Origin of the sequence: Pontibacillus salipaludis (genome assembly GCF_014642405.1) — a bacterium.
Classification (GTDB): Bacteria; Bacillota; Bacilli; order Bacillales; family BH030062; genus Pontibacillus; species Pontibacillus salipaludis.
Map to the genome: position 1 here is coordinate 57,672 of NZ_BMIN01000006.1, position 115,343 is coordinate 173,014.

General features: G+C 41.3%; 101 protein-coding genes (2 of these 101 cut by a window edge). 70 read left to right on the forward strand and 31 right to left on the reverse strand.

Going from position 1 to position 115,343, the window contains the following annotated elements; all coding sequences use genetic code 11:
* The 3 genes from IEW76_RS08490 to IEW76_RS08500 form a co-directional block, all read right to left on the reverse strand.
* On the reverse strand, window positions 1–1,173 hold the 5' portion of the coding sequence (locus IEW76_RS08490; protein WP_188652814.1) for a hypothetical protein. The gene continues 33 nt to the left of window position 1, outside the view; the window shows 1,173 of its 1,206 coding nt (coding positions 1–1,173); it begins with the start codon at window positions 1,171–1,173; its stop codon lies beyond the left edge, outside the window.
* Window positions 1,161–2,282 carry a HesA/MoeB/ThiF family protein gene (locus tag IEW76_RS08495; protein ID WP_188652815.1) on the reverse strand — a complete coding sequence of 374 codons (1,122 nt, stop codon included), beginning with the start codon at window positions 2,280–2,282 and terminating at the stop codon, window positions 1,161–1,163. Before IEW76_RS08495 ends, IEW76_RS08490 begins: the two co-directional genes overlap by 13 nt.
* Window positions 2,283–2,799: 517 nt before the next feature.
* Window positions 2,800–4,497: an HD domain-containing phosphohydrolase gene (locus IEW76_RS08500; protein ID WP_188652817.1), complete on the reverse strand. Its 1,698-nt coding sequence runs from the start codon at window positions 4,495–4,497 to the stop codon at window positions 2,800–2,802.
* A 304-nt stretch (window positions 4,498–4,801) separates the two neighbouring features.
* On the opposite strand from IEW76_RS08500, the gene IEW76_RS08505 reads away from it, so the two are divergent.
* The 3 genes from IEW76_RS08505 to IEW76_RS08515 all read left to right on the forward strand — a co-directional run bounded on the left by IEW76_RS08505 (window position 4,802) and on the right by IEW76_RS08515 (window position 6,867).
* Window positions 4,802–5,233, forward strand: a complete 432-nt coding sequence (locus IEW76_RS08505; protein ID WP_188652819.1) for an HTH domain-containing protein — start codon at window positions 4,802–4,804, stop codon at window positions 5,231–5,233.
* Window positions 5,176–6,129, forward strand: a complete 954-nt coding sequence (locus IEW76_RS08510; RefSeq protein ID WP_188653029.1) for an IS3 family transposase — start codon at window positions 5,176–5,178, stop codon at window positions 6,127–6,129. Before IEW76_RS08505 ends, IEW76_RS08510 begins: the two co-directional genes overlap by 58 nt.
* A 402-nt stretch (window positions 6,130–6,531) precedes the next feature.
* Window positions 6,532–6,867: a hypothetical protein gene (locus tag IEW76_RS08515; RefSeq protein ID WP_188652821.1), complete on the forward strand. Its 336-nt coding sequence runs from the start codon at window positions 6,532–6,534 to the stop codon at window positions 6,865–6,867.
* A 154-nt stretch (window positions 6,868–7,021) separates the two neighbouring features.
* On the opposite strand, the gene IEW76_RS08520 is transcribed toward IEW76_RS08515, so the two are convergent.
* Window positions 7,022–7,216: an aspartyl-phosphate phosphatase Spo0E family protein gene (locus IEW76_RS08520; protein ID WP_229721172.1), complete on the reverse strand. Its 195-nt coding sequence runs from the start codon at window positions 7,214–7,216 to the stop codon at window positions 7,022–7,024.
* A gap of 247 nt (window positions 7,217–7,463) precedes the next feature.
* Here IEW76_RS08520 and IEW76_RS08525 point away from each other — a divergent pair, with 247 nt between their 5' ends.
* Together IEW76_RS08525 and IEW76_RS08530 are read left to right on the forward strand one after the other, a co-directional pair.
* Complete coding sequence (locus IEW76_RS08525; protein WP_188652823.1) at window positions 7,464–9,053, forward strand: ATP-binding protein; 1,590 nt, start codon at window positions 7,464–7,466, stop codon at window positions 9,051–9,053.
* 41 nt (window positions 9,054–9,094) lie between these two features.
* The gene (locus IEW76_RS08530) at window positions 9,095–10,303 is read left to right on the forward strand and encodes an alanyl-tRNA editing protein (RefSeq protein WP_188652825.1); all 1,209 of its coding nucleotides are present in this window, start codon (window positions 9,095–9,097) and stop codon (window positions 10,301–10,303) included.
* A 130-nt stretch (window positions 10,304–10,433) separates the two neighbouring features.
* Here the strand turns inward: IEW76_RS08530 and IEW76_RS08535 are convergent, their stop codons facing one another.
* Window positions 10,434–10,892, reverse strand: a complete 459-nt coding sequence (locus IEW76_RS08535; RefSeq protein ID WP_188652827.1) for a DinB family protein — start codon at window positions 10,890–10,892, stop codon at window positions 10,434–10,436.
* 319 nt (window positions 10,893–11,211) lie between these two features.
* On the opposite strand from IEW76_RS08535, the gene IEW76_RS08540 reads away from it, so the two are divergent.
* The 5 genes from IEW76_RS08540 to IEW76_RS08560 all read left to right on the forward strand — a co-directional run bounded on the left by IEW76_RS08540 (window position 11,212) and on the right by IEW76_RS08560 (window position 16,273).
* The gene (locus IEW76_RS08540; protein ID WP_188652829.1) at window positions 11,212–12,003 is read left to right on the forward strand and encodes an SDR family oxidoreductase; all 792 of its coding nucleotides are present in this window, start codon (window positions 11,212–11,214) and stop codon (window positions 12,001–12,003) included.
* A gap of 41 nt (window positions 12,004–12,044) precedes the next feature.
* Complete coding sequence (locus IEW76_RS08545; protein WP_229721173.1) at window positions 12,045–13,529, forward strand: FAD-binding oxidoreductase; 1,485 nt, start codon at window positions 12,045–12,047, stop codon at window positions 13,527–13,529.
* A 5-nt stretch (window positions 13,530–13,534) separates the two neighbouring features.
* A complete protein-coding gene (locus tag IEW76_RS08550; protein ID WP_188652830.1) occupies window positions 13,535–14,968 on the forward strand; it encodes an FGGY-family carbohydrate kinase in 1,434 nt (477 codons plus the stop codon).
* Window positions 14,969–15,116: 148 nt separating this feature from the next.
* Window positions 15,117–15,824 (forward strand): MurR/RpiR family transcriptional regulator, encoded by a 708-nt coding sequence (locus IEW76_RS08555; protein ID WP_188652832.1) that lies wholly within the window; start codon window positions 15,117–15,119, stop codon window positions 15,822–15,824.
* Window positions 15,825–15,943: 119 nt separating this feature from the next.
* The gene (locus IEW76_RS08560) at window positions 15,944–16,273 is read left to right on the forward strand and encodes a DUF2628 domain-containing protein (RefSeq protein ID WP_188652835.1); all 330 of its coding nucleotides are present in this window, start codon (window positions 15,944–15,946) and stop codon (window positions 16,271–16,273) included.
* 240 nt (window positions 16,274–16,513) lie between these two features.
* Here IEW76_RS08560 and IEW76_RS08565 read toward each other — a convergent pair whose 3' ends face one another.
* Together IEW76_RS08565 and IEW76_RS08570 are read right to left on the reverse strand one after the other, a co-directional pair.
* Window positions 16,514–16,942, reverse strand: a complete 429-nt coding sequence (locus IEW76_RS08565; RefSeq protein ID WP_188652837.1) for a hypothetical protein — start codon at window positions 16,940–16,942, stop codon at window positions 16,514–16,516.
* 346 nt (window positions 16,943–17,288) lie between these two features.
* Window positions 17,289–19,271, reverse strand: coding sequence for a S9 family peptidase (locus IEW76_RS08570; RefSeq protein WP_188652840.1), 1,983 nt, complete (start codon window positions 19,269–19,271; stop codon window positions 17,289–17,291).
* Between the two features lie 1,243 nt (window positions 19,272–20,514).
* On the opposite strand from IEW76_RS08570, the gene IEW76_RS08575 reads away from it, so the two are divergent.
* Complete coding sequence (locus IEW76_RS08575) at window positions 20,515–21,975, forward strand: ArnT family glycosyltransferase (protein ID WP_188652842.1); 1,461 nt, start codon at window positions 20,515–20,517, stop codon at window positions 21,973–21,975.
* A gap of 49 nt (window positions 21,976–22,024) precedes the next feature.
* Here the strand turns inward: IEW76_RS08575 and galU (IEW76_RS08580) are convergent, their stop codons facing one another.
* A complete protein-coding gene (galU, locus tag IEW76_RS08580) occupies window positions 22,025–22,927 on the reverse strand; it encodes a UTP--glucose-1-phosphate uridylyltransferase GalU (RefSeq protein WP_188652844.1) in 903 nt (300 codons plus the stop codon).
* 290 nt (window positions 22,928–23,217) lie between these two features.
* Between galU (IEW76_RS08580) and IEW76_RS08585 the strand changes: the two genes are divergently transcribed.
* Window positions 23,218–23,355 (forward strand): hypothetical protein, encoded by a 138-nt coding sequence (locus tag IEW76_RS08585; RefSeq protein WP_188652846.1) that lies wholly within the window; start codon window positions 23,218–23,220, stop codon window positions 23,353–23,355.
* Between the two features lie 74 nt (window positions 23,356–23,429).
* On the opposite strand, the gene IEW76_RS08590 is transcribed toward IEW76_RS08585, so the two are convergent.
* Both IEW76_RS08590 and IEW76_RS08595 read right to left on the reverse strand, forming a co-directional pair.
* Entirely contained in the window at window positions 23,430–24,254 is an 825-nt protein-coding gene (locus IEW76_RS08590; RefSeq protein WP_188652848.1) for an alpha/beta fold hydrolase, read from the reverse strand.
* Window positions 24,255–24,271: 17 nt separating this feature from the next.
* A complete protein-coding gene (locus tag IEW76_RS08595; RefSeq protein WP_188652850.1) occupies window positions 24,272–25,315 on the reverse strand; it encodes an SDR family oxidoreductase in 1,044 nt (347 codons plus the stop codon).
* Between the two features lie 306 nt (window positions 25,316–25,621).
* On the opposite strand from IEW76_RS08595, the gene IEW76_RS08600 reads away from it, so the two are divergent.
* From IEW76_RS08600 to IEW76_RS08625, 6 genes are all read left to right on the forward strand, one after another.
* Window positions 25,622–25,987 carry a hypothetical protein gene (locus IEW76_RS08600; RefSeq protein ID WP_188652852.1) on the forward strand — a complete coding sequence of 122 codons (366 nt, stop codon included), beginning with the start codon at window positions 25,622–25,624 and terminating at the stop codon, window positions 25,985–25,987.
* 286 nt (window positions 25,988–26,273) lie between these two features.
* Window positions 26,274–27,905 (forward strand): M4 family metallopeptidase, encoded by a 1,632-nt coding sequence (locus IEW76_RS08605; protein WP_188652854.1) that lies wholly within the window; start codon window positions 26,274–26,276, stop codon window positions 27,903–27,905.
* Window positions 27,906–28,238: 333 nt separating this feature from the next.
* Window positions 28,239–31,808: a DUF8508 domain-containing protein gene (locus IEW76_RS08610; RefSeq protein ID WP_188652856.1), complete on the forward strand. Its 3,570-nt coding sequence runs from the start codon at window positions 28,239–28,241 to the stop codon at window positions 31,806–31,808.
* 195 nt (window positions 31,809–32,003) lie between these two features.
* On the forward strand, window positions 32,004–32,936 hold the full coding sequence (locus tag IEW76_RS08615; RefSeq protein ID WP_188652858.1) for a VanW family protein: 933 nt from the start codon (window positions 32,004–32,006) through the stop codon (window positions 32,934–32,936).
* Between the two features lie 136 nt (window positions 32,937–33,072).
* The gene (locus IEW76_RS08620; RefSeq protein ID WP_188652860.1) at window positions 33,073–33,729 is read left to right on the forward strand and encodes a hypothetical protein; all 657 of its coding nucleotides are present in this window, start codon (window positions 33,073–33,075) and stop codon (window positions 33,727–33,729) included.
* 22 nt (window positions 33,730–33,751) lie between these two features.
* Window positions 33,752–35,104 (forward strand): efflux RND transporter periplasmic adaptor subunit, encoded by a 1,353-nt coding sequence (locus IEW76_RS08625; protein ID WP_188652862.1) that lies wholly within the window; start codon window positions 33,752–33,754, stop codon window positions 35,102–35,104.
* 111 nt (window positions 35,105–35,215) lie between these two features.
* Here the strand turns inward: IEW76_RS08625 and galU (IEW76_RS08630) are convergent, their stop codons facing one another.
* Window positions 35,216–36,097, reverse strand: coding sequence for a UTP--glucose-1-phosphate uridylyltransferase GalU (gene galU / locus IEW76_RS08630; protein ID WP_188652864.1), 882 nt, complete (start codon window positions 36,095–36,097; stop codon window positions 35,216–35,218).
* Between the two features lie 95 nt (window positions 36,098–36,192).
* Here galU (IEW76_RS08630) and IEW76_RS08635 point away from each other — a divergent pair, with 95 nt between their 5' ends.
* The 3 genes from IEW76_RS08635 to IEW76_RS08640 all read left to right on the forward strand — a co-directional run bounded on the left by IEW76_RS08635 (window position 36,193) and on the right by IEW76_RS08640 (window position 38,005).
* Entirely contained in the window at window positions 36,193–36,681 is a 489-nt protein-coding gene (locus tag IEW76_RS08635; protein ID WP_188652866.1) for a VanZ family protein, read from the forward strand.
* 70 nt (window positions 36,682–36,751) lie between these two features.
* A complete protein-coding gene (locus IEW76_RS20965) occupies window positions 36,752–36,883 on the forward strand; it encodes a hypothetical protein (RefSeq protein ID WP_268235057.1) in 132 nt (43 codons plus the stop codon).
* Between the two features lie 153 nt (window positions 36,884–37,036).
* Entirely contained in the window at window positions 37,037–38,005 is a 969-nt protein-coding gene (locus tag IEW76_RS08640; protein WP_229721174.1) for an LCP family glycopolymer transferase, read from the forward strand.
* A 201-nt stretch (window positions 38,006–38,206) separates the two neighbouring features.
* Here IEW76_RS08640 and IEW76_RS08645 read toward each other — a convergent pair whose 3' ends face one another.
* From IEW76_RS08645 to IEW76_RS08695, 11 genes are all read right to left on the reverse strand, one after another.
* Window positions 38,207–40,231, reverse strand: coding sequence for a methyl-accepting chemotaxis protein (locus IEW76_RS08645; RefSeq protein ID WP_188652868.1), 2,025 nt, complete (start codon window positions 40,229–40,231; stop codon window positions 38,207–38,209).
* 476 nt (window positions 40,232–40,707) lie between these two features.
* Entirely contained in the window at window positions 40,708–41,733 is a 1,026-nt protein-coding gene (locus IEW76_RS08650) for an ABC transporter ATP-binding protein (RefSeq protein ID WP_188652870.1), read from the reverse strand.
* Window positions 41,730–42,677 carry a C40 family peptidase gene (locus tag IEW76_RS08655; RefSeq protein WP_188652872.1) on the reverse strand — a complete coding sequence of 316 codons (948 nt, stop codon included), beginning with the start codon at window positions 42,675–42,677 and terminating at the stop codon, window positions 41,730–41,732. Before IEW76_RS08655 ends, IEW76_RS08650 begins: the two co-directional genes overlap by 4 nt.
* Window positions 42,678–42,698: 21 nt before the next feature.
* Complete coding sequence (locus IEW76_RS08660) at window positions 42,699–43,793, reverse strand: mandelate racemase/muconate lactonizing enzyme family protein (RefSeq protein WP_188652874.1); 1,095 nt, start codon at window positions 43,791–43,793, stop codon at window positions 42,699–42,701.
* Between the two features lie 21 nt (window positions 43,794–43,814).
* Window positions 43,815–44,732, reverse strand: coding sequence for a S66 peptidase family protein (locus IEW76_RS08665; protein WP_188652875.1), 918 nt, complete (start codon window positions 44,730–44,732; stop codon window positions 43,815–43,817).
* Window positions 44,733–44,822: 90 nt separating this feature from the next.
* Window positions 44,823–46,487: a peptide ABC transporter substrate-binding protein gene (locus tag IEW76_RS08670; protein WP_188652877.1), complete on the reverse strand. Its 1,665-nt coding sequence runs from the start codon at window positions 46,485–46,487 to the stop codon at window positions 44,823–44,825.
* A 21-nt stretch (window positions 46,488–46,508) separates the two neighbouring features.
* Window positions 46,509–47,501 (reverse strand): ABC transporter ATP-binding protein, encoded by a 993-nt coding sequence (locus IEW76_RS08675; protein WP_188652879.1) that lies wholly within the window; start codon window positions 47,499–47,501, stop codon window positions 46,509–46,511.
* Window positions 47,502–47,507: 6 nt separating this feature from the next.
* On the reverse strand, window positions 47,508–48,476 hold the full coding sequence (locus IEW76_RS08680) for an ABC transporter permease (RefSeq protein ID WP_188652882.1): 969 nt from the start codon (window positions 48,474–48,476) through the stop codon (window positions 47,508–47,510).
* A gap of 1 nt (window position 48,477) precedes the next feature.
* Window positions 48,478–49,410 carry an ABC transporter permease gene (locus IEW76_RS08685; protein ID WP_188652884.1) on the reverse strand — a complete coding sequence of 311 codons (933 nt, stop codon included), beginning with the start codon at window positions 49,408–49,410 and terminating at the stop codon, window positions 48,478–48,480.
* A gap of 13 nt (window positions 49,411–49,423) precedes the next feature.
* A complete protein-coding gene (gene dppA, locus IEW76_RS08690; RefSeq protein WP_188652886.1) occupies window positions 49,424–50,248 on the reverse strand; it encodes a D-aminopeptidase DppA in 825 nt (274 codons plus the stop codon).
* A 274-nt stretch (window positions 50,249–50,522) separates the two neighbouring features.
* Window positions 50,523–51,485 (reverse strand): bile acid:sodium symporter family protein, encoded by a 963-nt coding sequence (locus IEW76_RS08695; protein ID WP_188652888.1) that lies wholly within the window; start codon window positions 51,483–51,485, stop codon window positions 50,523–50,525.
* A 248-nt stretch (window positions 51,486–51,733) separates the two neighbouring features.
* Here IEW76_RS08695 and IEW76_RS08700 point away from each other — a divergent pair, with 248 nt between their 5' ends.
* Complete coding sequence (locus tag IEW76_RS08700) at window positions 51,734–52,582, forward strand: fumarylacetoacetate hydrolase family protein (protein ID WP_188653037.1); 849 nt, start codon at window positions 51,734–51,736, stop codon at window positions 52,580–52,582.
* 96 nt (window positions 52,583–52,678) lie between these two features.
* On the opposite strand, the gene IEW76_RS08705 is transcribed toward IEW76_RS08700, so the two are convergent.
* From IEW76_RS08705 to IEW76_RS08715, 3 genes are all read right to left on the reverse strand, one after another.
* Window positions 52,679–53,728: an SEC-C metal-binding domain-containing protein gene (locus tag IEW76_RS08705; protein WP_188652890.1), complete on the reverse strand. Its 1,050-nt coding sequence runs from the start codon at window positions 53,726–53,728 to the stop codon at window positions 52,679–52,681.
* Window positions 53,729–53,988: 260 nt separating this feature from the next.
* Entirely contained in the window at window positions 53,989–54,816 is an 828-nt protein-coding gene (locus IEW76_RS08710) for a FixH family protein (RefSeq protein ID WP_188652891.1), read from the reverse strand.
* Between the two features lie 36 nt (window positions 54,817–54,852).
* Entirely contained in the window at window positions 54,853–55,416 is a 564-nt protein-coding gene (locus tag IEW76_RS08715) for a DeoR family transcriptional regulator (protein ID WP_188652893.1), read from the reverse strand.
* A 378-nt stretch (window positions 55,417–55,794) separates the two neighbouring features.
* On the opposite strand from IEW76_RS08715, the gene IEW76_RS08720 reads away from it, so the two are divergent.
* Complete coding sequence (locus tag IEW76_RS08720) at window positions 55,795–56,340, forward strand: REP-associated tyrosine transposase (RefSeq protein WP_188652895.1); 546 nt, start codon at window positions 55,795–55,797, stop codon at window positions 56,338–56,340.
* A gap of 122 nt (window positions 56,341–56,462) precedes the next feature.
* Window positions 56,463–57,809 carry a DUF2252 domain-containing protein gene (locus tag IEW76_RS08725; RefSeq protein ID WP_188652897.1) on the forward strand — a complete coding sequence of 449 codons (1,347 nt, stop codon included), beginning with the start codon at window positions 56,463–56,465 and terminating at the stop codon, window positions 57,807–57,809.
* Between the two features lie 222 nt (window positions 57,810–58,031).
* On the opposite strand, the gene IEW76_RS08730 is transcribed toward IEW76_RS08725, so the two are convergent.
* The gene (locus IEW76_RS08730; RefSeq protein WP_188652899.1) at window positions 58,032–61,307 is read right to left on the reverse strand and encodes a DEAD/DEAH box helicase; all 3,276 of its coding nucleotides are present in this window, start codon (window positions 61,305–61,307) and stop codon (window positions 58,032–58,034) included.
* Window positions 61,308–61,676: 369 nt separating this feature from the next.
* Here IEW76_RS08730 and IEW76_RS08735 point away from each other — a divergent pair, with 369 nt between their 5' ends.
* From IEW76_RS08735 to IEW76_RS08775, 9 genes are all read left to right on the forward strand, one after another.
* Window positions 61,677–62,669 carry an ABC transporter ATP-binding protein gene (locus IEW76_RS08735; protein WP_188652902.1) on the forward strand — a complete coding sequence of 331 codons (993 nt, stop codon included), beginning with the start codon at window positions 61,677–61,679 and terminating at the stop codon, window positions 62,667–62,669.
* Window positions 62,666–63,655 carry an ABC transporter ATP-binding protein gene (locus IEW76_RS08740; protein ID WP_188652904.1) on the forward strand — a complete coding sequence of 330 codons (990 nt, stop codon included), beginning with the start codon at window positions 62,666–62,668 and terminating at the stop codon, window positions 63,653–63,655. Before IEW76_RS08735 ends, IEW76_RS08740 begins: the two co-directional genes overlap by 4 nt.
* 45 nt (window positions 63,656–63,700) lie before the next feature.
* The gene (locus IEW76_RS08745) at window positions 63,701–65,326 is read left to right on the forward strand and encodes an ABC transporter substrate-binding protein (protein WP_188652906.1); all 1,626 of its coding nucleotides are present in this window, start codon (window positions 63,701–63,703) and stop codon (window positions 65,324–65,326) included.
* A 75-nt stretch (window positions 65,327–65,401) separates the two neighbouring features.
* Window positions 65,402–66,406, forward strand: coding sequence for an ABC transporter permease (locus tag IEW76_RS08750; protein ID WP_188652908.1), 1,005 nt, complete (start codon window positions 65,402–65,404; stop codon window positions 66,404–66,406).
* A gap of 17 nt (window positions 66,407–66,423) precedes the next feature.
* Window positions 66,424–67,329, forward strand: a complete 906-nt coding sequence (locus tag IEW76_RS08755; RefSeq protein ID WP_188652910.1) for an ABC transporter permease — start codon at window positions 66,424–66,426, stop codon at window positions 67,327–67,329.
* Between the two features lie 116 nt (window positions 67,330–67,445).
* The gene (locus tag IEW76_RS08760; RefSeq protein WP_188652911.1) at window positions 67,446–68,036 is read left to right on the forward strand and encodes a DUF6305 family protein; all 591 of its coding nucleotides are present in this window, start codon (window positions 67,446–67,448) and stop codon (window positions 68,034–68,036) included.
* Window positions 68,037–68,112: 76 nt separating this feature from the next.
* Window positions 68,113–69,465, forward strand: a complete 1,353-nt coding sequence (locus IEW76_RS08765) for a sensor histidine kinase (RefSeq protein ID WP_188652913.1) — start codon at window positions 68,113–68,115, stop codon at window positions 69,463–69,465.
* Complete coding sequence (locus IEW76_RS08770) at window positions 69,449–70,051, forward strand: response regulator (RefSeq protein ID WP_188652915.1); 603 nt, start codon at window positions 69,449–69,451, stop codon at window positions 70,049–70,051. The genes IEW76_RS08765 and IEW76_RS08770 overlap by 17 nt, the downstream gene beginning before the upstream one ends.
* Window positions 70,052–70,297: 246 nt before the next feature.
* A complete protein-coding gene (locus IEW76_RS08775; protein ID WP_188652917.1) occupies window positions 70,298–71,047 on the forward strand; it encodes a hypothetical protein in 750 nt (249 codons plus the stop codon).
* A 118-nt stretch (window positions 71,048–71,165) separates the two neighbouring features.
* Here IEW76_RS08775 and IEW76_RS08780 read toward each other — a convergent pair whose 3' ends face one another.
* From IEW76_RS08780 to IEW76_RS08790, 3 genes are all read right to left on the reverse strand, one after another.
* A complete protein-coding gene (locus IEW76_RS08780; protein ID WP_188652920.1) occupies window positions 71,166–72,959 on the reverse strand; it encodes a glycoside hydrolase family 66 protein in 1,794 nt (597 codons plus the stop codon).
* 236 nt (window positions 72,960–73,195) lie between these two features.
* On the reverse strand, window positions 73,196–75,733 hold the full coding sequence (locus tag IEW76_RS08785) for a glycoside hydrolase family 31 protein (RefSeq protein WP_188652922.1): 2,538 nt from the start codon (window positions 75,731–75,733) through the stop codon (window positions 73,196–73,198).
* Between the two features lie 423 nt (window positions 75,734–76,156).
* Window positions 76,157–77,575 carry an APC family permease gene (locus tag IEW76_RS08790; RefSeq protein ID WP_188652924.1) on the reverse strand — a complete coding sequence of 473 codons (1,419 nt, stop codon included), beginning with the start codon at window positions 77,573–77,575 and terminating at the stop codon, window positions 76,157–76,159.
* A gap of 998 nt (window positions 77,576–78,573) precedes the next feature.
* Between IEW76_RS08790 and IEW76_RS08795 the strand changes: the two genes are divergently transcribed.
* The 3 genes from IEW76_RS08795 (at window position 78,574) to IEW76_RS08805 (ending at window position 80,498) form a co-directional block, all read left to right on the forward strand.
* Entirely contained in the window at window positions 78,574–79,623 is a 1,050-nt protein-coding gene (locus IEW76_RS08795; protein ID WP_188652926.1) for a glycosyltransferase family 4 protein, read from the forward strand.
* Between the two features lie 45 nt (window positions 79,624–79,668).
* Window positions 79,669–79,836 carry a hypothetical protein gene (locus tag IEW76_RS08800; RefSeq protein WP_188652928.1) on the forward strand — a complete coding sequence of 56 codons (168 nt, stop codon included), beginning with the start codon at window positions 79,669–79,671 and terminating at the stop codon, window positions 79,834–79,836.
* A gap of 482 nt (window positions 79,837–80,318) precedes the next feature.
* On the forward strand, window positions 80,319–80,498 hold the full coding sequence (locus tag IEW76_RS08805; protein WP_188652930.1) for a hypothetical protein: 180 nt from the start codon (window positions 80,319–80,321) through the stop codon (window positions 80,496–80,498).
* A 248-nt stretch (window positions 80,499–80,746) separates the two neighbouring features.
* Here IEW76_RS08805 and IEW76_RS08810 read toward each other — a convergent pair whose 3' ends face one another.
* Window positions 80,747–81,796, reverse strand: coding sequence for an LCP family glycopolymer transferase (locus IEW76_RS08810; protein ID WP_188652932.1), 1,050 nt, complete (start codon window positions 81,794–81,796; stop codon window positions 80,747–80,749).
* 4 nt (window positions 81,797–81,800) lie between these two features.
* On the reverse strand, window positions 81,801–82,451 hold the full coding sequence (locus tag IEW76_RS08815) for a YigZ family protein (RefSeq protein WP_188652934.1): 651 nt from the start codon (window positions 82,449–82,451) through the stop codon (window positions 81,801–81,803).
* Between the two features lie 172 nt (window positions 82,452–82,623).
* Here IEW76_RS08815 and IEW76_RS08820 point away from each other — a divergent pair, with 172 nt between their 5' ends.
* The 34 genes from IEW76_RS08820 to IEW76_RS08985 form a co-directional block, all read left to right on the forward strand.
* Window positions 82,624–83,760, forward strand: coding sequence for a sensor histidine kinase (locus tag IEW76_RS08820; protein ID WP_188652936.1), 1,137 nt, complete (start codon window positions 82,624–82,626; stop codon window positions 83,758–83,760).
* 176 nt (window positions 83,761–83,936) lie between these two features.
* A complete protein-coding gene (locus tag IEW76_RS08825; RefSeq protein ID WP_188652938.1) occupies window positions 83,937–84,632 on the forward strand; it encodes a response regulator in 696 nt (231 codons plus the stop codon).
* Between the two features lie 673 nt (window positions 84,633–85,305).
* Window positions 85,306–86,148 carry a DegV family protein gene (gene fakB, locus IEW76_RS08830; protein WP_188652940.1) on the forward strand — a complete coding sequence of 281 codons (843 nt, stop codon included), beginning with the start codon at window positions 85,306–85,308 and terminating at the stop codon, window positions 86,146–86,148.
* A gap of 357 nt (window positions 86,149–86,505) precedes the next feature.
* A complete protein-coding gene (locus IEW76_RS08835; RefSeq protein ID WP_229721176.1) occupies window positions 86,506–87,924 on the forward strand; it encodes an ATP-dependent helicase ComFA in 1,419 nt (472 codons plus the stop codon).
* A complete protein-coding gene (locus IEW76_RS08840; protein ID WP_188652942.1) occupies window positions 87,925–88,590 on the forward strand; it encodes a ComFC family protein in 666 nt (221 codons plus the stop codon).
* A 76-nt stretch (window positions 88,591–88,666) separates the two neighbouring features.
* Entirely contained in the window at window positions 88,667–89,068 is a 402-nt protein-coding gene (locus IEW76_RS08845; RefSeq protein ID WP_188652944.1) for a TIGR03826 family flagellar region protein, read from the forward strand.
* An 82-nt stretch (window positions 89,069–89,150) separates the two neighbouring features.
* The gene (gene flgM / locus IEW76_RS08850) at window positions 89,151–89,414 is read left to right on the forward strand and encodes a flagellar biosynthesis anti-sigma factor FlgM (RefSeq protein WP_188652946.1); all 264 of its coding nucleotides are present in this window, start codon (window positions 89,151–89,153) and stop codon (window positions 89,412–89,414) included.
* Between the two features lie 16 nt (window positions 89,415–89,430).
* The gene (locus IEW76_RS08855) at window positions 89,431–89,928 is read left to right on the forward strand and encodes a flagellar protein FlgN (protein ID WP_188652948.1); all 498 of its coding nucleotides are present in this window, start codon (window positions 89,431–89,433) and stop codon (window positions 89,926–89,928) included.
* A gap of 18 nt (window positions 89,929–89,946) precedes the next feature.
* Window positions 89,947–91,491: a flagellar hook-associated protein FlgK gene (gene flgK / locus IEW76_RS08860; RefSeq protein WP_188652950.1), complete on the forward strand. Its 1,545-nt coding sequence runs from the start codon at window positions 89,947–89,949 to the stop codon at window positions 91,489–91,491.
* A gap of 17 nt (window positions 91,492–91,508) precedes the next feature.
* On the forward strand, window positions 91,509–92,387 hold the full coding sequence (gene flgL / locus IEW76_RS08865; protein WP_188653042.1) for a flagellar hook-associated protein FlgL: 879 nt from the start codon (window positions 91,509–91,511) through the stop codon (window positions 92,385–92,387).
* Window positions 92,388–92,436: 49 nt separating this feature from the next.
* Complete coding sequence (locus IEW76_RS08870) at window positions 92,437–93,030, forward strand: DUF6470 family protein (RefSeq protein ID WP_188652952.1); 594 nt, start codon at window positions 92,437–92,439, stop codon at window positions 93,028–93,030.
* A 13-nt stretch (window positions 93,031–93,043) separates the two neighbouring features.
* Complete coding sequence (fliW, locus tag IEW76_RS08875; protein WP_188652954.1) at window positions 93,044–93,490, forward strand: flagellar assembly protein FliW; 447 nt, start codon at window positions 93,044–93,046, stop codon at window positions 93,488–93,490.
* Window positions 93,477–93,704, forward strand: coding sequence for a carbon storage regulator CsrA (gene csrA, locus IEW76_RS08880; protein ID WP_188652956.1), 228 nt, complete (start codon window positions 93,477–93,479; stop codon window positions 93,702–93,704). Before fliW ends, csrA begins: the two co-directional genes overlap by 14 nt.
* A 132-nt stretch (window positions 93,705–93,836) precedes the next feature.
* On the forward strand, window positions 93,837–94,652 hold the full coding sequence (gene hag, locus IEW76_RS08885; RefSeq protein WP_188652958.1) for a flagellin Hag: 816 nt from the start codon (window positions 93,837–93,839) through the stop codon (window positions 94,650–94,652).
* A gap of 94 nt (window positions 94,653–94,746) precedes the next feature.
* Complete coding sequence (locus IEW76_RS08890) at window positions 94,747–96,669, forward strand: glycosyltransferase (protein ID WP_188652961.1); 1,923 nt, start codon at window positions 94,747–94,749, stop codon at window positions 96,667–96,669.
* Between the two features lie 37 nt (window positions 96,670–96,706).
* Window positions 96,707–97,630, forward strand: coding sequence for a glycosyltransferase family 2 protein (locus tag IEW76_RS08895; RefSeq protein ID WP_052114981.1), 924 nt, complete (start codon window positions 96,707–96,709; stop codon window positions 97,628–97,630).
* A gap of 218 nt (window positions 97,631–97,848) precedes the next feature.
* The gene (locus IEW76_RS08900) at window positions 97,849–98,958 is read left to right on the forward strand and encodes a DegT/DnrJ/EryC1/StrS family aminotransferase (protein ID WP_188652963.1); all 1,110 of its coding nucleotides are present in this window, start codon (window positions 97,849–97,851) and stop codon (window positions 98,956–98,958) included.
* Window positions 98,959–98,960: 2 nt separating this feature from the next.
* On the forward strand, window positions 98,961–99,839 hold the full coding sequence (rfbA, locus tag IEW76_RS08905) for a glucose-1-phosphate thymidylyltransferase RfbA (RefSeq protein WP_188652965.1): 879 nt from the start codon (window positions 98,961–98,963) through the stop codon (window positions 99,837–99,839).
* On the forward strand, window positions 99,836–100,840 hold the full coding sequence (rfbB, locus tag IEW76_RS08910; RefSeq protein ID WP_229721177.1) for a dTDP-glucose 4,6-dehydratase: 1,005 nt from the start codon (window positions 99,836–99,838) through the stop codon (window positions 100,838–100,840). The genes rfbA and rfbB overlap by 4 nt, the downstream gene beginning before the upstream one ends.
* Before the next feature lie 60 nt (window positions 100,841–100,900).
* A complete protein-coding gene (locus IEW76_RS08915) occupies window positions 100,901–101,464 on the forward strand; it encodes an acyltransferase (protein WP_188652969.1) in 564 nt (187 codons plus the stop codon).
* A gap of 108 nt (window positions 101,465–101,572) precedes the next feature.
* Window positions 101,573–101,926 carry a flagellar protein FlaG gene (gene flaG / locus IEW76_RS08920; protein ID WP_229721182.1) on the forward strand — a complete coding sequence of 118 codons (354 nt, stop codon included), beginning with the start codon at window positions 101,573–101,575 and terminating at the stop codon, window positions 101,924–101,926.
* Between the two features lie 14 nt (window positions 101,927–101,940).
* Complete coding sequence (locus IEW76_RS08925; protein WP_188652973.1) at window positions 101,941–103,494, forward strand: flagellar hook-associated protein 2; 1,554 nt, start codon at window positions 101,941–101,943, stop codon at window positions 103,492–103,494.
* 22 nt (window positions 103,495–103,516) lie between these two features.
* Window positions 103,517–103,915, forward strand: a complete 399-nt coding sequence (gene fliS / locus IEW76_RS08930; RefSeq protein WP_188652975.1) for a flagellar export chaperone FliS — start codon at window positions 103,517–103,519, stop codon at window positions 103,913–103,915.
* Window positions 103,915–104,268, forward strand: coding sequence for a flagellar protein FliT (fliT, locus tag IEW76_RS08935; protein ID WP_188652977.1), 354 nt, complete (start codon window positions 103,915–103,917; stop codon window positions 104,266–104,268). The genes fliS and fliT overlap by 1 nt, the downstream gene beginning before the upstream one ends.
* An 8-nt stretch (window positions 104,269–104,276) precedes the next feature.
* Window positions 104,277–104,660 carry a DUF8042 domain-containing protein gene (locus IEW76_RS08940; protein ID WP_188652979.1) on the forward strand — a complete coding sequence of 128 codons (384 nt, stop codon included), beginning with the start codon at window positions 104,277–104,279 and terminating at the stop codon, window positions 104,658–104,660.
* A gap of 634 nt (window positions 104,661–105,294) precedes the next feature.
* Complete coding sequence (hpf, locus tag IEW76_RS08945) at window positions 105,295–105,846, forward strand: ribosome hibernation-promoting factor, HPF/YfiA family (protein WP_036782956.1); 552 nt, start codon at window positions 105,295–105,297, stop codon at window positions 105,844–105,846.
* A gap of 485 nt (window positions 105,847–106,331) precedes the next feature.
* A complete protein-coding gene (locus tag IEW76_RS08950) occupies window positions 106,332–106,493 on the forward strand; it encodes a hypothetical protein (RefSeq protein WP_156969129.1) in 162 nt (53 codons plus the stop codon).
* 327 nt (window positions 106,494–106,820) lie between these two features.
* On the forward strand, window positions 106,821–109,340 hold the full coding sequence (gene secA, locus IEW76_RS08955; RefSeq protein WP_188652980.1) for a preprotein translocase subunit SecA: 2,520 nt from the start codon (window positions 106,821–106,823) through the stop codon (window positions 109,338–109,340).
* 77 nt (window positions 109,341–109,417) lie between these two features.
* Window positions 109,418–110,519, forward strand: a protein-coding gene (gene prfB, locus IEW76_RS08960; RefSeq protein WP_188652982.1) for a peptide chain release factor 2 whose coding sequence is annotated in 2 segments (ribosomal slippage) — window positions 109,418–109,489 and window positions 109,491–110,519 — 1,101 coding nt in all. Because the reading frame shifts where the segments join, the coding sequence is not laid out codon by codon here.
* A gap of 438 nt (window positions 110,520–110,957) precedes the next feature.
* Complete coding sequence (locus IEW76_RS08965) at window positions 110,958–111,821, forward strand: YitT family protein (protein ID WP_188653044.1); 864 nt, start codon at window positions 110,958–110,960, stop codon at window positions 111,819–111,821.
* A 54-nt stretch (window positions 111,822–111,875) separates the two neighbouring features.
* Window positions 111,876–112,295, forward strand: coding sequence for a c-type cytochrome (locus tag IEW76_RS08970; RefSeq protein WP_188652984.1), 420 nt, complete (start codon window positions 111,876–111,878; stop codon window positions 112,293–112,295).
* 286 nt (window positions 112,296–112,581) lie between these two features.
* On the forward strand, window positions 112,582–113,268 hold the full coding sequence (ftsE, locus tag IEW76_RS08975; RefSeq protein ID WP_036782944.1) for a cell division ATP-binding protein FtsE: 687 nt from the start codon (window positions 112,582–112,584) through the stop codon (window positions 113,266–113,268).
* Complete coding sequence (gene ftsX / locus IEW76_RS08980; RefSeq protein WP_188652986.1) at window positions 113,258–114,151, forward strand: permease-like cell division protein FtsX; 894 nt, start codon at window positions 113,258–113,260, stop codon at window positions 114,149–114,151. Before ftsE ends, ftsX begins: the two co-directional genes overlap by 11 nt.
* A gap of 35 nt (window positions 114,152–114,186) precedes the next feature.
* Window positions 114,187–115,343: the 5' portion of a murein hydrolase activator EnvC family protein gene (locus IEW76_RS08985; protein WP_188652988.1), read on the forward strand. 271 nt of this gene lie beyond the right edge of the window; the window shows 1,157 of its 1,428 coding nt (coding positions 1–1,157); its start codon is at window positions 114,187–114,189; its stop codon lies beyond the right edge, outside the window.

Here is a 115,343-nt window from a genome sequence, read left to right on the forward strand (position 1 = left end):
TTTCATATTTGGGATTGCATGCTTAATAAACAACACTAGAATTGAGACTTCGACTCCTATAATGATACTTCCGCTAAGAATTTGTAGGAACTGGCTATTCGCAAAACCAGTTTCTATTTCTTTGACTGAACTATAGATTAGTTCTAGGAAGATAGGTAATCCGTAAAATATCCCAATCGAGAGTGAAATGCTGACGCCTAGCACTAGGAAGAGGCTGTAGTATTTCACTACTCTTATTTCGTTGAATGTTTCTTGTGTTTTACTAAAGATTCGAGCGAACACGTAAGTTACCCATTGAATACTTCGCTCGTATAAATTCTTAGTGGTAAACTCCATCGTAACAAAATATAAGTCTGTACGAAGGAAGACTTGAAGTTGGGAAATCATTAATAAAAAGGATGTCAAAATCACGTATTCGAGTAAAGAATGAAAGAATGAGTTCTGGACTACTAACAACAAAAGGGATGCGGTGCCGCCGATTGTGGCATCAGATTTCATGCCAGCTAAGTAGACTTTGACACGTTCCTTTTTCTTCCTTGCCCAAATACCTGTCACATCAGTCTGGAGGACAAGAAGGTAAAGACGAGTACTAATATTAATGTTGGCTTTTATATTTAAGTTTCTAGCGCTGATTAGGTGGGCAAATTCATGTAATAGCAGTATGCTCCAAAAGATCACTAAGTTAAGAATGACGTTTATTCCTAAGTACTCAGACCAGAAAAAGTCTTGATGGCTAGGTATTGTTCCTTCTATTAAGAACTGCTTCCCCCAGCCTAATGTGATGATCAGTAGGGCTAGTATGGTTAGCCATTTAGAGCTTAACCATTTAAAGTTACTCGACCGAATAAATGAGAAGTTTTCTTTGATTTCTGGCTCTGATTCAATCGTCTGGTGATCAATCTGACGGATAAAATTCAGAGGCAGTAAATCTTCCACAAATTCATCCACATCTACTTCTGTGTCATAACGTTCGATAAGTTCTTGTTCACATTGCTTAATAGTAATCCCTTTTTGCAACAGTTGAATCACGGTAAGGCCGATTTCTGGTAATTCAACAAATTTTGCTGTATCCTCTCTTCCTACAATGACACTCCCGTTCTGGTCGTTCTCCCTGTTAATGAAAAGGGGGAAGAACTCCACAGTACTGTTCTTCGTTATGATTACGTTGTCCACATTTCCTCCTCCATCTCCTTAGAGGTTTGGCACACGTCACATCCATCATAGTGTTCGCGCTTAATATGTTCCGTATCAAAAGTGTATAAGTTAATTTGATAAACAAAGTCAGTTGTTCGCGGTTTAAGCCCGATTAAGTGATACATTGCTTCTAAAGAGGCAAGGTGGCCTGCTAATGCAGCAACAGGGGCAGTCACAGCGTGTGTGAATCCAAAAATTGATTCAGAAACTTCGATTTGGCTGTGACCTTGGATTTCATTGTTTTGACGAAGATCAATACAATTGAAACAAGGTGTTTCTCCAGGAATAAATGCCATGCAATTAACGGCTGTACTTGCATAGGCGCCCATGATCCAAGGTGTTTTAATACGATAGGAAACACGGTTTACCATTTTCTCAATCGAATATCTTGGCTCATCAGCTGCCAGAATGATTAAGTCTACACCTTTACATACCTTTTCAATATCTTCTTCATTGTTTAACTTCATCTGGACAGCCTCAATATCAATGTGAGGATTCTTCTTTAGCAACTGTTCCTGTAGAGCTTCTACCTTGAGTTTGCCTACATCATCCATCGAGTAATACATCTGTCTATTTAAGTTGGATTCTTCAACTTTGTCGTAATCCACAATGCGAATTTTTCCAACCCCAAGGCCAGCCAGAGATGCCGCAATATTCACGCCGACACCACCTGAACCAAGTACAACAGCACTTGAAGTTTTTAATTTATACTGAAGTTCCCAGGGGTTCAGTCGAGGGGACTTATCAATCCAAGAGAATAAGTTTACATTCCTTGAGTATAAGTCTGCTTCTCGCTCGGTAAACATATCACCTGCATAAGGGTCTTGCTCCTCAAGTACGCCGTGCTGTGTTAATACGTGAAGAAGTCCTTCGGTTTCTTCATGATCGAGCTCATATTTACTTGAAATTCGAGCGAGCTGCTCCTCACGAGGATAATCACCATTTAACTCTTGCAATATGTTAAAAACAAGTTCTGTTTCGTTCGTCGTAATATTACGCGCAATACCGTGCTGATATCCACCAACACGTATGTTATTCTCATCATAGATAAAGGGGATTAAATTAGGTTTTGTACGAATATATGCCATATGTGCCACTCCATTCAAAGATTTAATCATAAACAAAACCTCTGGAGGCCAGAGGTTTTGTCGTCGTTCTTAAGTAATTTTAGAAACCAGCGCTACGTACCTGAGCTGGAGTTTCTAGCTTTTCTAATTCTTTTACATTGATTTTAATTTTTGACATTTTTTCCACCCCTTTCTAGTTGCTTACAATAGAAAGGTTATCACAAATGTCAGAATTGTCTATAAAATAAAAGAGTTTTCGTCCTTTGTAACTATCAGAATTTTCGAATAAATATTTGTGTGTGAGTAGCATGAACTAGATTAGTAAATAAATTAGGTCTATGGGGGTCCTTCGTCTCTCGAACTAAATAGGGGTTACGAGCAAAGAAGTTCTTTGTCTTTAAGGGGTTCCTGTTTTTTTTATTTTATATCTTTTAGTTAGGAGAATGAGTAACGGAACGCTGTGCTGGTCATTGACCTTTTTCCACTCATCTTCATAAAAAATGTCACAGAGAGAAGGTCTCTGTGACATTTTGGAGAATTAGGGGACGGGGGACCTGTCCCCATGGATCGCGTTTAAAACGTCTACCCCTGTGGCTGCATCCTTAGCGAAACCATCAATGTTATCTTGTGAGATCTCACTGATGTGAGGGCCACCTACTAGTATCTTTACAGAAGGGAGCGCTTTTCTTATAAACTGAATGGAAGATTCAAGCAGTGGGATATTTTCCTTCATGATGACAGAAAAGCCGATTACAGAGATTTTGTTTGTCTTAACGAAATAGATGAGTTCATTAAGTGGGATTGAAGGATGGAAGTTGTACGTCTCCCATTCATTTAATTTCAGTGTTTCAGAGAAGAGTTCCAATGGTAAGCTGTGCTCTTCGTCACCTATCGTAGTTAAGAGGACTTTTCCATGTCTCTTTCCTAAATCTTTGTCTTCTTTGGAGAAAGTTTTCATTAATTCTTTTGTCATATAGGTGGCAACATGTTCTTCCGCAACCGAGATTTCCCCAGCTTCATACATTTCTCCAATTTCTCTCATAGATTCAGCGAATACTTCGGTAAAGATGTTCTCTATTCTCATATTATCAATGATCTTATTTAATTTATGTTCGGCTAATTGTTTGTCCGCGTTCAATAGACTACTTAAGTATAGATCCCAATTCGACCTTTTCTTCTCCAATACGTAGTCTTCTTCCCACCCCATAAATCTAGAGATGGATATAGAAAAATCATTTGGAATCTGGGTTACTTCTTCACTATCCTCAAGTTTAATAATTGGAGTTAAGGGTTGGTTATCAGAAATATAAATGATATGAGCAATGTTATTATTAGATGTTAATACTCTAGTATTAAGCGGATAAATCTTGAGCATGTCCATAAAGCTACACACCAGATGATAGTTATACAGATCGTTTGAATCTAGTAATATTTCTAAAGCTTCAACGGAAGGCTTAGCTGAACGATAGACTCGATCTAGTGAAAGGGCAGAATACACGTCAATAATACTTAGCAGCATGGTTTCACGTGATAGATCTCCTTCTAATAGGCCGTCTGGATAGCCGGATCCATCGAGTCTTTCGTGGTGAGATCGAGCCATGTTTTGCGTTAATAATGGCGCGGCATTCTCGTATAACATCTTTTCCCCATTGATCGTATGCTCTTGAATAATCTCAAATTCTTTAAAGGTCAGTTTCTGCTCTTTTAGAAGCACATGTTCAGGGACTTCTAGCTTTCCAATATCATGAAAGAGGCAAGCGGTGGCGAACTCTATGACAGAATCGAGTTTTAAATAGTTACTGAATAATGCCCCGAGCATGAAAACGTCAAATGAATGATTAAAAGAGTAGGGGTCCTTTTCCTTTAAGTTGAGTAGTTTAGCACTTACTGCGGACTCCATCATAATGGTTACAAACAATTCTTCCAGCCAGTCAATTACCTTTCTTTTATGTAGAGCGATACCATAACGCTTCTCTTCGTACACTTCAGATAATGTTTCCTGAAATAATGATTCATAAAAACTTCTATCTAGAAGATGTGCGTGAATTGTATTCTTTTCGTTGATTGCGGGTGGGTCTTTTGGATCAACTGAAACTTCTAGGATTCCCCATTTTTTTAACTTTTCTTGAATAGTAACCGTAATCATTGTGCCTTTTTTTAATATTAATGTTTCCCCAATTGTAACATCTGAAGAAACCTGATCCCCTTCAAGCAAATTTTTTATTAACTTCTGCAAGTGTAAAACCCCCTCATGATGTGAATGGAATACTTTTCTTGGTAAATACTTTAAATTATTACTATTTAACCATGGAAATGGGATTACAACAATGGGGACATTAAAATTTTAATATACTTTTTCAGTATATAAATTCATCAGTTCATAGGCATAAAGTCTTATTCGTTTGTTGGTGGGATGGAGGGACAGTGGACTATACCCTGAATAATGGACACCAATAACTTGGGACGTTATTCAGGGTTTTCTGTGTCATGAGAAAGAAAACCCGTTTATAATAAAAGAACATTATGAGCGGAGGCTACACATGAATAAAAGAACATTTTCCCAAGAACAAGTGAAAGCATTGAAACAAAATCCGAATGTGCTAGAAGTAAAATCAAATGGAGTTACTTACACTCCAGAGTTTAAAGTGAAAGCTGTAGAAGCTAGTCTTAGAGGGCAAAATCCCCTCCAGATCTTTAAGGAACTGGGGTTATTTGATCTAGATATCATCGGCAAAGATGTTCCGAGGAAACGAATTTATAATTGGAAAAAGATCTATGACGAACACGGAGAAGTAGGCTTATATCTTAATAAGAGAAATTCAGCTCGGCAAGGTGGATCATCTAACGATGAATCTGCCGAGGAAAAACTCAAAAAGGCCGAGGCTAGAATAAAGTTTCTAGAAACCGAGAATGAATTCTTAAAAAAGTTAGAAGAACAAGAGAGGCAGGCGTTGAGAAAGAAACAAGACTAACACCTTCTGAAAAATATCAAATCATCTACCAAACCATTAACTACGAGAATCTGAAGTATATGGTTCGTTACTTATGCGGGTTAGCTTGTGTAAGTAGAAGTGGCTTTTACGCATGGCTTAAGGCAGCACCTAAGCGAAAACAACGAGAAGAACAGGACCGGGCCGATCTTGAACATATTACATCTATTTTCAATTCCAAGAATCAAAAGGCAGGTATTCGCCAGATTAAAATGGTTTTGGAGAACGAACACGGTTTAGTTTTGAACCTTAAGAAAATCGTGCGGTTAATGAGGAAAGAAGGGTTGAAATCAAAAATCAGAAAGGCAAATCCTTATAAACGCCTAGGTAAAGCCACTCAGGAACATCAGACCTGCCCGAATGTGTTAAATCGTAATTTCGATCAAGGAAAGCCTGGGAAAGTGTTCTTAACGGATATGACCTATTTACAGTACGGAAATGGTCAAGTCGCCTATTTATCATGTGTTAAAGATGGAAGTACGAACGAAATCCTGGCGCACAATCTATCAACCACTTTAGGTATGGATATTGTTTATCAAACAATGAGCCGACTCAGACAAGTTCATCCTATAATGCCTGAATCTATTCTTCATTCCGATCAGGGTTTCCATTACACCAACCCTGACTTCCAGAAGAACATCAGGAATCTAGGAATCATTCAATCTATGTCACGTAAGGGAAATTGTTGGGATAACGCACCCATGGAAGCTTTCTTCGGAACCTTGAAAGATGAAGTAAACCATCGAGAGTGTAAAAATCTAAAAGAGCTGACCAGTAATATTGATCGATTTATAAGTTACTACAATCAAAAAAGGTATCAATGGGGGTTAGGAAAGATGAGCCCGGTACAATACCGAACTCATCTCTTAGCAGCATAGTCCCTTATTCAAGTGTCTATTTTATAGGGTACAGTCCACAGGTACCACGTCCCTTCGCCCCTCGAAATAGTTAGGTGTGAATACCAACACAGCAACTCCTTCTATCATTAGGAACTGCTTTTAAAGAAGCTTAAAGTTGAACTGGTGTTTTCCTTTCATTTACTATTTTCATAAAAAATCTCACAGAGGGAAGGTCTCTGTGAGATGTTACAGAAGTAACTGTGTAGATAGTTTTTGATTTAATGATTGTATGACGCTTTCTAGGGTTGCATCTAGTAGGAGATGTTTTGGGACAAGGAACCTGTCCCCCTGTACCAAAGAAAAAAGGATTCCGGCGTGTAACTTATGCTCGAAATGTCAATCATATTCCTAACTACATTGATCCTGTTAGGAAGAGGGGTGATGGAGATATTAAGTGCGGTGTTGTTGGTGTTATGTATAGGAATAGCGATTTATATCTACAAGTTTGAGGATCCAGATGAGCTTTCGGTCGTGTTTCGAACAAAAGAATCTGGTGTAGGTTTGGCCCAAGAACTGTACTGGTTATTAGAAACGAATCAATTAAAGCCCCACTATTCCATCCCGTATAATAAACGAAATCTCTTCGAATTTGGCTATCATGAATGTGATGTCATCATTGAAGTCCCTTCAGAGCACTATCGTATAGCTGTCCAATTAGTTGAGAGGTATAAGAGGGATGCGGGGGCAAATAGCTCAACCCTTAGTTTTTCGAAATAAATTGGTGCATAGCAAATAGAGCCATTCCGCTCAAAACATGAGCAAAATGCCTGATTTCTAAGTGGATATTTCGGGAAACGAAGGGACAAGGAACCTGTCCCCATGACCCATGCCCCAAATTATAAAAGCCCAAAGCAAACCATGCTTTGGGCTTTTACATAATAGGGCTATAACTGCGCTTTTGGATCTCTGTAATATATCGATCTAATTTTTGGCTAAGTTCAATTGTCTTATCATGATTTAAACCATGAGTGAGTCCTGTTTCAATCATTGTGGAACGCAAATTTGTTATTCTCATTTTTAGTTCCTCGGTTGACGTATGTTCCTCTATAAAATACTGGAATTCCATATTGAATCTCCCCAATATCTGTGTTGGTAGGATGTCTGACATGTCGACATGAGTTCTAAATGAATTATAACACGTTAGGATATAAATGGTAATAAATAATTACAAAAAAATACTTAATTCCATACTTTTCCCTAATTTATCGCTGAATTTGTTGTTTGGTCCCGGGTTTAAGATCCATTTTATTGTTATTCCCTTATCTATGATACAGTTATGACAGAGAACAGTTTAGACAGGTAGGGGGGAGAGGATGGATTTTAATACATATATTAATCAATCGAAAAGAAGATGCAGAGAAGATTATAGGTTAGAACCGACAGAGGTCCCAACCTTGGAAATAGAACTTACAGATATAGAAGTTGAAAGACGCAAACAAAGGTTAGAAAATGCTCTTCCTGTTATTCAGCACTTTATGGAGAAAGTGATCTATTATATGGATGGAACTCCAATCATTGTGTCCACAACTGATGACGAGGGGTACATGATTCATAAGTTTGGAGACCAGAGTATGATGGAAATGATCGATGCATTCGGTATCCATAACGGTGTCCAATTCCGCGAAAGAGTTGCCGGGACAAATTCCATTGCGCTCTCCTTGTTTCATGATGAGCCCATCGGACTTGTTGGAAAAGACCACTACCATGAAGCTTTACACGACATTGCCTGCTATTCAGCTCCTTTTCACTACGGAGAGGACAATCGAATCTCAGGAACGATTTCAATTATGACAACCGTGGAATACGCAAGTCAGTTTCATTTAGGACTCCTTTCGTCAGCGGTCGATTCCATTGAACGGGAGCTTCGTCTTCAGGGGAAGAACAATAAACTTGAAATCTTAAATCAAATTATGATTAACTCAACGCCTCTTGGTATGATTATGACAGATCAAGAAGGGTGTATCACCGACTACAATGCTGCTTTGGAAAAGTTAGTAGAATATAGTATGGAAGATAGACTCAAAAACGGGGATACCAAAACATACGTCATCAAACCATATGTGGATCATGTTTTGTTAACGGGGGAAAAGCTCGAGAATAAGGAAGTCACCCTTTCGTTTGATGATGGGCAAAGGGAGAAAATTTGTCAGCTAGATGTCCTTCCTATATACGACGGGGACGAAGTAATTGGCACATGTGCTCAATTTCGTGATATGACGAACTATTACGAACTTCAGGAGAAACTCATAGAATCTGAGAAGCTATCAACTCTTGGGAAATTTAGTGCAGGACTTGCCCATGAGATCAGGAACCCTCTCACATCCATTATCGGACTAACGCAGCTATTGAAAGAAACCAATGCTCAGAATAAATATTTAGAGATCATCACATCGGAACTCGATCGAATGAAGAATCTTGTTAACCAATTTGTTCTGCTTGGAAAACCAGCATCGGTTCAACCATCGCCTTGCCATCTCCATAACCTTATAGAGGAGACGATTGAACTCATGAAAAGCAGTGCTCGGCTTCAAAACGTAAGGATCGAATTTGAATCCGATCACAAAGACCTTGTCATGAAAATTGATGAGGCCAAGATGAAGCAAGTGTTCATCAACTTCCTCAAGAATGCCTATGAATCTATGGAAGATGGCGGAGTGGTTCAGGTTCGTTTAGTTCACCATCCAGACAGTAATGAGGTAGAGGTGATCATTGAAGACGAAGGAGAAGGGATGACCCCGGATCAAATATCGAATATAGGTACACTTTTTAATACCTCTAAGGAAAACGGTCTTGGAATGGGTCTCTCCATCTCGCTTGAAATCATAAAGGCTCATCATGGAAAGGTTGAATTTGATTCTGAGAAGGGACAAGGAACGAAGGTTGAGCTTCGTTTTCCGATGTAATCAAGAAGCAAACGTTTAAATAAAAGTTGGAGGTCGTAAGCGTGACAGAGAAACTATTTTATAAGGATGTCTATCAAACAGAATTTACAACAAAGCTCGTTAAAGCAGATCAAGATGAAGGTGGTCGCCCCTTTGTCGTATTAGAGGAAACGGCTTTTTATCCAACTGGTGGGGGCCAGCCCCATGATAAGGGTAGCTTGAATAACGTTAGAGTGATCGACGTAGAAGAAGTAGAAGGAGAGATTCGTCACTATGTCACGCTCCCGATTGAAGAAGCTAGTCCGGTAAATGGAGTAGTCGATTGGTCAAGGCGGTTTGACCATATGCAACAACATACGGGCCAGCATATCCTGTCTGCTATTATGCAAGACGAGTTCGATATGGCGACCGTAAGCTTTCATCTCGGGAAAGATACCGTCTCGATTGATCTTGACGTGGAATCTCTCTCGGAGGAGACGCTACATAAAGTGGAACAACGTGTGAACGAAGTCATTCGAGAAAATCGGTTTGTTGAAACGAGGTGGATGACGGTAGATGAGGCGAATCAATATCCGCTTCGTAAGTCCCTTTCTGTTGATGAAGCTGTAAGACTCGTTATTATTCCCGATATTGACTACAACGGTTGCGGAGGGACGCACCCACGTTCAACGGGTGAAGTGCAGATGGTTAAAGTGCTCGGTTGGACGCGTCAGAAGAGAAACGTTCGTCTCGAGTTTGTATGCGGGAATCGTGTCCTTGAGCAGTTGGAAAAGAAACACAGCGTCCTAAGCGGAATTAAAACGCAGATGAAGCGTCCAGAAGAAGAATTAGAGCACGAAGTATCTTCATTAATTAAGGAAAATAAGGCAAAAGATAAACAACTAGCTGAACAAACAGCTCAACTTCTAGATTACGAAGCGCGTGATTTGGCAGCATCTCCTCAAGAAACTGGCGAAGTGTCGATAATTAAACGAGTCTTTGAAAACCGAACGATTAAGATGTTGCAGGACCTTGGGAAAAAGATTGTTGAACAAGCTCCTAACGGGATCGTCGTTCTTGTCAGTGAGCAGGAAGAACAGCTTCAATTCGTGCTCGCACAAGGATCCGATATTCCAGGGAATATGAAAGAAGCCGCTCAACAAGCTATGCCTCTCATTGAAGCCAAAGGCGGCGGCAAGCCCGGTTTCGTTCAAGGCGGCGGAACAAAAGCTCTAAAAGCCGAAGAATTTGCAAATCGATTAAAGGAAGCAGCACTAGAAACAATAAAATAATTCAAGAATTAAGGGCCCCTCTTCTAATAGAAGAGGGGCCCTTTTTAGGGACGGAGGGACAGGTTCGTTGTCCCTTCACCTTCAAGTATTTCGAGGCGCGAAGGGACGAGGTACCTGTCCCCATGCCCCGTTATTCTGTTATGCAGCCTTTTAATGATTTAATCGTACCGGTATGCACCCCTTCATGGTACAGCGAGAAGTTAAGAATTTCCCCTACCGTTTGTAGAGATAAGAAGTCTCCGGTTGCCTCATCGTCAAGCTGTCCAGTGAGCACTTCCTTCAATTTAGCCGGCTGTTCTTCAAGCTGCTGCTTTAGTTCAGCAAGAGAAGGGACGTCACCTTGCCAATCTGAAGGTGCTGTTCCTGGTGCGAAAAGTTCCAGGTACCGGGATGGCGTTTCGAGTGATTTGCCTCCATACTTAGCAATCAAAGCGTTTTGCACAACATAGATGTGGCCAAGATTCCAGCGAATCGTGTTTTTAAACCCCTCTGGCTGCGTATCCGCCTGCTCTTCTGTAACACGATCTAATTCCTTTAACGTACCTTTTCTTACTAGATTTATTTGTTGAAAAATTTGTTCTTCATTCATGTAATCCTCTCCCTTTCTATCTACAATTCTATCTTTTCATATGAGCCGCCACAACCATGGACAGGTCCATTGTCCCTTCGAAGCACGAAATAAAAGGGGACTCCGACTTCATAGATTCCTATTCAAATCGAACTGTATACTTAAGTATTTTGAGACGCGAAGGGACGAGGTACCTGTCCCTCCGTCCCGAGAAATTTCTCTTTTAAACAGAAATAAAACACATTAAACGAGAAATTTCTGTTCAAAATGGTTGCTTTTTACGTGAGGATCGTTTTACAATGAGTTCAGAAAAATCAACCAAAAAGAATGGCGGGATAGAATGAGCGCCGAAAAAATGAATATTACGGATTTTACAATGCAGTTCTTTCACCTACACGGAAAAGTGGCGCTGGTCACGGGTGGAAATTCTGGTTTAGGTCAAGGATTCGCCCTTGCCCTTGCGAAAGCTGGAGCAGATGTCTTCGTTGTGAGCATGATGGAAGACGAAGAAACTAAGCAATTAATCGAAGCTGAAGGCGTTCGTTATCACTTAATGATTTCAGACATCACGGAAGACGGTGCTTGTAAGAGAGTAGTAGAAGAGTGTGTCCGCGTATTTGGTAAGGTAGATATTCTTCTCAATAATGCTGGCATTGGTTTAAACGAGCCGGATGTAACGAAGTTCACTCGGCTTCAGTGGGACAAAATGGTCTCTGTGAATCTAACGGCTCCTTTTGAATTAGCTCATGAAGCGGCCAAATATATGATTCCTAACCGGAGCGGCAAGATTATTAATACGTGTTCCTTATTTTCTTACCTCGGAGGTCAATGGTCACCTGCCTATGCCGCAACGAAGCATGGCTTAGCTGGATTCACGAAGGCATATTGTGATGAATTAGCTCAGTACAATATCCAAGTTAACGGGATTGCACCAGGCTATTTCGCCACAGATGTGACAAAAGCAACCGGGGCTGATGAGGAGAAAAACAAGCGAGTTCTCGATCACATACCGGCTAACCGGTGGGGGAATATCGTTGATTTAATGGGAGCCATCGTGTTCCTAGCCTCAGACGCATCCAATTATGTAAATGGAACGTTATTAAATGTTGATGGTGGTTACTTAGTTCGATAGAAACATAACATTATAGAATTTATTTAAAGGAGATGGATTGTATGACAATGAAAACAAATCAAACCGTTGAAGAATTAAAGGATCTATTATCAGAGGATCAAATCGTTACAGACGATGAAGCGTTATACAATGCTTCCGCTGATCGCTATAAAAAATATCCGAAGTCGAAAAATGTACTCGATGTTCCAAAGCCACTAGCGATTGTGTACCCACATTCTCCAGAAGAAGTGAAGTCCTTGCTTATGTATTGTAACGAACATCTGATTAACGTTATCCCTAGAAGCGGTAAAACAGGAACAGAAGGCGGCTTAGAGAATTGGAAGCAGAAAACGATCGTCATTGATGGTTCCAAAATGAATAACATCATCGACATCGACACGTATAACATGCAAGCAACCGTTCAATCTGGTGTGAAACTGCAAACTCTTGAAGACGAGCTGCGTAAAGTAGGGTACACAACTGGCCACTCCCCTCAGTCTAAGCCAGTCGCTCAACTTGGCGGACTTGTGGCAACTAGAAGTATCGGTCAGTTCTCTACTTTATACGGCGCTATGGAAGATATGCTAGTTGGATTAGAGTGTGTCTTCCCGGAAGGCAACATTTCGAAGATCAAAAACGTTCCAAGAAGATCTGGAGGACCTGATATTCGCCATATCGCTCTTGGAAATGAAGGGGCGCTGTGCTATATCACTGAAGTAACGGTGAAGATCTTTAAGTACACACCAGAGAACAATGAGTTCCATGGTTATTTAATAGAAGATATGGAAACAGGCATTAGCATCCTGAGAGAAGTGATGGTAAATGGATACCGTCCATCTGTTGCTCGCTGTTATTCTGAAGAGGATGCGCGTAACCACTTTGGGCACTTTTATGAAGGAAAATGCGTGCTCATTTTTATGGCAGAAGGTGCAAAAGGCATTGTAAAAGCAACGAGTGAGGCAATCGATGAAGCAGTAGAGAAATTCCAATCCGGAATTGTTAAACAGGTGGATTCTTCTCTTATTGAGGACTGGTTTAATAACTTGAATTGGGATCAGAGTAAGATTGATGCTGAAATCGAAGAAATGGTGAAACACGACAAGCATGACGGCTTCACGACAGAAATTTCGGCTGATTGGGAAAATGTTATTAAGATTTATAACAACGTGATGGCTCGTGTGAAGGATGAGTTTGACCGCGTTGAAGACTTAACGATGCTTGGAGGCCACTCTTCCCATAGTTATTTGAACGGAACGAACATGTACTTTGTGTACAATTATGAGATTAACTGTGCTCCTGAAGATGAGTTGCTCACTTATCATCACCCGATCCACCAAATCATTATTGAAGAGACGTTGAAGCAAGGCGGCTCCATGTGTCACCACCACGGCATCGGTAAGTATCGTTCCGAGTGGACAAAAGAAGAGCACGGTTCTGCTTACTATATGCTTGAGAAACTGAAAGAAGCGTTCGATCCAAACGGGATTATGAACCATGGAACGATCTTCCCTCAACCAAACGAAGTGAAAAAGTACATTAGAGGGTAATGGCGATGAGCGCTCAGTATATTATGGGAATCGACAGCGGTTCACAGAGTACAAAAGTCGTCATCTTCGACTTAGAGGGAAACGAAATGGCCTACGGTTCATGCGCTCTTAGAGAAACGTTATCCCCTGAACCTGACGTTGTCATCCACCCTGATGACGACTTGTGGGACAGCTTGTATCACGCCGTTCAACAGTGTCTGGATAACTTCGAAGGGGACAAAAGCGCCATTACTGGAATCGGACTTTGTACTATTCGGTGCTGTCGCGTTCTTTTAGACAAAAACGGCGAACTAGCCTACCCCGTTATTAGCTGGATGGACGCCAGAATGTCGAAACCATATGAGCATAAAGATGATGGAGTTCATTATGTTACGACGACTTCAGGGTATCTTGGCTTGCGCTTAACTGGTGAATACAACGATACAGCTGCGAATTGTGAAGTGTTTTGGCCCGTCGACCGTGAAACGCTAGACTGGTCAACGGATGATGGGGACATTAGAGCTCAAGGACTAACGAGGGATATGTTATTTAACCTTGTAAAGCCTGGCGAGAAGTTAGGAGTGCTCCGAGGAGATCTTGCAAGTGATCTTGGATTAAATGAGGATATCCCGGTTGTGGCAACCGCGAATGATAAAGCGGTGGAAGCACTAGGATCAGGCATTAATGAAGAGCGCTCCATTATGATTTCTCTTGGCACGTTTATTTCATCCATGCTCATCCGCGATCAGTATGTAGAAAACGCTCAGAACTTCTTCCCAACATTCGCTTCGATTCCATTTAAATATGCCTATGAATCGAACGGAATTCGAAGAGGACTGTGGACAGTAAGCTGGTTTAAAAATCTGATAGGAGAAGAACTAACGACAGAAGCGAACAAAAAAGGCGTATCTGAAGAGGCGTTCTTAAATGAGAAAGCTAAAGAAGTCCCGGTCGGAAGCGATGGCTTGTTCACGATCTTAGACTGGTTAGCTTCTCCTGATCAGCCTTATCGAAAAGGGATGATGATCGGATTTGACCAACGCCACACGCGCTATCACATGTATCGTTCCATATTAGAAGCGATTGCTTTTAATATGAAGAACAATATCGATGATATGCTAGAGGAAATGAAGATCGGACTCGATGAACTGGTTGTCATCGGGGGAGGGTCAAAGAGTGATGTTATGATGCAAATTCTTGCTGACCTATTTGGGTTACCCGTCCACCGACGAGTAGGCAGTAGCAGTGCGTGTTTAGGAGCAGCAATCTGCACGACTCAGTATTTGGGCGTGTACCATGATTTTGAATCGGCAGCACAGGAAATGGTAGAAACCGAAACTACATTCACGCCAAATGATGCGAACCATGAGTTCTATATGAAGGTAAATGAAGAAGTCGTGAAACATATACGTCCTCATACGGATGAGATCAACAAGCGCATCTATCCACTATTTAATTGAAGTTGTAGAACCATTGCCATTTTGGATAAGCAGTCGAAATGGTAATGGTTCTTTTCTTTACAAGTTCGGGCCTTCTTGCGTATAAAGGGGATGTATGGTTAATTAAGAAGTGTTGACTAGTGGAAAAAAAGAAAGGGGTGGAAAGTAGATGTTGAAGTTAGATACGGATAAATTAACAAAGCTCGAGAAAGAAGTGCATCAGAAAGTATCTGAACTTGTCGCAGAAAATGATAAGTTAAAGATCATTGAGGCTGCGGAGATATGTGAAGTAGCCCCTTCTAAAGTATCCACGCTCGTTCGGAAGTTAGGCTTTGATAACTTTAAGCAGTACAAGCTCTATTTCAGCGGTCATCAGATCAAGTGGGAAAGCAATCAGAGAACAGAAGAAATACAACGCTTAATGCTTTTCTTAGAAAACTTTGATGAAAAAATCGTGGATGATTTCGTATCGATTTATCACAAATATAAAAAAATTATTATATATGGCTTAGGCCCGTCCTTTATTAGTGCGGAGTACTTTGCATACAAGCTTGATATCGTTTCGGATAAAAATATAAAGGTGACCCATAGCGAAGATTACGCAGAACAAATGGTAGATGATGAAACGTTATTAATCGTTTTATCTGTAACCGGTAAATTCTCTTCCTTTGAAGGTCTGTTTCAAAAGTCCAAGGACAAAGGCGCTGAAATTATGCTGGTTTTAGAAGAGTATGTGAATACACAAAACTCCCTGGCTGATTACGTCTTCCATTTGTCTAAGTTTAATCAAAGTGACGAATTGCTCCCTTTTGAAAAAACAAGAACGATTTTCTTTATATTTATGGAAGAAATTGCGACGAAATTGAAATATGGCTGAGTGCACTCCTGGTTTTTGTACCAGGGGTGTTTTTTGACTAAACGAACCATCTTCAGTCATATGGCATAAGCCTCCTCCATATAATAAGGGGTACTTATTTTCCATCAGGAGGCGACAGTATGCAGGTGATGTTAAAGAACGATGCGGGTTTGGTGAAAGAAGTGAAGTTGGGGTTTAGTTGGACAACGTTTTTCTTTGGATTTATTCCTGCTTTAATTCGAGGAGATCTGAAGTGGGCGGTCATTATGTTCGCTCTTGCTGCGGTTGCCGGGGTCTTTACGTTTGGTTTGGGTGCCTGGGTTCCGGGTATTATTTTCTCGTTCGTCTACAACAAGATCTTTATTAAAGAACTGTTAGAAAAGGGATACCGACCTGCTACAGTTGAAGAAGAAGCCAAGCTACAAGCAGAGGGAATTGTAACTCCTGGGCCTAGTTCTGTAGGAGCGTAACGTGCAGTCTCCTTTTCTGTTTTATTTACAGAAGAGGAGACTTTTTTATATAGGCGTTCCATTTAATCATTGATCAAACGTTTGATCAATTCGGGAGCTGAAAAAAGTGACCCCCGAAGCTTACTTCATAATAAATAAATGCGTAATAGGGGATGATCGTTTTGTTGTTTCAAAAAGCGCCACGAGTCGTCTCTCTGAATTAAGAGGGTAAGCGATGGTATAGTGTCATGAATTTATCTTCTAATCCATCTCACCCCATGGTTTACTAATATTAATAATATTTACTAATTTATACCCTGTAGTGGTCTGAACAAATATCAACTCATATCTTTCAGAGAATCGGTCGCCAGCAAAATAAACAGTACTCTCATTTATATGAGTGAAGGTACTGTTGACGGATTCAGTAAATGCTCTCTTTTCTTCATCGGTAAACTCAATGTCTGGAGAGATTCTATGAACGACCTTTTCATTCCCTTCCCTCATAGCTTGAACTAGAATGCGTGCTGCTTCGAAAGCAGTGATGTGAAAGATTTTGATGCTAGGATTCTCTTCCTTGTAAAAAAGATCTTCAGCTTGTTTCTCCTTATTAACATAATAAATAAAAGCGATGTTACATAATAAGGTGAACGATAGTAGTGATATTATGAGCGTTTTTGCTTTAAGGCTCATAAAAGAGTCCCTCCAAGTTGCTTTTCCTCTAATCTATTCTACCATTTACACTATATGCTTATTATGTGAATATAAAATACCAATCTAAAAAAGCATAGATTGTGATGGGTTGTAAAGAATAAACCGATATAGATGAGGAACAATCAGTTGAAAAGAAGTGAGGAGCCTTTTGAGAAAGTTAGACAGATGTACTGGTAAGATTTCATGACATGTGAATTAGTTTATTAAGAACATTCATCGATTTAATTAAAGTCCAAGTGCCTGTAATAGGCACTTGGATTTGAAACGTATTTAAGCAACGCCAAATGAACGCTGGTTCAAATCGAAATTGAATTGCTAGAGGATTTTAATTCCTATATTCTTGAAACCAATTCACAATGTGATTTAATCGCTCCACTCTTAGGCTTGGTAGGCCTGTGCGTGAAAGGTTGTGATCGGAGTCAGGGAAGCGAACAAATTTTGTCGTTTTATTTTTATTTTTTAGGGCGACAAATAATTGTTCACCTTGTTCAATTGGGCAACGGTAATCCTTCTCACTGTGAATGATAAGGAGAGGAGTGTTGATTTGATTTACATATTTAATGGGGGAGTGGTCCCACAGTTTGGTTGGGTTCTCGGTAAAGTGGTTGCCAATTTCCCATTTGGTGAAGAAGTGACCGATATCACTCACTCCGTAAAAGCTTTGCCAGTTAGAAATGGAACGTTGCGTAACGGCTGCTTTGAATCGGTCGTTTCTTCCAACGATCCAGTTTGTCATGAATCCTCCGTAACTACCACCCGTTACGAAGAGTTGGTTCTCATCAATGAACGAGTATTTCTCTAAAACTGCATCAACTCCGGCTATGATATCCTCATAATCACCACCACCATAGTCGCCTCGGCAGGCGTTTACAAATGTCTGACCATACCCGTGGCTTCCGCGAGGGTTTGTATAAAGAACGGCATATCCTTTAGATGCTAATAGCTGAAACTCATGCATGAATGAATTTCCGTACATCATGTGTGGGCCTCCGTGTATCTCGAGTAGAAGGGGGTACGTTTTGGAAGAGTCAAAATGGGCTGGCTTCATTAACCATCCTTCAACTTTTGTTCCATCCATGCTCTTATATTTAAATCCTTCTGGTTCTATGAGCTCATGCTGCTTTTCAAATAAATCGTTGCTTGTAGTAAGCTGTACTTTACGTTTGTCTGGAAGCGATACACTAAACAAGTCACCAATGTGAGTGGGGGAGCTCATGCCAAGAATAGCTTCATCTGAAGTAGCGTGGTAATTAAAAGCGTAAACATGGCGATTTCCACCAACAACTTTTGAAACCTCACCGTCTAAGCATGCATAGTAGATACCTGTATTTCCTTGCTTACTTGCTTGAAAATACACACCCTGTCCGTCCAGCTTCCAAACCGCTCCAGGAGAAGGGTTTGCCCAATGTAAATCAGAGATTAATACGTCACTACATTCAAGATCACTGGATGCAGTTAGGCATATGGAATGGTTAGTATCGAGTGTCATCACCCAAACATTTGTTTGAGTTGCTCCTTCATATTCGTATAAGTGACCGAAATAGGATAATGATTTCCCATCTGGAGACCATGTCGGTTTCGCAAATCCACCACTTTTCTTGTTAATTCTGTAAGGATCTTCTCCAATACGTTGGATATATAAATCAGAAAGCATATAGCTTCCAGGATGATCGCTTTGTGGACGAATGAAAGCTATCGCTAAACCATCAGGAGACCAGGCAGGATCAGTATGATCAAATGGACCTGACGTGATTTGATCGATCGTTTCATTTTCGAGGTTTACTAGTGCCAGTTGGGTTCGTTTTGTGTCGAGTAGTCCTTTGCCATCTGCTTTGTAATGAAGCTGATCCACTACATACGGCTTAGGGCTTTCATCTTTCTCAACTTGATCACTAGCATAAAGGTCCTGTCCTTCCTCGAGAGATGTCTGGAATAGAAGCTTATTTTCCAAAGGATGCCAGACAGGGTTTGATGCGCCATTCGGAACATCTGTAACTTGGAAAGATTCTCCGCCTCCTGCTCCAATAGTCCAAATTTGATTTTCCCCTGACCTATCTGATACAAATGCAATCGTATTCCCGTCTGGTGCCCAACGCGGAGATCGATGACGCCCCTCTCCGTGAGTCCACTGAGTTGATTGACCAGTTTGTCGATCAAACATAAATACGTGAGAGTCATATTTCTTCTTAGCGTTAATGCTAGTTATGATATAAACTATTCTTTTTCCGTCGGGTGAAATCTGAGGATCTCCAACAAACTTAAGATCATAAAGTGTTTCTGAATCTATTGTTTGTGTCGAATTTTTCAAATTGAAAACACTCCTTCATATTTTTAGGTGGTAAGACGAAATGAGTAACTTATGTACGGTATTCTCCCCGTAAGTATGAATTTTCTGTTAATTATTTGCAAGTAATTTGTATGCTGAATGCTTCCATGCTAAATTCCCTTTAGAGAAAAGTATAAGTGAAAAATATTTTTATCTTGTTAATGGTACATTAACTTTATTAATTGAGGTTTGGGGAAATCGATGACTTTAGCATTTTTAAATTAAAATTCTCCTTTCTACTATTGTAAATTTGTGCTTGTTGTTATAATAAATAGGGCAAAAAGCTAGTTAATTGCTCATAATATGGTAAGGATGATTTTTTGAGAATTATTTACTATTCTTATACGACGCATAATGAAGAATTGTCTCTTCCCTTTCCTCGTAATTTGGGGTAAGAAGGATATAGGTAACTTCTGTTTATTAGACCGTCGCTGTGTAGAAGCACTAAGAAGCTCATAGAATATCACGATATAAGAAAGGGATGTTTCGTTGGGCGGCTATAATATGAAAGAGCTATTATATGATCGTGACACACGTATATCAGGGGATATGAAGTGGAACTATCAAAAAGTTAGTAAATCTTGCTATCGAAGGGATGACCTCCTTTTGACGGCGCCTCTTAGCCTCTCGTCATTTTTGCATTTATTTACAAGATATGGGATGTTGCTAAAACTTCTATATGGAGAGCATGTAGCAGGATATTCTTCTTTTATGAGAGCCATCTTGTTCTTTTGAGGAATTCAACTCATCGTTCATGATATTATTGGTGAATATTTAGGATGATTGTTCAACGAAACAAAGGTACAACCTTTATGCTTTCTGGAAGAGTGTAACCACTAGAAAGTTATGAATCGCTAGATTTATCTGATCATCTTTTAGATCAGAATGCTAGAAAGGGGCAATATTAGATCAGTGGGACAAAAGTAAGTGCTGTTTCTATTATTTGGCGTTTTAACTACTCTACTAAATATAGTTGTCTATGCTTTACTGTTTAAATGCTTCAAATTTAAACAATAGTGCGTGAATTCGTTTCTTTTATCATTTTCCGTTTGTTATCATATGGACTGGATATTAGTTCAATGATTGTATTGATTGATTTCTGCATCAGGGTGACTTAATAGCTAAGATTATCGCCAATGCGTTAATTGTTATCTTCAATTTCTTTGCAAGTAAGTATCTTATCTTTATAAACAAACAGGAATATTAAGCAAATGGGGGTAACAACGTGGTGAAATTAGCAGCCGCATTTCAGCGGTTTTCAATTATAGTCATTATGGCCTTTGGGATAGTCTTCTTCATTGCAGGAGTTCTATCAAACTTCCAAATGAGTGAAGAGCTTTATTCATTAGATGTATTCACTCTGTATTTAATTGGTGGATTGATTGGGGTACTTTTCGTAACTTTTGTTTTAAACAATTTTTTTTCAACTAAGTGGTTTGTGATCACTCTCCTTTCAGGGGCATTTATTGCTAGATTTATATGGATTTTTAACGCAGATACTCAGATATATTCAGATTTCTCAATGCTTTACAACGGAGCTGTTATGGCTTCAAATGGTGATTTCTCCTTTACGGAGAATTCGTATTTCACAAAATGGGTTTATCAAATGGGATTTGTCATATATGAAGCTTTTGTCATTTCTTTGTTGGGTGACCATCCTTTTGTACTGAAATTTATTAACGTGTTGGTCGGTACTGGAACGGTTGGGATCATCTATCTTATCGGTAAGTCTGTCTTTAATGAACTTGTTGGCCGTGTTGCCGGAGTGTTGTATGCAATCTATATTCCGGCTATAGTCATGACGTCTGTGCTGACTAATCAATATCTTGCTACGTTCCTCATATTATCGGGAATATATTTATTAGTAGAACGATTTGAGAAAGGGAAAATTAGCTGGCTATGGATTGGTATTCTCTTCGCATTAGGGCATATCATTCGTCCAATTGGACCTCTTGTTATTCTTGCTGTCGGGATTTTCATAATGGTTGTTTACGTATTAAAAGGAAATAACAAGTTTACATCCTCAGGAAAGTTGTTAGGGATATTAGGTACGTTCTTTTTCGTACAAATGATTATAAGTCAAGCTTTTATAGGGGCAGGTATCACAGACTATCCTTTAGAAAACCGAGATCCACTTTGGAAATTTGTTGTAGGATTGAATCATGAAACTACCGGAACCTATTCTCGGAAAGATGCTAGAATTCTATCTTCTTTAGAAGGCGATGCAAAAGAAGAGAAGCAAAAGGAAATGATTGAGCAAAGATTATCTGACAAGAAGGAAGTATTTATACTAGCCAAAGATAAATTTAAATTAATGTGGGGAGATCTCGATGCAGCGGTAAACTGGAGCTTATACGGCATTGAAGCTCCTGACACCAAGCCTTTACTCTTTAAGATTGAAAAGGCAATGTTCACCATTTTCTTCTTATTTGGAACGGTAGCACTGTTTGCTTTGTTCAAATTTAAGGAGAGTGAAGTGAATCCTGGATACCTCTTCCTCTTGTTGTTAATAATTGGTTATGCCATGATTCACCTCATTATAGAAATTCAGACAAGGTACCGTTTTTTCATTATGCCAAGTTTGATCATTGTTCAAAGCTATGGGATCTACGTAATATGGCAACAATCCAAGTTAATAAAGAGCGGGAAAAAACAAGAAGTACACGAAGAGGTAAGATCTTCATAAACCTGATTTGTAGCAAAATTGAACTTCCATTTAGAAAAAAGCAGTCAGCTTAGAGCTGCCTGCTTTTTTCTGAATATGGTTTTACTGTTTTCTGTTCAACCAGCTCTTCCATGAACTTTAATAATTCTGGATTGAGTTCACTTTGTTCTAAGGCTAGTTCGATTGTAGTCTTTATAAACCCAAGCTTTTCTCCGACATCATAACGACGCCCTTCAAATTCATAAGCGAATACACGTTGTATCTCGTTTAATTGCTGGATTGCGTCAGTTAATTGAACCTCATTACCTGCACCAAGCTCTTGCTTTTCTAGGAACCTCATGATTTCAGGTGTTAAGATATAACGCCCCATAATGGCTAAATTGGAAGGTGCTTCGCCTTGCACGGGCTTTTCAACAAAGCGACGAACGTGATGAAGGTTATTTGTCTTACCTTCTGGATCAATTATTCCGTAACGATGAGTTTCCTCATTCGGTACAGATTGGACACCTACAATAGAAGAACGTGTTTCTTCATATTGGTTAATCATTTGTTTTAAGCATGGTGTTTCCGCACGAACGATGTCATCACCAAGTAAGACGGCAAAAGGCTCATCACCAATAAATTTACGGGCACACCACACTGCATGTCCTAATCCCTTAGGTTCTTTTTGACGAATATAATGAATTTCTACTTTGGAAGATTGCTTTACCTTCTCAAGAAGTTCAAGCTTCCCTTTACTCATTAAATTGTCCTCAAGCTCTACCGCATGATCAAAGTGGTCTTCAATCGCGCGCTTGCCTTTACCAGTTACGATGATAATATCTTCAATTCCGGATTCAATTGCTTCTTCTACTATGTATTGAATGGTAGGTTTATCGACAATTGGTAGCATTTCTTTAGGCATCGCTTTTGTAGCGGGTAAAAAGCGCGTCCCTAGTCCGGCTGCAGGAATAATGGCTTTCTTAATAGTCATTTTCTCTCTCCTTTGGTCGCTAATTATTGGTCTATTATACTATGAAAAGACCAGCAACACCAATAATTACCTTACTTAATTCATGAAATGTTTACACTTCTTTCTTAACTTTAAGGAATAAAAAGGTAGGTAGCAAAGAACTAGCTATCATGATCATCTGGTGGGCTCATGGTCGACAAAATGTATCAGAGAATAAATAAATTCTGGTTAATTTATACTAAAAATTTCAAAGAAACTAAAATCTGTGTTATATTAATACATATTATGTAAAACGTAAGGGGATATTAAAGGTGAATGAGCAATCACAGTGGATTGAATTGATGAAAGAAGTGATTCGAACAACGGAAGGATCATCGGACGCGGATATGTTTGAGGTTATTGAACTTATGAAAGAACGTTTGCAAGGGTCAATCGTTACGAGTAGATAAAGTTGATCAAACGTTTGATCAATACATATGGGAGATAGAAAGGGGAGAGATGCAGGGGTGCATCTCTTCTTTTTTTATGATACATCATGATAGGCTGATTTTAATGAGATCTGGCTGATAAAGGTAAAGGCTATTAGGTTGAACTCAGCTGCTTTTTCCATATTACATACGTGACCGCATTTTTTGATAATGTGAAGCTGTGCGAGGGATTCCTTATTAACGTGATTGGTAATCCCTCTAATAAACATGTGGTCTTCGGAACCCGAGATATAGAGCTTTGGAATATAATTGGTTTTAGACCTAAGTTGCTCGTAGACCTTGTAAGAATCTCGGATAATACCAGCCCAATTAAGATAGGCAGATCTTCCAAGTTTTTGCCCCTCGCGAATAAATATATTCCGCGATTTACTGTGATTTTTCTTAGGTAAAATGAGGTGGGCAAAGGCTTTAAACGAGATCATATAAGGGAGTAGGTAGCCTAAAGGGAAAGAGATTGTTGCCTTACCTAATAGCTCTCCCCATTTGAGCCACTTTCCTGCTGCTCCTGCTAACGTCATTGACATGATCCGCTGTGGCTGCTCAATCGCAATGGATTGCATCACAATTGTTCCTAGTGATACTCCAAGGAAGTGAGCTGAAGCAATTGAGAGATCATCCATAAGGGTTAAAACTTGTTGTTTTGTTTCAATCAGAATATTCTTTCCTCGCCTTATAAAAGGGCTCTTTCCGTGACCGGGTAGGTCGATAAAGAGTAAGTTGAAATGATCTTTAAAATAGTCAATTTGCTTGTGGAAGATGTTCCAGTTTCCACCCAGGCCGTGTAAAAACACGACCCAATCTTTTGAAGAATCGGTTATGAAGGTCTTGTAGCTTAAACTTGAATCGTGGAGTATCCCCATAAGTTCCTCTTTTCTTCTTATCTATTTCCATAAAGGATGCGTTCAATCATATCGATGTTCATATCTAGGTGGGCCATCCCATTTTTGCGAAGTAGGCTTTGCGTATTTGTGTCATCAAACGTAAGCAACTTATTCCAATAAGGGCGGAATACCTTCATTGGTTCGTTAAATTTTAATTCTTCTTTTGATAACTCTCCTTCGTAATCAGAAGGAACCATTTCGATGTTCGGAAAATCTAATTTTTCTTTGACCATGTCAAATAGCAATCGGTTGGTTGGTGGGTTTGGATTTGTAATGTGGTAAATTTGGTTTGGTTCAGGCGTTTTAAGTGCTGCCATTAGGACATCTACAACATAATCAACCGGAATGAAGTTTTGTGACGTCTCTTCCGTGCATAGAAATTTGTATACTTTCTCCTGTTGATCCTTCTTGCGATCGGTACGTTTCTTAAGGATCTCGAGTCCTCTGATTACCCCGTATAAGGCAAAGCTTGTGTCTGCCTCGCCCGTTTCTGAGTCGCCAATGATGATAGATGGGCGAAATATATTGACGTTGAGGGCATCTTTATACTCCCAGACAAGATGCTCGGCGTGGCATTTGCTTTCTTCGTACGGGTTCACAAATTCCTGATCTACAGGGTGAAGCTCTTCTTTTGCGTACAGTTTCGTGCCAAGTGTGTAGGCTGTACTAATATAGGAAAAGTGTTGAGCATTAATCTCCTGAGCTAATTCAAGCATATTTTTGGTTCCGCTTACATTTATATGAAACGTTTTATCCCTTTCGCTATCATCAAATGATAGGTAGGCTGCACTGTGGTAGATGGTATCAATTTTGTTCATTAAGAAGGATAGATCTTTAGAACTGACGCCAGCTTTATCTTGAGTGAGGTCGCCTTCAATAATGGAAAGGTTGGCTTGGACCTCTTCTGGAACGGCTTGTATGAGGCTGCCTGCTTTTCGTGGATTGCGTGCAATCGCATAAACCGAATGTCCTTCATCAAGTAATCGTAGGGTAAGTTGTTTACCTAAAAAACCAGTCGCCCCTGTTAATAAGATATTCATGTTGGCTTAACTCCTTCGTTGCTCTTCTTTGTATTATTATGGTTCATTCAATTTATAAATATTTTATAATTTTCACTCCTCCTTTAACCATAACATAGATGTCGGTAGAGATTTGTGAAAAAAATGTGTACGACCAGTGTTTTGCTACCACTATAGTTAAAATGTGGTGGTTTAGTATTGAACCTTGTAGGAGATTGGTCATATTGCCATAGAAGTGCCTTCACCAAGGGCATCTTTTATCAAAATGAGGGTAATACTCATTGAATGAGGGAAAGATAGATACAAATTGGGAAGGGACTGAAGCAAATGAATTCACTAACGGATAACATTAAGAACTGGGCGAAAGATACGGCTGGAAAGGTGAAACAAAGGCTTGAGGATCACGCTGCCTACAGTAAAATGAAAGTAGAAGAGGTCGCGGAGATGGTGCTTAATCATGAGAGTACAGAGCATAAGCGTCATGAATATGTGGGAGTTGTTCTTCATGATTACCACTTGCGTTTGGGTGATACAGATCTCATTTTAGAGACCAAGGGAGACGCAGCATTATACATATTAGAGTGTAAGGTTATACAACGAGGCCATCTTATTGGAGAGTTCCAGTCTTGGGATAAGAGGAAAAACGTTCTTGATTCAATGCGGGTTCCAGCTTTTATTAAAGAGCTTGATTGATCACCATATAGGTATAAAAGCTACGAGTCTCATGGATGAGGCTCGTAGCTTTTTTATTTCGAAATAAGGAAGAGCGAACGCATGTTTTCTTCTTTTTGAATGCCAACCTTTTTCCTTAGAATTAAAATCTTGCGACAAATTTCTGGTTCTTTCGTCATGTTTTCGAAAATGACACTGCAACATACGGACTGAATTTCGGTTTTTCTTCTTCGTTTTCTCAAAGATTTTAATAGAGTCGTCCGATACAATAAAGGTAGATTCTATAGAAAAGGGAGATGAAGGAACGATGAAACAACACTGGAAAACAGTCGCAGGAGCGGTCACATTAAGTGCAGGATTACTTATAGGTAGTGGAGCTTCAGTGAATGCCGAAGCGGATCCGGCTTGGAAACTGAAGCCAGAAGCGAATATTCAAATGGATCAGTCGGTTTTAGAGCAAGCACCCTCTTTTATCTCTGGTAAACTATCAACACAAAAAATTAATAGTAAACAAGATGTAGATAAATTTTTCAAAGAAAATAAAGATGTGTTCAAGAAAAATCCTAAGTCTCAACTTGAACTTAAAGATGTCAAAACAGATGAACTTGGTATGACACATTATGTTTATCAGCCGGTTGTACATAATGTACCCATTGATCAATCTCGCGTGATTGTACACGTGGATCAACAAGGTGAGATTGCGGCGATTAACGGGGAGTTTCACCCTGATGCTCCTGAGAAGATTAAACAGCAGCGTGAATTGAATAAGAAGGAAGCGCTTGATGCAGCGTGGAGTCAAATTGATGTAGAACGTTCTGAAGCAGATGTGAAGAAAACATCTCCAGAAGGAAAGTCCTTTAACAATTTAACGGAAAAGTCAGAGCTTGTTGTTCTTCCGCAAGATGGTGAGTATACATTGGCTTACCATGTACAACTTCAATTTGCTGAGCCAACTCCAGGAAACTGGCAAATCTGGGTGAATGCAGAGGACGGTTCAATTGAAAAGGCTATGAACAAAGTTCATGAAGCTACAGGTAGCGGAACTGGCGTGTTAGGTGATCAGAAATCTCTTAATACGTATTACGCAAACAGCACGTATTACTTGTATAATGTAACGAAGCCAATGAGCGGTGTCATTGCCACATATGACAATAATAACGGAGGTCAATATAGTTTACCGGGTTATTATGTAACAGATTCAGGTAACACATTCTACAGCGAGCGCCAGAAAGCAGCCGTAGATGCGCACTATTATGCAGGGGAAGTATTTGATTATTACTATAATAATTTCAATCGTGAGAGTTACGACGGTAATGGCGCTGATATTGTGTCTTCTGTCCACTTTGGGAGCAACTACAATAATGCAGCGTGGGTTGGAAACCAGATGATCTACGGTGATGGAGATGGGTCAACATTTACGTATCTTTCTGGAGCGGACGATATTGTCGCTCACGAATTAACGCATGCCGTGACGGATACAACAGCTGAGCTTGTCTATGAAAATCAGTCAGGTGCACTAAATGAATCCTTCTCAGACGTATTTGGTTACTTCGTCGATAATGAAGATTGGTTAATGGGTGAAGATGTCTATACTCCAGGTGTCCCAGGAGATGCGCTACGCAGTATGTCCAATCCAACCCAATATGACCAACCGGCTCATATGGATGATTATCAAGACTTGCCAAACACCGAGCAAGGAGACTGGGGCGGGGTTCATATCAATAGTGGAATCCCGAACAAAGCTGCTTACTATACAATCAATTCTATTGGGCAGTCAAAAGCTGAGGAGATCTACTATCGTGCTCTTACGGTTTACTTAACACCAAACAGCACATTCTCCGATGCTCGCCAGGCTCTGATTCAATCAGCACAAGATCTATATGGCTCAACAACAGCCAACTCTGTCGCTTCCGCATGGAATAACATAGGAGTCTACTAAACAACCAAACGAACGGACTCGCTGATTGCGAGTCCGTTTTTTTAACGAAGTAAAGGAGTGAAGCGTGCCAGACACGCTTTAGTACTTTATAGGGACGCAGGGTGTCTGGCACGCTGTTGTTCTTTAGTGAGATAAAGGGTGCCTGGCACCCTGCGTTGCTTTAAAGGGGTGATGCACTCTTGGTATGGTGTAGTTCTTTAGAGGGGGCGAAGGGGGAATTTTGTGTAAGGATTTTGTCTTATTTTGCAAGAATTTAGTGGTTTTTTACATTAGGTTAAAGTTTTGCTGTTAAATTGTGGTTAGGATCAATTATTTGATAAGGGAGATGGGGATGTGAAGAACCGTAGTGTGAAGAAGGTACTGAGTGTTGCTTCAGCTATGACGTTGATGGTAGGTGGACTTGCTCCTACGAGTACTGTGAGTGGGGAAGAGGTGAGTGCCCCTGATGGTTTGATTATTTCTGAGTATGTCGAGGGTGGCGGTTATAACAAGGCCATTGAGATCTTTAATGGGACAGGCCAGCAGGTTGACTTAAGTGAATTTGATTTACAACTTTTCTCTAATGAAAGCAGTACGGGGACATCTGTTGCGATGTCTGGAGTGGTGGAAGCAGGTGCTGCTCATACGATTATAAACAATCAGGCTGCGGCTCATTTCTTGAGTGTTGCAGATGAGACGAGCGGTGGTATTAACCATAATGGTAATGATCGTTATGTTCTTTATTATAACGGCGAAATCGTTGATGCTTTCGGCCAAAAGGGAAATAGTAGTGATTTTGCGAAAGATGTAACGTTGGTCCGAAAATCTTCTGTTACTTCAGGGGATCAGAATTTTGAAGACACCTTTGATCCTGCTGAAGAGTGGATTTCTTTTGCTAAAGATACAGCTGAATACTTAGGAACTCATGAGATGGATGGAACTGATTCAACTGGGGATAAACCTGAGGATAACGAGGAGCCTGTATCCCTTACTTCCATAGCTGACGTGCGTGCTGGAGGGGCTGGCCAAGCTGGTGTAAGTATTGAAGGAGTTGTTACGACAGATGTAGGATCCTGGGGGAGAAAAGGGTTCTATCTGCAAGACGACACTTCTGGTATCTATGTGTTTCAAGACCTATATAGTGACGAGATCCAAAAAGGGGACATCGTTCAGATTACGGGGGATACCACTGAATATGACGGTGTGTTTGAACTAGTAAATGTATCAAATCTAAATGTGCAAGGTGCGGGAGAATTACCTGAACCACAAGTTGTTTCTCCAAGTGGCGTAACGGAAGAGAATCAAGGAAGCCTTATTCAATTAAAGGATGTAACAATTAGTCAGGTAGAGGAAGTAAACTCTTATGGGACTTTTGAATTTTTGGCGACTAAGGAAGGCGAAAGTGTAACCGTTCGAATCGACAATCGGACAGGCTTATCTTATGCAGATTTCCTTTATAAAGAAGGGATGGTCTTAAATGTAACAGGGATCTCCTCTGAATATAATGGAACAGCTCAAGTAAAGCCACGTGGTGGCGATGACTTTTCTTTTGTATCTGCAGGGACAGCAGATTCCATTCAAGCGATGCCGGCATCAGGTGGAGTTCAGGAAGGATCAACGGTTAGTCTGTCTTCATTCGGTGAAGGAGATATTTATTACACAACAGATGGTTCAGAACCAACTATCAACAGTACGAAATATACACAACCCATTACCATTACAGAAGATACAACGATAAAGGCTATTCAAGTGGGGGACGAAGAAACATCCTCCGTTGTAACCTTTACTTATCAGGTTCTAAAAGCCTTCGACGATCTTCGCATTCACGATATTCAAGGCGAGACCCATCAGTCCTTATATAACGGTGAAAATGTATCGGGCGTTGAAGGAATTGTAACGAGAACAGTTGGCTCTAGAGGCTTTTACATGCAAGAGCTACCTGGACAGTATGATGACAATGTGAAAACGTCAGAAGGCATTTACGTGTATAGCACCGGGGATGCTGGCGTTACTGTAGGGGATAGGGTCCAAGTATCAGGAGAGGTAAAAGAATATACGCAGTCTAACTTCCTGTGGTTCGACTTTTCCGATGACCTGACGCTAACTGAAATTACCGGAGCAAGTGTAAGTGTAGAAGAGAGTGGGGTTGAGCTTCCTGAGCCAGTTACATTAGGTGAACAGGGACGTGTGATTCCTTCTGAAGTGATTGATAACGATCAGTTCTCTGTTTTCGATCCTGAGGAGGATGCCATTGATTTTTACGAAAGCTTAGAAGGAATGCGTGTGTCAGCACCGGATGCTACGGTCGTTATGCCTAGAGCGGAATACACGAACTATGATGAGACCGCGGTCACAGTTCCGAATGGATCGTCTAAAACGCGTACGCCTGCAGGGGGCATTATCGTTGAGCCGAGCCTTAACCCTGAGCGAATTATTATCGATGATTACAGCCAGGACATGGCACCTGTAAAAGTTGGCGATACATTTACAAGCGCGGTGACAGGTGTACTTGGTTATGAATTCAGTAACTTCAAGCTTGAAGTTGATGGACTGCCGACTGTCGTACCAGGTGAGTTTGAACGAGAAACAACGACCCTTCAACAAGGCGAAGAGGAATTGTCTGTTGCAACGTATAATATGGAAAATTATTATGCGACTGACTCGGATCATCCGGATAAAACGGAGGAAATCGCTCAATCCATTGTGAATCGGTTAGATGCCCCTGATATTGTAGGGCTTGTAGAGGTTCAGGATAACAATGGTGCAAGTGAAGGTGGAACCGATGCTGCTGAGAACTATAAAGCTTTGATTGATGCCATTGCGGAGAACGGTGGACCAGAGTATGCCTACACTGACATTGCACCTGTAAACAATGAAGATGGCGGTGAGCCTGACGGGAATATTCGTGTTGGATTTATTTATAACCCAGACCGAGTGTCGCTTGCTGAACAGCCAAAAGGAGGTGCGACAACGAGTGTTGGGGTAACAGAAGAAGGTAGCTTGACGCTAAACCCTGGACGTATTGATCCTACGAATGAAGCGTTTGAAGATTCTCGTAAACCGCTCGCGGCTGAATTTGAATTTAATGGAGAGAACGTCATCGTTGTAGCTAACCATTTCAATTCTAAAGGTGGCGACGATGCTCCATTTGGTGGTATTCAGCCTGCTCAACTTGGAAGTGAAGAACAACGGATTGAGCAAGCGAAAGTTGTGAATGGTTTCGTACAAGAGGTAATGGAGCGGGATGAGGACGCAAACGTGGTCGTGTTAGGCGACTTGAATGACTTTGAGTACTCAGCTCCGCTTGAAACGCTTGAGGGAGATATCTTAGCGAACATGATTGAAGAGCTTCCTGAAAATGAGCGTTATACGTACAACTATCAAGGAAATTCACAAACTCTCGATCATATTTTAGTTGCAGATCACTTAAAGGACCAAACAAAAGTGGATATCGTACACTTAAACGCAGACTTTACGGAAGAACAAGGGCGAGTCAGTGACCACGACCCTGTGTTGATTCATATGGATCTTATTGAACCTAAGTTTCACCAGGATTGGCGGGTAATGAAAGAGCCAGTCGGATACGTGACAAACAAGGGTGAATTAGGTACAAGGAAACAAGGTGTTGCTCAGGTGACCTTCACAGATGAAGAAGGCCACAAGGATAAGCAGACCGTTTTAATTGCATTTGGTGATGATAAGAACTGGGGTAAACAAAAAGGGAAGTCCAAAGGCAAACAAAAGATGATGGAACAACAAAATGTTCAAATTTTGAATGAAAAAGGAGAAGTGGTTCCAGTAGAAGTAACGGTGAGCGGGAACAAAATGATCATCCCTTCTTGGGAAACCGTTGAACCAGGTACCTACTCCATCTCCATTAAAGACGCCCAAAAAAGGGGCTCCATGACATTCCATATTCAATAAACACAAAGCGGAGAGCCTCTTTAGGCCCTCCGTTTTTTTAACACATTAAAGCAATGATGCGTGCCAGACACCCTGTAGTGCTTTAGCAGAGTGACGGGTGTCTGGCACGCTTTAGTGCTTTGTATTGGTAAAGGGAGAGGTTTTGCACATGAAAGGTTTGTTGCTGATCCATACTAGTGTTAGGAGGGTATGGATATGAAAATGGCTTTGTTGGGTTTGTCTATTCTGGTGAGTGGGGCTTCGGCACAGAATGGTCAGGATTCGCTTTCGATCTTTTATAAAGGGGATGAGGTGAAAAGGATTCAAGTTGAGAGTTTCTTTCATCAGGTGGGGGAGCCGTTTCTTGATTTAGAGGAGGTAAAGGAACTTAGTAATGAACTTAATAAGCAATTAAGAGAGGAGCCGATTAATGCTAAGATCGGAGCTTCAGGGGAAATCGTACCAGGGGAACCTGGTTCAAAGGTGTATGAAGACAAGTTTCAAACTAAACTTATAGAAGGCTTATATAATACTCAGCACAAAGACATACGTGTTCCTCTTATGACAGTCCACCCAAAAGTAGACGCTGAGTTAATTGCGCATATCCGTACACAGCAGATTGGACAGTATGTAACCTATTTTAATAAGAACAATGTGGAACGCACACACAATATACAGTTATCATCAGATGCCATTGATAACCACGTGGTTTTCCCGAATGAAGTTTTCTCGTTCAATGAAGTGGTGGGGAAACGAACGAAAGAAAGAGGGTATAAGCCTGCACCTGTGATCGTAAAAGGAGAAGTAACGGAAGGAATAGGAGGGGGGATTTGTCAGGTTTCCTCGACCCTTTTTAATGCGGTAGACCATGCACGGATTAAGATTGTAGAGCGCTATTCCCATAGTAAACAAGTTCCATACGTTCCTCCAGGTAGAGACGCAACGGTAAGCTGGTGGGGACCTGATTTTACATTTAAAAATAACTATAACGAGCCTTTATTAATTCGATCAAATGTAGTTGGAGGAACGTTACGTGTGGCTATTTATTCCGCTAATGGAGTTGAAGTGAAGCAACGTGATATACCTGATGCATCTAAAGAGCTGCCTGATGAAACCCATATTGATGATATTGAGAAATGGACTGATTAAGCAGTCCATTTTTGTTTGTCTTTGCAAGGCAGATTAACTTCATTGCCTTGTATAAAACAGGCTAAGTTTATGATAAAATGTGGAAGAAGAACTTTTGTGCCATTTTTTACATAATAGAGTTAAAAGGATGAGATGAATGTATCAAGTGCGTGTGGCACCATTATTTTTTAGGCGGGAACACACCTTTTCCCGAATATGTTCAGCAGAGAAGATGGACAATCTATGGCGTCGTGTCTTCCTTTTATTATTTCTTAGTATTATTGTTTACGGTGTCACTGCATGGTTTGGGCTAGGTATGGATATCATCTCAAACCGCGCAACATCTTTCACATTCGAAGACTATGAAATTAGAAAGTTATTCTTTTTAATAGGGAGGTCTACTTTCGGATTAGTGTTTGCGCTGTTAATATTATTCGGAAGTCCATTTCTTCTATGGATGTTCACAGGAATTCATTACCGGAAATTAGTTGCTCTCCATCTTCCTATATTGATGGTTTTATTACTAGAGAGAGCATTATGGATCGTTTTACTTGTGAATACTGGTCTTGATTGGTATGTTTCTCCACTATCGTTTGGGATTATTGCTTCTTACATAACAGATATTCCGTGGATTATTTATTTCTTTGGAACGATCTCACTCGTCCAACTGTGGATAGTTTGGTTCCAAATCAAAATGATCCATTACTTCTCGGCTTGGAAAAGATGGCAAGCGTGGATTCTTGTCCTTGTTTTACATATGATTTACTGGTCTGGTGCAGCAGCAATCGCTCATGTAGATGTGTACTTTTTATAAATAGGAATCGCGAGGTTTTGACATGAATAAGAAATTAAAGCGGTGGGTTTTCATGGGAGTTCCGATTCTTTTGGTCATTGCCAATATTATTCTCTTATTCTTATCAGAGAATGAGGTAGAACGGAAGTCTTACATATCTAAATGGGATACTCCATTTCGTGCTAACTTAGAGAATGTGATTGAAGAAGAAGGCGTATTTCAACCTTCAACAGAAGAATATGTTTATTTCGATGACGACTTAGGTTCGTTCCAGCAATTCGTAGTTGAAGAAGGGGATCAGGTTGATGTCGGAGAACCGCTTTATGAATATGTTGTACGGGACTATTACGAAGCGGTAGATCAATTGGAGAATCAGATAGAAGGGCTTGAAGAGGAAGTTGAAGCTCTAGAAGACTACGTAAATGAAATAGAAGATATTGAGGTCCCTGAGCCTGAGTTCAATGTTGATGAGGAAGAAGAGCCAAGTCCATTTGCGGAAGCTGAAGTTATTAAAAGTCAGTCAGAAGCTGAGGCTAGGAAAGAATTAGCCCTCAAAGAAGCTCAGCTGACTGCCTTAGAGGATCAATTAGATGAAGTCGAGGACAGAGGCGAGGTCATTGAGGTAGTTAGTCTCTTTAGTGGAACCGTCAAAAAGATCGATCATTCCTTGAAGAACCCTACTGTCACCATATCGAGGTCGGATGAGCTTGTTATTGCGGGGAAGATTGATGAACGGCATCGGCAAAACCTTCAAGAAGGCATGCTTGCTCGTGGAACGATTGATAAATTAGAACAGTCATGGGAAGGGCAGGTTCAATCAGCTGATGACTTCCCAGTAGAAGGTTCAAGTGAAGATGGTAATAGTGACTATTCATACGTAGTAGAATTAAATGAGTCGGTGGATGAAGCGTTGCCTGGGTATCATAGCAGCATTTATTTCACAATTGAAGAAGTGAAGAATGCTGTGACCGTTTACCAAAATTGGATCCACATTCCTATTGATGGATTTGATGATTATGTGGCTGACTATGAGCCAGAAGATGAAGTGTTAAGTGAAGAGGAAGAAGAAGTCCAAGAAACAGACTCTTCAGAGAAAGAAGAAGGAATCGAAGTTGAAGGGCCGCTTGTTGAAGGTCCATATGCTTGGGTGATGAATGGGAAAGGGGAAGTAGAGAAACGATCCCTAAATCTTGGTATGGATGAGTACAACTTGCAGGAAGTTAAAGAAGGTTTAGCTGTTGAGGACTGGGTAGCTGATGAACCTAGTAAAGAATTTCGTGATTCAACCACCTTCCTTACCTCACTCAATCTGGAATATTTAGATTGGAGAGGCATTACGACTCTAAAAAAAGACGTCATGTGGGAGTACGCCAAAATGGGTCTTCTTATGCGCTAATGAACAAAAGTCCGCCATTCGCTTATGATTGGCGGACTTCTTCTGTATCTAAATGACATTTTCTTTGTTGGTTTCTTGATCAAACGTTTGATCAAGATCTATAATCATGCCTCAATGTTCGTTTGTTTTTATTTTGCTAATTTGATTTTCCATGAAGGTGACCAGTTCTGGTCTCAAGTCATCTCGTTCTAATGCCAGTTCAATTGTGGTTTGAATAAACCCAAGCTTTTCACCTACATCGAAGCGACGGCCTTCAAATTCATAGGCAAATACTCGCTGTATTTCATTCAGCTTCTCAATTGCATCCGTCAACTGAATCTCATTGCCGGCTCCGATTTCTTGTTTATCGAGGTACATCATAATTTCAGGTGTCAAGATATAACGCCCGATAATAGCAAGGTTAGAGGGAGCCTGGCCTTTTGGAGGCTTCTCAATGAATTGACGAACGTTGTAGCGTTTGCCTTTCTGTGAGGATGGGTCAATGATTCCGTAACGATGCGTGTCATCTCTAGGGACTCTTTGGACTCCTATAATGGAAGAACGCGTATCCTCGTATTCTTCAATCATTTGCTTAAGGCATGGTTTGTCAGATTGGACGATATCATCTCCAAGAAGGACAGCGAATGGCTCATTGCCAATAAATTTTCGTGCGCACCATATAGCGTGCCCAAGTCCTTTTGGTTCTTTTTGGCGAATGTAATGAATTTCGACTTTGGAGGGGTGCTTCACCTTTTCAAGCAGATCGAATTTGCCCTTATTGACCAGGTTGTCTTCTAGTTCAATAGAATGATCAAAATGGTCTTCAATTGCCCGTTTGCCTTTACCTGTTACAATAATAATGTCTTCAATGCCAGAGTCAATGGCTTCTTCTACTATGTATTGAATCGTAGGCTTGTCTACAATTGGAAGCATCTCTTTAGGCATCGCTTTAGTGGCGGGGAGAAAGCGAGTCCCCAACCCTGCTGCTGGGATAATCGCTTTTTTAATCGTCATATTCCTTTCCTCCTCAACATTAGTCCTAATTGTATTATACTTGGAATGGGTTTGGAAACCAAACTAGACACGAAATTAAAGGAGTAAACTTATAGATGAAAAGAATCTTTTATTGGCTGTATCCACTTAGTTGGATGGGGATGATTTTCTACTCCTCATCTACCCCGTATCAAGAGCAGGATGTGAAACCCTTCATGAATGATTATCTAGACCTTTCTTTCATGAAACCCTATCTCGACTGGATTGTATTTACTTATCATCATCAAGAAGTTAGCGTCAGAAATTTGGGAGTTGAGGGATTCATTGAATTCTTCCTAAGAAAGGGCGCACATGTAACCGTTTTTTTGATATTATTCTTTTTCCTTTATATCGCTATAAGCCGGACCACTTCACTAACGTTAAAAGGAAATTTGCTTACTAGTTTAATCATTACTGGTCTTTATGCTGCATTTGATGAAATTCATCAAGGATTCACACCAAATCGAACCCCTTACATAGGAGATGTTGGCATGGATCTGTTCGGGGCACTATTGGGCGTTTGTATTATTTTGATCTATAAAAAGAAGAAAAAGACTCCCGAATAACCATGAAGATGCGTACTATATTGTGATAAATCTTATGGTTCACATACACTGGTGCATCGGGGTGATTACATTGAAACGATTAAACTCTGAGCAACTCTTAGAGATCCTTGAACATTTAAAGAATGAAGCGGACAATCTCAATTTTGAGACGGCTGAGGATATTATGAATTACCTAAGCAAGCAATTAACTCGACTTGAATGATAGAGGGAGAAGGGCGCAGGAGGTTCTTGCGTCTTTTTTAGGAAATATGCGAGAGTAGTAGAAAAATTGAAATCATCCTAGCTATCGCCCAATTATGATTGTTTATGGTAAAATGTGGAGAGATAGTTGTTTTAAGAAGGGGCGAGCAAAAGAGTGAGTAGCAGGCAAGATCGAAAGAAAAAGAAGAAAAAAAGCCGTTTATTTAAAATTAGTATGATTATTTTAGCTGTCCTCATTGTAGGGGGATTGGTTTATGCTTATTCAATCTATCAATCTTTTCAAACTACGATGGATCAGGTGTACGAACCTCTAGAGGGGGACACGGACAAGCGTGTTGATGTGGTTTCAAAGAAAGATGATGTGAAAGATGCACCTCCATTTTCTCTTTTATTACTAGGAGTTGATGAGAGAGAGAATGATTCAGGTCGATCGGATACGATGATCGTGTTGACGGTGAATCCGGCTAAAGAGTCTATTAAGATGTTAAGCATTCCTCGTGATACAAGGACAGAACTTGTCGGTCGAGGTACGACTGAAAAGATTAATCACGCCTATGCGTATGGGCAAGTATCAATGGCTGTCGATACAGTCGAACAGTTTCTTGATATCCCGATTGACTATTATGTAAAAGTGAACATGCAAGGATTTCAGAAGATCGTAGATGCTGTAGGTGGTGTTACGGTGGACAACCCTTATGAACTTTCGGAGAATGGGAATACCTTCCCTGAAGGAGAAATTACGCTAAATGGTGAAGAAGCGCTGACCTACACGCGTATTCGTTATGCAGATCCTCGTGGTGACTTTGGTCGACAAGATCGCCAAAAGCAAATCATTCAGGCGGTTATTGATAAAGGTGCCCGCGTTCAATCGATGTGGAAGTTCGATAGTCTATTTGATGCTGTAGGTGAGACGATTAAGACGAACCTAACTTTTGAAGAGATGGTAAGCATCCAAAAACGTTATAAAGGAATGCAGCATAATATCGATCAAATGAGATTTGAGCAAGGGACAGGTGAGTATATTGGAGACCTATGGTACTACTTGCCATCTGAGCAAGAATTAAATGACCATATCAGTACACTTCAAGATCACCTCGGAGTAGACGGACAAGAGGATAATTAAATCAAAAAAGTGATGCCGAATGAACTAGGCATCACTTTTTTTAGTCAGTTTTTCTGGTGCGAGAAGAAGGGAGTGCTTTTTCGCTGTGATGTAGTGCAGGGTGCCAGACACCATATGTTGCTTTAAAGCTATAAAGGGTGTCTGGCACCCATTGGTTCTATACAGTGCTAAAGGGATGCCAATAGGATGGTTCTTTTTAGTTTAGTTAAAATTAAATTTCTTCATTTCATAGTCTAGTTGTTGAGATAGATCTTGTAAGCCTGTTGCGTGTCTTGCGAACTCTTCCATCGTAGCTGATATTTCTTCTGATGAAGCGGACACTTCTTCTGATGAGGAAGCGGTTTGCTGTGATAGAGCTGATATGTTTTGTATTTCGCCAAGTACTGCTTCTTTATTCTCCTGGCTTATGACTACGGACTCTTTTACGGTACGTGCTTGATTAGCGACTCCGTTTAAGGCAGTAACAATATCGGAAAAGATTGTTTTCGTTTGTTTGACTGCTTCTTCTTGGTCCTCGACGATACCGTTTGTCTCTCCTACTGCTTGAACTGCTTGGTTCACAACGGTTTGAATCTTTTCAATTATACTAGTTACTTGATTTGCAGAGGCTTTAGATTCTTCTGCTAATTTACGTACTTCTTCCGCTACGACCGCGAAACCTTTGCCATGTTCACCAGCTCGGGCAGCTTCTATTGAAGCGTTTAAAGCTAGCAAATTCGTTTGTTCTGTGATGTTTGAAATAGTGGTGACAAATGCATTTATCTCTTGCATATTTGTATCAATCTCTTGGACAATTGATCCTACTGTTTGAGAGGAATCTTTTGTTTCTTGAGATTTTTGAGTCAAAATTTCAACTTGTTTAAGTCCACTTGTTCCAAGATCGGCGGAGTGTTTGCTGACTTGATTCATTTCCTCTGTTGCGTCAGCGATTTGGTCCAACTGGTTGGAAAGCTCACTCATTTCTTCAGAGCTCTTTTGAGAATTCTCAGCTTGAGATGACGCTCCTTCAGCGACATCCCCAATGGCTGAAGCCACCTGTGTAATGGAGGCTGACGTCTCTGTGGTTATGGTAGAGAGGTACGTAGCAGTTTCCAGGGTTGTATTAGAAGAGCTTTCTACTGAACGTAATGCACTAGATAAATCGTCCATCATTTCATTAAAACTATGTTCTAAATCTTTAAATTCGTCATTTGCTTTAAGGGATACACGAGTAGTTAAATCCCCATGAGCTGCTTGATTAAAGGAACTTCGCACTTTGTTAATATTTTTAGAGATTTTTTGACTAACGATCCAGGCTGTGAGTAATGCAACGATGACAAACACGATGCACATGACAAGCGTAATGGTTTTAATGCTACTCGTTCGTTGTGCAAATTCGCTATTTTCTAGCGTGGATAGAACTTTCCAACCTGTCACTTCATTGGTTGTGAAGACAGAAGCCTTTGTTTCTTCGTTATACGTATACTCTTTTGTTCCTTCTTCATTTTGACTGAGGTGATCCCAAATCCCGATCTCTTTGAGCGTATCAGTTCCAATCAATGATGTGTCAGGATGGGTGATTAATTGCCCGTTGTTGCCCACAAGGACCACATAGCCTTCATGCCCAATTACGATATCATTTGTCATTTTTGCGATATCGGTAAGGTTAATATCGATGCCGATTACTCCGGCGACCTTGCCTTCTTTTTCAACAGATTTGGAAAGGGTTACGATTGTATTTCCGGATGACTCATCTTGATAGGGCTCCCCAATAATGAGCTCTCCTTGCTGTCCGACAGCATTTTTGTACCAGGGGCGACTGGTTGGATCAAAGTTATCTGGTAGGGAAGAGGAAGCTTCTTTAGGTGCCATGAGCAATTCCCCGCGTTCTGTTGCAAAATAAACATGCTTATAATCTTCTCTGGTATCACGTGTCCCATCTAATAGATAGGAAGCGTAAGTACGATTATTTTCATTGCTATAATAATCGGTGAAATTTATATTGTTAGCCATTAAATTCATTTGCCCTTCAATTCCTTCAAAAAGGTTTGTCAGACCATTATCTACTTCTCTAACAACCTGGAGAGATGATTCCTTCACCTCGTCCTTAATGATTGCTTCTGTTTTCATAATAGAGAAAACCCCTAACGTAAGAAGAGGGACAATGGCTAAAAGGGACATTACGATAATCATCTTTGATTTTACGGTGTTCAGTTTAAAATTTCTTGCTTTTTTTGATTTCTTCAAGTTTGGCCTCCTGATGGTGTGTATGTAACGACGCTACGATGATCCTGGTTCTATATTGACTAATTCATCTGTTGTACATAACTCTCGTAGCAATTGTTCAATTTCCTCTTTGGTAAGTGGTTCTAAATCTGAATTGTAGTTGATGCTTGTCCTCCTATTATTCAAAGAAGTGATTAGCTGTGTTAATGGTAAGGTGAATACTCATACCTAGGAACAATGACCGACTTACTGTTTATCGGAACGTATCAGGAATGTTTTAACATAAACGATAAAAATTTTAATAAATGATAGAATTTGTACATCACTCTGATAGAGAAGTGAAGGGTGCCAGGGACGCTTTAATGCTTTAGCGCGAGGGAGGGTGCCAGGCACCCTTTAATGCTTTAGAGCGAAACATGGTGTCTGGCACCCTTTAGTGTGGTAAAGCGAGAGGGCGTGAAAAAACCGGCTTCTTTTTAGGGAAGCCGGTTTTTTGTTTAGCGGATGTTTACTTTCATGCCGCCTTTTGTGTCGTTGATTGGGGTTTTGTCTTCGATCTCCTCGTTGTAGAGGTGGCAGGCCACGTAGTGGTTCTTCGTGACTTGTTGCCATTTTGGTACGGTTTCAGCGCAAGCTTCCATGGCCATCGGGCAGCGGGTACGGAACACGCAGCCGCTTGGTGGGTTAATGGGGCTTGGTAGTTCGCCCTCTATCACGATCTGCTCTCGTTCGTCCTCGATATCAGGGTCTGGTATCGGTACAGCGGAGAGGAGGGCTTTCGTGTATGGGTGAAGCGGATTTTTATACAGTTCCTCGGCATCTGTTAGTTCTACCATATTGCCAAGGTACATGACGCCGATGCGGTCGGAGATGTGCTGAACCATCGACAGATCATGGGCAATAAAGAGATACGTTAATCCTTTTTCTTTTTGAAGCTTTTCTAATAGATTTACAACCTGAGCCTGAACGGAAACATCGAGTGCTGAAATGGGTTCATCGGCGATGATAATTTCAGGGTCTAGTGCAAGCGCTCGTGCGATTCCGATACGTTGTCGTTGTCCGCCACTAAATTCATGAGGGTAACGATTGGCGTGGTCGCGTGTTAACCCGACTTCTTCAAGAAGCTCATAGATGCGCTTCATTTTTTCTTTCTGGTCCTTATAAATACCGTGAACTTCTAGTGGTTCTGCGATAATTTCAGCCACCGTTGAACGGGGGTTTAAAGACGCATACGGATCCTGGAAGATCATCTGCATGTTGCGCTTAAGTTCAAATTCTTCTTTACCTTGCAGTTCGTGAACGTTTTTTCCATTATAGAGAACTTCACCGTCCGTGCTATTGTAGAGCCCCATAATGGTTCGTCCTGCCGTTGATTTTCCGCAACCTGATTCTCCAACAAGACCAAATGTTTCCCCGTTGTAAATGTCAAAACTAATGCCATCTACCGCTTTCAGTACTTGTCCGCGCCCAAGATCAAAGTGCTTTTTAATATCTTTTACTTGTAAGATTGCTTCGTTTTTCATACGTCTTCTTCTTTCTCCTCCCAATAGCGGCGCGCGCTGCACAGTTCTTTTTCATAGATCGTGTCTTTAAGGTCAATGATCTCAATGTTTTTGCCTGTGTTAGGGGAGTGAAGCATTTTGCCATCTCCGTAGTAAAGGCCTACGTGGTGTAACTTGCCTTTGCCTTCCTCATAGGCAAAGAACAACAAGTCACCTGGCTGTAAGTGATCAAGATCTACTTTTTGACCACTTTCGGCTTGGTCGTGTGCGTCACGAGGGATTTCGTACCCTTGTGCTTTGTGCATATTGTAGGTGAACCCTGAACAGTCATACCCAAACGAACTCATGCCGCCCCAGAAGTACGGAAGGTCGACAAATACTTCGCCAGATTTCAAGATATCTTCACCTGTCCCTTTTGGAATATCTTCGAGGGAAGGGTAGACCGCGACCTCCTCAACAGAGAAATAGCCACCTCCGTGTGGACTTAAAACGCCAACGAAATCTTCTTCTTTCGTTTGTACCGGAAGTGTCGTTAAATAACTCACATCAAGGAATGGTTTCTTATAAGGATCGTATAAAGTAGCTTGTCTTGTTTTAACAACGGCTACTCCATTACCTGTCCATGATTCACTTGGGAGTTCTCTCAATTGGGTGAGTGGAACCCAGCCAGGATAGCCTCGTTCATCTTTTCTAGAGGGTTGGGTCGGAACGATAATGTGCGCCCATTCACCTTGGATATCTACTAGCAAAACTTCTTCGCCGTATAAAAGTTGGGATTGAATTAAGTTTTCGTCACTTAAGGCAAGCCTAGGCTCGTACGTTAAACTGGTATGCCATTGTTGCAGGTCGATCGGGTTTGAAATGCCTGGTGCATCAATTTCACGTGGGGATTCTGGTGATGTCCACACTGTTGCTACGGGTACTTGGACGACCCAGGTCGTACTCGTTACTGTCTCTTGACTCATTTGGATTGCCTCCTTTTGGGGTTAGGAAAGAACTTGATCAAGGTGTACGGATGTGATGCCAAGACCAGCGCCTTCTGAAAATATTATATGGCGACCGTTATACGTAACGCCGCCTTCAATCGAATCGTTCAAAAGCATGAGTGGCGCATCAAAGTCTACGAAACGAACATTCTTTTGACTGGCAGCAAAATGAGCTGCAGCTGTAATGCCGATCTTCGTTTCAATCATGCTACCAACCATACAAGGAACGCCGTAACTTTCTGCTAGTTTGTTAATCTGCATGGCCTGGTGTATGCCGCCTGATTTCATAAGTTTAATATTAATAAGATCAGTACTTCTCGTTTCTAGCACTTGTTTCGCTTGATGGGGGGAGAAGACGCTCTCATCAGCCATGATCGGTGTTTGAGTAGCATCGGTTACTCTCTTCAGGCCTTCGATATCGTGTGCTTTTACAGGTTGCTCAACAAGCTCAATTCGTAAGTCTAACTCTTCCATTCGTTGAATCGCATAAATCGCTTCTTTAACCGTCCATCCTTGATTCGCATCAAGGCGAATGGTTGGTTCATGACCGATCTTTTCTCGGATCTTTCTGATACGCTCGATATCTTTTTCAATTTCATCTTTGCCCACTTTAACCTTTAGAACGTTAAAGCCTTCTTGAATATATTGCGTGGCATCAGCAGCCATTTCCTCCGGGTCATTCACGCTAACTGTATAGTCTGTCTCAAGTTCTGATTTGTATCCACCGAGCAACTGATAAAGAGGAAGTCCACAAGCTTGAGCGAAGCAGTCATGAAGCGCCATATCAACAGCGGCTTTTGCACTCGTATTACCAACCATTGATTGAGCTAGGGATTCGAATAGCGCTTCTCTGTTCAAGAGTGATTTCTCAAGAAGTAAAGGTTTTATAATATGACTAATTGCATATTCGATGCTTGCGATACTTTCGCCCGTAATGACATGAGTTGGTGGTGCTTCACCCCAGCCAGTGATTCCATTATCGCACGTTACTTTTACATATATACTTTCTGCAACCGTTACTGTACGAAGGGCAGTCTTAAACGGCTTCTTCAGGGGTTCAGCAACAGGGTACGTTTCGATCGATTTGATCTGCATGGCGTTCATCCTCTCGAAGTGTTAATACACACCTGGTTCAATAGTAAGGGTCTTACTCGGAGTAGACAGGGTCCCCTTCGTCCCAAGAGGGATCGCGAAATGGGGGAGGCAGTGTCCAATTTTAAATCCTGATAGAACAGGTTTGTTTAGATTAGCAAAATAAAAATGCAACACTTCATCTAAGGAGAGGGAGGCTTCTTTCTTCGGGTCTGATTCTGAAAAATCCCCTACAATCACTCCAGCAGCATCTTCAAATTTACCTGCTTGTCTTAATTGGTTTAAAAAAGAGTCAATCCGATACGGCTCTTCACCAATATCCTCGATAAGTAACAGTTTCCCTTTTGTGTCAATCTCAAACGAAGTCCCGATGGAGGTAACGAGTAATGAAAGGTTACCACCGACGATTTCACCAGAAGCTTCTCCTTTTGAAATCATATGTAAAGGGGAGAAGGATTCATCGTATGTTAGATTTTGAGGAGAGAAAAGTTGGTCAAACATCGCTCTTGATTGGTCGTCGAAGGTTTCCTTCCCAATGTCAGATCCAAGCATAGGGCCATGGAACGTTGTGAGTCCGGTTTGTTGCCTGATGGCTGTATGTAAAAATGTAATATCGCTGTATCCCCAAAAGATCTTAGGGTTGTTTCGTATTAAATCATAATCAATGTAATCTGCGATGCGGGCTGTACCGTATCCACCGCCTGCACAGATGATGCCATCAATGGTTGGGTCTTGAAAAAAATCATGGAGATCTTTTAATCGTTCTTCGTCTGTACCCGCTAAATGGCCGTATGTACGGGATACGTTTGGTCCTATTTTGACGTGTAGTCCTTTTTGTTCGAAAAAGGGGATTGCCTTATTCATATTATCTAAGTTCGGAGGGCTGGCTGGTGCAATGACGCCAATGGTGTCGCCCTTCTTCAAGCGTTTTGGTATAAGCACAAGCGTTCTTCCTTCCTTATGTAGGATGAAAAGAGGCTTGCCCGGAATGGGAGCCTCTTTTCGATCCAAGTATATTCATGTTTATGTGCGTTATTCTTTAGAAGCCCACTTCAGTTCTAAATAACCAACTGGGTGGCGGATAATATCTGATACGTTGTCTTTGTTAAGGAACACGTGGTTATAGAAGTGAACCGGGAAGATAGGCATTTCTTCAAATAAAATTTTCTCAGCCTCATACATGAGTTCCCAGCGCTTCTCATCGCTTGATTCTGCTTTAGCATCTGCAATCAGTTGGTCATACTCATCATTAGACCAGCCTGTACGGTTCATAACAGAGTCAGATGTGAAGCTTTCTAAGAAGTTAATAGGATCACCGTAGTCTGCTAGGAATGAACTACGAGATAGTTGGTGTTTCAAGTCTTTCTGGTCTTGAAGGAATACGTTCCACTCTGTATTTTCAAGGCCGATTTCTACATCTAGAACAGTCTTGAACTTCTGTTGAAGCGCCTCAGCGATCGCTTTATGTGATTCGCTAGTGTTATACGTAAGGGTAACTTCAGGAAGCTCATCATAGCCTTCCTCTTTCATACCTTCTTCTAGTAGCTGTTTTGCTTTTTCTGGATCGGTTTCAAGCATGTTACCGTTTTGTTCACGGAAGTCATTTCCAGATGGGTCTTGGAATCCGTAAGATACGAAACCATAAGCTGGCTGCTCTTTATTCTTCGTGACATATTCAACAATTTCCTGCTGGTCTACAGCAAGAGCGAATGCTTTACGGATTTTTTCGTTTTGGAACGGTTCTTCTGTTACGTTAAAGCGATAGAAGTACGTACCAGCTTGTTCTGTAATGGAAACCGCATCGCTATCAATTAATTCCTCAGACATTTCAGAAGGGATCTCAGAAACATCTAGGTCACCACTTTCAAATAGCTGGTATTCTGTATTGGTGTCGTCTACCATAGCGAAGTGAACTTGCTCTAGAGTAACCGTTTCAGCATCCCAATAGTTTTCGTTTTTCTTAAGAAGCATGTCTTTATCTTTATTGTATTCAGCAAGGTTGAATGGACCATTTCCTACGAATGAGTCAGCTTCAGCAAACCACTCAGGGTTCTCTGTAGCAACACTTTCGTTAATTGGGAAGAAGGCTGGGTTTGAAATCACATGAGTAAAGAAACCAGTTGGTGCTTCAAGCGTAACTTTTAATTCTTTTTCACTCACAGCTTCAACCATGACGTCTTCTTTTGAACCTTCTCCTTTGTTGAATGCTTCGCCGCCTTTAATAAAGTAACCAAGGAATGCTGCTGGAGAAGCTGTTTCAGGATCTAGAAGTCGTTTCCAAGCATACACGAAATCGCCTGCAGTCACATCGTCGCCATTCGACCATTTCGCGTTGTCGCGGATCATGAACGTGTAAACAGTACCGTCTTCAGAAACCTTCCAGTCTTCAGCTGTTGCAGCTTCTGGAGTGTGTTCTTTACCAAGACGAGTAAGACCTTCCATTAAGTTGTTCAATACGTTCCAAGAAGCAGAGTCAAAACCTTTTGGAGGATCAAGCGATGTTGGGTTCTGCCCGTTGTTTAAATTGAGCGTTGTTACGTCATCGCCGCTCGTGTCCTCGTTTGTTTCACCGCTGTTGTCTTCGTTTTCTGTTTCTGTCTCGTCACTGTCTCCGTCACCAGAGCTGTCTGTTGCTGTACAAGCAGCCAGGGTAAAAGCGAATAGAACCGTGAGGAGAAGCATCAACCATTTCTTCATACTAATTTCCCCTTTCGAATTTTATGTAGCTATATATTTTTTTGCTCGTTCATCCTGAAGCCAGCAATCCACTTCTTGCGTATCGCTAAGCTTCGTATGAACGGGGTACACGTTTTCGCACACTTCCATGGCTTTTGGACATCGTGCTGTAAAAGGACACCCTTTTGGGGGCGAGAATAGGTCTGGTGGTGTACCGTTGATTGGAATCAATTGATCACCGCGCTGATCAAGGCGAGGTACTGAATTCAATAATCCTTGTGTATAGGGATGCTGCGGATTATAAAAGATTTCTCTTCTGGTACCGACTTCGATGACCTTACCGGCATACATAACGGCGATTCGGTCAGCGATTTTGGCAACAACTCCAAGGTCATGGGTAATTAATATAATGGAAACGCCCGTTTGCTCCTGAATTTTATTAAAAAGCTGGAGAATTTGGGCTTGAATCGTCACATCGAGAGCTGTAGTTGGTTCGTCTGCAATTAATAGCTCTGGCTCACAAATAAGCGCCATGGCAATCACGATACGTTGCCTCATACCACCACTAAATTGGTGTGGGTGTTGCTTCATTCGTTCTTTTGGATTTGGAATGCCAACTAGATTTAGCATCTCAATGGCTTGTTCATTCGCATCATGTGATGAAATCTTTTTGTGTTGCTTCAATCCCTCTGTCAGTTGATCGCCGACAGTGAGGGTAGGATTAAGCGCGGTCATAGGATCTTGGAAGATCATCGAGATGTCTACGCCGCGAATTTTTCTGATGTCTTTATTGGACATCTTGGTCAGGTCCTGATCCTTAAAGTGAATCGAACCTTTTGTGATTTTCCCGGGTGGGGAAGGGATGAGCTTCATAATGCTGCTAGCCGTTACGCTTTTCCCGCACCCTGATTCTCCAACGATGGCGAGTGTTTCGCCTTTATGAAGGTCCAAGTTGACACCACGAACGGCTTGGACTTCACCTCCATAGGTCGTAAACGAAACGTGGAGGTCTTTAATATCGAGTATTTTTTCCACTTGAGGTTACCTCCTTAACTTCGGATCGAGTGCGTCCTGTAATCCGTCACCTAGTACGTTGAACGCAAACATTGTGGCTGAAATAAAGAATGCTGGGAAGAAAAGTCGCCACCAATCTCCTGATAAAATTACCCCTAATGCATCGTTTGCCATAACACCCCAGCTTGCGAATGGCGACTGAATGCCAAGGCCTAAGAAGCTAAGGAAGGCTTCTGCGAAAATGGCTGTTGGAACGGTAAGCGTCATTTGAACAATAATTGGCCCCATCGTATTAGGGAGTAAATTTTTTCGAATAATACGGCTCGTCTTTGTTCCAAACGATTGCGAGGCGAGTACGAATTCATTTTGTTTGATTTGTAGGACTTGTCCCCGGACAATCCTGGCCATTCCGACCCATCCTGTTACGGTAAGGGCGACAATGATGGTAAATAAACTTGGGCCTAATACGACTAGTAGTAAAATGACAACGAGTAGGTACGGAAGGCCGTACAAGATTTCAATGATACGCATCATCACGTTGTCCGTGCGCCCGCCTTTGTAGCCGGCGATTCCTCCGTATGTAACTCCAATAAAGAAGTCTATGATAGCAGCCATAAGGCCTACAAATAAGGAAATGCGTGCCCCGTACCATGTTCTTGTAAATACGTCGCGACCCAGGTTATCGGTTCCGAACCAGTGATCGGCAGATGGGGGAAGATTTTGTTCTGGTAGATTCCCATCGCTTACCGTATAAGGTGAAAAGATTGGACCGAAAATCGCCATAAGGCCAAGTACTATTAGAAAAATAAGGCCTCCCATAGCGAGCGTGTTTCCTCTCAGGCGTCGCCATGCGTCTTGCCAATAGGAAAGAGAGGGGCGGACCACGGTCTCAGCGCTTTCGGCATCTTTCTCTTTCGGTTTAAACCATTCATCTGGAATTTCCGACGAGGTGGAGGGTGTGTGTTGGTCTTTGGTTTCTTTCGTTTCTGTGAGCACCCTATTCTCCTCCTTTTTTATGCAATTTGATACGTGGGTCTAGCACGCCGTACATGATATCGACTAGGAATAACATCATAACGAGAAATGTACTGTAAAAGACGGTTGTACCCATGATGACAGGGTAGTCGCGTTGGTTAATCCCTTGGACGAAATATTTCCCCATGCCCGGGATGGCGAAGATTTTTTCAATAACGAATGTTCCTGTTAAAACCCCAGCGAGTAAGGTTCCAAGGATTGTTACGACAGGCATCAGCGCATTTCGAAGTGCATGCTTGACGACAATTTTAAATGGAGATAATCCTTTGGCGCGTGCTGTTTTTATGTAGTCTTGTGTCAATGTTTCCAGCATACTTGAGCGTGTGAGCCTTGCAATGATGGCCATCGGTCCTGTTGCGAGCGCGATAATAGGCAAAATCATGTGCTGCGGGCTGTTCCACGTGGCAGCTGGTAGTAGCTTAAGATCTACTGCAATGACTTGGATTACAAGCGTTGCTAATACAAAGTTCGGTATGGAAATCCCGAGAACTGCTATGGTCATGGCGGTATAATCGATTAATTTGTTATGCCGCAGTGCAGCGACGACGCCTAGAGTAATCCCTGATATGAGGGCTACTAGGATGGTCCATATTCCGAGTTCAGCTGAAATCGGAAATCCACGGCCAAGCAGGGAGTTTACCGTTTCAGTTGGTTGTTTAATAGATGGTCCGAAATCAAAAGTAATGATGGATTTAAGGTAGAGTACATATTGGACTGGGAGTGGTTTGTCTAGGTTGAAGTGTTTCTCTAAGTTTTGTTGAACGACGGCATTGCTCGTTTTCTCTTCATTAAAAGGTGACCCGGGTATGGCGTTCATGAGAAAGAAAGTTAAGGTTGCAATGATAAAGATCGTTAGGATCATGAGGAAAAAACGTTTCACAATGTACTTAAGCATAGTTGTTTTCCTCCTAACGGAATTTGGTTTGCATCGCGAGTTCTGTCATGACAAGCATAGCTTGATAGGCTTCAAGCATGTCTTTCGCTTGAAACTTCACGGTCGTTGAATTCGGTTCTAGTTCTGTGCCTGGCATTAGATTCGCCCATTCGGCTTCTCCGTAGTTGGTGAACTCAATTCGTAATGTAGGTTGCTTAGGTGGAACGAGTGGTTCTACGTTGTGACGGTTTTGAAGTGCTTCAGCTGTTTTTTGTTGAAGTAGTTCGCCTGCTTTTTTAGGTGTTAGGCTCTTTACAGAAGAGCGGGAGATCGTTTCTTTCACGGGAGCAGTCGTTATGTTTGGAATAAGGGCCTCTGCTTCCTGCGCAGCCTGGTCATCGCCCGCTACCATGAGAACGGGAACGCCGTAATAGCCTGCTAGATATGCGTTTAGTCCAAGTTCCCCTACAGCAACATCGTTTATGTAGAAATTACGTACTCCAAAGATCATGGAATGGGACATCACGCCTTTTTGTGCAGCTCTGGCGTGGTAACCTACAAACATGGCTCCTTCGAAGGATTCATCAAGACCTTGCATCATCGAGAACGGTTTAACATCTCCTGTAATGAGCTGGGCCTCAGGGTGTAGTTCTTCAATGAGAAGGTTGTCCATTTTGGAGTGGCTGTCATTAACGAGTACTTCTTTTGCGTTCTTGTTGAACGCTGACTGAATGACGTAATTTGTCTCTTCGGTCATAATTCTTCGTCCGCGCTCATAATTATGCTTTGCCGAGTCTATGTAAGTAATATTCGGCAAACCTGTGATTCCTTCCATATCCACTGATAGGTAGAGCTTCATAGGTGTAATCCCCCTCTAGTAATCTAGACTTAAAAAATTTGTGAATTTTCGTATAATTCTATCAATATTTAGCAGAAAAGGCAAGCAAACACCTATAATGGGAATATTGTCATGCTTTAAAGGAGAGAAGGGTGCCAGGCACGCGGGAGTGCGTTAGAGTGTTGAAGGGTGCCAGACACCCTTCAATGCGGTGCAGTGTTGCAGAGTGCCAGGCACGCTGTGGGGCTGTAATGTATTAAAGCGCCCTCTCCTTTGTGGGGAGAGGGCGCTTTGGTTAGGCGGATTTTGTTAGGTTTTGTTTGGTATCGCTTTTTTCTTTTTGCTTTCGGTAAAGGGTAGCGATAATAGGTCCTGAGATGTTGTGCCATACGCTGAAGATGGCGCTTGGTACAGCGGCAAGAGGGCTGAAGTGTGCAGCTGCTAGTGAGGCACCTAGACCTGAATTTTGCATCCCAACTTCAATAGACACAGCGCGTTGTTTAGACGGATCCATCCCCATAAGCTTGGCGATTCCGTAACCTACACCGTAACCAAGTACATTGTGTAGAACGACAATCGCGAAGATCAGCGCTCCTGTTTCGGCGATTTTTTCCTGATTCACACTTACCACTGCTGCTACAATCGCAACAATGGCAACGACTGATACGATAGGCATTGCCTTTATACCGGCTTCGCTCTTTTTACCCAGCGCGGCTTTCACGATAAGACCAAGAACGATAGGTACGATGACGATTTTGACGATGGACAGGAATAAAGAACCTGCTGATACTGGGAGCCACTGGCTTGCGAATAACAAGACAAGGACAGGAGTTAATAGTGGTGCTAATAAAGTAGAGACAGCTGTAATCGCGACAGATAGTGCAGTATCTCCTTTTGATAAATAGGTCATTACGTTTGAAGATGTCCCACCTGGACAACATCCAACAAGGATCACCCCTGCAGCTACTTCTGGAGAAACAGGAAGTAACATCGCTAGTGCAAAGGCAAGTAACGGCATGATGGTAAATTGAGCAACCACACCTGCTGCTACATCTTTAGGCCTCTTAAACACTTCGGCGAAATCGGATTTCGACAGGGTTAGCCCCATGCCGAACATGATAATTCCGAGAAGCGGTACTATGTAAGGAGCGATCCAAGTAAAACCTCCAGGGAAAATAAATGATAAGACCGCGAATAATATAACCCAAATGGCAAAAGAACTCCCCATAAAACTACTAATTTTCTCTAACATCTTCATTCTGTTTCACTCCTCACAAATCGATAATAAGAGAATTCTACACCCGCTACCTTAAAATCGGAACCTTTTATTCATTCTTTTCTCAAAATTTTGTGATTTAGTGGAGTAAAGGGTGTCAGACACCGTTTAGTGCTTTAGAGCAGTAACGGGTGTCTGGCACGATGTATTACGGTGAAGTGATAAAGACTACCTTCAATGAGGGAAGAAATGATAGAATGAGTGAAATCTTATTAAAGGAAGGGATTCTGATGAAGTTTGTAACGTTTGAATTAAATGGTTCGGATACTTGGGGTGTAGAATTGGATCAGCGATTCTATTTTTCAGGTGAATGGACTGCGCAATACACTAGTTTATTAGATTTTATTCGCTCTGGCGCTAAGATTGATAGGGAAGAGGTATCAGATTGGGAGAGTGTGGGGGAGGAGGATGTACAAGTAAAGGCGCCTTATCTACCACCAAAAAACATTATTTGCGTAGGGAAGAATTATAAGGAACATGCGCTAGAAATGACGCAGCAAGACCCTGGCTCTATACCATCGGATCCTATTTTATTTACGAAACCAGCTACATCAGTGGTAGGATATGGTGAAGTTGTAGAGGCGCATGAGAAGGTTACGAGTCAACTTGATTATGAAGGAGAGCTAGCTGTTATCATTGGCAAGCGTGGGCGTGACATTACGCAAGAAGAAGCGAAAGATTACATATTTGGTTACTCAATCGTAAACGATTTAACAGCTAGGGATTTGCAGAAGAAGCATAAGCAGTTCTTTAAAGGGAAATCTCTTGATACTTCAGCTCCTTTTGGACCTGTAATTGTGTCGGCCGCAGATATAGATGACCCACAACGTTTATCTATAAAAACATATATAAATGAAGAGATTCGTCAAGATGGAAACACGGAGGATATGATCTTCTCAATTGCTGAGCTTATTGAAATCATTTCAGCAGGCATGACTTTAGAGCCGGGGGATGTGATTGCCACTGGTACACCAAGTGGTGTAGGAAAAGGGATGAACCCACCTCAATTCCTAAAGTCTGGTGACACAATGACTATAAGTATTGAAGGAATTGGAACATTGGAAAACAGAGTTAAATAAAAAACTGGCACCCTTTAGTTAAATAAAGGGTGCCAGACACCATGTGGTTCTTTACAGTGATAAAGGGTGCCAGACACCCTTTATCGCTGTGAAGTGTTATTGTGCTGCTTCTTGTAGGGTTTCGTGTGCTTCGTCGATTACGTCGGATAGAGCGGTGGTCATATCGCGGTATTTTGCTGAGATGCTTGTACCGGATGTGCCGTATTGAGCTGCTGCGTCTTTTTGAGAAATGGGTGTCCATTCATTAAGGTGAGAACGCAATGTATACTCAAGAGCGCCAGCATAGATTTCTGGTTTACGGATTGTTGGTTCTTGACGTTTGCAGTATAGGTACCAGAAGAATGTTGCTGTTTCTTCTTCTTCTTCAGTGATTTCTTTCATAACTTCTGACTTCAAGAATAGATCAAGAACTTCTTTTTGCTTTTCGTCTTGCCAGCTAATACGTTCAGATGCGTCCACTGTATTATATAATCCTGCAGTTAGTTTAATCACTTCAGGGAAGGATTCTTTCAGTGCTTCAGGGTTAGCCTTGAATGTTTCTACATCCACTTCTGACATGAATTTATCTTCAAGCTGAGGCTGTACAATAAACGTAACAAGGAAGAATTCATAGTAATCACCCGTTAAGATTGGAAGACCTAATACAAGGCTGTCCTCATCAGGTGTACTGTCTTCTTCAAATAAAACGCTGTAGGTTTCGTTTGTGAACACGTCTGTTACTGTAGTTACTTCACTTGAGACAGGCTCTCCAACTTTAAATACAGAAGGCGGGTTTTCACCCCACGTACTTAATAGATCACGTGTCTTCTGGCGTTTTAATTTATTCCCGTTTTTCTCTACATACCACTGAAGGGCTGTTTTCTCTTCCTTGATAGGGGAGTAGATCATTACCCAGGATAAGTAAAGGTTCGTAAGGGTTTCTTTTAAGTCCTCTACATCTTCCATTTCGGCCTGGAAGTCAGCCATTAAAATCTGCAATTCTGAAGAGAACCGATCTACAGAGAACTGCATGATTTGATTTTGAACGGTATTTAATTCTTGGCGAATTAAGTTCGCATTTAGCTCATTCGCATTTTCTTTCCCGCAACATTTTTTATATTTTTTACCGCTGCCACATGTACATGGGTCATTTCGATTAATTTTCATGATGTATACCTCCGATGAATATTTCCTATATTTCCGTCATACCAAAACACTATTATAAAAGATTTAAACCCCTTCTGTCACCCCTTTCGCGTACTATAGTACCAAATGTAGTCATAAACGCTTTAGTGGGTTGCAGAGTTAAAGGGTGTCTGGCACCGTTTAGTGCTGTGAAGGAACAGAGGGTGCCAGACACCCTTTAGTCTAGTGATGGAGTGAAGAAATTGAAAAGGCAAGCCTTTTTGAGGCTTGCCTTTTTCGTGTTATTGGACGTTGATGGTTTTTTCTTTGTGGTCGTGCAGATCGCCCTTCTGGTAGTGGAGCTTGACGTGATAAGTAGCGGTTTCATCGAATGTATAAGATGCATGGTATTCACCGTCTTTTGGCTCAGTAGCATCGACATAGTTGTGTTTCTCACTGTCTTTTTTCCAAATCTCAAACTGCACTTCGGCATCTTTAAATGGTGCTTCGTCTTGCTGCAAATGACCTTTAATGGTTACTTCTTCGCCTGCTTTCACTGTTTGCGGAAGCATAATGTGGGCCATGACATTTGTTCCATGACCATGCTCATGCCCAGTTGATTCTTCGCTCTCGTCATGCTCATGTCCTTCTTCAGACTCTGAATGGGAATCCTCTCCCTCAGCATTTTCTTCTATTTCATCTGGATTCACATCACCTACAACAATTTCTTTCTGAGGCATGTTATGCATACCGCGAGCAGTGACGTGTGAAATGACGTAATATACTCCTGGTTCTTCTACCGTTTTCTCCAGGATATAGTTTCCGTTTTCGGTGAAATCAGCATCAACTTCTTCGTGTTCTTCACCTTTTTTCCAGAATTCAAAACGAACTTCTTCGGCGTCGTTCACTTCTTCTTCACCGAAAGTAACGGCAGCTTGAATGGTGAACGGCTCTCCTGGTTCTATATTTTCACTTGTCGGATCGGTGGTTAGATCAACATTTAGCATTTTAATTTCTTCATCATCAGAGGAGGATTGGCTATCGTTATCCCCATTGCTTTGTCCCCCGCATGCTGCAAGAAGCAAGATGGAGAACGTAAGGAAAATAAGTCCAAAATGTCGTCTTCTCATATAAATGCATCTCCTTAAAATAGTTATAAGACAGGCTTAATGGCAACTGCCCATTTTGACGTGTATCATTTGCAGTGCTTCATCAAATGAACACAGCTTGCCTCCAAATCCTTTTTTGAATTTTAGAGCATGTTCCTTTGTTTCAAATGGTAAGACTTGTGGTTGGCAACATCGCAAAGGTAACTCGGAATCTACAATGTAAGTAGCTTTAATGGCACTAATTGTAGTTTGAAGCAGAGTATCTTTGCAAAGAATTTGTGTTACCTCGCCTCGTGCATGTTCATATCTTAAAAGCCCGCAATGCATACAGCACGTTTTTTCCATTGGTTGATCTCTCATGAAAAGTTGTACGGATTGTTGCTGTCCATTATGTTTGTGACAGAACGAGCAGTAATTCGTGTCTGTATGGGATGGCGACGGAGGAGCTAGTGCGAAACCATTTGAAGTTTTCACAACTTCTTTACGATCGAGTAAAGGCTTCAAATCACGGTATATGGTCATCTCAGAAACTCCGAGTCTCGTGCTCACATCGCTAACCCTAAGTGATTCTTCTTTATCTAGCCATTCTTTGATTTTCTTCAATCGATCAACAGGTAGCATAGCGATCCTCCTTCTTTAGCATCTACGTTAAATCATAGTCATGTAAGGAATGAATTACAACCTACCTAATGATAAAAAATGTGACAAAATGATGATGATTAACAAAGTTATCACATTTGCTGCTGTGACCTTGTAAAGCAATGAAGCGTGCCAGGCACCCTTTAGCGCAATGCAGTGAAAGAGCGTGCCAGACACCCTTTAGTGCAATGCAGTGAAAGAGCGTGCCAGGCACCCTTTAGTGCAATGCTGTAACAAAGGGTGCCTGGCACGCTTCAGGCTTTTAGTGTCATAAAGTGTTTGTGTTTTTTTAGGGGGAGGGAGGATTTTTCTTTATGAATGGTTAATGTAGTTAGGTGTGAATAGAAGGGAGGTGAGAGTATGGGACGTAATAATCGAACGTGGCATCCTGGGGCGATGTATCACATAACTGCTAGGGGAAATCGAAAGCAGAAGGTATTCAGGGATGAGCGTGACCTTAAACAATACATGCGCTATGTGGCGGTGGCGAAGGAATCGTATCCGTTTCATTTATATGCCTACTGTTTAATGAACAATCATGTTCATCTTTTGATTGAGCTAATAGATGTTCCACCTGGTGTGATCATGCAGTCAATCCAAAGTAGATATGCCCGTTATTTTAATGATCGGCATGACGTAAGCGGTCATTTATTTCAAGGACGGTACAGAGCGGAGTTTATCGATTCAATTTTTTACTTCCTCTTCTGCAGCCGCTACATTCATAGAAATCCTGTAGAGGCGAACCTCGTAAGTTCCCCTGAAGACTACCGATGGAGCAGTTATAATGCTTACATCACGCAGCATAACCCCTATCAAATTAACACTTCTAAAACGCTAAAGTATTTCCAAACCCCGCATTTGACTTATCATCAGTATGTAACACACAAGCCATCCAAAACCCTTTAGCAGAGTAAAGCGTGCCAGGCACCCTTTAGTGCGTAGCCGTGGTAAAGTCACCAGCTTTTGCCTAGTTTTGGTTTACGGAGTGAGGGGAATGTTTCACAATAGGTAAAAAAGGAGGTAGAGGTATGGTTCAACATTCTGGTGAACGTATAAAAGATACAAAAAAATATTTACGCAAGCAGACGTTGCATACGATTTTGGAGCAGTTTGATGGCTATTTAATGAACTTGAGTAAAACGGATCGTAAGGTGAAGTATAACAAGATGAAGCAGGATCCTTATAGCTTTTTCAGAGGTAGTGCGTACTTGTTTTACTATGATGTAACAAACATTCCGTTTAGCTACCATACGCCGGATGATAAGCCTACGTGGATTATGGGGGACCTTCATTTTGACAATTTTAGTGCTTTCCAAAATGAGAGCGGTGAAATTGTTTTTGACGTAGATGATTTTGACGAAGGGTACCTTGGTTCCTACCTCTACGATGTATTACGCATGGTGGTCAGTATCCGGTTGTTTGCTGAACAGCAAGGTTTCGACAAGGAAGCTCAAGATGATCTCGTGGAGAAATACTTGAAAGCTTATTACAAACAAATGAACAAGTTCGTAAAAGGTGATGAAGATCCTGTTACGACTCGTTTCACTGTAGATCATACGAAAGGGCCGATCAAGAAGGCTCTTAAGAAGCTTGAGGAACGCCAGGCTACCCATGAATTAGATAAACAAACAACATTTGATGCTGAGGGAAATCGTGTTTTCGACCGGGAAAAAACGAAGCTCGACTCAGTTTCTAATAACGAGTATAAAGAAATTGTGAAGATATGGAATATGTACTTGGAGAGTTTGGCAGAAGAGAGCTTTCAGAGTAATGAACACTATGATATTAAAGATATCGTCAAGAAAAAGGGCGCAGGCATTGGCTCAACTGGATTGAAGCGTTTCTATATATTGATTGAAGGCCAGCATGATAATGAGCATCATGATGACATTATTTTAGAGGCAAAAGAAGCGCGTGCGCCGATTCCAGCTTACTTCTTCCCGTATGATGAAGATTTTTGGCAATCCAATAAACAACAAGGGAAGCGGGTCATCACTACTCAACAAGCGATGCATCACATGTCTGACCCGTATTTAGGTTACTTTACGATGCAAAACCGCGACTTTTATGTGCGTGAGCGCTCCCCTTATGAGAAAGATCTAAAGGAAAAGCACTTACAAGAGCACAAAGAAGTGAAGAGAACGGTTAAGACAATGGGTAAAATTTCAGCAAAAATTCACGCTAGAGCAGATACGGACCTTAAGCACGGGTTCTTAGATTATCACAGTGAAAAAGCTATAGTGAATGCAATTGGTGAAGATTTTGATGGCTTTGCTAAAGAACTCAACATTTGGTCTGAGTTCTACAAAAACCGTGTCTACGATGACTTTGAATACTTCAAAGAATGGTTAGACGAATACTTCTATAAAAAATAAAACAAAAGGCCTGTCGCACTCATCAACGAGAGCGGCAGGCCTTTTCTAATTCACCGTATTGAAGGGTGCCAGACACCAAGCATTGCTTTAGAGCGCTAAAGGGTGCCAGACACCAAGCATTGCTTTAGAGCGATAAAGGGTGCCAGACACCAAGCATTGCTTTAGAGCACTGAAGGGTGCCAGACACCAAGCATTGCTTTAGAGCAATAAAGAGCCGGTGGCTTAGATGGATAGGATTTCGCGGATGTCGTCTTCGGATAGGGCGGTGAGGTTGCCTTCTCCGGACTGGATCAGCGTGTCGAATAGGTCTTGTTTTTTCTCTTGCAGGGACTGGATTTTCTCTTCAATGGTCCCTTGAGCGATCATTTTGACGACTTGGACAGATTTTTTCTGCCCTATGCGGTGGGCGCGGTCTGCTGCTTGTTGCTCAACAGCTGGGTTCCACCATAAGTCATAGAGGACAACTGTATCTGCCCCTGTCAGGTTTAGTCCGGTTCCTCCGGCTTTTAGCGAGATAAGAAACACATCGTGTTCCCCTTCGTTGAAGCGGGTGGCCATTTTCACACGATCTTGTGATGGTGTGGAACCGTCTAGGTAAAAGTAGGTGAGATTCTCTTCCTCAACCACTTTAGCAATTAAGCCAAGCATCGATGTGAACTGAGAGAAAATGAGCATTCGTTGGCCGTTGGCGTGAGCTTCTTGAATGAACGTTCGGAGCTCTTCAAGCTTCCCTGAGTCCCCTTGATAGTTTTCCATGAATAAGGATGGGTGACAGCAAATCTGGCGCAAACGCGTTAAGTTGCTTAAGATTTGCATGCGATTTGCTTGGAAACCATCGCCTTGTAACTGGGACTTCGTCTGACGCTGCACCTCGTTCAGATACCCTACATAAAGTTGACGCTGTTCTTTTGTTAACTCTGTATAGCGGACCGTTTGAATCTTATCTGGAAGTTCTTTCAGGACTTCCTTCTTCGTTCGGCGTAGCACGAATGGTGTGATCTTCTTCTGTACCATACCTTGATGAAGGTTCTTGAACGTCTTTCGATCATACAATAACCCAGGCATAACGACAGAGAAGAGGGACCATAGCTCCTCAGCGCGGTTCTCAACAGGAGTACCTGTTAGGGCAAAAGCTGTTTCGGCACGAACCCCTTGGATCGCTTTATACGTTAAGGACGTGTGGTTTTTAAATGACTGAGCCTCATCAAGAAGCATCCCTTGAAAGTAATACGGCTTGTATTGCTCCACATCCCGACGGATCATCGAGTACGATGTAATGATCAAATCGACACCGCTCAAGTCCTCAATAATGGCATTACGCTCCTGCTTAGAGCCTGCCACGACGCGGATGTTAAGGTCTGGTGTGAACTTCTTCGCTTCTTGTTCCCAGTTATAAATGAGAGAAGCCGGAGCGACAACAAGGAATGGATGAGCGTCAGGGCGCTCTTCCCGGCCGGCTACGATATACGCTAGACCTTGAAGCGTCTTCCCAAGTCCCATTTCATCTGCTAGTACGCCGCCGAAACCATGTCGGGATAAGGCGCGAAGCCATTGAAAGCCTCGTAGCTGATAGTCGCGGAGGTTCGCCTGTAACTTGTCTGGTGGCGTTTCATTTAACGTTTCCGGACTTTTTACGGTCTCAATTAATTTTTGGAACGCTTCACTTTGTTTCACACCTGTTGACGTGTCCACCTGGAGTGCACGGTAATTCGGTAAATGCATCACGCCATCGTGAATATCATTCCCATCGAGGTCTAGGTCTTCGAAAAGATTACGAGTGTTATCCCAGGCATCGTCCTCAAGCGATAAGATCTTCCCGTTACTAAGCTGGTGATAATCTTCTTTTGCTTTCAATGAACGGAATAACTGCTGAATATCATCGTCGGTTAAGTCGTCTGTTGGAAAACGTACTTCGAACCACCCGTAGTTCTCGTCAACATCGAGAGAAACGGGTACCTCTTCAGGGAGGCTGCTGTACATTTCATCGACTTCAGGTGCTTTGTACACATCTGCGCGCTTTTCTAGCTCGGGTAAGATCCGGTAGAAAAAGCGACCCAGGTTTTGACTGCCACTTAAGGAAAGAACAGACCCATTCCAGTGGAAATTTGCTTGCTCGATTAGGTTCATAATCTGCCGTTCTTTTTTCATATTACGGGACAGAAGTTGTTCGGATTCCTCTCTACCGCCTGTAAATGGGTTGATCGTTTCATCACCATAATGGAACTCAAGATCCGCCCGCAAGCTTCCGTCCTGCTCATTTAGATACATAACAGGTGCCAGGTCATAGCGTTTGATCTGACTCGTTATTCCGTTGTCCACTTGGAGGAGATTATGAGCTTCTAAAATAGGAAACACCGTTCCTGCGAGTTGCTCAATATGCTCCCGGTCAAAAAGCTGGCGATTGGAGCTTTGTTCTCGTAAATGGTGGAAAAGCGGAAGAACCGTTGGCCGTAAGGAGTCGCTAATTTTATAAACGAGCTCATCTTTATATAGGTAAGGAGCCGTTCCGATCGGTTGTGCTAAGAATCCATTATCTGCAATGGAAAGTGAGAAATAATCGCCTTCTTTTGATAAGAGAAAGCTTTCAGGAAATGTATTGTGCGCAACTTTAAATGGAATCTCTGATTTATGGTGCTTCAGCACAACGGAGTCACAGTTTTCAAAAAGACTCAGTAGCTCTGTCAGAAATTGATCTGGAATTCGGATTGTTTTCTTAGAGCTGCTTGAACGGTAGAAATCATTCTCAGCGTATATTTGCTGGCTTTTTACTAGAGGATAAAGCTTCTCTAAAACGGCTGCATCCTCAGGGGCCATAATCTGCTGTTCCGGATCGTACGTATAATATTGTGTGAAGTAAAGGGGTTCCTGTTCGTACCATGCATCAATGAACTCAGCGAGGTCTTTGACGACGTAAAGTCTTGAGGTTCCTGCTTTCATGGAAAGCTCAACGCTGTCTCGCTGTGCGAAGCGGGAAGCGATATTCTCAAGCTCAAATTGCAAGTAGAGGGGTTCTTTAGAAGACTGGAAGAGACCAGCTTCGTCCTCTTCATTCGCCATATAATCCATGAGTTCATCGACAAAAGATGAAGCAAGGTTCAACTGCTTCGTCGTGTCTGTTGCAGATGGCTGAGCAAAAATGCCACGGTCTGTGAGAGAATCATTCTGTTTGTTCCACACGGTGGTGTTATTCGTGTAACGATCGATTGTCTCAAGCAAAGCTGCGACCATATGTTTACACATTGCCTGTCCATCTGCGTAGGCAGGACAAGTACAGCGGCCACGCTCGTAATTTCCATATTGAGTGGAAAACGTAAGATGAACTTCATAATCCTCTATACGGCTACCTTCTACAGTCGCATGTACGAATGTGCGATTTGGGTCCGTTCCTACATAACGATTGATATTCTTTACCAATCCATCCTGATAATAATTCGCACCACGCTGATAGGTTAACCAACCGCTTAGTTCCAACACTTCCGTCGATGTAATATCAATCATCAAAAAGACTCCCTTTCTAACCATGAACGTACTTATACAATACTGCCATTGTACCGCACAACCCACCCCCAACACAAAACTCCTCTCCTCCCTTTTGTGCAGTAAAGCAATGAACCGTGCCAGACACCCATTAATGCTGTGCAGAACTAAAGCGTGCCAGGCACCCATCAATGCTGTAGAGCGCTAAAGGGTGTCTGGCACGCTTTGGTTGTTTAGTGTGGTAACGTGTCATAATTTTGTCATATTATTTTTGAGAAATATGAGAAAAAGGTCGAATGGGGTTTAATGTTCGCTATAATAAGCAACATAAGTTTTCAATAATTTCTGAATTTACTGATTTTTTTCCTTTTCCGAATAGGAGGGATTGCGATGGAACAGGAACCTATACTTTCGGTTAGCAATTTGCATACACAATTTCATACAAAGTCCGGCATTGTTAAGGCTGTGGATGGTGTGAGTTTTGACATCAGACCTGGCGAGACACTTGGTATTGTTGGAGAGTCTGGGTCTGGTAAGAGTATTACCGCCATGTCGATTATGCGACTGATCAAAGACCCAGGGAAGATCGCCAAAGGTGACATTATGTTTAAGGGAGAAAGTCTTCTTTCAAAGTCTAATAGGGAAATGCGCGCGATCAGAGGGGACCGCATCTCGATGGTGTTCCAGGATCCGATGACTTCACTGAATCCTGTGTTCACAGTTGAGAAGCAGATGGTTGAAACGATACGGGCTCACCGAAACGTTTCGAAAAAGCAAGCGGTCGATCGTGCAGTAGAGCTCCTAGATCTTGTTGGGATTCCTTCTGCTAGAAGTCGATTAAAAAGTTATCCACACGAGTTCAGTGGGGGTATGAGGCAACGGGTTATGATCGCTCTTGCGTTATCGTGTGATCCTGAAGTCTTAATTGCCGACGAGCCAACGACAGCGCTTGATGTAACGATTCAGGCCCAGATCTTAGAGTTGCTTCAGCGACTACAGAAAGAGCTCGGAATGGCGATTATTATGATCACCCATGACCTTGGTGTAGTGGCTGAGGTGTGTGAGCGAGTGATGGTGATGTACGCCGGCAAGCCAGTTGAGTTTGCCCACGTTCATGAGCTGTTTGATCATCCTAAGCACCCTTACACATGGGGGTTAATCGGATCGATCCCGAAGATCGTGAAAGAAAAAGTCCGACTCGAACCGATTCAAGGACTTCCACCGGATCTAAGAGCATTACCTAAGGGATGTAGTTTCGCACCTCGTTGCAAACACGCGATGGATCAATGCCTCGAGGTCGACCCAGCGCTTCTTGAAGAATCCGATAACCACCACGTACGCTGCTTGTTATATGAAGAGAAAGAAAAGGTGGTGACGTCATGACAACACTTTTGGAAGTTAACAATTTAAAAAAGCACTTCCCAATCAAAGGGGGCGGCATCATCCCTCGTAAAGTGGGTGCTGTTAAGGCCGTAGATGGTGTTTCTTTTAAAGTTCGTAAGGGTGAAACGCTTGGTCTTGTTGGGGAGAGCGGATGTGGAAAGTCAACGACAGGTCGCTCCATTCTTAATCTTATCAACCCTTCAGAAGGAGAAGTGTTGTACAAGGGTCAGGATATATCAAAGCTTAAGGGAGAGAAACTCCGTAAGCTTCGTCAGGATATCCAAATTATTTTCCAGGACCCATACGCATCACTGAACCCGCGCATGACGGTTGAACAAATTATTGAAGAGCCTATGAAGGCCTTTAACATTCCGAAAAAAGAGCGTGCCGAAAAGGTGGAGTATTTCCTTAATAAAGTTGGACTCAGTTCTTACCATAAACATCGTTATCCACACCAGTTTAGTGGTGGACAAAGACAGCGTATCGGAATTGCGAGGGCATTGACGGTGAATCCGGAGCTCATTATTTGTGACGAACCCGTCTCAGCGCTTGATGTGTCGATTCAAGCACAAGTTGTTAATTTAATGGAAGATCTGCAGAAAGAGTTTGACTTAACCTACATATTTATCGCTCACGATTTAAGTGTCGTGCATCACATTAGTGACCGTGTCGCTGTGATGTATCTTGGTGAAATTGTTGAGGTTGGGGAAGTGGACGAGCTGTACTCAAATCCGAAACATCCTTATACACAAGCCCTATTATCAGCAATACCAGAGGCGAATCCTCATAAGAAGAAAGAGCGCATTATGCTAGAAGGGGATTTACCTAGCCCTTCTAATCCGCCAGAAGGGTGCAAATTCCACACACGCTGTCCGTTTGCAGAAGAGCAGTGTCGGGTGAAGCATCCTGATTTGAAGTCAGTTGCAGCGGGGGATCACCAAGCTGCTTGTCATTTGGTGAAAGAAGTTGTGGAAGAGCCTGTTTAAGGCTTAAAGCATACATTTTTTATATTAAATAAGGGGGTACCATGGATGAAACAACATTTACTTAGGACGCTTCTAGGCGTAGCACTGTTAACTCTATTAGTAGTAGCAGGGTGTAGTGGAGACGATCAGGCGTCCACGGACAATGAAGAAAGTGGCGATGATACAGAAAGTTCCGAGAACGAGGACAACACACTTGTATTTGCTAGAGGAGCTGATTCTCAGCAGTTAGACCCTTCAAAGGTAACCGATGGTGAGTCTCTATATGTTACGCAGCAGATTTATGACACGTTAGTCACTTACAAAGAAGACGGTACAGAAGTGAAACCTGGTCTTGCTACCGAGTGGGAAGTAAGTGATGACGGGAAAAAGTATACGTTCCAGCTTCGTGAAGACGTGAAGTTCCATGATGGTACAGACTTCACAGCAGAAGATGTTGTGTATAACTTTGACCGTTGGGTAGAAACGGATGATTCGATTTACTTTGGGTATATGTTTGGTGGTTCTGAAGAAGACCCGAACGGATTCCTAAAGTCTGTTGAAGCAACAGGCGATTATGAAGTAACGTTCACGCTAGATAAACCAAATGCGCCGTTCATTTATACGCTAGCGATGCCTCCATTTGGAATCGCAAGTCCTGATGCTGTAGATGAGCATGGTGAGAACTACTTTAAAAATCCGGTTGGAACAGGACCTTTCACGTTTAACTCATGGTCTAAAGGTGACAAGATTACTCTTGATAAAAACGAGGACTATTTTGGTGATGTAGCCCAAGTTGACCAAGTTGTATTCCGTGTTATTCCTGATAACGGTGCTCGTTACTTAGAGCTTCAATCTGGTTCGATCGATATGATGAAAGGGTTAAATCCACAGGATATTTCAGGTGCAGAAGGCAATGAAGATCTTCAAGTATTCCGTCGTCCATCCATGAACGTTGGGTACATGGCGATGAACACAGATCAGGATGGCCCAATGGCAGATCCTAAAGTGCGAAAAGCGATCAACCTAGGTGTTGATAAGAAAGAACTACTTACTCTTTTTGAAGGACTTGGAAAAGACGCGAAGAACCCAATGCCGCCAAGCTTATGGGGATACAACGATGATGTAGAACCATATGGCTATGATCCTGAAGAAGCGAAGAAGCTACTTGCTGAAGCGGGCTACGGTGACGGCTTAGACGTTACGCTTTACGCGATGTCTAACCCACGCCCTTACTTGCCACAGCCAAAACTAACGGCTCAAGCGATTCAGCAAATGCTTAAGAAGGTTAATGTAAATGTTGAGATCGTTGAGAATGAATGGGAAACACACCAGACGAAAACGCAAAACGGCGAGCATGACATGGCTTTCTTAGGTTGGACTGGTGATAACGGCGATCCTGATAACTTCTTATATGTATTGCTAGATAAAGATAATGCTAAAAAAGGTTCTGCAGGAAATATCGCTTTCTATAAAAATGATGAAATCCATGACCTGTTAACACAGGCGCAAGTGGAACAAGATCAAGAAAAGCGCGCGGAACTATATAAAGAAGCTCAGAAAATTATCCATGATGATGCACCTTGGCTGCCAATCGCTCACACCACACCACCGATTGCAGCGAAGAACAACATCGAAGGATATGTACCACACCCTACAGGTACTGAGAAATTCAATCACATTACATTACCTTAAAAAGAAGCAATGGCCTGTTCCTCGTGTTTAGAGGGACAGGCACCTTTTACTAAATAAGAAGAGGAGGGGTGTAGGATGGTTAGTTACATTGTTCGAAGATTTTTGATGACCATTCCTGTTTTACTTGGCGTCTCGATCCTGGCGTTTTCACTTATTCATATGATACCAGGGGATCCAGCGCGAAGTATGCTAGGAAGCAAGGCGAACGAAGAGCAGTTGATGCAGCTTCGTGAAGAACTACGGTTAAACGATCCGTACATCGCTCAATATGGTAGTTTCCTAGGTGATCTTACAACTGGAGATCTTGGAACTTCCGTTAAATCAAAAGAACCCGTAGCTGAAGAGTTGCAAAATCGTTTGCCAGCCACCGTTGAGCTCAGTTTATTCGCGATGCTTCTTGCTACTGTTATTGGGGTTCTAGCAGGTGTCATTGCTGCTGTTAAACAATATTCATGGTTTGATAACTTAAGTATGACGGGGGCCTTGCTTGGGGTCTCGATTCCGATTTTTTGGCTTGGACTTATGATGATCTGGTTGTTCTCGGTTAAATTGCAGTGGCTGCCTGCTTCTGGTCGCCTTTCTACTGGAACAGAGCTTGAAACGATTACGAATTTCTTTTTACTAGATAGCATTCTAACGTTGAACTGGGAAGCTTTCAGTGATGCTTTTGTTCACTTGTTAATGCCTGGCATTGCACTTGGTACGATTCCGATGGCGATAATTGCTCGTATGACTCGTTCAAGTATGCTTGAAGTGATGAATCAAGATTACATACGAACTGCTGATGCAAAAGGGTTAGCAAGTTACCTGGTTGTTTTCCAACATGCGCTAAAGAACGCGTTCTTACCTGTTCTGACGGTTATTGGATTACAGTTTGGTTTCCTTTTAGGAGGGGCTGTCCTTACGGAAACAATCTTCTCCTGGCCTGGTGTTGGCCGTTATGTGTTGCAATCGATTCTCGGGCGTGACTACCCGGTTGTTCAAGGTACGATTCTGGTGATCGCGATCATGTTTGTATTCGTGAACCTGTTAACAGACATTATGTACAAATTCATCGATCCGAGAATCTCATTTGACTAAGAAAGGATGTGACCCTTATGCCAGTAGCAGAAGTGCAATCGGAAGAAGAAAGCCGGATGGAGCAGGCAGATCCTAAAGAGATAAGTTTATGGAAAGATGCCTTCTCCCGTATTGTAAAAAGCAAAACGTCGTTGCTTGGTTTAATCATTATTACATTACTTATTATCATTGCGATATTTGCTCCTCTCATTGCGCCGTATCATCCGATCGACGATGGAAGTGTCATTGACCGGTACCAACCTCCTTCTGGGGAGCACTGGTTAGGTACGGATGCCCTTGGGCGAGATATTTTCAGTCGTATTGTACACGGGGCTCGAATATCGATCCAAATCGGTGTCATTGCAGTTGGGATCTCAGCCGTGGTGGGTATTCTTCTTGGTGGAATTTCTGGTTACCTCGGACGCTGGGTGGATATGATTGTGATGCGATTTATTGATATCTTAATGGCATTTCCAAGTATTCTTCTTGCGATTGCCATGGTTGCAGTGATGGGGAGAAGTCTTACGAATGCTATGATTGCAGTCGGAATTGTCGGTGTTCCGCAATTTGCCCGTATTGTGCGTTCGACGGTGCTTTCTGTTAAGGAAAAAGAATTTGTGGAAGCGGCCAGAGCGACAGGTGTGAAGAATGGTCGTATTCTATTCCGTCATGTACTGCCGAACTGTATGGCGCCGATTATTGTCCAAACCACGTTAAGTATCGGTACAGCTATTTTGGATGCAGCGGGTCTTAGTTTCCTTGGACTTGGTGCTCAAGGAGCAACGCCTGAGTGGGGAGCAATGTTGAAAGCCGGAGTCGATGCACTCCAGACGGCTCCATGGGTCGTAATGTTTCCTGGGCTTGCGATTCTATTAGTTGTATTAGGTTTTAACCTTCTTGGCGACGGACTTCGGGATGCCCTTGACCCGCGCCTGAGGCAATAGTGGCAAATTTCAAAAAATACATTTAATAACCACATGGATTCATGTACACTTTAGGATAAAGTTTGGCGAACTTTATCCTTTTTTATATGCGAAATAATGATACAGGGGGGGATCAGATGAAAAAGTACTCCATCGTCATCGCGCTCATCGTAGGATGTGTGGTGTTGATTTTGGTTCGATACCAAGACAGTTCCGAGGAAACATGGAATTCTTGGCCGAACCTCCCCGCACCGATTGGGAAAGAACCCATCCTCATAACGTCAGCAGGTCAAGCGATTGAAGGGAAAGTGTTCTCCTACATAGCTGAGGAATTAAATTTAGATGGAGATTATCGCCCTCGCGCATTAGCTACTGACTTATACGAATACAAGACGATGATTGTAGTGGTCGGATATAGTCCTCACGGCGTCCGCCAAACGTACAGGTCTTATAAGGAAGAGAAAGAGCGTGTAGAGAGCTTGTATGAAGAAGCAGAGGCGAGAGATACGCCGATTATCGTTGTCCAATTGAGTGGAGCTTCAAGGGAAGATGCTTACACATGGGAACTTTACAAAACTTCCATTCCCCATGCCGATTACGTCATTGGCCTGCAAGAATTAGAATACAATGAAGCCTTATTAGAACAAGCGCAACAATACTCCGTACCCGTAACACTCGTCGAAGACATAGAAGACATCAAAACCCCATTCAACTTAGCCTTCCGCTAAAACGCTTTCGTACAGTAAAGCGCTAATTGGTGTCTGGCACCGTTTCGTGCGGTGAAGCAATAAAGGAGGTGGGAAGATGGTTGGTTATGTGGTTGGTGGTGTGGTGTTGTTGGTGATAGGGATTTTGTTTCCGAGTTTAACGAAGGATTGGACGTCTTGGATTTATAATAATATTGAAGAGAGCTTGACGATGAGTGATAGCGGGAGTCTTTTAGTAACGGCATTGTCCTATGCATCCTGGTATTTTTTGATCTTTTATTGTATTTATCTTGGGAGTATGTTCGTTGCTTATGCGTTGTCTAAAAATCGTAGTTCACTTCTGTATCAAGGGTTGCTCGTTGTCTTTGTAATGGGAAGTGTGCATCTGTTTAATGTCATTCATCATGAACATTACTCCTATTCGATTCACTTAGGGCTGCTTGCGATTCTTTTGTTTTTACATAACTTTATCCCTGAGCAACGATACTTCTATAGCATGTTTAGCGTCATTCTTTTATTTTTGTTCTTCGCGGTCCAGTGGTTGAATATGGTGCCAGAGCTAACGGTCTTTGGCATAGGTACAGATGATTTTGCCGTCAGTATTAAGCTCGCTGACGAGTATTTAACAGACAATACGTTGTTTAGCACCCTTTCCGTTATTTTATTCGCAGGCTTCTTCCTCATTGCTGTGATTGTGACCACGATTCTTCATTTATTTAGTAAGCAAGTTACGATGACACGGAAGTACCAAAAGCAAACCGAGGAGCTTCAGCGTACACGTGGGGAACTATTTGAAACCAATGTTTATAAAGAGATTCATTCATTGGTTCACGATATGAAGACACCTCTTGTGACGGTCGAAGGGCTCGTGTCATTGATTGAGTTGAAGAATGAAGACAAGAAGGTGGAAGGATACTTCGATCGAATCTATGGATCGGTAGACAAGATGAAGGATATGGTATCTGAGATTTTGCATGAGGACACGAAGCGTGAGATGGAAGTTTCGGAAGTCATTCATTATGTAAGAAGTCACATTTCCATTGATGACGATTCTATCGATGTTTCAGTCGATGTAGAAGAAGAGCTGCCACCGATTCATGTGAATAAAATTCGGTTTTCACGGGCGCTATCCAACATGGTGGAAAACGCGATTCGATCGTTAAAAGAAACAGGAGGCACGCTCTCTGTTCAAGCGTATTCTTATGAAGATGGTGTGGCGTTCTCCATTCAAGACGATGGTCCAGGTGTAGACCCGAAGATTCTAGAGGAGATTTGGGAAGAAGGGTTTAGCACCAAACGTTCATCAGGGATTGGCTTGCCTTTTGTCAAAAGCGTGGTCGACCAGCATGGTGGCTCGATTGATATGAAGAGTACACCTTATGTGAAGACCCTTGTGACGGTTTATTTACCTGTTTATGTAGAGGAGGAAGCTTATGATTTTAGTCATTGATGATAATGAAGATATTCGTTTTACTGTACAGGAAATTTGCGAATTTGGAGGCTGGGAATCCGAAACAGCGATAAATGGGAAAGAGGGCGCCGAAGCGTTTGCGGCAGGGCGCCATCAGCTCGTTTTGGTTGATTATCACATGCCCGAATGGGACGGTATTCAAACGGTAAAAGCCATCCGTAAACAAGATCCCCATGTTCCGATTATAGTGCTTACTGTTGATGAGCGAATTGAATTATCAGAGTCCTTTATGAAAGAAGGGGCGAACGACTTTGCCCTGAAACCGATTAAAGCGGCTGATTTGTTATCGCGTATTAAGCTGAATTTGAAAATGGCTAAGCTCCAAGATGGAACTCAGACAGCCTTCATAGAAAAAGGGATAAACGAAGATACATTACGCCAGGTAAAATCATATCTCTACAATCAAAGCGAACCTCAGACAATCAATGAAATTCAGAAACATCTTCCCGTTTCCTATCAAACGGTTCACAGATACCTGAATTACCTCGTTGAAATGGGGGAGGTCGAGATTCAATCCCATTACGGATCTAAAGGACGCCCCAAAAACAAATACACACTACTTTAAACCAAGAGGGACAGATGACCTGTCCCTCTTTTATATGGTAAAGCACAGAAGCGTGCCAGACACCCTTTAACGGAGCACAAAGCTAAAGGGTGCCTGGCACGCTTCTGTGATGTGAAGTAGTAAAGGGTGTCTGGCACCCTGCGATGATCTAAAGGACTAAAGCTCGTCTTTCTTGTTGGGCTGTTAGGTATGAGGGTTAGGGAGTTTGGCTAGAATGGGTGGTAAAAAGGTAAAGGATCGATGTGTATGAGGCCGCGATTTGGGAGGTCCCTGTTTAGTCTTGCGCTACTGTTGTTTTTGGCAGGTATTACGATAAATGAAGATTTTTGGACTAGTTCTTCTACAGATGAAGACGAAACCGTAGCAGAAGAGGAAGCGAATGAGAGTCAAACGCGCTCATATAGTCATGATTTTCCTAAAGTGAGTCCGTTAGATCTAGAGGATGATCCAGGGATGGAATCGGACGCTTTGTCAGTCGTAGTGATTCAAGATATTAATGAACAGAAAGCGAACCTTGCGCTTTTGTCTTATAAACCGAACCAGCATACTGTGTTTGTCTCTAACGTAGAAGAGGTTGCTGCACAGAAATCCACGTCGAAAATGATTCAAAGCTTTGAAGACCAATTAGGCGGAAGTGTGGATTACTATGTTCGCGTCGATCAAGAATCTATGAAGGATATGATGGATCAAACGATGGAAAATCCGGCGATTCAAGAGGTTATGGCCAAAATGGCTGATGAAGGTGTCTCGTTAGAAAATCCAGAGAGTGTAGATGTAGCAGGGGTGATGAAGGATATGACCCAAATGTCTTTCCTTACGCTTCTTTCCTTAAAGCAACTCGCCACCGATTTGTCTAAACAAATGGATACGAACCTTTCGTTAGCAGAACTCCTAACTCTTCGTGATGAAATAGGGATGGATAACTTATTAAAGCCATTGCAAATCAAAGAAGGACCTTCCCTTGAATCCATTCCAACATTCAACCAGCACTTATAAAAAACGGTGCCTGACTCCCTTTAGTATGATAAAGGGTGCCAGACACCGTTTCTTGCGTTAACGCTGTAAAGCAACACCGGGTGCCAGGCACGCTTCATTGCTTTAGAGTGTTGTTGTACTAGTTGTATTCGAGGACGATCATGTCCCAGTATTTGATTTTGGGTATGGTGAGGGTTAGTTCGCCGTCTTCTTGGGTGAAGTTGAGTTTGGTTGGAAGGCCTTCATTCCAGTCTGGGGAGGCAATCCATACTTCGTCTACTTCTTTCTCTTCCTGAATGGTGACGGTTAGGTCGCCTTTTACGGAAGGTTCGGACTGGGTTCCGTTTGTATCGCGCCAATTCATATGAGTCGCATCAAAGTAATTCAAGAAATGGACGATCTTACGGTTTTCCTGCTTCTTCGCGAATGTGTAAATTTGTCCCTTTTCAGGTTGAGAAGTTAAGCGAACCCAATTCTCCGTTGTAATCTTTAACGGAGCTGATGTAACGCCATCACGTAAGACATTTTCGTATCCTACCATGAAGTCATAATAATGGACCATTTTGTCTTTTAGTTCATCAGACATCTCCAACTTATTATGAGGGAAGTATTCTTTCGAAAGCATGTGCTCTCCTAACTCCAGATGAGCACCGCCCTGAGCGAAAATCAGTGCATCGGTGTATAGAATACCAGGTGTATTAAACGTTCCTTCCTGGTCAGACTTGTCGTAGTTCATATAAGCTGCTAACACAGTGTTCTTCTTACCTTCAGAAAGCTTTTCGTTTTCTTTTAATACCTCGTTCAACTCTTCGTACGATTTAAACGGATTCCACAACTCTGTATACAAAAATGGGGCAGAGGAGTTGGCGATTTGTTTCTGGCCAAACTGATTGACAGCGTTCATGACAAGCTGTTTATCTTCGAATGTTTCATCAGCATTCGCCAAGAAGCCCTTAAACTCTTCGTCAAGAGCAACCGGGTCCCCATTGTAATCATACACATCGCCTCGATCTCCGAGCTGATCAATGTGCCATCCATCAAATGTTAAATGATCAAATACGGTTTGTTGCTGATCAAAAATGTAATTTTGCCAACTGCCATTAGCCGGGTTCGTTAAGTAAATGTCGCTTTTCCAGTCATCAGGAAGTTCATGAACAGCGTAGTTCTCTTGTTCCTGATCTTTGTATAAACGCCATTCTTTTTTTACCCCATCTTCTTCAGCTTCAGAGAGGGCGCCGTATAACAAATTGTACGACATCGCCATCATATTCTTGTTATGAGCTAAATCAATATAAGATTGAACCGTTCCATATGAGACGGGTTGGTTCGCAATATTTTCCCATGAGGAAAGGGGTTTGTCGTCTTCTAGCTTAAGTGGCTGGTGATGCTCGTCATGCCAATCATAAAACTGCAATCCATTAATATGATATCGGTTGAGCTGGTTGATGATCGACTTTTGCTCTTCTTCAGGTTTCTCGGAGAAATCAGACAAGAAACCGTAGCGAGGAAACTTATCCCATGAAGAAGAAACATCAAGTGCAATGGTTGAATTGCCTTCTTGGTTATGAAGAGGACTCACTTCAACATAATAACCTGTAAAATCTTCTTTAGGAGCTGTCCACTCCCAGCTGATCTCTTTTTCATCAACTTGGATGATCTTTTCATGAATAACGTCATTCAGATGATAATACGTAATCTTCATGTCTAAACTGTTCTTAGGTTTCTTAGAGAGTACAGCATCGAATTTGATCGGTTGGCCAGGTTTATACCTTGCTAGATTGGTTTCAATCGTGTCTACTGTAATGTCCGTAACGGGGGATTTTTCATTAGGGGGTTCAAATGTTTCGTCTTCGGACCATAGGAATCTTGCCGGTATAAGTAAAAGGATAAGAACACCTAGAAAAATAAGCGGCAAATAAAGTTTCTTTTTCATCCCATTCCCTCCTTTGTGTTCAAATTTTTTGAAAGAAAAAGACTAACAGGAAGGCCTGTTAGTCTTAAGATGGCTTTTACATTAGCATGATATGCTCCCTATAACACTTTACCATTTTTCAGATGTGAGTGGTACAGGCAATCCCTATACAATTCGCAAATCGTTCTAAGGGTAAGGGGGTGCCGGTACTTATTATCTGTTAAAAATGTTAAAGAAAGATAAGGGTGTTGTCCTTCTTATTTGCCACTAAAGATTTTAACTTTGTGACGCGTATCAGCAGGCACATTTACATAAAGTGTGCTTGTTTCCTCATCATAGAAGTACGTTTCTTGCTGTGCTTTTACTTCTTCTACAGAAGAAACTTCAGCGTATTTCGCTCGAGCTGCTTTGATTTTCTTCGGTGCTTTTTCATTGTTTAACTTAAGTGTGTAAGAGTCTAGTTCACTATCGTAACCCGTTGCTTCTTTCTCTTGGGTGAACTCAATGTGCTTCCCTTTACGGACCACATTTAAGTTCGTGATGTTGTACTCGCCGTCTTTGTAATCGATCGTAGCACCATCATCTTCATAGAAGGAGTAGCTCGCTTCTTCTGCTAGGTACGTATCAAGTACAAGGTTTTCAAGAGGCAACTCATCCGTGTACTGTTGTACTTCGCGAGTAGGGATCATAGCGTCCTTCTTCACGTAAATTGGCAGGTGATCAAGTTCAGCTGCTGTATGAATCGTTTGGCCGCCTTGATACTCATCTCCAGTCCAATAATCTACCCATGTTTCACCTTTAGGAAGGTAAACATCGCGCTCTGTCTGTCCTTCTTTCACGACAGGAGCAAGCATCATTTCCTCACCGAACATGAACTGATCGCTAATGTCGTACGTGTTCTCATCTTCTTGGAACTGGTACACAAGCGGCTGTTGAACAGGGGAGCCTGTTTCAGCTGCTTCTACGAATGTGTTGTATAGGTAAGGCATTAGCTTATAGCGCATTTCGATGTACTTCTTACTGATGTCTTCTACTTCTTGACCGAAAGCCCAAGGCTCTTGTCCTTGTTTTACCGCTGCTTTCGAATCACTATCGTAGTGGACGCGAGAGAATGGAAGGAACGCGCCGACTTCGATCCAACGAGCGTACATTTCAGCGTCTGGACGATCTGCGAAACCACCAATATCATTACCAACGAATGGCTGACCAGAAAGCCCAACGTTTGCGTTCATTGGAATCGACATTTGCAGGTGATCCCACTGACTTACGTTGTCTCCTGTCCAAAGAGCTGCATAACGCTGAGTACCTGCATACATATCACGAGTTAAAACGAACGGACGCTCTTCAGGATTGTGCTGCAGCGCGCCTTCGTACGTTGCTTCTGCTTCGTCATGACCATAAAGGTTGTGATACTCTGCGTGTGTACGCTTGGTCTCACCTTCACCGAATGTTACATCTAGTGGAGCTGTGTGATATGGACCATCAAATACAGCCGGTTCGTTCATGTCGTTCCATATTCCGTCGATTCCTTGATCGTAAAGGATTTCAGAGTGATCTGCCCACCAGTTACGAACTTCTTCTTTAGAGAAGTCAGGGAACACAGAATCTCCAGGCCAAACTTCACCTACGAAATTGGTCCCGTCTGGATTTTTCGCCCAATAATCGTTCGCTGTTCCTTCGTCGTACATGAAGTAACCTGGATCTTTTTTAACGGCTGGATCATTGATCGCAATTTTGTGGAAGTTCATACTATCTAGATTGTTATGAAGTTCTTCACTCGCGTAATCGTCAGCCCATGTATAGACGCGGTACTCATCCATGTAGTCGATGTCAAAGTGCATTGTATCTAATGGAATTTCTTTCTCACGGTATGTTTTAGCTACGCTTTCGATCTCTTCAGCTGTGTAACCCCATTTACTTTGGTGAAGCCCAAGTGTCCACTTAGCTGGTTTCTCCATTTTTCCTGTAAGTTCTGTGTAACGATCTAACACATCTTGAATTTCAGGTCCGTACATGAAGTAGTACGTTAACTTCCCGTCATCTGCGTAGAAGTAGTAGTAATCGTCACTTTCTGAAGCCATTTCAAAATAAGAACGGTTGGTGTTATCGAAAAAGATTCCGTACGCTTTATCATTTTTCAGACCCATGAAGAATGGGATGGACGTGTAAAGATACTTCGTGTCTGTCTGATACGCGTAAGCATCTGTGTTGAACATACCAATGCTCTCACCGCGTTGGTTCACGTTAAGGCCAGCTTGTTCACCGAAACCGTAGAATGCTTCGTCTTTATTTGTCTTCTTGTAAACGTATGGCTTGTCTTCATCGTACCCAGCACCGTTTTGCATGTAATCTTCGTTAATAACGTTGCCTTCTTTATCAAGGAACTTTACGCCAAACGGCTGCTTTTTAATCTTAACTGTAATTTCATCAGTAGAAAGGGTTACAACATTTTCATCCTCTTCTACGTCAAAAGAGGGAGCGTCCCATTCTTTCTTCGCAATTCCTTCAGAGAAGTACTCTTCTTCTCCTTGCTCAAGGATTGAAACCTTCGCCATATCTTCGGCGAATAAACGTATGTAGGCTTCTTTCTGGTCCGTTAGGGTTAATTTCACACCGTCTTCTAGTTGCTCAACGGATTGAACTTCCATTTGCTTCTTAACATTTTCTTGATTCAGTTCTTGGTCGGGATGTGGTTGTGTCACGGCTAGAACATTAGGTGCCGCTGCAGTGAATACCGTTGCAGCAATTGCCGTTGTAGCGAATAAGCGGGTCAGGCGCTTAGATGGTTTGTACATGTGATCTGTCACCTCTTAATAGTAGAATTTTTTGTGTAGATTCGTTCTGTGCAATCGATTGCCTTACTAATATATAGGGGTTTTACAAGTGTTGCAACATCTGTAATCGTTCTGAAACATAGGGGCATAAAGGACTACTAGCTTGTACTGACAGCAATGGAACCGATTGCACTGTAAGAATAGTGATCACAACATAAAATACAAAATCATCCTAAAGACTTAAATGTAAACCCGCCTTAACAAAACTAAGGACTAAAGCAACACTGCAGTGAAAGAAAGCGTGCCAGACACCCTGCAGTCTTCTAAAGCACTGCAGGGTGTCTGGCACGCTGTGATTCTCTAAAGAGTTGAAGGGTGTCTGGCACCCTTTAACTCTGTAAAGGGATAAAAAGAGCCAACCGCTGGGCGGTTGGCTCGTGGGTTTTACTTATTCTGTGGAATTTCTTCTTTCTCTGTAATTAAATAGTTCAATTCTTTGCGTGGTATAGCATTGTATTCTTTCTGTTTAAAGAGATAGAAGAGAAGTCCTAGTCCTGCCCATACAGCTAATGCGATGTAGGATGGTGCAGATAGAGAAGAATCTAAGAACCACATTGTAAGTAAGAAGAAGAATGTGGCCGCACTGATAATCCCTAAAGTAGCAAAGGTTTTCTGAACTTTTGAGTTCGACATACGGAATGCTGTAGCACAGCAATAGAAGTATGCAATGGTTACACCAATGGATGACATATCAACGATCCATAGCAGCACTTCACGTCCAAACCAAGGAGCAATTAAGCACAAGAGCGATGTGAAGATAATTCCAACGTATGGTGTATTGTATTTCGGGTGTAGACGGTGGAACATTTGTGGTAAAACACGAGCACGTCCCATCGCAAACATTAAGCGGCTTGAAGATAGATAGAATCCGTTTAAGCCTGTGAAAATACCCATGATTAATGCAGTCGCGATAATAAATATGCCAAGGCGACCGAATATACTATCAATAGCATCACCAGTTGCCCATGCAGAAGCAGATCCGGCTAGCTCTTGCCATGGAGCTAAACTAGAAACGGTAAGCACCATAACAGAATAAGCAAGGCCAGCAGCAAGCAATGCGTAGACGATTAATTTAAATGCCTTGTTAGGAGGAAAATCGAATTCCTCTGCAGCCTGCGGAATATTATCAAATCCAAGATAGGCCCAAGGAGTTATAGCTACAATGGCCAAGATCGATGCGATAGCTGGTTTACTTGGATCAATAAGTGGCTGCATATTAGATGCAGTCGCTTGATCGCTTACAATCGCTCCGATCGCAAGTAAAATGACTCCAGATAGTAAGACCATTGTGAAAATAAATTGAGAACGACCAGAAAAGCTGGCGCCTCGGATATTTAAGAAAGCAAAAACAATTAATGTAACAGTAGAAATGATGATCTCACCGAGATAAACGTCCCAACCTGCAATCGTATATAGGGGAACGATCTTTACAACACTCGGGAATAAGAACTTACCTAGTAAGGCAAGAGCCGAGGAATTTAATGCAACTGTACATATGTAACCAAGCGTTAAGAACCACCCTGCAACGAAAGCATGGGTTCTGCCAAAACCAATATAAGCATAAGCAAATTCTCCCCCTGATACAGGGAATTGTTTAATGAGAAATCCGTAGCTTACACCGATTACTGTCATTAGTATAGCTCCCAACAAGAAACCAATGACTACTGGTAATGGTCCATTGCCCGCAAGCCAATCTGTCGGTAGTACAAAAGCACCCCACCCAACGGCGGAACCAAATGCAATTGCCCAAACCCAGTGGGGCTTCAGGGTCTTATCTAATTTCTTCCTCTGTGGTTGTCCCATTTTCTAATAAAAGCCTCCTAATAAAATAGCGTGCTTAATATTATACTCGAATCATTCCGATGTGTGTCAATCAATGTATAGGCTGTTCTAAACGAAATACATTCGGTATAGTCCCTTCCCTACCATTAACCTAGTTTTTTCTTAAATAAACTAAAATATTTATAAAATCCAGTGCATTTTTGGTGAATAGTAATAGTTAAGATTGATTTTATTATAAAAAAATAAAGTGCACACAAATAATTTTCTTTTTATGCTTAAATTTAGGTTTAATGTAAAGTTTTTTTGGAAATAAACAAATTTGGATTCTACTCTGAGGAGGGCTCTTATATAATAAGGTATTTTGAGGAAATTCACACTAAAAGTATACGATTCAGAAACGTCTCAAAATGAAACGGTGAATACGAGTTGGATGCCGGGGGAAATTCTACATTTTTCCCTTTTTTTTCAGAAAGCATAGAATTTCTTTAACCACTCATGGTAGTATTAATTCTAGTTAATATCGGTAGAATTTTATGAAATTTAAATTAAAATAGTTTCTTGATATGCTAGATCTATACGGCGTTGAGCCAGTCACATTATGGAAAGGAATAGTCTGTTGTAAGTTCTGGTTAAAGATATAACGCTAGAAAGAGAGTATTATATTTCTACGTAGTGAAAAATATTGTACTTAAACAGTCATAAAAGTGTCTTGGATCATGAATTTTATACATAAATGAAAAATTAATGAAACTATGAAGGGTTGTATACGTCTACCTTATAAGAACAAATTTCCTCATAATTTTGCATTTTTATCTCATTTTGAAGAGAAACGTCGTTTGATTTTCAAGAAAATAAGGAAAGAAATATATACATTCGATATTCTAGCTATAACGCAGATGTGTTATAATCCTAAAGGTAGTTTTAAACGGAAATGTGAATGATATTCATTAATTTGGAAAGTAAGTATTGCTGTGTGGTTTTATAAAAATGGACATACTAGAACCGAGGAGGGTCTTTAAATGGAATATAAGGCCTTAATATTATGCTTTATTGCTTCAATCCTCATCACACCATTGGTGAAGAAGTTAGCTGTTAAAATTGGAGCGACGGATAAACCTAATGAACGAAAAGTACACCAAAAATTGATGCCGCGATTAGGTGGATTAGCTATATTCTTAAGCTTCGTTGCTGGTGTTCTTATCTTTTTCCCGGATTCAGGTTATACTTGGCCACTTGTTATAGGGAGCACTATAATAATTGTGACTGGTGTACTCGATGATATGAAAGAACTTTCCCCTAAGTGGAAAATTGCGGGGCAACTTGCAGCTGCAATTATTGTAGTTCAGGTCGGTAATGTAAAAGTTGAATACATCAACTTGCCATTTGGAGATACGCTCCAGTTCGGCTGGATGAGTATACCGATTACAATTGTTTGGATTGTAGGGATTACCAATGCCATCAATTTAATTGATGGACTTGATGGACTTGCAGCTGGTGTTTCCTCTATAGCCTTGTTAACCATATCAGGTATGGCGATTGTCATGGGGGACTTCTTTGTATCAATGATCGGACTAATTACACTTGGAAGCACATTAGGTTTCCTGATATACAACTTTTATCCAGCAAAGATCTTTATGGGCGATACTGGTGCCTTATTCTTAGGTTTTATTATCAGTGTCCTCTCCTTACTCGGGTTTAAGAACATTACCTTATTCTCGTTCATTATCCCAGTTATTATTCTAGGCGTTCCAATTTCCGATACGATTTTCGCTATAGTGAGAAGGTTTGTACAGCGCAAACCGCTATCCTCACCGGATAAATCTCACTTGCACCATTGCTTACTGCGATTAGGGTACAGTCATCCAGAAACGGTACTGATGATTTATGCAATGGCTGCGCTCTTTAGTTTAGCGGCAGTTATTTTCTCGCAGGCGACGATGTTTGGATCATTATTTGTTCTATTCACCTTGCTCATCTTAATTGAGCTGGTAGTAGAGTTGACTGGATTGATTAGTCAAAATTACCGTCCAATCTTAAACTTAATTCGTGATTATCGTACTAAACGATAATGGTTAAAAGCATCACCTTTGCTTCATGTAAAGGTGATGCTTTTTTTGTTATGGGATTGGCGGGCGGAATGTGCTAAAGAGCGTTTGTCTTCTTTGACAAGTGGTACTGTTAAAAATCATCTTAGGACAGTGAGTGATCAGGATGATATGGAGAACGAAGATGCAATTGTTACCGGTAGTGGCCATAACGGATTAGTGTCAGCCATTTCTTAGGGAGATGCCGATTCTTGAGTGCGTCAAACTGCCCCCCCATTTCATTTCCCATGTGCAAATGGAGCTTCCTTATTTTGACGCAAGAAAGCAGATCTTTAAAATGTACCGCCATTTTAAAGTAAGTGGTCTGCTTGAACTTTGGAGTCAGTTGCTGAAGTACCCCGGGTAAGTTTTTAGATAGTTGGTTCACTGAGAAGGAAGTGAAATCTCTAATTGTCCCATGGGGATTTCCCTTGATTTTGCTCCAGGTGTATCAAACGGAGTGGTATTTCCTATCTTAGAATCGTTCATGAATCAGCACAATCGTATGGGCTTCTCTAAAGGTGGGAGCGGAAAGCTCATCGAGAGTTTGATTGGGGGGGATTGAAGAAAGAGGAGGAGCGAACAGAGGCGGACGTGGATGAAATCCTTGTTGCGAACGGGAAAGCAGTTATCGGGAATGGCAGGCCTACGCAACTTATTACACGTTAAATGTACGTGAAGTGATTTCCGGTAAGCACGTTATTCCATCAAATGACTTAGAAGCGGACAACCACAATTTAGTTGGAAGGGACGGCGGGAGCGGTGGCCATCACCTTCATCAAAACTATGCAATTCGTCCTGTTCCTGGTTATTTGAAATACCATACACCAATCGATCAATCGATCAACTGTATATGGTAGGAGCTGCTTGGCTGGAGCAGGACTTAATGCAACCTTTGGTTATTTATTAGATGAAAGTTATTGAAATAGGGCGGGATTTTGAGTTTTCCCGGGAAATAATCTGTCTAACGATGAGAAATATTCGCGTATGTTGTCTTTGTAATGTATGAAGTAGATTTAACATTCGCGGTTTTGCATATTTGTGTCGATATTTAAAGAGGTAGCGGGAGTGGTCTCCTCGCTACCTTTTCTCTGTGAAAATATATTCATTAATAATTCTCATTATTCTCTTCTGAATCGGAAGGAGAATTCCGTGCATAAGAGTTGTCCTCTTCTTTCTTCTCATCAATTGTGTCTGGAGTTTGATCTAGATCCAAGTGTGTCTGTAGTTCGTTTTTAATCGAAGCTAGGCTGTCATCATATACCTTGAAGTAATACAGATCGTCAATAAACGTCCCCTCACCATCTAACTGCATGGTTTCGAATGAAATATTCCTGTTTAGTACATATTCATGTAAAGCGCTCATTTCATCAAAGCTCATATTTGTTTTCATGTTCGCGCCAATTGAATCGATTAAAGAACCATATTTTGTGATGGACTTTACGTCTGCGGCTTCATCTACAATCGATTTTAAAATCCTCATTTGACGCTTGCCGCGAGCCTGGTCACTGTCATATTGTCGGGAGCGTGCAAGGGCCAGTGCTTCTTCACCGTTTATTTCTTGCGTTCCTTCATCAAGTTTAATTGCTCCTTGAATATCCTCGCTATTCTTCTCTGAGAATGCAAAGGGTACATCATATTCAATTCCGCCCAGCGCGTCTACAGTCTCAACAAAAGCATTAAAGTTTAGACGGACATAGTAATCTACAGGTACATTGAACATATCCTCAACGGTTGATACCGCGTAATCAACTCCACCAAAAGCGTGTGCGTGCGTGATTTTATCCATCTTGTCCATTTGAGGGATATATGCGTATGAGTCTCTAGGGATGCTTACGAGTTTAATAGATTTCTCTTCCTCATTTAATGTGGCAAGGACCATAGCGTCTGAGCGGGCGTTGCTATCAAAGTCTCGCTTTTCGCTATCATCGACGCCCAACAATAATATTGAGATGTTATCCTGGTATGGATCAACCATTTCATCGCGCTTAGCGGACATATCGCCACGCTTCAGTTCTAACTGAGCACTATTGGTAGCGTTTTTGGCTTTGTCGGTTAAGTAAGCTCCGTATCCGGAAGCTACTCCAACTCCTAGTAACAAAAGAACAATAAAGGACCAAAGAAAAACCTTTTTCTTGGATGTTCTTTTACGCTTCATGACTTTAGTCTCCTTTTTCAGTCGTGACATCCGTCTCCATATAGGAAACTTCCTCTTGAGTAATCTTAGCCTGGCCACTTGTTAAGTCAACCATCCAAGATGTAAACGCATCTTCTTCGCCTTCGACTACATATACTTCTAATTCCACGTGTTCAAGGTAATTAATCCCCTTCAGAGCATATTGGCTATTGCGCAGCTCATTTTCAACCTTGCCAAGAAGTGTATAGTCTACAGTTACTTTCATTGTGCGCATTAACTGGCGTCTTACAATACCAGTCGTTTCAAGAGCTTGAGATGTCGCGCCTGAGTAAGCGCGAATGAGTCCTCCTGCACCTAGTTTAATTCCCCCGAAGTAACGGGTAACGACTACGGCAGTGTCTTTTAATTCTTTCTTCTTTAAAACATCTAAAATAGGTACACCCGCAGTGCCGCTTGGTTCGCCGTCATCGTGAGCTTTTTGTATCTGATCGTGTTCTCCTACCATATAAGCGGAGCAGTTATGAGTGGCATTACTATGCTTTTTCTTAATTTCTTGTACAAATGCTTTAGCTTCTTCTTCCGTTTCGACACGCTTTACATACCCAATAAAACGAGATTTCTGAATAACAATTTCTTCAAATCCTTCACCATTTACTGTAAGATAATTGTTTAGCATCTTGCATTTAACCTCCTAAAACTTCATTATAAAGATGTAGATGTCGAACGACAAATTATTTTGACCGTTCTTACCAAAATATAGATGAATTTCAACTTTTTTAAGAATTACCCCCAAAAATAGACATGGGCCAAACGAATGAGTATGTGAACATAGATGGAGGAGACGTTTTATGCCGGAGAGTAAAATTGGTGAAAAAGCACTTGATTCCATCATCCAAGAGATGATCGATACTGTGACGAATAGTAAAGATGAAATATTTCAAATCGGCGAGCAGTCCCGAAATGAGTTCGAACAGCTTGATCGTGAACTAAATGATACGAAAAAGCAAGTTGTTGAAATTATAGATGCGGGAGATTCGCTTGAGCGACAAGTGCGTTTCTCAAGGATGCGATTGTCAGAAGTTAGTAAGCACTTCGACCGTTACTCAGAACAGGAAATTCGCGAAGTGTATGAACAGACGCATCAACTCCAAATGCAACTTTCCGTTAAGCGTGAGCAGGAAAAACAACTAAGAGAACGAAGAGATGAATTAGAACGTCGCTTAAGAAAACTTGAAGATACGGTCGAACGTGCCGATGCATTAGGTGGGAAGATATCAGTTGTTCTTAACTACTTAAATGACGACTTTAGACAAGTGTCAGAGGCATTGGAGGATGCGAAAGAAAAGCAAGCGTTTGGTCTTCAAATTATTGAAGCTCAAGAAGAAGAGCGTCGTCGTTTGTCGAGGGAAATCCACGACGGACCTGCTCAGATGCTCGCAAACGTTATGCTTCGTTCTGACTTAATCGATCGTACTTTCAGGCAAAGAGGCGTTAATGAGGCTCTTAAAGAAATTAAGGAAGTGCGTGGCATGGTTCGGTCTGCGCTCTATGAAGTGCGTCGCATCATTTATGATTTGAGACCGATGGCCTTAGATGATTTAGGGTTAGTGCCAACGCTAAAAAAATACTTAGCCACAATTGAAGAATACAATAATATGGACATTCCATTCACAGCTTATGGAGAAGACAAACGTCTAGATCCTAAATATGAAGTAGCACTATTTCGACTCGTACAAGAAGCAGTCCAGAACGCTGTGAAGCACGCAGAGGCTTCTAAAATCGAAGTGAAATTCGAACTGAAGCGTTCTCTTGTCAATATTATTGTTAAAGATGATGGGCGAGGATTCGACACAAGCCAAAAGAAAGAGAAGTCATTTGGGCTTGTGGGCATGAAAGAAAGGGTAGAGATGCTAGACGGAGAGATATCAATTGATTCCAAGCTAGGATCCGGAACAATCATTATGATTCAAGTTCCCTTAAACTAAATAGAAAACTATATTCTACCAATCTTTTGTATTATAATAGAAAAAAAGTAATGGTTACGAATAAGTGATTAGTATTCCCATCCGAGACGATTGTGCGACGCGACAGGTAATGTTTAAGGATCATAGTTTAATAGAATAGTAAAATAAATGGATAATGGACACGGGAGGCTCGAGCCATGAATACGAATATAGTATTAATTGACGACCATAAATTATTTCGTGAAGGTGTAAAGCGAATTTTAGAATTTGAACCATCTTTTAATGTAGTTGCTGAAGGAGACGATGGTGAATCTGCGGGAAGTCTAGTAGCAGAGCATCGTCCAGACGTTGTACTAATGGACATTAATATGCCGCAAATGAATGGTGTACAAGCAACGGCTGAATTAATTGCAAAATACCCAGATATGAAAGTCATCATTCTATCGATTCACGATGATGAGAACTATGTAACGCATGCTTTAAAGACAGGTGCTCAAGGTTATCTTCTAAAAGAGATGGATTCTGATGCCCTAATTGAAGCGATTAAAGTGGTCAGTGAAGGTGGTTCTTACCTACACCCACGAGTAACGCACAACCTAGTCAAAGAATACCGTCGTTTATCAGAAGAAGGCGGACGTGGCAGCACGAGCGGCGGTCAACAAAGCCGTACGATCGAATATCGCAAGCCTCTTCATCTGTTAACACGCCGTGAGTGTGAAGTTCTTCAATTGCTAGCAGATGGTAAGAGTAACCGTGGCGTAGCCGAGTCCCTATATATTAGCGAAAAAACGGTTAAAAACCACGTAAGTAATATCTTGCAGAAGATGAACGTAAACGACCGTACTCAGGCTGTTGTGACAGCTATTAAGAATGGTTGGGTTGAGGTACTTTAAATATTAGAAGTGCATGGAGGGCTCTGGAACCTGATTGGTTCTGGAGCCTTTTTTGTTTCCGTTTATTTTAATTTTATTCGGAGGAAGGCGGGCTGGGAAACTACTCGCTTTCCTGTGGGGAGCTGGGGAGCCTCCTCAATCGCTACGCGCTTTCCGGGGTCTCCCCTAGTTTTAAAGTGCAGGCGTGGTGCTTAGGAACGTACGGATAAGGAAGCTTTTTGGAAAAGGCGATTAGCCTTTGTAAAAAAGCTTCCTTATCTCGCTAGGTCCTCCACGCCGGGACTGGATAGGCTCTTCTGCCCACGGGAGTCTCGCAGTTTCCCAGCCCGCCTTAGCGGTAGTTGGGTTAACGGAAACATTGGGATGGGGAGGATACCAATCAAGTTCCGTTCCCATCTTTATTGCGTTGGGATGATCTTACGGGCAGCTCTCACGCTATTTAGTGGAAAGGGATTGATTACATCGATTTAAAGCTTTAGTGTATTGCAGGGTGTCTGGCACGCTGTGGTTCTGTGCTGTGGTAAAGGGAGCGAGAGTCTTTAATTTAGAGGGTGCAATGGGTGTTGAGTTAAGGTAGAATGAGGGTAGTTATACCGTTTTTTCATAACGACAAGACAACCTTCATAGGGTATACATAATTGATATTATTTGAATAAAAAGGGAGTACGATAAGATGAAAACAGCGATCTTAACCGATAGTACGGCTTACATCCCTCAGGAACTTCGTGACCGCTGGAACATCCATATGGTTCCCCTGAGTGTGACGATTGGTGGTGAAACGTACCGGGAGGAAGTTGATCTATCTACTGGTGATTTCTACGAGATGGTACGTGGTGCTCAGGAGTTACCGAAAACGTCTCAGCCTTCTATTGGTGTTGTGACGAATAAATTAGAAGAGTTATCTACGGAGTATGATGCGGTTGTGGCAATCACGCTTTCAAGTGGCATCAGTGGAACGTACCAGGCGATTGCGAGTGCGGATGATATGGTTGATTCTATTGATCTTCACGTATTCGATTCTGAAATAAGCTGTATGGTTCAGGGCTTTTACGTATTAGAAGCTGCCGAAATGGCTGATAATGGTGCGACACCAGAACAAATTCTAACGCGAATGAACGAGATGAAATCTTCTATACGCGCTTACTTTATGGTAGATGATTTATCACACCTGCATCGCGGTGGGCGTCTGAATGGTGCTCAAGCGATTGTGGGTAGTTTGCTTCAGGTGAAGCCTGTTCTTCATTTTGTGGATAAGGTTATTGTTCCCTTTGAGAAGATTCGTACGCGTAAGAAGGCAGTGAAGCGTGTGAAGGGCTTGTTTGAAGAGGTTGCTGACAAGGGTGAGCCGATGAAGGCTACGATTATTCATGCGAACCGGGAAGAGGATGCTCAGGAGATTTTGGATGAGCTTCAGAAGAAGTATCCGCATGTTGAGTTTGTGCTTAGTTATTTTGGGCCTGTTATTGGGACGCATCTGGGTGAGGGTGCGCTTGGTATTGGGTGGTTTGAGAAATAGATCTAGCCGTTACTTTTGTTGAGTGTTTGGGGTGGCTGGGGAACGACTCGCTTTCCGCGGGCGAGCTGTCGAGCCTCCTCGGGCAAACAACATGCCCTGCGGGGTCTCGTCGACCTCTTTCTCCCGCAGGAGTCTCCTCGTTCCCAAGCCACCCCTGGCTTTAAATGGGTTAACGGCTCCTCTTTTATTATCAAAACCCCATTTAGATTATATCCTTCATAAAACTAAGTTAAATACAATTACCATTTGCTCCCTCTTGTTAGAGCTAATTCCACTAAAACCTCTGTAAGAACGTTTTATCTTCTACTTAAATCCATTTTGTAACCACATTCTATTCATTTATAAGGAGGAATTCTCTTGATCAAACGTTTGATCAATTGGTGGGATGGACGGTATGAGAGACAATTCTCTACTATTTTTCCACCGAACTTCAGTAATCCCCATCATGAAACATCCCCTCATGCTTTATCCCTCTCTGGTAAACTTCTGCTTGAGCATCAGCTTCCTGATGATTATCGTACTCTTCTTGAAAATAAGTACTTAATAAAAATTCCTGCTATTACAAAGAAACATTTCGATTATGCGTGTAACCGTTGTGGAAATAGGGTTCAGCGTTTTTTTGCTTCGTGGCCTTGTGGGTGTGGTGCGTCTTGTGTGTATTGTCGGAAGTGTGTGCAGATGGGGCGGGTGGCTTTTTGTTCGTCGCTTTATATTTGGACGGGTACTGGGGCTTTTTTTCCTCGAATAAGTGAGGCTTGTGCTTGGGAGGGGGAGCTTTCGCGGTATCAGGGTGTTGCTTCTGATCGGATTATGGAGGCTGTTGATGGGCGATCTCGTCTCCTTGTTTGGGCGGTTTGTGGGGCGGGGAAGACGGAGATGTTGTTTGCTGGGCTTGAGAAGGCGTTTGCTGATGGGAAGCGGGTGTGTCTTGCTACTCCGAGGGCTGATGTGGTGAGGGAGTTGAAGCCTCGGTTTGAGAGTGCGTTTCCTGATGTTACGATAGTTGCTCGGTATGGGGGGAGTGAGGAGGTGGATGAGGGGGCTCAGTTCCTCTTAGCTACGACTCACCAACTGCTCTATTATGCTCGAGCTTTTGATGTGATGATCATTGATGAAGTGGATGCTTTTCCGTACCACGCTGATCCTATGTTACCTTACTCCACCGCAAGGGCTTTGAAAACTGATTCTACCCTCATTTATCTCACTGCTACGCCTCGTTTAGACCTCAAAATTCGTTCTCACCTTAAACTACTTCCCACCGTTTTTGTTCCTCAACGATTTCATGGTCATCCTTTGCCTGTTCCAGTCTTTCTTGCCAGCTTTGATCTTAAGAAACGAGTCGTTCCGAAGGCGTTGAAAGTTTGGCTTGATGAGAAGAAGAGAACTGGGCGTCGTGTGCTTCTTTTTGCTCCGACGATTGAAAAAGCAGAGAAATTGAAAGGTGAGTTACCTGGTAGTATATCTGCTCACAGTGAGGATCCGGATCGGGAGGACAAAATCGGGCGCTTTCGACAAAAAGAAGTGGATTTTCTTATTACCACGACGATCCTTGAGCGGGGTGTTACGTTTCCGTCTATTGATGTGGCTGTGCTTGATGCTAGTCATGACGTTTTTGATGAAGCGGCACTTGTTCAAATTGCAGGGCGAGCTGGGAGGAGTCCGGAAGATCCGGATGGAGATGTGGTTTTCTTTCATGATGGGGCATCTGATGCGATGGTGAATGCTCGTGATTCGATACGGAAGATGAATAAGCTGGCTGAGAAGGGACTGAAATAGATGCACTGCTTGTGGTGTGACCAGGAAATCATTAAGGATCTGAACTGGAACAATCTTTTTCAACTTCCGAGGGATGAGGTGCTATGCGAGGGTTGTAAGAAAGAGATGCACCTCCTTAAGGGGCCTTATTGTCCGAAGTGTTCGCGTGAGACGGATGGAGGAGAGGTCTGTCATGACTGCACGCGCTGGGGCGAAGCGCCTCTTGAGAAGAATACGTCCCTTTATCGATATAACACATTTTTGAAAGAAATGATCGCTAAATGGAAATATCGTGGTGATTATATTCTAGTCGATATATTTAAAGAGGATTTCAGGAAGTGGTTCAAGGCTTTGAAGATCTCTAAGGGTGCGGTACTTGTTCCGATTCCTCTATCTGAAGAACGGTTTACGGAAAGGGGCTTTAATCAGTCAGAATCTCTAGCTAGATTGTTACCTCTGGAAACAGCAAATCCTTTGCACCGCGTTCACTCTGAAAAGCAATCAAAGAAATCTCGTTTTGATAGGATGACGACAGAAAATCCTTTCACGATCACAACCTCCATTACTCAACCAGTAGTACTTATAGACGATATCTATACAACTGGACGAACGCTTCAGCATGCGGCAAAGCTTCTAAAAGAAGCGGGAGCACCAAGTGTAGTTTCTTTCACGTTAATCCGTAGTTAACTAAAAAACCCCTTTCGAATCTCAAGAAATTGTCGATATAAAAACTAGACAGAGAGAAAAAGGGAGGACTACGGTTATGGGAGAGTTATCAAATTGCACGCGCTGTAACGCGTTATTTGTAAAAAATGTGAAGGATATTTGCCAGGATTGCTATAAAGAAGAAGGGGCACAGTTTGATCTGGTGTATAAGTATGTACGGAAGCAAAAGAACCGGTCGGCCACGCTTGATCAAGTTTCAAATGCAACTGGGGTGGAGAAGGACCTTATTATGAAGTTTGTGAAAGAGCAGCGATTACGGACATCAATGTTTCCGAATTTGGCATATCCGTGTGAGCGGTGTCAAACGTTGATCTCAGATGGTAAAATATGTGGTGAATGCTCAGAGGATATTCGAAGTGACCTCGAGCAGGAAGAAAAGGTTGAAAGTCTTAAGAGAGAAGATAAAAAAGCAACGACATATTACAATTTTGAGAAATAAGACTCACTTAACAAATCCGTTTTTATACCGATATAAAGGGTAGACTCTTTACACGGATCGAAAAAAAAAAGAGGTGAGCGGAATGAAAATTAATGGACCAAATCATTCAAACTTTAACCCTTACAAAAAGAACATTCAAAATCAACTACAAGCAACGGAGACGACCGCTAAAAAGGATAAAATAGAGATTTCAAACGAAGCGAAGCAAATGCAGGAACACCAGAAAGCGCAGGAGGCTCGCCAAAAGCATATAGAAGCTTTGAAGCAAAAAGTAGATTCAGGGGAATATCAGGTTGATGCGAAACAAACGGCTGAGAAGATGATCAACTTTTGGAAGCATCGCTAAAGGAGGGGTATGATACGTGTCCGTACAACCTATTTTGGAAGTGATGAAAAAGCATTACGCTTTACATGAGAGTTTATTAAATCTCTCAAAAAAGAAAACAGAAGCGCTGAAATCAGACGATATCGACACTCTTCAAGGATTGCTTGTAGAAGAGCGAAAACATATACAAGGCATTAATGGGATTGAGAATAAGCGTGCTCAATTAGTGAAGGAGTGGTTTCGGATCCACTCTCCACAAGCTGAAGAAGAAACTGTCTCTACTGTATTGGCAGTGTTACCGGATGGAAACGAGAAAGATGAGTTAGAGAATCAATTTGAGTCATTCGTAACGGTTCTTGCTCAGTTAAAAGAACAAGAACAGCTTAATACTGAACTGACTAAGCAGTCGCTTCAGTTTGTAGACCTCACACTTAATATGATTCAGCCTCAAGCAAAGGATATGAACTACGGTAATCCAAAGGGACAACAAGCGAAAAGCGGATCAAACCGTTCGATGTTTGATTCGAAAGCATAAGAGGAGAGGAGAAAGGCAATGGGTTCGACTTTTAATGGAATAGAGGTCGCCAAGCGCGCCATGTACGCGCAGCAGTCGGCTTTATATACAACAGGTCACAACATCTCAAACGCGAACACGCCAGGATACTCCAGGCAGCGTGTTAATTTCGAACAAACAGCTCCGTACCCACCAGCATCACGGAACCGTCCTGAAATTCCAGGTCAGGTTGGATCTGGTGTTGAAGCAGGTACGATCGAGCGTGTTCGGGAAAGTTTTCTAGACGCACAATTCCGTGGGGAGAATACTAAAGCTGGGTATTGGTCGACGAAGGCAGAAGCGCTTCAGAAGATGGAAGAGATTATGAATGAGCCTTCTAAGAACGGGCTTTCGAAGACGATGGATCAATTTTGGCAGTCGCTTCAGGATCTTGCGGTGAATCCGGAAGATTCGGGTGCACGTTCTGTCGTGCGTCAGCGCGGGGTAGCGGTGGCTGAGACATTTAACTACTTATCTAGCTCCTTAAAAGGGATACAGAGTGATTTTAAAAATCAGATTAATGTAACGACTAAAGAGATTAACTCCATTGCAACGCAGATTAATAATATTAACAATCAGATTGGTGAAATTGAGCCTCATGGATATCTTCCTAATGATCTATACGATGAACGAGACCGTTTAGTGGACGAGCTTTCAACATTAGCTGATATTAAAGTCACGTCTGTAAGCAGTGGAGAGTCTTCTCTTAAAATAGCTGAAGGCAAGTACAAAATCCATATTGTAGGAAATGATGGGAAAGATTTATTTAGCGGTACGTCTTTAGTAGACCCAAGTTCGGGTTCGGTTAATGCGTTGAGCTTAACGGAAGATGGTGTGAAAGATTCTGTAGACACGATCTCTCTTGGTGGAACTACTATAGATGCAGATAAATTCACTTCAACCGGGAAGTTTCAAAGTTTGGTAGAGGCTCACGGATATGAGGATGAGAATGGGAATGGGAATGAAGCAGGCTTGTATCCTGGTATGTTAACAGAACTAGATAACATGGCTTATACATTTGCTGAAGAATTTAACAAAGTACATAAAAGCGGGGAAAGCCTTCACGAAATTGATAATTCAGGCTCACCTGATATTGCATTCTTTAAAGAAGGAATTGCTCGGGATGGCTTTGCGAGTAATATGGAAGTTTCCCAAAAAATTATGAACAGCGTAAGTAACATTGCTGCAGCCAGTACAGAAGCTAAAGGTGACGGAGATAATGCTCTAAATCTTGCTGCTGTAGGATCAACGAATCTCGACTATGACAATACAGGCAGTGCCTCTGACTTTACGAGCTATTACGAAGGTGTAATAGGAGAGATGGCGGTACAATCTCAGGAAGCTCGTCGTTTAGAAGGAAACTCTGAAACGTTGAAACAATCAGTGGAAGAGCGCCGTCAGTCAGTAAGCGGCGTTTCTTTAGATGAAGAGATGTCTAACATGATCAAGTATCAGCACGCTTATAATGCAGCTGCGCGTAACTTAACAACGATTGATGAAATGCTAGATAAAGTCATTAACGGCATGGGCCGAGTCGGAAGGTAGGTGAGTGATGAATGGCAATTCGTGTGACGCAAAGTATGTTAACGAACAACATGCTGAGCAATATGAGTAAGAGTTATGAGCAGATGGGGAAGTACCAGGAGCAGCTTTCTACTGGTAAGAAGATCAGTCGCCCTTCAGATGATCCGGTTGTAGCCATGAAAGGCATGAACTACCGTACGCAATTGACGGAGATTGAGCAGTTTCAACGTAATATCGGAGAGGTTCATAATTGGATGGAGAACTCGGATGCTGCCCTTGATAAAACGACTAAGGCACTGCAACGGTTGCGTGAGTTAGCAGTACAATCGAGTAATGGTACTTACGAAACAGGGCAACGAGAGAACATAGCTGAAGAAGTAAAACAGTTGAAGGATCACTTAAAAGACTTGGCTAATACAAAGGTGAATAACAAATACATTTTTAACGGGAAGAACACTACGGAAGCTCCGGTATCAGTTAATCAGACTGATGGTAGCTTGGTCAAAAACTTCAATACTGAATCGGTGAATATTGAGGTCTCAAAAGCTACTAAGCTAAATGTTAATATAGACGGTAACGAAGTTTTCGGTAAAGATCTTTTCTCTGATATTGATCAATTTGTTTCCAACCTAAACTCTGGAAAAGACCTTGGTGATTCAATTACAGCTATGGATGATAACATAAATAATGTTGTTAATACTCGAGCTGATCTTGGAGCTCGTATGAACCGAGTCGAGCTTGTTGAAGATCGTCTTTCTAGCCAAGAAGTAATGGCGAACAGAATTCTATCAGATAACGAAGATGCTGAACTTGAAAAGGTTATTACGAAATTAAAGACACAGGAAAGCATTCATCGTGCAGCATTAAGTGTAGGAGCTCGTGTTATTCAACCTACATTAATGGATTTTCTAAGATAAGCTATCTGATCATCAGATAGCTTTTTTACTCTATTCAGAGGTGACCTATATGAAAACTCCTCAAATACGAATTCAATCCACTCCTGCTAAGCTAGGGTTAACAATCCAAAATGCTAAGCATACCTACAATCAACCTAAAACAGAACAACACATCGAGCAGCCAAAAGCAGGTGTTTCGATTAAGCGAGAGCCTCCTAAGTTATCTATTGATCAAACAAAGGCATGGCAAAACATTGGACTTAAAAGTGTCTTTGTCCGTGCCGAAGAATATGCAAACCATGCTAAACAAAAAGGGTTAGAACATATTGCAACTATGGCGCAAGAAGGTGATGAGTTGATGAGAATTGAAAGCGGGGGTAACTCAATTGCATCTCAAGCCAAAAGGATGATTGATGGGCTATGGGAGTTCAATATCCAGCCTGGTGGTCTTCCAGCTTATGACTTGGTTGACGTCTCGTTTGAGACTGGCGGAGCAAATATAGATGTTCAACGGAAGGAACCAATACTAAAAGCAACAAAGCGTGGCCCTGAATTTAAATATGAGCGTGGTCAAGTGACACCTCAAATAGAACAATATTCAGATGTGAAAATTGATTTTGACATTCTTAAATTTAAGGGAGACCGATTTGAAACGAATATATAAGAAGTGGTGAGTTATGAATATTCAAACGAAATATTTTGGAGAAGTAGAAGTTAATCGTGATAAAGTTATTCATTTTCCTAATGGGTTACCTGGGTTTGAGCAAGAACAAGAGTTTGTGGTAATTCCTATAGATGAAGCGGGAATCTATCAGTCTATACAATCAATTATATCGGAAGAGGTTTCATTAGTGATTACCAATCCTTATGTCTTCTTTAAAGAGTATGAGTTTTCTTTAGACGACAAAACTCTAGAAACACTTGATATCCAGAATCCGTCTGACCTAGCTGTATTCACTGTTCTTACACTGCGAGAACCTTTTAGGGATACTACAGCAAACCTTCAGGCTCCTATTATTGTGAACACACGTAACCGAAAAGGGAAGCAGCTCATTTTAACAAACACTCCATACAAAACAAGGCATCTTATAGCTGAAGGCGGTGACACGGATGCTCATACTTAATAGGAAGAAAGATGAATCGATACAAATCGGGGACGATATTGAAATTAAGGTAGTTGCCGTAGAAGGTGATCAAGTGAAAATTGGTATAGAAGCTCCTCGCTCTGTAGATGTGTATCGTAAGGAGATATACATAAAGATTCAAGAAGAGAATCAGGAAGCGAGTACCGCGTCAGATGAACTTATAAATCTACTGAAAAATTTCAAAAAAGAGTAAACCTTTGTCGACACCTGCCGATAATAGATATAGAAGGTTAAGGAATTAAGGCGGCCGACTTTAGACTTTAGCCAAAATACTTAGTTAGTTTCACAGGGACGTGAAACTTTACATTCAAGGAGGAAATTAAAAATGAGAATTAATCACAATATTGCGGCGTTGAATACTTATCGTCAGCTTTCAAATGCTAACAATGCTTCTTCTAATTCAATGGAAAAGCTATCTTCTGGTCTACGTATCAATCGTGCAGGTGACGATGCTGCTGGTTTAAGTATTTCTGAAAAAATGAGAGGCCAAATTCGCGGATTAGATCAAGCGTCCCGTAACTCTCAAGATGGAATTTCGATGATTCAAACAGCTGAAGGTGCATTAAATGAAACACACTCTATTCTTCAGCGTATGAGAGAACTAGCAGTACAAGGTGGTAACGATACAAATGGAACTAAGGATCGTGCTGCCATTGAGTCAGAGTTAGATCAATTAGCGGATGAAATCACACGAATCTCTAATCAAACAGAGTTTAATAAGAAGAACCTACTAGATGGGAGTATGGATGCAACTCTACAAATAGGAGCAAATGATGGGCAGACTATAAATATTAGTATTGCTACTATGAGCGCTTCCGCACTAACAGTAGATGCGGGTAGTATATCAGTTGATACGGCTGCAAATGCAAGTGCTGCTCTTGATAAAATTGATACAGCAATTGAAGCAGTTTCATCAGAGCGTTCATCTCTAGGAGCATACCAAAACCGCCTAGAGCACACTATTAATAATCTTGATACATCTTCAGAGAACTTAACAGCCTCAGAGTCAAGAATCCGTGACGTTGATATGGCAAAAGAAATGATGAACCAAACCAAATCTTCTATCTTGTCTCAAGCATCACAAGCAATGTTGGCTAAAGCAAATCAACAGCCACAAGGAGTTCTGCAACTATTACGTTAAGTCTTATAAAATTGTATATTTAAAAAATAGTATCGCATTAGGATTGACTTTAATGCGATACTATTTTAATTCAACAAACATGAGGTGCATTGACATGTCGGAATCATTATTATCACTTTGTATGATCGTTAAAGATGAAGAATCTACATTGAATAGGTGTCTCCAAACTGTCCAGGGAATTGTGGATGAAATCGTAATAGTCGACACAGGTTCTTCGGATAGTACAAAAAGTATTGCTAATTTATATACAGAAAAGGTTCATAACTTTACTTGGAACAACAACTTTTCTCAAGCCAGGAATTATGCTGCATCAAAAGCTAAGGGGCAGTGGATTCTTGTAATAGATGCTGATGAATATGTGGATAGCCAAAACCTATTAGAATTGAAAGAAGAGCTATATCAAGCCTCAGCTGACAATTACATATATAAGGTTAATATTGTGAATTTCGCTGGAAATAATGGAGAAGAACTTATACAGCACCAGCATGGAAGAATTTATAGGAACATCGATTCAATAAAATTTGATAGGCCTATCCATGAGCAGCTAACCTTAAATGGAGAAGTAATTAATGGTAAAGAGTCTTCCTTGGTTATTTATCATTCAGGTTACATAAGTGATGTGGTGAAAAAGAAAAAAAAAGGAGTTAGAAATAAAGAGTTAATACAAAGAGAGTTAAAAAAGCAAAATGTTAATGCTTTTGATTATTTTAACTTGGGAAACGAATATAACATGATTGGTGAACATGAAGAAGCGTTAGCTTGCTATAGGAAAGCTTTTATTATGAAGAAAGATTTCTCTTATACATGGGTCCCATTTAACGTAGTACAACTTATTCATACTCTTATTTCTTTAAAAAGGTTCTCTGAAGCTCTAGATGTAATAATTGATGCTGAAGCTATCTGGGAGGATGCAATAGACTTCCAATATTTAAAAGGGCTGATCTATTTCCAACAGAATAGATATGAAGATTCGAAGAGCGTTCTTAAGCCTCTTTTAGAAAAAGAGGGTAAATATAATAAAGTATTAGTAAGCTTGAATTATAAGAATATTTATCCTTTAAATATTCTAGGTAACATAGCTGTAATAGAAGGTGAAGACAAAAAGGCTGTGAAATATTTTTCTGAGTCCTTACAACATAACAAGCATCAAAAAAATGTGCTAGTTGACTTAATTAGAATCCTCCTTATTTACCATAATGAGGAAGAGGTTGAAGGGTATATTGAAAAATTAAACATTAATGGAGACAAAAATCAATTATTGGAGACTATTAGATTACTATATTTGATACCGGCTCCTTCAATTGCTTACGACTTTTTTAAAAGGATAGAATTCCCTTTAGAAATAAATAAAGGGCTTAAAATAAAACAAAATCTTTTATCACAAAATATTAAGGCGTTAAAAGGCTCACTTTTACAACTATCTATAGAAGAATTGCAATTACTCATAAAAAAACAAGTTGTCGATATTTATGACATTTCTATTATTCTATATCAAATCCCCTCACTATATGAAGACATCACTAGTATGTTAGTTGGTGAACAAAGGTTTTTTGTAGATAAGATGCTATCGAGTTACATAGTCAAAAATGTATATATTCCCAACTATCTTGAATTGCTAGAGAGATGTATAAAATATAAATACTTCGATACGTTTGAACAATTATTAAAGAAACGAGATGATGAGAATTCAGCTCTGACTTTACATATTGGTCATTATTTATATCGTAATGACTTTAAACAACTAGCATTAGATTACTACTTACTAGTTCGAGATGAAGATAAGTTGGATGAGATTTCTATCATAAGGATTTGTGAGCGACTTATTGAGGGAGATCAGGTAGATAATGCTCTGCGCTTATTATTCTCTTTCTTAGAGAATGGTAGATCCGAATTTCTATTATATAAAAAATCAGTAGAATTGTTAGAATTAATTGGAGCAAATGAAGATAAAGGTAAAGTTGCTAGGGAAGGGTTAAAGGTTTATCCCCGAAGCAACTGGTTATTAAAGAATTCTTAAAGATTATCATCACACAGTAGGAAGGAAAACGAATGTTATGTTTGATTCAACTACAAAAAAACCGTTAGTTTCGATCGTTATACAAACATATAATCAAAAAGAGTACTTAGAACAGGCTATATTAAGCTGTCTTAGTCAAAACTATAATAATATAGAAATATTGGTGGCGGATGATTGTTCAACAGATGGAACAGATATTATGATGAACAAGTATAAAGATATGCATAATATTAGGTACATCCAAAGTGAAGTTAACTTAGGGGCAGGGGGGAATACGAAAGATTTATTGTATAATAAAGTAGACTCCAAATATGCGCTAATATTAAATCATGATGACTATCTGTTGAATGATGATTTCATTTCATTAGCTGTCGAACGTTTCTCTTCTAATCCTAACTTATCTTTTGTTTGGGCTAACTGTAAAGTCCTATACGAGAAGAGTGGAGAAACGAGAGATACTGACTTTGACATAAAAGAAGTCAGTAAAGGTGAAGATTATTTCCTAGGGTATGAATCCCCCTCATACCCCCACGTTACTGGGATACTAACTACCGTTTTTGATGTTGAGAAATTACGGGACTCTGGATTTGGAAACGAAAAAACTAAAAGTCAGGACACGTTTATACATCTAAATTTAATGCTACAAGGTGATGTGGGTTTCATTTCTGATGTTGCTGCTACTTACCGTGTGCATTCTCAAAGCCTTTCTTTTAATATGCCATTAGATCATGATAAAACAACTTTAGAAGAATTTAAGAACCTAAAAACGAAGGCAATGAGATACAAGAATATAGATGTTACTAAATTGGATATCTGGTTAAGTAATAGGGTGTTTTCGTACGTGTTTTGGAGGTTTACGACTTTGTGGAACCAAAATAACAAAAAAGAATCATTAAAGTTACTCATGGAGATAGCTGATGATTATCCGGAGGCTTATGAAAAAATCCTCAATAGTATATAGATTATATTTTTTAGGTACTTACAATATTAAAACTATTACAGTATACTAGAAAATTTATAATATTTATTAATACTATAATTAACAAGTGTCTGTATAGTGGGTTTATATAGCAACATCTTTTCTTTATACATACTAGTACATAGAAATAATCTAATTAACTTAATATATAAGTCAAAACGTAATAAAATTTTTGTCCTTGTTAACAAAGGAGATTATAAATGCCTGAGAAAAAGATAAATGTAACTAAACCATATCTCCCTCCTAAAAGAGAGTATGAAGAGTTACTAAATATAATTTGGGAAAACAATTGGCTAACTAATAATGGACCATTGGAAAATGAGTTAGAAGCAAGTTTAGCGGATTTCCTAGAGGTTAAAAATGTATCCCTTTTTTCAAATGGACATTCAGCTTTAGATATAGCGATTAAAGCACTTAGTTTATCTGGTGAGGTAATTACTACTCCATTTACTTTCCCATCCACTACACACGCCATAACATCAAATGGTCTTAAACCAGTTTTCTGTGATATTGAATTGACCTCTTTTAATATAGATATAACAAAGATAGAGGAATTAATTACAGAAAACACTTCAGCTATTATCCCTGTTCATGTATTTGGAAACCCTTGTGATGTGAACGCGATATATAATTTGGCGAAAAAATATGAATTAAAGGTTATTTATGATGCAGCACATGCATTTGGTGTCCGTGCCAATAATCAGAGTATTGCAAAATACGGTGATATAGCTATGTTTAGTTTACATGCTACCAAAGCGTTCCACTCTGTTGAAGGAGGGGTATTAACATATAAAGATAACAAATTAAAAAAACGTTTTGAGCAATTAAGAAATTTTGGGTTATCTAATGATGGCGATGCAGAGATGGTCGCGGGAAATGCAAAATTAAGTGAATTTCATGCTGCGATGGGAATTCTGAACCTAAAATATCTTGATAAGCAAATTAAATGCAGGAAAGAGATTGCTGATTACTATAATGATCATTTACAAGATTTAAAGGGCATAAGGTTAATACAGCCACATCAAAATCAACAAAACTATGCTTATTTCCCAATAATAGTAGACAGTTCTGAGTTCGGACTTACCAGAGATCAACTTAAAAGAAAACTAGAGAAGAACGGAATTAATGTAAGAAGATACTTTTATCCGTTAACTCCTAACTTAAGTTGTTATAACTATCACTCTAATCACTTAATCAATGCAACCTATGTTTCAAACAACATATTAACGCTACCTATTTATCCGAATATGAACATAAATGATGCGAAATATATTGTAGAAGTAATTAGAAGTGAAGAGCAAGGTGAATAAATATGAAGGGGATTATCTTAGCAGGTGGCTTAGGAACAAGGTTATACCCTCTGACTAAGTCAATATCTAAACAATTGTTACCGATATATGATAAACCGATGATCTATTACTCTTTATCAGTGTTAATGTTGGCAGGAATAAGAGAGGTGCTAATTATAACAACCTCAAGAGACATACAAATATATCGGGACTTATTGGGAGATGGGAGCCACTTAGGTATGTCATTTGATTATAAGGTTCAAGAAGAGCCAAATGGATTAGCCCAAGCATTTATTATTGGAGAGGACTTTATTGGTTCATCTTCAGTTGCATTAATATTAGGCGATAACTTATTTTACGGATCAGATTTTGGCAACAAGGTATATAATAGCGCGAAGCTTACAACAGGCTGTAAAATTTTTGGATGCTTTGTCAATGATCCAAAGAATTATGGTGTAGTCGAAGTGGATGATTCTAACAATGTTACTTCAATAGAAGAAAAACCAGAAGAACCTAAATCTTCCTTAGCGGTTCCTGGGTTATACTTCTTTGATAATAAGGTAGTGAAGATTGCTAAGCAAGTTCAACCTTCTAAAAGAGGGGAACTGGAAATAACATCAATAATTGAGGCATATATGAACTCAAGGGACTTAAAAATTGAGGTTTTAGGAAGAGGGCTGACTTGGCTGGATACTGGAACACATGAATCTTTATTAGAGGCATCAAATTTTGTGGAAACCGTTCAAAAACGACAAGGTTTATTCATCGCATGTTTAGAGGAGATCGCTTACAGACGTGGATATATAAATGAGAGAGATCTATACCACATTGCTCAACCAATATGCAGTACTGCCTATGGCCAATATTTACTGGATATCGTCCGAAAAGGTGGGAGACTTTGAAAATATTAATAACAGGTGGCGCAGGTTTTATAGGGACGAATTTTATAAGGTACTTAATTAGTAAATATAATTATACAATAGTTAACCTGGATAAATTAACTTACGCTGGTAATTTGAATAACCTGAAGGAAATTAAGGAAAATCTAAATTACAACTTCGTTGAAGGAGATATCACAGATCGTGGATTATTGCATGAGATATTCGAAAAATACTCTATAGAAGTTGTTATTAACTTTGCTGCCGAGTCACATGTAGATCGAAGCATTGAAGACCCCTCAAAATTTTTAAATACAAATACTTTAGGGACACAAGCCTTATTAGATACCTCTTTAAAGTTTTGGGGTGACCATCAAGGTGTTAATGGTTTTGGGAATCCTAATGTTAAATTTATTCAAATATCTACAGATGAGGTATATGGCACATTAGGTCGCGAGGGATTCTTTTCTGAAAACTCTCTTATTCAACCAAGCAGTCCTTATTCTGCATCTAAAGCTTCTGCTGATTTGTTAGTAAGCGCATATAATAAAACCTATGGTCTACCTATAAATATCACCAGATGTTCTAACAACTACGGCCCATATCAACTACCTGAAAAGCTAATTCCAATGATAATCCAACAAGCTCAAACTAAAAATAAAATCCCTATATACGGGGATGGGAAGCAAATTAGAGATTGGCTCCATGTAGATGACCATTGCCGAGCAATTGATAGAGTTTTACATAATGGGAGAATCGGAGAAACCTATAATATTGGTGGGAATAATGAAGAAAAAAATATTAATCTAGTTTATAAAATTTTAGATGAACTGAGAATAAAGGAAGACCTAGTAGAGTTTGTTAGTGATAGACCCGGGCACGATTATAGGTATGCAATTGATAATACTAAAATTAATCGTGAGCTAGGGTGGGAGCCTTCTTTTACATTTCAAGAAGGTCTAAAACATACAATAAATTGGTATCTTAATAATCAGGATTGGACTAAAGAACTTAAGTTTGATTAATTTTCTACTGAAATGTGTTAATGATCGAGAAATGAATTTAAAGTAAATGGAGTGGTTTACATGAGCTTTTATTCAAAAATAGAACTAGAAGAATTGGGCCTCAAGGAATTTGGGGAGAATGTACAAATCAGTAAAAAAGCAAGTATTTATAATGCAGAAAATATATCTATTGGTTCTAACGTAAGAATAGATGATTTCTGTCTTCTTTCAGGCAGTGGGGGGAGTATTAGCTTAGGTTCCTATATTCACGTTGCAGCGTACAGTGCGATATATGGAGGAGGGGGTGTAGTATTAAAAGATTTTTCAGGTTTAGCTTCACGTTGTGTGATTTACAGTACCAGTGATGACTACTCAGGGGCCTGTTTAACTAATCCAACCGTTCCAGATAAATACCTGAATATTCAAAGGGGCATTGTAATTTTAAATAAGCATGTACTAATCGGAACTAATTCAACTATATTCCCGGGTGTGGAAATAGGAGAAGGTTCAGCAGTAGGTGCACATAGTTTAGTAACGAAAAAACTAGAAGAGTGGGGCATATATTTCGGTTCACCTGCCAGAAAGCTAAAAAATAGAAAAAAGGATTTACTAGAGATGGAGAATGCTTTGTATCAAGGTTCTTAATGTTTCTATTCTCAGGTTATAAAATTAAACATCATAAACTTTACATTTCTCTTTTAAAGTCCGATATATCTAAAAAAGATGTTTGGAAGGAGCTGGCTGGAATTGAAAGTGGATGCCATTGCAAATGCAACCCTACTTTTTCAACGAGCTGAGTACACCAATGTGAACACTTTGACAAAGGATATAGTTAGAGTTAATGAATTCAAATCCTCCTATATTAATACAGAGGAATACTTAAAAAAGGATTGGACTAGAGAAGTTGTGCAAGAAATGAATGACTTCATAATGCCAATGCAAACAGAACTTAAATTTGTATTCCACGATAAGTTAGAGGAGTATTATGTAACGCTTATTAACCCAGAAACAAAAGAAGTTATTCAAGAAATTCCTCCTAAGAGATTATTAGATGTATATGCATCTATGGCGGAGTTTTTAGGATTTATAGTTGATCGTAAAATATAAGGTGGTGAATTTAGATGAGTGATATGCGTATTGGTGGATTAGCGACTGGAATGGATATCGATAAAATTGTCGGTGATTTAATGAAAGCTGAGCGAATCCCCCTTAATAAAATGGAACAAGAAAAGACCTGGCTTACTTGGCAAAGGGATGCATATAGGGACATGAATAGGAGTTTTGACCAGTTGGAAAGTATGGCTTCTGATATGAAGTTTTCAGACGTTTATAATACCAAAACAACATCTTCAAATATGGCAGATGCAGTTATTGCAACGGCAGATCCTTCAGCTAGCGGTGGAAGTTATACTATTAAGGTGAATAAATTGGCTTCGTCTGCAATTAATACTAGTCGTTCTTCTATTACAAATGATGGTGAAACGCTAGATTTGAACGCCTCCCTTGAAAGCCAACAATCTAAATTTAAGAACGGTATCAATTTAACGAATTTAAACTTCACACTTACTACATATAAAGAAGATGGTTCATCTAGTCCGATAGACTTTACAATTACTAAGGATATGTCAATAAATGATATTTTTGATAAAATTAACAATTCAGATGTAGGTGTGCGAGCCTTTTATGACAGACAAGCAGATAAAGTTGTTCTAGAACGTACCAAGACAGGAAACTTTAATACATCAGGGGAATACTTAGGGGCTGAAATTGGTTTTGATAGTGGTAATGCTGAAATCATTACGAACACATTCGGTATCCAAAATAAAGTAGATGATGGCAATGGAAACTGGATAAAAGCAGAATTAGGAGGAGAAGATGCAGAATTCACTTATAACAATGCTCTGACTATCAATTCCCACGAGAATTCTTATAAACTAAATGGGGTAAATTTCCAATTTAATGATACCACTAATGGCAAGAACGCTTCTATTAGTGTAAACAATAATATAGATCACGCTGTTGATAAAATTACTAAGTTTGTGGCTAAATATAACGAAATTGTAGAAAGCGCAAATATGCAAGTGAGCGAAAGGAAAAATCGCGACTATAAGCCCTTAACGGATAAAGAAAAGGAAGCGATGGAAGAAAAGGAGATAGAGCTTTGGGAAGCGCAAGCGAAAAAGGGGTTGCTCAGTAATGATTCAGCGATAGAGAGCACCTTGTTTTCGATGAGAAACGAGTGGTATGAAACCGTTGAAACTAGTGGAGCGTATAATAGAATTACTGATATCGGAATTGATACTTCTTCTAACTACCGTGATGGTGGAAAACTATTAATTAAAGAAAGCGATTTGAGAGCAGCTTTAAAAAATGATTCAGAATCTGTATACAAGCTATTTACTGGTGAAGGGAATACTAAAGGGATTACTCAAAAGCTTGAAGAGTCTCTTAGTAATGGAATAAAGCAGATTGAAGCAAAAGCTGGTAAATCTACAAGTATCAGCAACAATTTCAGAATTGGAAAAGAGCTTGATACGATAAAGGACGAGATGAGAGATTTTGAAAACCGCCTAAATCAAATAGAAGACCGCTATTGGTCACAATTCACAGCGATGGAGAAGGCGATACAAAAGATGAACTCACAATCTGCTCAATTAATGAGTCAGTTAGGCTAATAATAGGGAGGTGTATACTGAGATGTCTACACAAGCATATCAAGCATATCAAAACAATTCTGTGGAAACAGCGTCACCTGGTGAGCTAACGTTGATGCTGTATAATGGATCTTTAAAATTCATGAAACTCGCAAGAAAGGGCATTGAAGAAGAAAATATAGAGCTTCGCAATACAAATATCCAAAAAGCCCAAAAGATTGTGCAGGAACTTATGGTAACGATGAACCCTGACTATTCGATTACACGGGAAGTTATGCCACTATATGACTATGTGAACCGTCGTTTGATGGATGCGAATCTGATGAATGATGCTAATATTTTAGAAGAGGCATTTGAGATTATGACAGATTTCCGTGATACATGGAAAGAGGTTATAAAACAAACACGTCAGCAGCAGTTCGGTGCTGGTGGGAATGCTTAATGAGTCAACTTGACCAACTCCATGAGGTTACAGCAGAGCTCTATGAACACGTTCAGCAGCCCCCTAAATCGATAGAGCGTGAAGAGTTTATTAAGAAGTTATCCGAATTACTTGATAAAAGAGAGCAACTTATAAGCGATTTAGAAGGTCCCTATACAGATGAAGGACGTGAAAAGGGGCAGGAAATCATTAGAATGAACGACGTTGTGGACAAGCGCGTTTCTTTCCATATGAAGCAACTAAAAACAGAAATTGCTCATATGAAAAAGAGAAAAACATCAAATCAGAGATATATAAACCCTTATCAAAGTGTTTCCACATACGATGGTACATTTCTAGATAAGAAGAAGTAGATGATATTATGCCAGAACTAACAGAAGAAAAAGTACAATTCTTACAACAGTACGACCAGCTCCTTCACACCATGAGTGAAGGATTCGACTACATAGAAGAGAACCTGGACGAAGAAGCACCACCCGAAGTCAATCAAGTCTTCAGTGACCTCGTCCAAGCCATGCAACAGCTCCACCAAGGGAACCAACAACTCCCAGCCTTCATTGGCGACACAGAACAGCTGAAATACCAGATCGTCGACTTTCAAGAAATCGTCGAAATGATGTCAGAATGGTTCGAGAAACCAACAAACCTCGACAAGAAATCACTCATTAGTGGTAAAGTCGCCCCGAATTTTGAAAGCTGGAGACTATGTATGCACCAGCTATTGAAACCGTATATTCAACACTAAGATCCGTTACCTGCTTAGGTAGCGGGTTTCTTTTGTTAATAACTATTATAACGGCGGTTCCACTTAGTGTTTTATACGAATATAAGAGGAGAGTTTTCTGGCCGATTAACCTCTTCTACTATCGCGACGTTTCCTTTTAGATTAAATTTGGCAAGGTGGACCGGGAAACTGCGAGACTCCCGTGGGCAGAAGAGCCTAGGTGAGACCCCGGAGGACGGCTTGCTGGCTGAGGAGGCTCACCAGCTCCCCACAGGAAAGCGAGTGGTTTCCCGGTCCACCTTACACTCAATAATAGTAAAAGGAAAAGTTACTCCCCATATTATCGAGTGTCATAATATCTCCACAAAACGTTCACCAATTCGCCAAGCATAATACGTCTCAATCAAAATACTTCTGATGTATAATAAAAGTAAGGGAAGCCCTTACAAAAGCTGTTGTCGATTAAAGGTAAAAAAGTAAGAATCGGCGGTTTAACTAGCTCACATAAAGGGGAAGTATCCCTAATAAACCATCCTTATCCTATTTTCCAACAATTACTGACACAAAGTATTCGAAAAACTCTAAAAATTATAGCAGGTATTCTAGTAGTTGTGGTAGAATAAGTACACATAAGGATGAAAGGAGGACACTTTCTATGAAGTACAACATTCGTGGTGAAAATCTTGAGGTAACGGCGGCGATTAATGATTACGTCGAGAAGAAGATTGGTAAGTTAGGCCGTTACTTTGATGAGGAGCCTACATCAGAGGTACATGTCAATTTAAGTGTCTATAATGATGAGCAGCAAATCGAGGTTACGATTCCAATGAAAAATCTCTTACTCCGTGCTGAAGAACGGCACGTGGACTTATACGCTGCCATTGACCTTGTGGTAGGGAAGTTAGAAAGACAAATCCGCAAGCACAAAACAAAAATTAACCGTAAATTCCGCAACGAAGGCGCACCAAAATACGTTTTCGCGGAAATGGAAAAGAGCTCACAGCAAGCTGATCCTTATGATGATGAAGATATTGAAATTGTTAAAAACAAGAGATTTGATCTAAAACCAATGGACTCTGAAGAAGCCGTTCTCCAAATGGATATGCTAGGCCACAGCTTCTTCGTCTTCACAAACGCAGACACGAACAACACGAACGTAGTGTATCGTCGTCGCGACGGCAAATACGGTCTTATCGAACCAAATTAATAAAGAGTAAGAAAGAGCTGTCTCCTGACTAGGAGGCAGCTCTTTTTGTTTAAGGTTGGGTTAACGCCGGCCTTGTGGTGGGAAGTTTGGAATAATGTTAATTACAGCGTTTCCGTTCCTCTCATTAGGCGAAGGTGGTCCTGGAAATTGCGAGACTCCTGCGGGAGAGAGAGCTAGACGAGATCCCGCAGAGAGCGCAGCGAACGAGGAAGCTCGGCAGCTCGCCCGCGGAAAGCGAGTGATTTCCAGGACCACCTTACCCTCAATTTAAATAAACGGAAACATCGCACTTATCCTTTTTAAAAATTTCCTCACATTTCCTCGAAAAAGAACAGTTTTTAGCCCGCAGCTTACCAAAATTAAAAAACTGCAACCAGAAACCCTAATTTACCGGGATTCTTCCTTGCAGTTTTTCAATTTCTGTAGTTGGCCCTCTTAAAAGCTATCATGGTATAAATTAGGTAACGATGAAAGGAGGCGTGCCTATGAAGAAAGATGAGCTTTCCTATACTGAACTGTATCACAAAGTTAAAAAGCAGGAAGAGCTGATCACGCAGCTATTAGAGATCCTCGCTGTAACCAATCGAAAAGTCAGCGAACTGGATCAACGACAGCGTCGCGTCGAGCTTCATCACCTTCAAGTCTAAAACCCCGTTTTTGCCTACTCACCTCACTCGCACGATTCCTCGCAAGTTCCTCACTTAAAAGGACAGCTCATCCCCGGGCTGTTCTTTTCTTCATTATAGGGTATAGTAGTCCAGCTCCGGCGCCTACCACCTCGAGGTCTTAAGGCAAAATGGGCTATAAGTGAAAAGCAACTTATAGCCCGTTTCGCCTTAAGCTTATCGGTGGTGAGCAAGGCGCCTGCGCTTCCTGATAGTAAGTTGTCACTTCCTACCTAAAAGTGTTATGATTATTGTCAGATCTAACTAATAATTAAGTAACGGATTTCTATAAATAGGGGAGCGTTATACATGCGTGCTTTGCTGAAAAAAGTATTTGGAGACGATAACTCACGACAGCTGAAGAAGATGCAGCGAGTTGTTGATCAGATTGAATCTTTAGAACCTCAATATGAAAAGTATTCAGATGAGGATCTTCGTGCGAAAACAGAAGAATTTAAAGAGCGTTATCAAAAAGGTGAAGATCTTGATGATATTTTACCAGATGCCTACGCGGTCGTTCGTGAAGGAGCGAAACGTGTATTAGGATTGCGCCCTTACCCAGTTCAGTTATCAGGTGCAGTGGCCCTTCATGAAGGGAACATTGCAGAAATGAAAACGGGTGAAGGTAAAACGCTAGCCTCTGCACTACCAGCCTATTTAAACGCCATCACAGGAAAAGGCGTTCACATTATCACCGTCAACGATTACTTGGCGACACGTGACTCTAGTGAAATGGGTCAACTCCACGAATTCCTTGGTCTAACGGTCGGATTAAATTTAAACGGCATGTCGAAGGAAGAGAAGAAAGAAGCTTATCTTGCCGATATTACGTATGGTACGAACAACGAATTTGGTTTCGATTACCTGCGTGACAATATGGTGTTATATAAAGAACAAATGGTCCAGCGCCCGCTTCACTTCGCGATCATTGACGAAGTGGACTCCATCTTAATTGATGAAGCGCGTACGCCACTTATTATCTCAGGTTCTGCGCAAAAGTCTGCGAACCTTTATCATCAGGCAGACCAATACGTGCGTACCCTTACTCAAGAAGAGGACTATACGTATGACGAGAAGACAAAAGGCGTTCAGCTAACAGAACAAGGGATTAACAAGGCAGAACGATTCTTTAATATCGAAAACTTGTATGACCTTCCGAACGTTTCGATTACTCACCACATTAACCAGGCTTTAAAAGCTCATACGTCTATGCTTCGTGACCAGGACTACGTGGTGCAGGAAGAAGAAGTTGTGATCGTTGACCAATTTACGGGTCGCTTAATGAAAGGTCGTAGCTACAGCGATGGTTTACACCAGGCGATTGAGGCGAAAGAAGGCCTTCAAATCCGTAATGAAAGCCAGACACTTGCAACGATTACGTTCCAGAACTACTTCCGTATGTACGATAAGATCTCTGGTATGACAGGTACAGCGAAAACGGAAGAAGAAGAGTTCCGCAACATTTATAATATGAACGTTGTTGTCATCCCTACGAACAAGCCAATTGCTCGTGACGACAAAGCAGACATGATTTATAAATCAACCGATGCGAAGTTCTTAGCTGTCGTTGAAGATATTAAAGAGCGCTATGATAAAGGACAGCCTGTTCTAGTCGGTACCGTTGCGGTTGAAACGTCTGAGCTTATCTCAAATTACTTGAAGAAAGCGAAGATTCCGCACAACGTCCTAAACGCGAAGAACCACTTCCGTGAGGCTGAAATTATTGAGAACGCAGGTCAAAAAGGCGCCATCACGATTGCGACGAATATGGCCGGACGTGGTACAGACATCAAGCTTGGCGATGGTGTTCGTGAGCTTGGTGGATTAGCTGTAATGGGTACAGAACGTCACGAATCACGTCGTATTGATAACCAGCTTCGTGGTCGTTCCGGACGTCAGGGTGATCCTGGTGTATCTCAGTTCTACTTAGCGATGGAAGACGAACTGATGCGTCGCTTTGGTTCTGATAACATGCGCAGTATGATGGATCGTCTCGGCATGGATGACTCTCAGCCAATTGAGAGTAAAATGGTTTCTCGTGCGGTTGAATCGGCGCAAAAACGCGTTGAGGGTAATAACTTCGATGCTCGTAAAACGCTTCTTGCTTATGACGATGTGCTTCGCCAGCAGCGTGAAGTTATTTACAAGCAGCGCTTTGACGTTTTAACATCTGATAACTTGCGTGAGATCATTGAAGAAATGATGAAATCAACAGTTGAGCGTCAAGTCGGCCTCCATACTCAAGATGAGATGGATGAAAACTGGGAGCTTGATGCGCTTGTCACGTATCTTAACGCCAATATCCTTGAAGAAGGCGATGTTTCAGCGGCTGACCTGAATGGGAAAGATCCTGAAGAGATGATCGAACTCATTATGGAAAAAGTGAAGGAACGTTATGATAAGAAAGAAGAAGAATTAACGCCTGAACAAATGCGTGAGTTTGAGAAAGTTATCCTTCTTCGTACAGTTGATACGAAGTGGATGGATCACATCGATCAGATGGATCAGCTGCGCCAGGGTATTCACCTGCGTGCTTATGGTCAGAACGATCCGTTACGCGAGTATCAGTTCGAAGGATTTGCGATGTTTGAGAAGATGATCGCGGCTATTGAAGAAGAAGTTTCAAAATACGTGATGAAAGCTCAAATTCGTGAGAACCTGCAGCGTCAGGAAGTAGCTAAAGGAGCACAGGCTGTTTCAGGCGGCCAGGACGAACAACAACAAAAAGAGAAGAAACGTAAACCTGTTGTGAAAACGGACCATGTGAAGCGCAATGACCCTTGTCCTTGCGGTAGCGGTAAGAAATACAAGAACTGTCACGGTCAGTAATAGGTGAGGGCACGCTCTTTTCGAAGAGGGTGTCTTCCCTATTTATAGTGGTTTTTAAAATTAGATGAGGTGATGTCATGGAACTAGTAGATATTAAGCAAGAGATTGACAAAATGGCTAATCGTTTAGCGGACTTCAGGGGGTCTCTTTGACCTCGATACAAAGAAAGAGCGCATTGCTGAACTAGAAGAGCAAATGTCTGACCCGAGCTTCTGGGATGACCAAGATACGGCTCAAAAGGTAATCGGCGAAGTAAACGGCTTAAAAGGCTATGTTCACACGTTTGAAGAACACGTTGAATCCTTAGAAAACCTTGAGGTATCCTACGAGCTTGTCAAAGAAGAAAACGACGAAGAGCTTGCTGAAGAGCTTGAGGAAGACATGAAAAAGCTAGTTGAAGCGCTCAATGAATTTGAACTGCAAATGCTTCTTAGTGAACCATATGATAAGAACAACGCGATCCTTGAACTGCACCCTGGTGCTGGTGGTACAGAGTCTCAGGACTGGGCAAGCATGCTCCTTCGCATGTACACACGCTGGGCTGAAGAGCGTGGCTTTAAGGTTGAAACAATGGACTATCTTCCAGGTGAAGAAGCTGGTGTGAAAAGCGTAACGCTAAATATCCAAGGTCATAACGCTTATGGCTACCTGAAAGCGGAAAAAGGGGTTCACCGTCTTGTCCGTATTTCCCCGTTCGACTCAGGAGGCCGGCGTCACACATCCTTCACGTCTTGTGAAGTGATGCCAGAGTTTAATGATGAGATTGATATTGAAGTGCGCTCAGAAGACCTTAAAGTAGATACGTACCGTGCAAGTGGTGCCGGCGGTCAGCACGTTAACACTACAGACTCCGCTGTCCGTATTACACACACGCCAACGAATACGATCGTTACGTGTCAGTCTGAACGTTCTCAGATCAAAAACCGCGAACAAGCTATGAAGATGCTGAAGTCGAAATTGTATCAACAAGAAATCGAACGTCAGCAACGTGAGCTTGACGAGATCCGCGGAGAACAAAAAGAAATCGGTTGGGGAAGTCAGATTCGTTCCTACGTCTTCCACCCATATTCTATGGTAAAAGACCACCGAACAAATAAAGAAGTCGGAAACGTACAAGGTGTGATGGACGGAGACCTAGACCCATTCATCGACGCCTACCTGCGCTCCCTCATCAACTAATAAACAAAAAGCCTGCCCACCCGGCAGGCTTTTTTGCGCTTTAGAGCATAGAAGCGTGCCAGACACCGAGTGATGCACTAAAGCACTAAAGCGTGCCAGACACCGAGTGATGCACTAAAGCACCAAAGCGTGCCAGACACCAAGCGTTGCTCTAAAGCATTAAAGAGTGCCTGGCACCCTGCATTCCTTTACCGCGCTAATACGTTATTTCGGTGTCGTTTACACCTTTAGGGTTTGGTGCTATACTCCATAACGGACTTTTACGAAAATAAATACATATGTGAGTGAACTAGTCCTTAAATGCACACAATCAAAGAAAGGACGATTAGGTTCGCTTTCACACTTTACTGTAACAGCGAGTGCCAGACACTCTTTACTCTGTTAAAGGGTGTCTGGCACTGTGTGGTGTGCTAAAGGAAAGGGGTTTTTGGGGATATGATGAAGAAGTATCGAAGAGAGCCGATGCCAGCGTGGCTACGGCATATTATTGAGTATACGTTAGTGATTGTGGGGTCAGCCTTTGTGGCGACCGCGTTTAATATTTTCCTACTACCGAATGAAATCGCTTCTGGTGGTGTGGCTGGAATCAGTACCATAACGAAAGGGTTATTTGGCTGGGATCCGGCTTATGTGCAGTGGGCCCTTAATATTCCGTTATTTATATTAGGCGTCATTATTCTTGGTAAGAACTTTGGGGCTAAATCATTGGTTGGGACCCTTGCGTTGCCGTTTTTCGTTAAGCTGACAAGTGGAATTGACCCAGCTACAGAGAATGCACTCCTTGCCGCAATATTCGGAGGTATGGGTGTTGGAATCGGATTAGGTATTGTGTTCAGAGGCCGTGCTTCCACTGGTGGAATAGACCTTATTGCTCAAGTCATTCATAAGTACACCCACATTCCGCTAGGACTTTGTGTAGCCATGGTAGATGGGTTAATTGTTACAACCGCAGCCATTGTGTTCGACATTGAAAAAGGTCTATTTGCTCTTATCGGGTTATTTGCTACTTCCCGCACAATCGACCTTGTCCAGGTGGGGTTAAATCGTTCAAAAAATGTCATGATTATTTCGAATGAATTAGAAGAAGTGAGGCAAGCTATTATCAAGGAAATTGATCGTGGTGTAACCGTGTTAAACGGTAAGGGCGGTTATACGAATGAAGATCGCCATATCATCATGGTCGTGGTGGAGCAGAGTGAATTCACCAAATTGACACAAACCGTTAAGAGTATTGACCCCTCAGCTTTTGTGATTGCAATGGATGCGGCTGAGGTACTTGGGGAGGGTTTTAAAACTTCCTGAATTGGTTATAATATCCTTGATGGAAACTACACTACTTCGTTAGGGGGAAGTAACATGAAAAGTAAACTGTTAGCCCTGTTATTCGGATCCGCTCTTGTACTTAGTGCATGTGGTGGCGGTGGAGATGATGGTGGAGAAGATGCCACTACTGACAATGGCGAAGACACACAAACAGAAGAAGGTACAAACGGTGACACAGGTACAGATGGTGGCGAAAGCACTGAAGGCGAAGGTGGCGGTGAAGGCGCAGTAGATACTGCAGCTGCTGAGAAGATTTATAAGCAAACATGTGCTGGATGTCATGCAAACGACCTATCTGGTCAAGTAGGACCATCTCTTCAAACGATTGGATCGAAGCTAGACAAGAGCCAGATCGCAGATATTATTAAGAATGGTCAAGGCGGTATGCCAGCTCAGAACCTGAGTGAGGAAGAGACAAATACCGTTTCAGCTTGGTTAGCGTCTAAGAAATAAGGACTCATTTACCCGAACATATGTAATGAAAAAGCCCAAAGTACACAGTACTTTGGGCTTTTTTCTTGTGGATCTTCCAATATGGTGACAAATTTCTTGCACTTCCCTAACAGATTTCAAAATATGACAACATTTGAAATGAAAATGTAATAAAAATATGTCTAAAAAAATAGAAAATAGATGTTATAATGATTAGGACAAAAGACGAAGTGAATTTTAGAAGTTTAGACAGAATATGGACAAACAGACAATCAAGATTAATCATACATGTACAGGTGGTTTGCTAATGATTGAAATGAAAGACGTGTCGAAAACATATCCGAATGGGGTTTCTGCTCTTAATGAAGTGAACCTCTCAATTGAACAAGGTGAGTTCGTTTATGTCGTTGGACCAAGTGGTGCAGGAAAATCAACACTTGTCGGCATGATGTATAGAGAAGAAAAGGCTACTGGCGGCTCCATTTCGATTAATGGAGTTTATTTAAATAAAATGAAAGAACGTAAGATTCCACACTTAAGAAGAGATATCGGCGTTGTATACCAAGACTTTAAATTGCTTCCGAGATTAACAGTCTATGAAAATATTGCTTTTGCATTAGAAGTAATTGAAGAAACACCAAAGAATATCCGTCGCCGTGTTATGGAAGTCCTCGATCTTGTAAATCTCAAACACAAAGCTCGTCATATTCCTGATGAGTTATCCGGTGGTGAACAACAGCGAGTTTCTATTGCGAGAGCCATTGTGAATCATCCAAAGACGGTAATTGCAGATGAGCCAACAGGAAACCTGGACCCGGAAACGTCTTGGGAGATTATGAGGATTTTCGAAGAAATCAATGCACGTGGAACAACCGTTATTATGGCAACACACAGCAAAGACATCGTAAATACCATGAAGAAGCGTGTAATAGCAGTCGAAAATGGTCGAATTGTGCGCGATGAGCATCGAGGTGAATACGGTTATGAAGCTTAGAACGGTAGGTAGGCATATACGTGAAGGCGGAAAGAACATCTACCGAAATGGATGGATGACAGTAGCGTCCATTGGTGCTGTAACGACGACTCTACTATTAGTCGGGATCTTCGTTGCACTGATGTTGAACTTAAATCAGATGGCGAATAATGTTGAAGACGACGTAGAAATTAGAGTTCTTGTTGATTTAACAGCCCAAGAAGATGACATTCAAAAAATTGAAGCAAAGATTAGAGATATCACTGAAATATCAAGTCTCGACTTCTCTTCTAAGGAAGAAGAGCTTGAGAGCCTGATGGAGACTATGGGCGAAGACGGCAAGCAATGGGAGTTATTTGAACAAGATAACCCTCTTAATGATGTCTTTGTAGTAAAGACAGCTGATCCTATTGATACATTTGATGTTGCAGACGAAATTGCTACGTTTGATAACGTCGACGAAGTTACATACGGGCAACAAGTAGTTGAGAAATTGTTGAAATTCACCAAATACGCGCGTTACATTGGGATCGGACTTATTGTAGGTTTAGTATTTACAGCTATATTCCTCATCTCAAACACGATTAAACTTACCATTACAGCAAGAAGTAAAGAAATAGGCATTATGAAACTCGTTGGAGCAACGAACAGCTTTATTCGTTGGCCGTTCTTTATAGAAGGCATGTTACTCGGAATCCTAGGATCACTCATTCCGATTGGAGTAACCTTAGGAGCCTATTATTATGTCTATAACAACTTAAGAGAGAAGATAAACTTCTCATTTGTGGAGATTATTCCATTCGATCCACTAGCATGGCAATTAGCATTAATCTTACTTGCGATCGGAGCGTTCATTGGCGTATGGGGAAGCGTAATGAGTGTTCGCAAGTTCCTAAAAGTATAAATTAGCACTTAGACAGGGAAGGGGAAAGGCGGAATATGAGAAAGATAGTAAGCATGTTTTCGATCTTTGCACTTTTATTAGCAGGAACGTTTGCAGGTTCTGCTGAGAAAGTGATGGCGAAATCTTCTGCAGAATTACAACAAGAAATCAATGAGTTGAAAAAGAAGCAAGATGAGTTAGATAAAGAACGAGCAAACGCGCTTGAAAATAAAGATGAAACAGAATCCGAGCTTAGTGAAAATATTGAGAAACAAGAAAAAATCGATGCACAAATGAAAGATCTTGACCAAAAAGTTTCTAATACGGCAAGTGACATTAGCTCAAAAGAAGAACAAATCTCTAAAACAAATAACGAAATCGAACAAACTGAAAAAGAAATTAAACAGCTTAAAAAAGAGATTAAAGAATTAATTGCAAGCATTGCACAACGTGAGCAGCTTTTAAAAGATCGCCTTCGTACCCTTCAAAAAAATGGTGGAGACATCAGTTATTTAGAAGTGATTATGGAATCAAAAGACTTCGGTGATTTCTTAAATCGAACATCAGCTGTAAATAAGATCATGGGCCAGGACCAAAAGATCTTAGATACGCATCAGTCTGAGAAAAAGGCTTTAGAAGAAAAGAAAGTCGAAGTAGAAGACAAGAAGAAGCAGCTTGAAACGAAGAAGTCCAACTTAGAAGATCAGAAGAAGCAGTTAGAATCTCTTAAAGCTCAGCTAGACGAGCAGTTATCACAAAAGCGTGAGCTAATGGAAAGTTTAGAGCAAAAAGAACAAGAGCTTCACGATAAGAAAATGGAATTCTCAGAGCAAGCTGAAATCCTTCAAGGCCAAGCAGCAGCGATTAAAGCTGAACGCCAACGCACTCAACAGTCTAAGCAAGAAGCAGAAGAGCGTGAAGCAGCGGCAGCACTTGCAGCAAAGAAGAAGAGAGAAGCAGAACAAAAAGCAGAACGTGAAGCACAAAGCAACAACTCTTCTAGCAATAACTCAAGTAGCTCTGGCAGCTCATCAAGCAGCAGTAACAATGTGAGCCCAGCACCGGCACCATCTGCTCCAAGTACAAGCGGATTTATTCGCCCGGCAGCTGGACCTGTTACATCTACTTTCGGTCCGCGTTGGGGAACCCAACACCCTGGTATTGACTTAGGTAGCGCAGGAGCTTCAAACCCAATTAAAGCAGTAGCTTCAGG

What these genes read in the sequence shown, in the direction of transcription:
- IEW76_RS08495 (WP_188652815.1), bottom strand. Translation starts at nt 2,282, where the DNA reads ATGGCATATATTCGTACAAAACCTAATTTAATCCCCTTTATCTATGAT.
- IEW76_RS08505 (WP_188652819.1), top strand. Translation starts at nt 4,802, where the DNA reads ATGAATAAAAGAACATTTTCCCAAGAACAAGTGAAAGCATTGAAACAA.
- IEW76_RS08515 (WP_188652821.1), top strand. Translation starts at nt 6,532, where the DNA reads ATGGAGATATTAAGTGCGGTGTTGTTGGTGTTATGTATAGGAATAGCG.
- IEW76_RS08520 (WP_229721172.1), bottom strand. Translation starts at nt 7,216, where the DNA reads ATGGAATTCCAGTATTTTATAGAGGAACATACGTCAACCGAGGAACTA.
- IEW76_RS08525 (WP_188652823.1), top strand. Translation starts at nt 7,464, where the DNA reads ATGGATTTTAATACATATATTAATCAATCGAAAAGAAGATGCAGAGAA.
- IEW76_RS08535 (WP_188652827.1), bottom strand. Translation starts at nt 10,892, where the DNA reads ATGAATGAAGAACAAATTTTTCAACAAATAAATCTAGTAAGAAAAGGT.
- IEW76_RS08540 (WP_188652829.1), top strand. Translation starts at nt 11,212, where the DNA reads ATGAGCGCCGAAAAAATGAATATTACGGATTTTACAATGCAGTTCTTT.
- IEW76_RS08545 (WP_229721173.1), top strand. Translation starts at nt 12,045, where the DNA reads ATGACAATGAAAACAAATCAAACCGTTGAAGAATTAAAGGATCTATTA.
- IEW76_RS08550 (WP_188652830.1), top strand. Translation starts at nt 13,535, where the DNA reads ATGAGCGCTCAGTATATTATGGGAATCGACAGCGGTTCACAGAGTACA.
- IEW76_RS08555 (WP_188652832.1), top strand. Translation starts at nt 15,117, where the DNA reads ATGTTGAAGTTAGATACGGATAAATTAACAAAGCTCGAGAAAGAAGTG.
- IEW76_RS08560 (WP_188652835.1), top strand. Translation starts at nt 15,944, where the DNA reads ATGCAGGTGATGTTAAAGAACGATGCGGGTTTGGTGAAAGAAGTGAAG.
- IEW76_RS08565 (WP_188652837.1), bottom strand. Translation starts at nt 16,942, where the DNA reads ATGAGCCTTAAAGCAAAAACGCTCATAATATCACTACTATCGTTCACC.
- galU (WP_188652844.1), bottom strand. Translation starts at nt 22,927, where the DNA reads ATGACTATTAAGAAAGCCATTATTCCTGCAGCCGGACTAGGGACGCGC.
- IEW76_RS08590 (WP_188652848.1), bottom strand. Translation starts at nt 24,254, where the DNA reads ATGGGGATACTCCACGATTCAAGTTTAAGCTACAAGACCTTCATAACC.
- IEW76_RS08595 (WP_188652850.1), bottom strand. Translation starts at nt 25,315, where the DNA reads ATGAATATCTTATTAACAGGGGCGACTGGTTTTTTAGGTAAACAACTT.
- IEW76_RS08600 (WP_188652852.1), top strand. Translation starts at nt 25,622, where the DNA reads ATGAATTCACTAACGGATAACATTAAGAACTGGGCGAAAGATACGGCT.
- IEW76_RS08605 (WP_188652854.1), top strand. Translation starts at nt 26,274, where the DNA reads ATGAAACAACACTGGAAAACAGTCGCAGGAGCGGTCACATTAAGTGCA.
- IEW76_RS08615 (WP_188652858.1), top strand. Translation starts at nt 32,004, where the DNA reads ATGAAAATGGCTTTGTTGGGTTTGTCTATTCTGGTGAGTGGGGCTTCG.
- IEW76_RS08620 (WP_188652860.1), top strand. Translation starts at nt 33,073, where the DNA reads ATGTATCAAGTGCGTGTGGCACCATTATTTTTTAGGCGGGAACACACC.
- IEW76_RS08625 (WP_188652862.1), top strand. Translation starts at nt 33,752, where the DNA reads ATGAATAAGAAATTAAAGCGGTGGGTTTTCATGGGAGTTCCGATTCTT.
- galU (WP_188652864.1), bottom strand. Translation starts at nt 36,097, where the DNA reads ATGACGATTAAAAAAGCGATTATCCCAGCAGCAGGGTTGGGGACTCGC.
- IEW76_RS08635 (WP_188652866.1), top strand. Translation starts at nt 36,193, where the DNA reads ATGAAAAGAATCTTTTATTGGCTGTATCCACTTAGTTGGATGGGGATG.
- IEW76_RS08650 (WP_188652870.1), bottom strand. Translation starts at nt 41,733, where the DNA reads ATGAAAAACGAAGCAATCTTACAAGTAAAAGATATTAAAAAGCACTTT.
- IEW76_RS08655 (WP_188652872.1), bottom strand. Translation starts at nt 42,677, where the DNA reads ATGAGTCAAGAGACAGTAACGAGTACGACCTGGGTCGTCCAAGTACCC.
- IEW76_RS08660 (WP_188652874.1), bottom strand. Translation starts at nt 43,793, where the DNA reads ATGCAGATCAAATCGATCGAAACGTACCCTGTTGCTGAACCCCTGAAG.
- IEW76_RS08670 (WP_188652877.1), bottom strand. Translation starts at nt 46,487, where the DNA reads ATGAAGAAATGGTTGATGCTTCTCCTCACGGTTCTATTCGCTTTTACC.
- IEW76_RS08685 (WP_188652884.1), bottom strand. Translation starts at nt 49,410, where the DNA reads ATGCTTAAGTACATTGTGAAACGTTTTTTCCTCATGATCCTAACGATC.
- dppA (WP_188652886.1), bottom strand. Translation starts at nt 50,248, where the DNA reads ATGAAGCTCTACCTATCAGTGGATATGGAAGGAATCACAGGTTTGCCG.
- IEW76_RS08695 (WP_188652888.1), bottom strand. Translation starts at nt 51,485, where the DNA reads ATGAAGATGTTAGAGAAAATTAGTAGTTTTATGGGGAGTTCTTTTGCC.
- IEW76_RS08700 (WP_188653037.1), top strand. Translation starts at nt 51,734, where the DNA reads ATGAAGTTTGTAACGTTTGAATTAAATGGTTCGGATACTTGGGGTGTA.
- IEW76_RS08705 (WP_188652890.1), bottom strand. Translation starts at nt 53,728, where the DNA reads ATGAAAATTAATCGAAATGACCCATGTACATGTGGCAGCGGTAAAAAA.
- IEW76_RS08710 (WP_188652891.1), bottom strand. Translation starts at nt 54,816, where the DNA reads ATGAGAAGACGACATTTTGGACTTATTTTCCTTACGTTCTCCATCTTG.
- IEW76_RS08715 (WP_188652893.1), bottom strand. Translation starts at nt 55,416, where the DNA reads ATGCTACCTGTTGATCGATTGAAGAAAATCAAAGAATGGCTAGATAAA.
- IEW76_RS08720 (WP_188652895.1), top strand. Translation starts at nt 55,795, where the DNA reads ATGGGACGTAATAATCGAACGTGGCATCCTGGGGCGATGTATCACATA.
- IEW76_RS08725 (WP_188652897.1), top strand. Translation starts at nt 56,463, where the DNA reads ATGGTTCAACATTCTGGTGAACGTATAAAAGATACAAAAAAATATTTA.
- IEW76_RS08730 (WP_188652899.1), bottom strand. Translation starts at nt 61,307, where the DNA reads ATGATTGATATTACATCGACGGAAGTGTTGGAACTAAGCGGTTGGTTA.
- IEW76_RS08735 (WP_188652902.1), top strand. Translation starts at nt 61,677, where the DNA reads ATGGAACAGGAACCTATACTTTCGGTTAGCAATTTGCATACACAATTT.
- IEW76_RS08740 (WP_188652904.1), top strand. Translation starts at nt 62,666, where the DNA reads ATGACAACACTTTTGGAAGTTAACAATTTAAAAAAGCACTTCCCAATC.
- IEW76_RS08745 (WP_188652906.1), top strand. Translation starts at nt 63,701, where the DNA reads ATGAAACAACATTTACTTAGGACGCTTCTAGGCGTAGCACTGTTAACT.
- IEW76_RS08750 (WP_188652908.1), top strand. Translation starts at nt 65,402, where the DNA reads ATGGTTAGTTACATTGTTCGAAGATTTTTGATGACCATTCCTGTTTTA.
- IEW76_RS08755 (WP_188652910.1), top strand. Translation starts at nt 66,424, where the DNA reads ATGCCAGTAGCAGAAGTGCAATCGGAAGAAGAAAGCCGGATGGAGCAG.
- IEW76_RS08760 (WP_188652911.1), top strand. Translation starts at nt 67,446, where the DNA reads ATGAAAAAGTACTCCATCGTCATCGCGCTCATCGTAGGATGTGTGGTG.
- IEW76_RS08765 (WP_188652913.1), top strand. Translation starts at nt 68,113, where the DNA reads ATGGTTGGTTATGTGGTTGGTGGTGTGGTGTTGTTGGTGATAGGGATT.
- IEW76_RS08770 (WP_188652915.1), top strand. Translation starts at nt 69,449, where the DNA reads ATGATTTTAGTCATTGATGATAATGAAGATATTCGTTTTACTGTACAG.
- IEW76_RS08775 (WP_188652917.1), top strand. Translation starts at nt 70,298, where the DNA reads ATGAGGCCGCGATTTGGGAGGTCCCTGTTTAGTCTTGCGCTACTGTTG.
- IEW76_RS08780 (WP_188652920.1), bottom strand. Translation starts at nt 72,959, where the DNA reads ATGAAAAAGAAACTTTATTTGCCGCTTATTTTTCTAGGTGTTCTTATC.
- IEW76_RS08785 (WP_188652922.1), bottom strand. Translation starts at nt 75,733, where the DNA reads ATGTACAAACCATCTAAGCGCCTGACCCGCTTATTCGCTACAACGGCA.
- IEW76_RS08790 (WP_188652924.1), bottom strand. Translation starts at nt 77,575, where the DNA reads ATGGGACAACCACAGAGGAAGAAATTAGATAAGACCCTGAAGCCCCAC.
- IEW76_RS08795 (WP_188652926.1), top strand. Translation starts at nt 78,574, where the DNA reads ATGGAATATAAGGCCTTAATATTATGCTTTATTGCTTCAATCCTCATC.
- IEW76_RS08810 (WP_188652932.1), bottom strand. Translation starts at nt 81,796, where the DNA reads ATGAAGCGTAAAAGAACATCCAAGAAAAAGGTTTTTCTTTGGTCCTTT.
- IEW76_RS08815 (WP_188652934.1), bottom strand. Translation starts at nt 82,451, where the DNA reads ATGCTAAACAATTATCTTACAGTAAATGGTGAAGGATTTGAAGAAATT.
- IEW76_RS08820 (WP_188652936.1), top strand. Translation starts at nt 82,624, where the DNA reads ATGCCGGAGAGTAAAATTGGTGAAAAAGCACTTGATTCCATCATCCAA.
- IEW76_RS08825 (WP_188652938.1), top strand. Translation starts at nt 83,937, where the DNA reads ATGAATACGAATATAGTATTAATTGACGACCATAAATTATTTCGTGAA.
- fakB (WP_188652940.1), top strand. Translation starts at nt 85,306, where the DNA reads ATGAAAACAGCGATCTTAACCGATAGTACGGCTTACATCCCTCAGGAA.
- IEW76_RS08840 (WP_188652942.1), top strand. Translation starts at nt 87,925, where the DNA reads ATGCACTGCTTGTGGTGTGACCAGGAAATCATTAAGGATCTGAACTGG.
- IEW76_RS08845 (WP_188652944.1), top strand. Translation starts at nt 88,667, where the DNA reads ATGGGAGAGTTATCAAATTGCACGCGCTGTAACGCGTTATTTGTAAAA.
- flgM (WP_188652946.1), top strand. Translation starts at nt 89,151, where the DNA reads ATGAAAATTAATGGACCAAATCATTCAAACTTTAACCCTTACAAAAAG.
- flgK (WP_188652950.1), top strand. Translation starts at nt 89,947, where the DNA reads ATGGGTTCGACTTTTAATGGAATAGAGGTCGCCAAGCGCGCCATGTAC.
- IEW76_RS08870 (WP_188652952.1), top strand. Translation starts at nt 92,437, where the DNA reads ATGAAAACTCCTCAAATACGAATTCAATCCACTCCTGCTAAGCTAGGG.
- fliW (WP_188652954.1), top strand. Translation starts at nt 93,044, where the DNA reads ATGAATATTCAAACGAAATATTTTGGAGAAGTAGAAGTTAATCGTGAT.
- csrA (WP_188652956.1), top strand. Translation starts at nt 93,477, where the DNA reads ATGCTCATACTTAATAGGAAGAAAGATGAATCGATACAAATCGGGGAC.
- hag (WP_188652958.1), top strand. Translation starts at nt 93,837, where the DNA reads ATGAGAATTAATCACAATATTGCGGCGTTGAATACTTATCGTCAGCTT.
- IEW76_RS08890 (WP_188652961.1), top strand. Translation starts at nt 94,747, where the DNA reads ATGTCGGAATCATTATTATCACTTTGTATGATCGTTAAAGATGAAGAA.
- IEW76_RS08895 (WP_052114981.1), top strand. Translation starts at nt 96,707, where the DNA reads ATGTTTGATTCAACTACAAAAAAACCGTTAGTTTCGATCGTTATACAA.
- IEW76_RS08900 (WP_188652963.1), top strand. Translation starts at nt 97,849, where the DNA reads ATGCCTGAGAAAAAGATAAATGTAACTAAACCATATCTCCCTCCTAAA.
- rfbA (WP_188652965.1), top strand. Translation starts at nt 98,961, where the DNA reads ATGAAGGGGATTATCTTAGCAGGTGGCTTAGGAACAAGGTTATACCCT.
- IEW76_RS08915 (WP_188652969.1), top strand. Translation starts at nt 100,901, where the DNA reads ATGAGCTTTTATTCAAAAATAGAACTAGAAGAATTGGGCCTCAAGGAA.
- IEW76_RS08925 (WP_188652973.1), top strand. Translation starts at nt 101,941, where the DNA reads ATGAGTGATATGCGTATTGGTGGATTAGCGACTGGAATGGATATCGAT.
- fliS (WP_188652975.1), top strand. Translation starts at nt 103,517, where the DNA reads ATGTCTACACAAGCATATCAAGCATATCAAAACAATTCTGTGGAAACA.
- fliT (WP_188652977.1), top strand. Translation starts at nt 103,915, where the DNA reads ATGAGTCAACTTGACCAACTCCATGAGGTTACAGCAGAGCTCTATGAA.
- IEW76_RS08940 (WP_188652979.1), top strand. Translation starts at nt 104,277, where the DNA reads ATGCCAGAACTAACAGAAGAAAAAGTACAATTCTTACAACAGTACGAC.
- hpf (WP_036782956.1), top strand. Translation starts at nt 105,295, where the DNA reads ATGAAGTACAACATTCGTGGTGAAAATCTTGAGGTAACGGCGGCGATT.
- IEW76_RS08950 (WP_156969129.1), top strand. Translation starts at nt 106,332, where the DNA reads ATGAAGAAAGATGAGCTTTCCTATACTGAACTGTATCACAAAGTTAAA.
- secA (WP_188652980.1), top strand. Translation starts at nt 106,821, where the DNA reads ATGCGTGCTTTGCTGAAAAAAGTATTTGGAGACGATAACTCACGACAG.
- IEW76_RS08965 (WP_188653044.1), top strand. Translation starts at nt 110,958, where the DNA reads ATGAAGAAGTATCGAAGAGAGCCGATGCCAGCGTGGCTACGGCATATT.
- IEW76_RS08970 (WP_188652984.1), top strand. Translation starts at nt 111,876, where the DNA reads ATGAAAAGTAAACTGTTAGCCCTGTTATTCGGATCCGCTCTTGTACTT.
- ftsE (WP_036782944.1), top strand. Translation starts at nt 112,582, where the DNA reads ATGATTGAAATGAAAGACGTGTCGAAAACATATCCGAATGGGGTTTCT.
- ftsX (WP_188652986.1), top strand. Translation starts at nt 113,258, where the DNA reads ATGAAGCTTAGAACGGTAGGTAGGCATATACGTGAAGGCGGAAAGAAC.